Genomic DNA, 107348 nt, shown 5'->3' with positions numbered 1-107348 from the left:
AGCTACTGATTCCGAAAGATTGAGTCTGGCGGAACGGCTTCCACTTGAATTAATCAATTAATAGAACCTACCTTAAACTATTGCGCCTTGAAATCTTTTGTCTATTAAATCTTTCCTCCGTAGCACAGGTCGCCGGCATCGCCGAAGCCCGGTACGATGTACTTGTGCTCGTTGAGACCCTCGTCTACGGCAGCACACCATATGGTAGTGTCGTCGGGGAATGTCTTGCGTATGTGCTCAATGCCTTCGGGCGCTGCCATTACGCAAACCACATGCACCTTCTTGGGAGTGCCTTTGGTGAGCAGAGCTTTGTAGCCCAACTCCATAGAGCCGCCAGTGGCAAGCATCGGGTCGACTATGAGCAGAGTGGCGTCGTTGAGGTCGGGAGTGGCAAGATACTCCACATGGATGCCAACCTTGGTGTGAGCCTCGTCCTCATACTCGCGGAATGCCGAAACGAAGGCATTGCCGGCGTGGTCGAAGATGTTGAGGAAGCCCTGGTGGAAAGGCAGACCTGCACGGAAAATGGTGCCGAGCACCAGCTTGTCGGTAGGCACATTCACCTTGGCAACGCCAAGCGGAGTCTGTATGTCGCGCTCCTCATAGTCGAACGTCTTGCTCAGCTCGTAAGCGATAAGTTCGCCTACACGCATGATGTTGTTGCGGAACAGCAGACGGTTTTTCTGATAGTCCTTGTCGCGCATCTCCGCCATATACTTATTAATAATAGAGTTGCTCTTGCTGAAATCGATGATTTTCATATAGTTCGTTTGTTTTTAAATTCTTACAAAAGTACTAATAAAATCCTGTATCTCCGCAAATATAGTCTTTGCTGACCGCACACAGCATATTACATTTCTATTTCTTTAACAAATAGTGGCTCTAACTGTAGGAAGTTATGGCGTCCCCGTCATAACCTGAGCAAACAATGGTGTGAAAAAATAACAATAAGAACGTATATACCAACAGTACAGGCTACGGCGAGGATGCCATAGCCTCCTGATGATGCCCAATAAATTACCAAATTGTAAACTGCAAATGGCAATATATGAGTACATGTTCGGTTTTGCGAAATTTTAACAAAAAAAATATTGAACACGCGCAAATTTTGTCACCGATAAATATTGTTATCTTATAGTTTTTTCATAACTTTGCCGATGTAAATATAAGAGCGGCCAAATCCCCCGCAACGATTTACACCTATTTATATAAAGGACAATGAAAGTCGCCTGCACAGAAGCAACGGCCCCGATCAGGCAATAGTGGAGTCAGGCCATGGAAGTTGATTCTATATTCACATCTAAATAATATTTTTCAAAAATGGCAAAGTTAGATTTGACACAGTACGGAATTACTGGTTCTACAGTAATCGCTCACAATCCGTCTTATGAGAAGTTGTTCGAAGAGGAAACAAAGGCTGGTCTCGAAGGTTTCGAGGTAGGTCAGCAGACTGAACTCGGTGCTGTCAATGTAATGACAGGTATCTACACCGGTCGTTCACCTAAGGACAAGTACATCGTAATGGACGAGAACTCTAAGGACACTGTATGGTGGACAACAGAGGAATATAAGAATGACAATCACCCGATGTCTGAAGAGGTTTGGGCAACGGTTAAGGATATCGCCAAGAAGGAGCTTTGCAACAAGAACCTCTATGTAGTAGACGGTTTCTGCGGAGCTAACAAGGATACACGTATGGCTGTTCGTTTCATCGTTGAGGTTGCTTGGCAGGCTCACTTCGTAACAAACATGTTCATCCGTCCTACAGCTGAGGAGCTTGAGTCTTTCGAGCCTGACTTCGTTGTTTACAACGCATCTAAGGCTAAGGTAGAGAACTACAAGGAGCTCGGTCTGCACTCAGAGACTTGCGTTGCTTTCAACGTAACTTCTAAGGAGCAGGTTATCATCAACACATGGTACGGTGGTGAGATGAAGAAGGGTATGTTCTCAATGATGAACTACTTCCTCCCGCTCAAGGGCATGGCTTCTATGCACTGCTCTGCTAACTGCGACAAGAACGGTGAGAACACAGCTATCTTCTTCGGCCTCTCTGGTACAGGTAAGACCACTCTTTCTACCGACCCGAAGCGTCTCCTCATCGGCGACGACGAGCACGGATGGGACGACAACGGCGTGTTCAACTTCGAGGGTGGCTGCTATGCTAAGGTTATCAACCTCGACAAGGAGTCTGAGCCCGATATCTACAACGCTATCCGTCGCGACGCTCTTCTCGAGAACGTAACTGTTGACGCTAATGGCAAGATCGACTTCGCTGACAAGAGCGTTACAGAGAACACACGTGTTTCTTACCCGATCTACCACATCAACAACATCAAGCCGGGTTCTTCTGCACCAGCTGCTAAGCAGGTTATCTTCCTCTCAGCTGACGCATTCGGTGTACTGCCTCCAGTATCTATCCTGACTCCGGAGCAGACTCAGTACTACTTCCTCTCAGGCTTCACAGCTAAGTTGGCAGGTACAGAGCGCGGCATCACAGAGCCGACTCCTACTTTCTCAGCTTGCTTCGGCCAGGCTTTCCTCGAGTTGCACCCGACAAAGTACGCTCAGGAGCTCGTTAAGAAGATGGAGAAGAACAACGCTAAGGCTTACCTCGTTAACACTGGTTGGAACGGTACTGGCAAGCGTATCTCTATCCGCGACACACGTGGTATCATCGACGCTATCTTGAGCGGCGACATCGACAAGGCTCCTACAAAGCAGATCCCGATGTTCGACTTCAAGGTTCCGACAGAACTTCCTGGTGTAGCTACTGAGATTCTTGATCCGCGCGACACTTACGCTGAGGCTTCTCAGTGGGAGGAGAAGGCTAAGGACCTCGCTGCTCGCTTCATCAAGAACTTCGCTAAGTACACAAACAACGAGGCTGGTAAGGCTCTCGTAGCTGCTGGTCCCCAGCTCTAATCTTTCAGACGAAGATAAAGACTAAATAAAAAAGGTCTGTTTCCTGTTATCGGGAGACAGACCTTTTTTTGGTGCCTATAGTGCGGGGATTTTTGTTTATTCGTTTTTTATTTATAACTTTGCGAGTCGAAATAACAATTATCAGAAGCGTATGAATGATTTTGAGCGTCTTTTCAGCAGACTCTATCCGCGTGTGAAGCTGTTTGCCATGCAGCTATTGAAGCGTGAGGACGAGGCAGAAGATGTGGCACAGAATGTCTTCGCTAAGCTGTGGCTTATGCCAGAGAAGTGGAGCGAGGACAATGTGGACAGCTATGTCTTCGTGATGACTCGCAATCATGTACTCAACGTAATCCGCTATCGCAAAATACACGAAATTGGGGGGGTAGAGTGTGACGACAACGCAGACGCAACCCTGCCATCCGAACTGGGCGCAGACGATCCGCTGTATTACGAAGAGGCATTGCTGCTGATGCGCCTTACGCTCGACCGTATGCCCGAACGCCGCCGTCAGATATTTGAGATGAGTCGTATGCATGGATTGTCCAATGCCGAGATAGCCGAGCAATTGCAGCTGTCGGTGCGCACCGTAGAACATCAGATATATCTCGCATTGAAAGAGCTTAAGAAGACTATGCTGCTCTTCGTTTTGCTCGCCGGAATATAAGCAATCAGCGGCAAAAACATAAAAAATCAAGAAAAACACATTTTTTTTATTTTTTCCTTAAGTAGTCCTTGTCCTACATGTGTGTTATATATGTATGACAGAGACAAACGGTACACATAAATATATAAATAGCATAATGCGCCTCTTCGCCCACGGCGACTTTGGCAGCTCTGCCACCAACCATTTCCATAAGTGGTTGGCTGATGACAAACACCGTGAAGAAAAGGATGCTGCAATGGAGCAGCTTTGGGACGAGACGGCATTCACCTCTGCCAATATCAACCAAAAGCAGACTGACGATGCTTACGCCCGATTGTGTGTCAATGTTGGTATCAGTCGACCTAACAAAGAAACGGTCAGTCTGCTTGCCGACACCGACCGTCGCCGCATCAAGGCGGTGCGCTGGTTGCGGTTCTGGCAGTCGGCAGCAGTAGTGTTTGTCATTGTGATAGGAATGTTGGGCTATATGCTTTACAATGCCGACACGCAAGGCTCCGACCTTCTGCAAAGCCACACCCCCGTAGCCCAGACCCGACAGATGGTGTTGCCCGACGGCACCGTAGTGAAGCTCAACTCATGCAGTGCGTTGCTCTATCCCAACCGCTTCGACGGCCACACACGTAGCGTATACCTGATGGGTGAGGCAAGCTTCAAGGTGGCTCACGACAAGAAGCATCCGTTTATAGTCAAGACCAACGATATGCAGGTGACCGCACTCGGCACCGAGTTTAACGTGTCGGCTTATCCCGACGACCATAATGTGGAGTCGACACTGATAGAAGGTAGTGTCAAGGTAGACTGCAACGATATGCACAGCAGTGTGATCTTACAGCCGGGCGAGATGATAGCATACAATCGCGACACCCACAAGTATGAGGTTATGACACCCAATATAGCCGACATCACGGCATGGCAACGCGGCGAAGTGGTGCTTAAGGAGAAGACGCTGGCACAGATATTCTCCATACTTGAGCGCAAATATCCATACTCGTTCCACTATAGTATGCACCGCATCGGCAACGACCGATACACCCTGCACTTCCCCGACAACGCTCCGATAAAGGACGTTATGGACGTGATAGTACGCGTCACGGGCAAGCACGCCTATCGAATAGATGGCGACAACTGCTACTTCTACAACAAGTAATGTCGTGAGACATACTCTGATTTAATGAAAGACTAATTTACACCCCTATATTTACCCCTGCCTAAAAATTTACGATAGAATTAAACCTATATATAAACTAATATTACTAACAATGAGTAAAAGACAACGAACAGTGGCCATGGTCTTAAGGACTATGTGCTTCTCGGCGCTGCTGCTGGCTTCGCAGACAGCAGCAATGGCACAAAGCCGAGCACGTGTCACAATCAAGAAGAGCAACACGACCATTGTGGAAGCTCTCAAGCAAATCGAGAAACAGACAGGTATGTTTGCAGAGTACAACCATACCCAGTTGAACAAAAAGCCAGGTATCAACGTCAACCTGCATAACGCAACGGTTGACGAGGCACTGCAAAGAGTGCTTAGTGGTAGCGGATTCAGCTACCAGATAAAGGGCGACCAAATCATCATCGTTCCCGCTGGTGCTACAGAGAAGCAGCGCACCAATGGAGCAAAACAGCAAAACGGCAAGAAACAGCGCATTCAGGGACGCGTGCTCGACAAGGACGGCATGCCTCTTATCGGCGTGAGTGTACGCACCGAGGGTACGGGCAACGAAGGAACAGTGACCGATATGGACGGTAATTTCTCGTTTGAGGGTACCGCCGGACGCCATATCGTGGTGTCGTACATCGGCTACAAGAACCAGACACTGAAGGCTGGCGAGAACATGAACGTAGTATTGCAGGAGGACTCAAAGCTTCTGGGCGACGTTGTGGTGACCGCTCTCGGTATCAAGCGCGAACAGAAAGCCCTTTCGTACAATGTGCAACAGCTCAAGGGCGACGAACTCAACAACGTAAAGGATGCCAACTTTGCCAACTCGCTCGTTGGTAAGGTTGCAGGTGTGCAGATTAACAGCGGTGCGTCGGGTGCCGGTGGTAGTGTGCGCGTAGTTATGCGTGGTGCTAAGTCAATCGAAAAAGACAACAACGTGTTGTACGTAATTGATGGTATACCTATGTATAACCACTCGTTTGGCGGTACTGGTGGTTCTTATGCTCAACAGACGGGTTCTGAAAGTTCGGCCGATATCAACCCTGAAGACATTGAATCAATAAATATGCTTACGGGTCCGTCGGCTGCCGCCCTTTATGGTAGTGACGCTGCCAACGGTGCTGTTATTATCAACACCAAGCGTGGAGCCAAAGACCGCACTACTGTGACCGTATCAAACAGCACTATGTTCTCTAAAGCTACTATGCTGCCAGAGACACAGAGCAAATATGGCACAAGCACAGGACTGATGAACTGGGGCGCTGAGGTGAACAGCGACTTCGATCCTGCCAAATTCTTCAATACTGGTTCGAGCATTATCAACTCGGTAGCACTTTCTACCGGCAACAGCAAAAACCAGACATACATTTCGGCTTCTACTACAAATACACAGGGTATTATTGTAGGCAACAAGTACGACCGTTACAACTTCACAGCACGCAACACTACATCGTTGCTCGACGACAAACTTGTAATCGACTTCGGTGCAAGCTATATCCTGCAGAAAGACCAGAACATGGTTTCGCAGGGTAAGTACTACAACCCGTTGCCCGCACTGTATCTGTTCCCACGCAGCGACAATTTTGACGAAGTGCGCAACTTTGAGCGTTGGGATCCGGTGCTGGGATACAATACACAATACTGGCCATACGGTGAGGGTGCACATTCGCTGCAGAACCCGTACTGGATACAGAAGCGCATGAACCGCACTACAGACAAGACACGCTATATGTTCAACGCATCGGTGAAGTACAACATCTTCGACTGGATGAATGTGACCGGACGTGTACGTGTGGATAACTCAGAATATCGCATACGTAACAAGATGTATGCATCGACCCTCACTACATTCTGCGACTCGAACGGTGGATATGAGGATCAGACTCAGCACGACAAGTCGGTATACGGCGATATCATGCTCAACATTAACAAGACATTGTTCAACGACTACTCGGTAGCTGCCAATATCGGTGCTTCTATCAACGACCAGCGTTTTGAGGCGGCTGGCGGTGCCGGCAACCTCCTGCTCACCAACCACTTTGCAATGAACAATATCAACTATGAGAGCAAGTATAAGCCAATACAGAGTGGATGGCACGACCAGACACAGTCGATTTTCGCTTCGCTCGAATTAGGCTACAAGAGCATGCTCTACCTTACAATGACAGGACGTAACGACTGGGCATCGCAGTTGGCATTCTCTAATCAGTCATCGTTCTTCTACCCGTCGGTAGGTATGTCGGCTGTGGTTTCGAACATGGTGAAGATGCCGAAGGGCATCGACTTCCTCAAGGTGCGTGCTTCGTACTCGAAGGTGGCATCTGCATTCAGTCGCTTCCTCTCTAACCCGAGCTACACATACAACAACCAGACCCACCAGTGGCAGAAACCTAACACGGCTCCGCTCGACAATATGAAGCCTGAGGACACTAAGTCGTGGGAGCTCGGTTTGAACGCCAAGTTCCTCAACAACACTATAAACTTCGACCTCACTCTCTATCGTTCGAACACTTATCATCAGACTATCTATGCTGCATCAAGCTCAAGTTCGCTCTACAATCGCAAGATTGAGCAGACTGGTAATATCCAGAACCAGGGTATAGAGCTGGCTGTTGGATATAACAACCAGTGGGGCAAGCTGGGCGTACAGTCGAACCTGACATACACCATCAACCAGAACCGTATCAAGCAGTTGTCGCCCGACAGCCGCAACAACAAGGGTATCCCCGAAATACAGAAGGACTATCTCGGCGCAAGCTCGGTAGCTCCTCAGGTAATACTGTACGAGGGCGGCTCGATGAGCGATATATACATCAAGCACGAACTGGCACGCGACAACAACGGTGCGATACTCCTTGACAAGAACGGCAACCTCTCAATAATGGAAACAGAGCCACGCAAGGCAGGCAGTCTGGCACCTAAGTACAACTTGGGATGGAGCAACACTATCAAATATGACGGATTGTCGCTCGGATTCGTACTCACAGCACGTGTAGGCGGACTTTGCTATTCGGCAACACAGGGTATTCTCGACTACTATGGAGCATCGCAGGCTACTGCTGACGCTCGCGACGCTGGTGGTATAGCTATTAACAATGGTACTGTACCAGCGCAGAACTACTATCAGACCATTTCATCGGCTGAAGGCGGATATGGAGCCTACTATCTGTACAGCGCTACCAACGTACGTTTGCAGGAACTGAGTCTGTCGTACGACCTGCCTAAGCGCTGGTTCGGTGGCAAGATGCGCGCTTCTGTAGGATTTGTGGCACGCAACCTTTGGATGATTTACTGCAAGGCACCGTTCGACCCCGAACTCTCAGGAGCCACAAGCAGCACATATTATCAGGGTGTGGACTACTTCATGCAGCCCTCAACGAGAAACTTCGGATTCAACGTGAAATTACAATTCTAAAAAACGAACACTACAATGAAACATATAAATAAGGTGGTATTGTCTGTTGTTCTCGGCGCTTCGGCTCTGACGGCATGTACAGACAATTTCGAGAAATACAACTCCGACCCATACGCTATATATAAGGCCGACCCGTCAGTACTGCTGCCGGCAATGATTGAACCGGTGATGTATGTACAGCAGAACAACTCGCAGATGATTGACCAGATGGTGGGTGCACTCGGTGGATACATGACATGTTCAAACCGTTGGGGCGGACAGAATTTCGACACATACAATGCGTCGGATGGATGGAATGCTATTCCGTTCAATACCACATACGAAAACCTCGTGAACATCTTTGACGTAGAGAAGACTACAAACAAGGCAGGTCACTACTATGCTATGGCTTTGCTGCTCAAGGCTTCAGCCCTGATGCGTGTAGCCGACTGCTATGGTGGTATTCCGTACAGCTCGGTGGCCAATAACTCTTTCCGCACTGGCTACGATACACCAGAGGAAACATACAAGAACATTATTGCAGATCTACGTCAGTCTGCTACGATACTCTATCAGTACTCAGTGGCTTATCCTGCCAGCCGTCCGCTTGGTAACGCTGATCCTATTTATCAAGGAGATTATGCGATGTGGGCACGTCTTGCAAACTCGCTTGCTCTGCGCGCTGCTATTCGTACAGACGACCGCCAGGCTGCTGAGGAAGTATGCGAGAGCCCTGCCGGACTGATTGAAAACAACAGCCAGAATGCTCTTGTGGATCCAGGTGTTCAGGGCAACCCTTATCAGCTGGCTTCAGCAAGCTGGGGCGACTTGCGTATAAGCTCATCTATCGTCGACTATATGCAGGGTTACAACGATCCGCGTATGGAGTCTTACTTCACCAAGTCATCTTTTGACGCAACACGCTACATTGGTATGCGTAGCGGTGAGGCAGGATTTGACAAGGCTTTGGTGAGCGGCTACTCACAAATTAATGCTACTGCATCGACAAAGATGCCGGTGTGTCTGGCTGCGGAAGTTTGTTTCCTGCGTGCAGAGGGTGCGCTGAAGGGATGGAACATGGGCGGATCAGCTCAGGAATTTTACGAGCGTGGCATACGTTTGTCGATGGAGCAGTATGGAGTAGATGCTACGACAATAGAGGCGTATATAGTTGACGACACGCATACCCCCGAAGGTCATGCAAACGATCCGCGCGGTTCAAAATACAATTACAACCGACAGACTAAGGTGAAGGTTAAGTGGGATGCAGACAACAGCCAGCAGAATCTGGAGCGTATCATCACACAGAAGTGGATTGCCAACTTCCCACTTGGACTGGAGGCTTGGGCTGAATATCGTCGCACGGGATATCCGGAACTTGCACCAGCTATCAGCAACATGAACCAGTCAGTAATCACTGATATGCAGCGTGGAATGCGTCGTCTGCGTTACCCGTACACAGAGCGCGACCTTAACCGCGAGAACTACGACAAGGCTGTACAGCAGCTGGGTGGTCCGGACAATGAGGCTACCGATTTGTTTTGGGCAAAAAAGAAGTAAAAACCTAACAACGTAATCAAATTATGAGAAAGATATTCTACTGCCTCACAGCCGCTCTCGCTATGGCTTTCGCCTCTTGCAGCGACTGGACTGAACCCGAGGCCAAACAAATGACACGCTATAACAACACCGAAATAGCGAAGACAGAGACTTATTATAAGGCTCTGCGTGACTGGAAGAAGACCAAACACTCTATCACCTTCGGATGGTATGGAGGATGGAGCGACCCTGCAGCTTCAACTGCCAACATGCTCTCGGGTATTCCCGACTCGATGGACGTTGTATCATTGTGGGACGGAGCTACCAACCTGTCGGAAGGTAAGCGTAAGGACCTTGAATTTGTACAGAAGGTGAAGGGCACAAAGATTGTGATGTGTAGCTTCACAAAATGGGTGGGCGACGGTGTTACTCCTGCTGAGTATAATGAGTCGACCGAAAAGCGCCACGAGTTCTGGGGCTGGAAAGACGGCGATCAGGAGTCTAAGGAGGCTGCCGTACGCAAGTATGCACAGGCATTCCTCGACACAATTGCCAAGTACAACTACGACGGCTTTGACATCGACTACGAGCCTCACTATGGCTATGGTGGCGAGTTGGCAAGCAGCCAAGATTTGATGAAGGTATTTATCCTTGAATTGGCTAAGGAACTTGGCCCGATGTCGCCAAATCCGGAGAAACTTCTTATTGTGGATGGTGAACCTGAGTTCTTGCACACCGAGTTGGGCCCATACTTGAGCTACTTCGTAATTCAGGCATATCATGAGTCGGAATCGGGACTCGACGGTCGTTTGAATAAGGGTATCAACAAGTTTAAGTCTGTGCTCGACGAGGAGACTATTACTAACCGCTACGTCATGACTGAGAACCTTGAGAGTGCTATGGACTGCTTGGCTGGAGGCTATACATTCAGAAAGCGCGATGGCAGAGCTGCTTCATATAAGTCGCTTGAGGGTTTTGCACGTTGGCAGCCTCTCAATGGCTATCTTAAGGGTGGTTGCGGAGGCTATCATTTCGACGGTGAGGCTGCAAACACTCCAGCTTACAAGTGGATGCGCAACGCTATTCAGGTGATGAATCCCGCCGTTATCAAATAATATGACCTAATACAAAAAAGAGATGAAAAAGATATTATTGACATTAATAGCCACCGTGGCCACGCTCACTGCGTGTAACGATGCCGATTATAAGATAATCGAAAACGGTGCATATATAAATGAAAGCCTTTCGGCTAAGAGCGCAAAGGTGATTATCACAGACGAGGGTGGTTCTACAGAAATAACACCATGTCTGTCAAGTGCCGCGCCTAAGGACTGTAAGTTCCGACTTGAGGTAGACGAGAAGGTGCTGGAAGAGTATAACGAGAAGCAGAGTACGGGTTTTGTGACTTTGCCTGAAGGACAGTATGAGATACCTAACGAGATAATCATCAAGAAGGGCGAATATACAGCCGACCCAGTGAAGATAAACATCAAGCCTCTCACAGAGGATATGATTGGCGAGATATTCGCTTTGCCGTTGCGTCTTGTTAGCGAGGACGGTGCAGTGCCGGCTATGCCGCAGACCAGTGCTTTTGTTATCACTACTGAGGCTATCACAACTTCAACTTTGCCACAGTTCTATGGTGCTCCAATGTTGAGATCTGAAATGCCTAAGGGACCTGAAACTTATAGTGAGTATACTATTGAGGTGAAGTTCCAGGTTGAGAACATGTACAACCGCGACCGTGCGGTATTTGTAAACCGTGGCGACAACTTCAACTTTGTATTGCTGCGTTTTGAGGACCCACAGAGAGACAATAACGACCATAAGGCACACTCGCTTGTGCAGATTGTAGGACGCAACCGTCTGTATATGAATCCGTCGTTCTCGTTTGTACCTAACAAGTGGCAGCATCTGGCACTGACATGCGACGGATCGCAGTACAAGCTCTATATCAATGGCGCATTTGCTGGTGTGAAGGACATCCCTGCAGGACCTACTACATTCCAGATGTTCGAATGGTTTACAAGAGGCGATGAGTCAAGTAGCTTCTGGGGCAGCTGTAAGATTCTGATGGCTGAGGCACGTGTATGGTCGGTATGCCGTACTGAGGCTCAGATACAGAACAATATGGCTACAGTGAGTGCAAAGTCGAAGGGACTTGAGGCTTATTGGCGCATGAATGACGGTACGGGCAATACATTTGCTGATTGTACTGGTAAGGGACATACACTGACAAGTGAGTACAGCTATACTCCGAAATGGGTTGAGGGTGTGAAGTCTACCGACGAAAGCACTCCATGGCAGTAATGAACATTAGATTCAACATTAAAAGAAACAAGTTATGTTTAAACACATAAAGAATTATATACCCGTGGCAGCTGCATTGCTGTCACTGGGTATGTTCACCGCATGTAGCGACGACGACAACGTAGAGCAGGACGAGTGGACAGCCACATATGTATATCTGCAGCGTACCGACTTCCTTGAGTCGGACAGCAAGGAGTTCTCTTTGGTGCATACTCCGCTCGAACTGTCGGGCAATGTTGATATGGAATTCTCTGCAAAGATACAGAAGACTTCCAATCATGATATCAGTGTGGAGGTAGGCGTTGAGGGTAGCGACAATCTGCCGTCTACAAGCTATAAATTTATTGACCGCGAAGGCAATCAGCTCGCTTCGAACATGCTGACTATCAAAGCAGGACAGACTTCTTCGGACACTATCCGTATGGTGCTTGACGACCTGTCGCCTCTGGCTGGCATTGAAGGAAAATTAACGGAGAAAGGATGTATCAAGATAGACAAAGTCATAACGGATACACCAAACACTCTAGTGGCAACCAATCCGAAAATGAAGCAGCTCGACTTTAGTGTAGTCAAGGACAAGAAGCGTTATGTAATAATGGGCAATGTGCCGACTGGCAGCGTTCAGGTGCCACTGACTGCTGAGGCTCTGACTGTGAGCGGAGCAAAATGGTATACTGATCCGAAGAGCTTGGTAGACGGTAAATCAGACTCGTATGTAATGTTCTATGGCGACAACGAGAAGGGTATACAGATTGACCTTGGCGAGGAGAGAACCGTTACTGCAATACAAACTGATTATATGTATTCAGGCTATAACAGCAGCAACGTAACAGTGATGTGTGCTGATGGCGATGAGTGGAATGAAATTGGTACTCTTGATGTAACTGGAACAACGCAGATTATCAACCTGCTTGGTAAGCCCAAGTCGCGCTATCTGTATCTCAGACTGAACAAATGGTTCAGCGCTTGGGGTTACATCTATATGACTCAATTACGTGTATATGCCGAATAATAAAAAAGCAAGGTATATACAGAACTAGGACTATGACAAAGGTTTATAGTTAGATAAGATTGTAAATTTTTTTGGGCGTATCCGGGCAGTGATGTCGGGATACGCTTTTTGTTTATCTGGCATATTAGCATCCAGTAAAAGCGTCGTATCATGCCATGATACGATCGTTTCAAGGCATGATACGGTCGTTTCATGGCATGATACGACTGTTTCAAGACACGCAACACTGCTTTATATCACGTCCATGATATTAGTGTTACGATTGTAAAGGGACACGTAACTTTATTGGCATACGGCTTCTGCTTCCTGCACTTGTTCGGGATTGAAGTGGCGGTCGCCGGTTATTGTAATGCGACGCATGTATTGGGCGGTAAAACGACAATAAGCCTGTTCGTCCATTTCGCCGCTACATATATACTCCATACCATTAATATATATATGCTCGCCACGTTGGCAACCACGCAACGTGACACGCACAAAGCCGTAGAAACCGGGTGAGAAGTCGTAGGTGATGGAACGGTCGGTGCGGTCGAAGAAGCGCGGACTGAGTATCTGGCGCACACGTACGGCATCGTCGCTCAATACATTATATAATATGTAGTTATAGCCATATAAGCTTTCGGCAGTTGTCCCGTAGTCTTTATTTACGCTGTAACGGCTTGTTTCTGTTGCTGTGACCGGTTGCCACATTGGCGTGATTATATCTCTGTGGAATGGAAATGATGCAGACTGGAGGCTCTTGTCTGTTAGTTCGCCATCGGTTGTTAGGCGCGTTGAGGCTGCGCAGTATGTCCATCCGTCAACATCGCACGAAGCAAACGGAATATTGTTGCTGTATTTCCCGAAGAAACATACTGAGAGTTTTGGCGCACGCATAGTGGCTGTGGGAGCAAGAAGCAGGGCTATAGTATTGGAGTCGGTACGAAGAAATCGTGTCACATCGAATGTAAAGGACACGGTAGGATGGTCTGTATCGACGTGGCGGGGCATATAAAGTGCTGTAGACACGTTGCGACTGTTGACATAAAGAATGAAGCGTGAGTCGGATGCAACGCACACAGAGGCGTGTTTTGGAGGATTACGGGCAATGAATGTGCGACGAAACCATACACACGACGAGTCTGTAGATGATGGCGATGTCATCCACTCTGTGCCGAACTGCTGTGCATGGGCAGCTGTAAGAGATAACAGAAGAAGAATGAATGTATGGAGTAGGCGCATGGAGTGGGGGGAGTTGAGAGTTGAAAATTGAGAGTTGAGAGTTGAAGTTGAGAGTTGAAAGAAAAATGAGAGTTGAAAATTGAGAGTTGAGAGTTATGATTACTGACGATAAACGTCAAATATTAATGCATTACAGTCAATGCATATCATAACTTTCAACTTTCAATTTTCAACTCTCAACTTATACAAACACTACGCGTCGATATTGGCGTAGGTAGCGTGTTCTTCGATAAATTTACGACGTGGCTCTACATCGTCGCCCATAAGCATAGAGAATATCTCGTCGGCTTCGGCTGCATTTTCGATGGTAACCTGCTTGAGCAGTCGTGTCTGTGGGTCCATTGTTGTCTCCCAAAGCTGCTCGGGGTTCATCTCACCAAGACCTTTATAGCGCTGTGTGTGAACCGACTTGCCGTCCTCAACACCACCGGCATACTTGTCGAGGAATGCCTGGCGCTGCTGCTCGGTGTAGCAATACTCCTTCACCTTGTTCTTGTAGGTGCAGAGATAGAGCGGCGGGTTGGCGATGTAGAGGTGCCCCTCCTGTATAACCTTAGGCATGAAACGATAAAAGAGTGTCATAATGAGCGTGTCGATGTGCGAACCATCGACGTCGGCATCGGTCATGATGATAATCTTGTCGTATCGCAGCTTGTCGATGTTGGCTTCCTTGTCCTCCTCGCCGTCAACGCCGAAGCGTACGCCGATGCTCTGGATGATGTTCATAACCGACTCCGACTCGAACACCTTGTGCCACATTACCTTCTCGACATTGAGAATCTTACCGCGCAGAGGCAGGATGGCTTGAGTGTAGCGGTCGCGTCCCTGCTTGGCAGAACCGCCGGCCGAGTCACCCTCGACGAGGAATATCTCGCACTTCTTGGGGTCGCGGTTGGAGCAGTCGGCAAGTTTGCCAGGGAGTCCACCGCCAGTCATTGGGTTCTTGCGCTGCACACTCTCGCGTGCCTTGCGTGCTGCGATACGTGCTGTGGCTGCAAGAATCACCTTGTCGCATATCATCTTGGCCTCCTTGGGGTTCTCCTCAAGATAGTTGGCCAAAGCCTCGCCTACGGCCTGCTGTACGGCTCCTGCCACTTCGCTGTTGCCGAGCTTGGTCTTGGTCTGGCCCTCAAACTGTGGCTCGGCTACCTTGATGGCGATTACGGCTGTGAGTCCTTCGCGGAAGTCCTCGCCTGCGATCTCTATCTTTGCCTTCTCAATCTGCTTTGCAATGGCTGGGTCGGCATCGGCGTATGCCTTGAGTGTACGTGTCAGCGCAGTACGGAAACCGGTGAGGTGTGTACCGCCCTCGATGGTGTTGATGTTGTTGACGTATGAGTGGATGTTCTCCGAATAGTCGGTGTTGTACATCACTGCCACTTCGATAGGTATGCCCTGCTTCTCGGTCTTCAGATAGATGACGTCGTCGAAGAGGTGGGTGCGGTGACGGTCGACGTAGCGAACGAATTCCTTGAGTCCGTCCTTGGCGTGGAATACTTCCTCGCGTGTCTTGCCCTCTTCGTTGGGGCGCATGTCGCGCAACGTAATCTTGATGCCTGCATTGAGGAACGCAAGCTCACGCATACGGCGTGCTATGATGTCCCACTGGTAGTGGGTAGTGGTAAATATAGTCGGATCGGGCCAGAACTGCTGACGTGTACCGCGGAGTTCGGTCTCGCCTACTACCTTGACGGGGTAGAGTGGCTTGCCCTTCTCGTATTCCTGCTGGTAGATTTTACCGTTGCGGAACACCTGCGACTTCATATGTGTAGAGAGCGCATTAACGCAACTTACACCTACACCGTGCAAACCGCCGCTAACTTTGTATGAGCCTTTGTCGAACTTGCCTCCGGCGTGGAGCACAGTCATAACGACCTCAAGGGCTGATTTGTGCAGCTTCTCGTGCATGTCGACGGGGATACCGCGACCGTTGTCTTGAACTGTGATTGATTCGTCTTCGTTGATTGTAACCTCAATGTGGGTGCAGTAGCCAGCCATGGCTTCGTCGATAGAGTTGTCGACGGTTTCGTTGACAAGATGGTGAAGACCTTTCTCACTGATGTCTCCGATATACATTGCCGGACGCTTGCGTACGGCTTCAAGTCCTTCAAGAACCTGAATGTTACTGGCCGAGTAATTGCTCTCGGTGTTCTGTATTTCTGCCATTTTGATTTTTCTATGTTTAGATTACAAAAGTACTAAAATTATGCGAGTTAGGGAAATTTTGAGTATTAAAAAACGTCTAAAAAGGAACGTTGAATGGGCAGCGTAGGTAGGTGAATGAACAAAAAAAGAGGTCATAATCCGAAAGGATCATGACCTCAGTATGGGTTGCCAACAAACTACTTAGGCGAGCTTGCTGATATGCAGACACAAGCTTGACTTCAAGTTTGCAGCCTTGTTCTTGTGGATAATGTTAGTCTTTGCCAACTTGTCCAGCATTTTCTGAACGGTAGGATAGAGCTTGACAGCTTCTTCCTTGTCCGTCATAGCACGAAGCTTACGAACAGCGTTACGCATTGTCTTGGCGTAGTATCTGTTGTGCAAAGCCTTAGCCTTGTCCTGACGGATTCTCTTAAGTGATGATTTGTGGTTTGCCATCTTGTTATGTTTCTTCTTTTTTATTTTTATTGTAGTCCCTAGGAGAGTCGAACTCCTCTTTAGAGAATGAAAATCTCTCGTCCTAACCGATAGACGAAGGGACCAAAGTGCTTTATTTTTGCGGATGCAAAGGTACGACTTTATTTTAATACGGACAAATTTTCCTTGGTTTTTTTTATTAAAACGGCTCTTTTTTCAGTAATTTTGCCATTAAATTACTAAAAGTAGAGGAAAATGCATGTAAAAACCAAGGCTATCGTACTTAACTCGTTGAAATACGGCGAGTCACAGATTATCGTCGACCTGCTCACAGAAGACGTGGGGCGTGTGTCTTTTATGCAGCGTATTCCAAGGTCGTCCCGGTCGGGTATCAGCAAGCAATTGTTTCAGCCGCTTACTATTCTTGACGTGGAATTCGACTATAGACAAAGCCAGAAGTTGCAGCGATTGAAGAATGCTTCAATTATATGGCCCTTTAGTTCTATTCCGTTTGATGCTCATAAACTCGGCATAGCTCTGTTTATGGCAGAGTTTGTTACTTATGCTACTCGTTCGGAGCAGCAGAATCGTGAACTGTTTTTGTTTGTGGAGAATAGTGTGATGTGGCTTGACACCTGTGTGAGTGGTTTTGCTAACTTCCATATTGTCTTCATGTTGCACATGACGCGGTTTGTGGGTTTCTTCCCTAATACCGATGACCAACAGGATTGCCCTTACTTCGACTTGCGTGGCGGATGCTTCATGCCGTATGCTCCGGCACATGGTGACTTTCTTAAGCCCGATGAGGCGGGGATGATTCAGCTTCTTATGCGACTCAACTATACAACAATGCGGCTGCTATCGCTGACTCGCAGCGAACGCAACCGCATTGTGGATGTTATACTTTATTATTATAGGCTACACCTGCCCGACTTTCCTGATATGAAGTCGCTGCCAGTGCTGAAAGAGCTGTTCTGCTGATTAGATACTGACGGTGTAGAATGTGTCATTCTATTGCAGATGTGTCGCCTTGAAGTTGCCCTGTTAGGCGAATGATATTATACCATTCACGTTGTTGTCTTCTTCCTTGGGCTTGGTAGACTCGCTTTCGTCGACAATACGGCGGCGCAGTTCCCTGACCATTTGCTGTGTACGCTTATAAGTAGGTGTGTTCTCAACGGCGAGTATTACTTCCTCGTTGTCGAGGTCTTCGGGACGGAAGATAAACACTTGCGGACGGCGCTTGGTGAGTACTTGATTCTTGTCTTCAGGATAGTACTTGCCACGGCGTACTGCCAAATCGTCAGCGTGTTCCTGCTCGCGGGCCTGACGGTCGAGGTCGTCCTGTGTCTGCTTCTTGATATGGATGTTCATTCCGTCGACGTTCTCGATGCCGAAACCGGTAGCGAGAATTGTCACCTTGACCTTCTTGCCAAGGTCGGGGTCTAGTCCAATACCCCACTTTATCTCGAAATCGGAACCGAAACGCTCCATGAAGTCGTTCACCTCGTTCATTTCTTCCATCATCAAGCCGTTGTTGCCATTGTCGCTAGTACTACTGTCTTTGCAGAAGTTGATGCTGAGAAGAATCTTCTTGGCGTTGAACACGTCGTTGTCGTTGAGCAACGGTGAGTTGAGCGCATCTTCAATGGCTTGCTTCACACGGCTCTCGCCTTCGCCATAGCCTGTAGACATAATGGCTACGCCACCATCCTTCAATACGGTCTTGACATCGTTGAAGTCAAGGTTGATGAGTCCGTGGTTGGTGATGATTTCGGCGATTGATTTGGCCGCAACGCTAAGGGTGTCGTCGGCTTTGCCGAATGCGTCAAGTACGGTAAGTTCGGGGTATATCTCGCGCAGACGCTCGTTATTGATAACGAGCAATGCATCGACGTGCTTTGCCATTTCCTCGACACCGTCAAGAGCCTGGTCTATTTTACGCTTGCCTTCAAAACGGAAAGGAATAGTGACGATACCTACTGTGAGGATGCCCAATTCCTTGCTGACACGGGCAATGACTGGAGCAGCACCTGTACCTGTTCCTCCACCCATACCTGCTGTGATGAATGTCATCTTGGTGCCGTCGCTCAGCATCTGCTTGATTGAGTCGAGGCTCTCCTCGGCTGCCTGACGCGCCTTGGCTGGCTTGTTGCCGGCTCCAAGTCCTTCAGTACCGAGCTGTAAGAGTACAGGTACGGGCGAATCGTTGAGCGCCTGGTTGTCTGTGTTGCAGAGCACAAACGACACGTCGTGTATGCCCTCACGATACATATGGTTGACGGCATTGCCGCCACCGCCGCCTACACCTATCACCTTGATGATAGTGTTTTTTGTCTCTTTGTCTGGTGTACAGAAGTCCACCATCGGATTGATATTGTTGTCTGGCATATGTGTTATCAGTTTTTTAAGTTTTAATCATTAGAACCTGGTTCTGGCTCAACAAGCGAACGTCCGAACTGCTTGAGTGATCCGAAGATTCGATGCATGACAGACTTCTCCTTCTTCTCGGCAGCTAGTCTCTCTTCTTCAGCTTCCTTCTCTTTGCGTTTGCGTTCTTCCTCGGCTGCTTCCTTTTCCTTGCGTATGCGTTCTTCCTCAGCTGCCTTTTCTTGTTCGGCTGCAATCTGAGCGGCTGTAGTTGCTGCTTGAGGGGCTTGTGCAAGCTGTTCGTCATTGAACAGTGAATTGTTAAAGGCATTGCCTGCGCAATTCATGTCGCCTTTGGCCATCAGACTCAGTATTGTGTTCATAGTACCGTTGTTGGCAATGGTGGGTTTTGAGTCCTTGGTGTTTATGTTGAGGTTTACAGATTTGGCTATGCGTATCTTTTCGATATTGATGGCTTTACGGAAAGCCTTGTCTATATTGCGCATATTAGAGCCACCTCCAGTTAGCACAATGCCACCGAGTAGCTTGTCCATGTATTCTGACGGAATGAGATTGCGGACATTCTCGATAATCTCGAGCATACGCGCTTCTACTACTTCGATAAACTTACGGCTGCTAACCGAACGGCTTCCATCAATCGACCATACCATATTGGGGTCAATGTCTTGGATTTCGGTGTATGCCGAACCGTATTTGCGTTTCATTGTCTCTGCCTCTACTTCGTCCATCTGCAACGATTCCAGATCCTTTGTAATATTGTTGTTGCCAAGAGGAATTACGGCAATGTTGCGCAACTTGTCGCGATAGTATATAGATACGGTTGTCGTTTCTGCACCAAGATCGACAAGTACACAGCCTGCTCGCTTTTCGGCTTCAGTAAGAACGTATTCGCCCATTACCACCGGTGCAAGATAAGTTTCAGCTATGGCAATTCCTGCATTGTCGAAACTCTTGTTGAGGCTACGATAGAACGAGCGGCGCCACAGTATGTTGAGGAAGTTGCCCTCAAGACGTATGGCCTGGATACCTACAGGGTCGTTCTGATATTGTGAATCAACCTTGTATTCCTCGGTTATCGCATCCTGTATCTCGTAGTCGGGATAAGTCATATTGCGGTTGGCGTCCATAAGCTCGTTGACCATATCTTGCGATACTATTGCATCGAGCGGAAGGTCTTTGATTATGACATTCTTGACACTGCGTATGCTTTGTCCACCTATTCCTACGTATACCTGTGTTATGTCTGATTGTAGTGTATTCTTGAGTTTTGAGATAATGTTGCTCAATCCTTGTGCGGTCTTGTCGATGTTGTAGACAACACCTTTGCGTATGTACGAGGTGGAGTCTTCTGAAGCAACAGCAAGAACAGTAATGCTGCCATCGGGATTTTTTCTCCCTGCAATGCCGGTCATCTTAGATGAACCGAGCTCAATAGCTACTATAAAATCCTTTGCCATACGTTATTTATATTATTACAATTAATTACTTGACTTTTTCTTTTTGTTTTCGGTCGCTTTTCCCGTCTTTGAGACAGTAGGTTTGTTTTTGACCTTTGTTTTTGTAGTCTGTGGGGCAACCTTTACTTTTGAAGCCTGCTTGCCAGTCTTTTTCTTTTCTGTAGAATTATCGGTCTTTTTGCCAGCTTTCTCTGTTTTTGCTGTCTTGTTAACCGATAAGTCGTTCTTTTTCGCATCGTTTTTTGCCTTGTTGTCGGCACTTGTAGCATTGTTGCTTTCTGTCGTTGACGTTCCGTCAGTTGCGGTTGTTGCTTCTGAAGGACTGTTGGGCGTAGCTGTTGTAGCGTTCTGTCCGTCAGTTTTAACAGATGTTGGCTCAGCTATATGTCTGGCTTGCTCTGCTTTGCCTTTACGGCAGATTATCTGGTTGTCAAATTCGATGTTGATATACGAATACTTGTTCCAGCCCACCTCAGAGAGTCCGTAGCGGTAGAATTTCTCAAGGCGTGTCATTTTGTGGTTGAAGAATTCTGCTATTGCTTTCTCTCGCTTCTTGCGGTCGATATTTTCTGGCAGTTTACCGATGAGTACTATATGGTTGCCTATTCTCGGTACTATCTCCACATTTTGGTCGGGCAGGATGTTGATCTGTTCTACCAAATTTTTCCACAGGTCGTTCTGCATTATGGTCTTGCCCAATGGTGACAGGTATGTTGTTGCATATCGTCTGCTTATGCTTCCAGTGGCGATGATGAGATCGCTTGTATAGTTACTACGTGGCATGATACAATCGTTGTCGTCGACATAGTAGTCGTCGCCGTTGTCGGCTTTTATGCGTATGACGGGCATACGCTGTGTGACAGATATGTATACTGTTCCACCTTCGGTTTTGTAGCACTCGGCGGTTTTGACAAATGGACTCGTTCGCAACATATCCTCTATGGCTCGTGCATTTACAGTATTCAAGCGCTTGCCTATAGGATAGACTCCGGCTTTCTGTAATCGATTTTTTATCACCTTAGTGTCAATGAAGCCACTTGTTGCATCGTCAGCAATCTCGATGTTCACCTTGGAGCACATTGTCTTTGATTCGTTTTTTCGGTCGAACGACGTAAAAACGAAGACGAGATATATGGCAAGTAGTATATCACTTGCTATATACAGCCTTTTACTCCATGATGATTTCACTTGTATATAAAAGTTGCTTTGTCTGTATTGTGTTTTTGTTTACTCTTTGACGCTTTTACGCCTTAGCTTCATCGCGTGCCTCGATTATCTTGGCAATCTGAGGTACATAGTTGTCAAGGTCGCCTGCTCCGAGAATGACGAGTACGTCAAAGTCACGGCTTTTAACGAGGTCGAGCACTTCGTCCTTGCGTATGATGCTTTTCTCAACACCTGGCTTGAGGTTGTCGTATATCAGTTGTGATGTTACACCTTCGATGGGAAGCTCACGTGCAGGATAAATTTCGGTGAGTATGACCTCATCGAGTTGGCTCAGTGCATCGGCGAAGTCGCGATAGAAATCGCGAGTACGCGTATAAAGATGTGGCTGGAAGATTGCTGTAATCTTGCGGTTCTTGTACAACTGGCGTATACTCTTGGAGCTCTGGTATATCTCCTTCGGGTGGTGGGCATAATCAGAGAGCAGGACGTGGCGGCCGTTCTTGATTTTGAAATCAAAGCGACGGTCAACGCCATGGTATGTCTTCATGCCATACTTCAGTTCTTCAGCTGTGCATCCGTTGAGCTGTGCCATAGCCATAGCAGCCACTCCGTTCTCGATATTGATAGGAACAGGCTGGCCGAGTTCCACATTTTTCACGTTCTCGATAGGCGATACGAAGTCGAACTTTATCTCGCCATTGTCGATTACGATGTTTTCGGCATGGAAATCACCCTCATTGAGGCTGTATTCGTACACCTTTACACCTGGCTGCACGTCCTGCTTCATCTCCAGATTCTTGTGTATGATGAGTGCGCCACCTGGCTGTATGAGTGTGGTATAGTGGCGGAAACTCTCAAGATATGCTTCCTTTGTTCCGTATATGTCGAGATGGTCGGGGTCGGTTGCTGTGATTACGCTCATCCAAGGGCGCAGCCAATGGAATGAGCGGTCGAACTCGTCTGCCTCTATTACTACATAGTCACTTTGGTCTGAAAGTATGTAGTTGGTGCTATAGTTTTTGGATATGCCTCCAAGAAATGCGTTACAGTCAAGATGGCTTTGGTGCATAATGTGTGCACACATTGTAGAGGTTGATGTCTTGCCGTGTGTTCCTGCTACGCAGAGTCCCTTATGGGTACGTGTGAGTGTTCCGAGCACTTGGGCACGTTTCTCAATAGTGAAGCCTCCGTCACGGAAATAAGCCAATTCCTTGTGTTCGGCAGGAATGGCAGGTGTATACACTACGAGACACGACTTGTTGTCGCGGCAAGCATGTGGTATTTCGTCGACGTTTTCTTTGTAGTGTATGAGCATGCCTTCGCGCTCCAGCTGGTGTGTGAGCTTTGACGGAGTCTTGTCGTAGCCTGCCACAACAAGGCCTTTGCGTATGAAATAACGTGCTATGGCACTCATGCCAATGCCTCCTGCTCCTACGAAATATACGGCTTTTATATCTTTGATTTCCATTTGTCTTGTTTTATTTTCCTGCAAGTTTCAGAACTTCGTCGGCTATTACGTCGGCTGAGTTTGGCTTGCCTAGTTTCTTTATGTTCTCGGAGAGCTGTGCCAGTTGTTCGTCGTCGGTTACCGTGTCTACTGCCAACTGTAACAGTGATTCCGCTGCGTCTGCGTCTCTGACGAGCAGAGCTGCGTTGCGATTTACAAGTGCCATAGCGTTCTTTGTCTGGTGGTCTTCAGCCACATTGGGTGACGGCACGAGTATCACGGGCTTGCCGATGAGGCAGAATTCGCTTATTGAGCTTGCTCCTGCACGGCTTATTACAAGGTCAGCAGCCTTGTATGCTGCTCCCATATCGCTGATGAAGTCCATCACTTTGAGCATGGGCAGCGGTCGGTGGTCTTTCAGACGTTCGGCAACGGCAGCGCTATAGAACTTTCCGGTTTGCCAAATGAATTGTACGCCACTTTTCTCTACAAGGTCGAGATGTGACATCACACTCTCATTGACAGTACGTGCTCCAAGGCTTCCGCCCACAAGCAGTATCGTTTTCTTTTCGGGGTCAAGTCCGAAACTGCTTACCGCTTCATCATGTGTCATTGTTGTCTCGATGAGCGACTGTCTTACTGGATTGCCTGTGTTGATTATTCTGTCAGCTGGAAAGAAGCGTTCCATACCTTCGTAAGCCACGCATATCTTGGCTGCATTGCCAGCAAGGTGCTTGTTGGTGACTCCAGCGTAGGAGTTCTGTTCTTGAATGAGTGTTGGTATGCCCATATGGCTTGCTGCGTCGAGTGTAGCGGCGCTGGCGTATCCGCCTACTCCAACAACTACGTTGGGCGCGAAATCGCGGATTATTTTCTTGACGAGGCGTTTGGCCTTTAAGAAATCGAGAGCCACTCCTATGTTCGATAACGACCACAGCGGTCTCTTAAAACCACGTACGGGCAGTCCGATAATCTCGTATCCGGCTGCAGGCACACGCTGCATCTCCATTCTACCGAGCGCTCCGACAAAAAGTATCTTTGCATCGGGACGTTTCGTCTTTATTGCGTTGGCTATAGACACGGCTGGGAAGATATGTCCGCCGGTACCGCCTCCGCTAACGATGACTCTTAATTCTTTTTCCATCTGTAATGTGTTTCTTTCAAATCACAAAATTAATCATTTTTTCTGACAAAGCCGATTATTGTGCTTTTTTTATTGTATTGTATCAGTTTTATCTTCTTCTTGTCCGTCTGTGACGTTGACAATCTCCATCTTTCTGCGTGCCGAGCGACTGATGCTCAGTATTACACCTATGTAGATACAGTTGATGATGGTTGATGTTCCACCTTTACTTATTAGAGGTAGTGGCTGGCCGGTTACAGGAGCCAGACCTACTGCCACACACATATTGAATAGTGCCTGTGTAACGAGCAGCAAAGCCAGTCCCATGGCGAGTAGAGCGGGGAAGTTGTTCTCGCATTTGCTTGCTATTCTACCCGTGCGGAACAGCAGTATGATATACAACATTGCAACGAACAGTGCGCCTTCAACTCCCATCTCCTCTATGATGATGGCATAGATGAAGTCGGAGTAGGCCTGGGGTATGAAGTTGCACTCTTCTGAGTTGCCTGGACCCTTGCCGACGATGTTTGATGAGGCTATAGCTATGTTTGCGTGTGCTACCTGGGCATCCTTGTCAAGGTCGACTTCCTTAGGCGTAATCTGTTTGTGGCTCATGAATTTGTCTATGCGCGCCTTCCATGTGTCGAAACGGTGGAATATTTTTTCCACCGCCGACTTGTCCTTGGCTTCCTCGGTTGATGCTACCTGCTCTGTGAGTTGCTTACCAACTTGTTGCTGTGTATTGTCGTTGCCAAATGTCATTATCATGCCCACAAGTAGCGCTACCGACAAGAGTACAATTCCCATCAGTTTGCCCAACTGTCGTATCGGCACACGCCCGATGAGCATCATCATAAAGATGACGATACACAGGAGCATAGCCGTTGAAAGATTTTCGAGCATAATGAGTGGCACAATCAGACCGCACACGCTGAGTATAAATCCGAAAGCCTTCGGGTCGGCTCCGTTATCGGTTTGCATAACGCTTAGTATCTGTGCAGTTGCCAGAATCAGTGAGCCTTTCGCCAACTCTGAAGGCTGAAACTGAATGCCGAAAATCGGTATCCATCGTTGTGCTCCGTTGGTGGATGCTCCTATGAAGTAAACCACGATAAGCAACAGGAACGACAATGCCAGCAACGGTGTTATCAGTCCTTTGAAGTAGCGGCAGTTGATGTTGAGCGTAACAATCGTAAAGCCGATGCCAACGAAGAGTAGACCGATGTGCTTGATCATAGGCGTTACATAATCACCGGCTTTATATGTAAGCTGTGCTGATGCCGAATAAACCTCGATGACACTGACGATACATAGGAAGAAGAAAACCATCCATATCACCTTGTCACCTTTGAATATGTTGCCTAATGTCTTGTTCATAATATTGTTATTACAGACTTCTTACTAATGTCTTGAACTGTTCGCCGCGGTCCTCCATATTCTTGAAGAGGTCGAAGCTGGCGCAGCATGGGCTGAGCAGTACGGTGTCACCGGGCTGTGCCAGTTCGTAGCAAGCCTCGACACAGTCCTTCATTGAGTGAGTGTCGCGTATGGTTATGCCCATCTCGCCGAAGAAATCGTGCAGTTTGGTGTTGTCGGCACCGAGGAATACGAGTGCACGGCACTTCTTCTGTACGAGTTCCTTGATTTCGTTATAGTCGTTGCCCTTGTCCTTGCCTCCTATAATGAGCACAGTAGGAGTATTCATACTTTCCAGTGCATACCAGCAGGCATCGACATTAGTGGCCTTTGAGTCGTTGATATATTGTACTCCTCCGACCTTGCACACCTTCTCCAAACGGTGTTCAACACCAGGGAAGTCACCGAGACTTTGTCTGATAACGTCCTTCTTGATACCGCTGATATTGCTGGCAATACCTGCGGCAAGCGAGTTGTACACGTTATGTTTGCCGGTAAGCGACAGCTCCTCCTGCTCCATATTGAAAGGTGTAGGCTTCTCGATGGTATATGTTCCGTCTTCGATATAGCCTATAGAGCCTTTCTCCTTAAGTTCGGAGAAGGGGTATTGTATAGCCTTGATGTCGTACTTTTCGAGTTCTTTCTTGATTACAGGGTCGTCGTTCCAGTATATGAACGAGTCGTCTGGTGTCTGATTTTGTATGATACGCATCTTGGCATCTACATAGTTCTGCATGCAGAAGGCGTAGCGGTCGAGATGGTCGGGGGTGATGTTGAGCAGGATGGCGATATTTGCGTGGAAGTCGTACATATTGTCGAGCTGGAACGAACTGAGCTCGATGATGTAGTATTCGTGCGGATCCTCAGCCACCTGCAGAGCAAGTGAGCGTCCGATATTGCCTGCCAGTCCGGCATCATATCCTGCCATCTTGAAGATATGGTAGATAAGTGACGTGGTTGTAGTCTTGCCGTTCGAACCGGTTATGCATATCATCTTTGAGTCGGTGTAGCGTCCTGCAAACTCAATCTCGCTGATGATGTGTATGCCCTTTTCGATGGCCTTCTTCACCATAGGTGCCTCTTTTGGTATGCCGGGGCTTTTGATAATCTCGTCGGCCGAGAGAATCTTTTCCTCGGTATGTTGCTTTTCCTCCCAGTCGATGGCGTGGTCGTCAAGCAGTTTCTTGTATTTATCCTTTATAGCCGACATGTCGCTCACGAACACGTCGAAACCTTCCTTCTTGGCCAATACTGCGGCGCCGGCACCACTTTCGCCAGCACCAAGAATTACTATTCTTTTCATCTGAATCGACTTATCTTATTTTTAATGTTATGATTGTCAGAGCTGCGAGTATGATTGTTGTAATCCAGAATCGGATAGTTATCTTCGACTCGTGTATAGCTCCCTTTGGTCTTGTTATGAGATAGTGGCACTCAGGATCGAGCTGCGACTGCTGTGTGCGGAAGTTGTCGTGTATTGGTGTGCGCTTGAATATGCGCTGCTTCACGCCACGTCGTTTGCCGAGCTTGTAGTAGTACACCTGCAGTATCACGCTGAGGCTCTCCACGAAGAATATGCCGCACAGTATGGGCAGCATCAGTTCTTTGTGTATTATGATGGCAGTTACGGCTATGATGCCTCCAATTGTAAGCGAACCGGTGTCGCCCATAAATACCTGCGCCGGATAGGCGTTGTACCACAGGAATCCGATAAGTGCGCCTACAAATGCGCATAGGAACACCACAAGCTCTTGCGAGTCGGGTATGTACATGATATTGAGGTAGCTGGCGTATTCCATGTGCGAACTTACGTATGCCAATATGCCCAACGCCACGCCAATGACGGCAGAGTTGCCGGCGCACATGCCGTCCATACCGTCGTTAAGATTGGCGCCATTGCTCACAGCCGTCACTACGATAATGGTCATGATGACAAACAGTATCCATCCTGCAGCCACGCGATGTTCGCCGAAAACGCTTGTTATGCGCGAGTAGTCGAGGTTGTGGCCTTTGACAAATGGTATAGTGGTCTTCAGCGACTTGCGTGCCTCAGCCCTGTGTCTCACCACGAGTTCATGCCCTTGTTTCTCGTATGCCAGGTTCTCGTTCATCTTCACATCAGGCGAAGCCCACAGTACGAGTCCAACGATGAGTCCGATGCCAACCTGACCTACAATCTTGTAACGGCCCTTGAGTCCTTCCTTGTTGTGGCGGAATATCTTGATGAAGTCGTCCATACCGCCAAGGAATCCCAGCCATACGGTTGTTACAATCATCAGAAGCAGATATATGTTGCGCAGACGTCCGAGCAACAGTACCGGGACGAGTATCGAGACAATGATTATGATGCCACCCATTGACGGAACACCGATTTTCTTCACTCCGAACGGGTCGATTGAGGCATCGCGTTGCGTCTCTGTGATTTGCTTTTTCTTAAGAAACTTGATGAATTTCTCGCCGAACCATGCCGATATTACAAGCGACAGGATGAGTGCCAGCAACGAACGGAAAGATATATATCCCCACATATGGGCACCGCTGATGCCATATTCCTCGAGAAATCTGAAAAGATAGTATAACATTTTATGAATTTTGAGTTTTGAATTTTGAGTTTTGAATTATTGCGATGGTGCTTCAATAATTCAAAAACACTCTCTCACTACCTCATGGTCATCGAAGTGGTGTTTCACACCCTGTACGTCCTGATAGTCCTCATGACCCTTACCGGCAATGAGCACTACGTCGCCCTTTTCAGCCATCATACAGGCTGTGCGGATGGCTTCGCGACGGTCTACGATGCTTATAACCTTCTTCATCTGCTGCTTGTCAAGCCCTGCCAGCATATCGTTGATGATGGCCTGAGGGTCTTCAAAGCGAGGATTGTCGCTGGTTATGATTACTCGGTCGCTCTGCTTCACTGCTTCCTGTGCCATTAGTGGGCGCTTGCCCTTGTCGCGGTTGCCGCCGGCACCGCATACGGTGATGACATGCCCCTTGCCGTCGAGCACTTCATGGATGGCGTTGAGCACGTTCTCCAGTGCGTCGGGAGTGTGTGCATAGTCTACTACGGCTGTATATCCCTCGGGCGATTGTATCGGGTCCAGACGGCCGTTTACGCTATGCAGAGTGCTCATCACCACGAGCACGTCCTCAGGATTCTTTCCGAGCATGACTGCTGTGCCGTATACGGCGAGCAGGTTGCTCACATTAAACTTGCCTATGAACTGTACGCCCACCTCGTGGCCGTCCATTTCGAGATACATTCCTTCAAAGTGGCACTCGATGATGCGTGCTTTGAAGTCGGCTACTGAGCGTGTAGAGTATGTCTTGACTGTGGCTTTGGTGTTCTGAACCATCACCATACCGTTCTTGTCATCGGCGTTGGTTATGGCGAAGGCCGACTTTGGCAGACCGTCGAAGAATGCCTTCTTGGCGTTGCGATAGTTCTCGAAAGTCTTGTGATAGTCGAGATGGTCGCGTGTGAGGTTGGTGAATATGGCACCTGCGAAGGTCAGACCGCCGATGCGCTTCTGGGCTATGGCATGTGACGAACACTCCATAAAGGCATACTCGCAACCGGCTTTTACCATACGGTCGAGCAGTTCGTTGAGAGCGATAGGGTCGGGTGTGGTGTGGTCGGCAGGCACAGCCTCGTCTACGATATAATTGCACACGGTCGAGAGGAGTCCGCACTTGTGACCCATCTTTGTGAACATATTATATAATAAGGTGGCGATAGTAGTCTTTCCGTTAGTTCCGGTCACGCCGACGAGTTTCAGTTTGGTCGACGGGTTGCCGTGGAATGTGGTGGCAACCTTGCCTACAACATCCTCGGTCGATGCCACCTGAACGTATGTCACGCCTTCTGTTTTCTCTGCAGGCATATCCTCGCAGAGCACAGCCTTGGCGCCCAGCTCAATAGCTTTCGGTATGAACTTGTGTCCGTCTACCTGCGTGCCCTTCATAGCTACGAAGATATGGCCTTCCTTTATGCGGCGCGAATCTATGTTCACTCCGGTTATTTCCACCTCGTCGCTGCCGATAATGTCGACGACGGGGATTTCCTTGAGCAGTTCCTTGAGTTTCATATTTCTGTTTTTTTATTTAATATGCGAGTTAACGGGTTAAGCATGATTACGACAACTTGATGACGCAAGTCATGTTCTTCTTTATCTTTTCTCCGGCGCCGATGCTCTGTTCGGTCACTTTGCCACGTCCTACAACCTTCACCTTCACGCCTCGGCTCTCTATGAGATATACGGCGTCGCGTGCTCCCATGCCATGCACGTCGGGCATCAATGTGCTGTCGCCTAAAGGATCGCGTTGCAGCGACAGTGTATGTCCCGATTCGCTGGCGCGTCCCCATATCGGGTTGCCGTCGGCATAAGAGCCGTCCCAGTCGGTGCGGGTCTTGAATCCGAGGTGCGACAGTACATAGTCGGCAGCCAATATGTTGCCGTTCTTCACGTCGGGCATCATTATCGACAGCGAGTCGCGGGCATCGGCAGCTTCAAGTTTCAAGCTTTGTGCCATAATGCCTTCGGCTATATCGTGGAATACTACGCCACTCATGCCGCCGCCCGAAGCCGGCAGACCCGACTTCTGCAAGCATACTATGCAGCTGTATCGGGGCTCGTAGGCAGGGAAGAATCCTGCAAACGAGAGCAGATAGTTCATCTGTCCGCTCTTGTATCCGGCTGCACCCTTCGAGATCTGTGCCGTACCAGTCTTTCCTGCAACAAGGAATGATGGCGAGCCGGCTTTCTTGCCGAGGCCCACGCTCACCACTTGTTCGAGTATGCGTGTTATCTTCTTAATTGTTGTCTCCTTGGCAATATGCTCGCGCATCACTACCGGAGGGAATGTCATCACCGTCTCGCCGTCTTTGCGCACTTCCTTTACAAATCTCGGACGCATCATCTTGCCTCCGTTGGCAATGGCGTTGTAGAATGTCAGAGTGGATATAGGTGGCACCTGGGTCTCATATCCGATACTCATCCACGGCAATGTCGTCTTGCTCCAGTTGATATACTGCTTGCCACGTTTGTCTTTCTTGGGGAATCGTATTCTTGCAGGCGACGAGCCGGCCAATGGCAGGTGCAGGTCGTCGGCAAGTCCGAGCCGGTGTATGCCCTGAACAAACTTCTCCGGGCAGTTGTGGTAGTGGTCGTCGATGATACGGCTAACTCCGATGTTAGAGCTTACCCACAATGTCTTGGGCAGCGTCATCATGCCGTATCCGCCGCGTCGCCAGTTATGGTCCTTCATTTCGCGGCCGTACATGGGCCATACGCCGCATCCGGTGTCCACGGTGTATGTGGTGTCTACTACTCCGTCGTCTAGTGCAACCATTATTGATGCGGTCTTGAATACCGAACCAGGTTCCAGCAAGTCGCTCACGGCATGGTTCTGTATTTCCTGATACGTGCCGTCGGCACATTTTGTCAGGTTTACGATGGCTTTCACATCGCCCGTAGCCACTTCCATAACGATGGCTACACCCACGTTGCCGTCAATCTTGTACAGTTCCTTTAGCACAGCGCGTTCAGCCAAATCCTGCATCGAAACATCGATGGTGGTCACTATGTCGGCTCCGTTTTCGGGTGGAGTATCGGTCAGATACAGATATTTGTTGAGCACCTTGCGACGGTGGCGTATACCCTTGTCGCCTCGCAGCAGCGAGTCGTAGTGCTGCTCCAGTCCGCATTGTGCCGAGTCAATCTCGCCATACATCTTGCCTATAGTTCGCTGGGCGAGTGAGCCGTAAGCCAGTTTGCGCGCATTGAACTCTTCAACGTGGAATCCGCTGCGGTTCTTTCCGAGTCGGAATACCGGCAGTTTCTTCACTTCCGAGTAGGTGCTATAGTTGACGCGTCGCTTCCATATCGGCCAGTGTGCTTTGTTCTTTTCGTAGCCTTCCATGAGGTTCCGGTGAAACTCTTCGGTCGACTGGTCGGGGAATATCGAGTTAAGCCCCATGCAGATGGAGTCGAGTTTTGCCACGAACAGGGAGTCTTTGCCCGCCTCGCGCATAGCTCTGAAGTCGATATATAGCTTGTATTGCGGTAGCGACGATGCCATAAGCTGTCCGTCGCAGCTCAGTATGTTGCCTCTGACGGGTGGAGTTTCCAGGCTGTCTATCTTCACACGGTCGGCCACCTGCATCCAGAAGTCGCGCTTTGCAGTCATCGTATACACCATCTTCGCCATCACCATTGCAGCCAAAAAGCTCAGCAATATGGCGATGAAGCTGTATCGGGGCATCATTTTCTTGCTGTCAAACTTGCTCATCTCTCTTCTGTATTAGGCACGTTTATTATGTATGGCGGCTGTGTGGCTATGTGCAGCGTACTGTCGCTGCTGGCTCTCAGCTTTTCGAGCACCTTGCTCTCACGTGTCTGTTGAGTAAGGTCGCTGCTACTCGACAATGCTCTGTACTTGGCATCCTTAAGTTGCTCGGTCAGGTTGTCGATGAGTATCAGGTCCTGCTGACACTTGTATCGGTTGGATATATACACCACGATAAACAGCACTATAATCAGTATCAGCCATATCTGCTTGCGTATGATGTCGGCACTCAGAATGTCGCCACCGAGTATTTTGCGCAGTGTGATATTCTTGGTCAGCGGCATCTCGTCCTCAGTGGTCTGCTCGCGTATAATGGCTCTGAGCGATTGCGTGGTATCCTTCTCCTTGTCCTGTTCTATAGCTTCACCAGTATTGGTCTGCGTGTTGGTTTCATCCTTGTTCATAGTCGTTGTTTGCTATTCGCCCTTACGCTCGGCTATGCGCAGTTTGGCGCTGCGGCTGCGGGGGTTGGATTGTTGTTCCTCGTCGGAGGGGATAATAAGTTTTTCCACCATGAGGTATGGTGTGTTGGTGCGTCCGAAGAAGTCCTGCTCTACCTTTCCCTCTGGATTGCCCGTCTTCATGACGTTCTTCACGATGCGGTCTTCGAGCGAGTGGTAGGTAATCACCGACAGGCGTCCGCCCGGAGCGAGCAGCTCGGTGGCTGCGGCAAGCATTTCGCGCAGTGCGTCCATTTCGTGGTTCACCTCTATGCGCAGCGCCTGGAACAGTCGTGCCATGTCCTTCTTCTCGCGTTCGCGCTTGAACATCGGCTCCACTACAGCCAGAAAGTCGCTTGTGGTGTTGATGGGCGTTGTCTGTCGTGCCTTGACAACGGCAGCGGCTATGCGTCGCGAGTTCTTCATCTCGCCGTATATGTAGAATATATCCGCCAGTCGTGCCTCGTCGTAGTTGTTGAGTATGTCGGCAGCCGTCTGTCCGGCGCGCTTGTTCATGCGCATGTCGAGCGGAGCGTCAAATCTGAATGAGAATCCGCGTTCGGCATCGTCGAAGTGGTGCGACGACACTCCGAGGTCGGCAAGCAGTCCGTCGATGTGGTCGACGCCATAGTAGCGCATCCAGTTTTTCAGATAGCGGAAGTTGCTGCGTACGAACGTGAATTTCTCGTTCGGGTCGCCGATGTTGCGTTCGGCATCGGCATCCTGGTCGAAACTGTACAGATGCGCGCCTTCGGGCAGTCGGCGCAGTATCTCGCGCGAGTGTCCGCCGCCGCCGAATGTCACGTCGACGTATATGCCGCCGGGCTTGATGTTGAGCCCGCTCACGCTCTCGTCGAGCAGAACAGGTACATGATAGCCCTGCGCAGTTGTTATGGATTGTATATCTTTGGAAGTATCTGTGTACATTGTTATATGCGTATTTGGGGTGTAAAGTTACACAAAAATCCCCGAATGAGTCTACATTTGCGTGTCATTTTTATTAAATAGCCACATTTCTTATATTAAATGGAGTATATCTGAAAAAGATATGTTATTTTTGCAGCTGATTAGTATTTTATGACAAAATGAACGAGATTTCGGAACATACAATCGACATTGACAGAATTCTCAGCAGCAAGATGGGCGGCAAGGCACGCTTTGTCCCTTCGCTACTTACCAACTGGCTGAAACATATCATTCACCAGGATCAGGTCAACGCATTCATTTGGAAGACTCGCGACATGCAGGGTGTGGAGTGGCTTGAGGAATGCGTGCGCTATCTCAAGATGGACATCGAGATAGTAGGCAAGGAGAACCTACCGCCCAAGGACGACGGCAGGCTGTACACTTTCGTGTCAAACCATCCGCTCGGAGGACAGGATGGCGTGGCGCTCGGCTCCATTATCGGACGCCACTACGACGGACGTTTCCGCTATCTTGTCAATGACTTGCTCATGAATCTGCCCGGACTCGCCCCCGTATGCATCGGCATCAACAAGACGGGACGCAACGGACGCGACTTTCCGCGTATGGTTGAAGCAGGATTCAAGAGCGACAATCACATGCTAATGTTCCCCGCTGGACTCAACAGCCGACGTCAGAAGGACGGAACGATACACGATATCGATTGGAAGAAGACATTCATCGTGAAGAGCGTGGAGTGCCATCGTGACGTAGTACCAATTCATTTCAGCGGACAGAATTCCAATCGCTTCTATCGTATAGCCAACTTCAGCGACCGCTTCCTGCCGTTTAATCTCGCCATGATATTCCTTGTTGACGAGATGTATCGCAATGTTGGCAAGCATTTCACCATACACATAGGCAAGCCAATACCATGGCAGACCTTCGACCGTTCCCGAAAGCCTGCCGAATGGGCACGGTACGTTGAGGATATTGTGTATGAACTGCCGGGGAAAGGTAAAAAGTAAAAGAGTAAAAAAGTAAAAGATTAAAAAGGATAAATACGACCGCTACGGTCTGTAAGATATTATTGTAGAAGACAATGAAGGAAGAGCCAATAATAGCACCAGTAAGCAAGGAACTGCTCAAGAGCGAACTCACTCCTGAGCGACAGCTCCGTATGACCAACAAGAGCCACAACGAAATTTATGTCATTACAGCCCACAACGCCCCTAACGTAATGCGTGAGATAGGACGATTGCGCGAGATTGCGTTCCGCGAGGCGGGAGGCGGCACTGGCAAACCGTTGGATATCGACGAGTTTGACACGTGCGACAACTGCTACAAGCAGCTTATCGTGTGGAATCCCGAAGCTGAGGAGATAATAGGAGGCTACCGTTATCTGCTCGGATCGGACTGGGAGCTTGGTCCCGACGGCCAACCGCTGCTTGCCACGAGCCATATGTTCCACTTTTCCGACAAGTTCCTTAAGGACTACATGCCGTACACGGTAGAGCTTGGACGCTCGTTTGTCACTCTGGAGTATCAGAGCACACGCCGCGGAGCCAAGAGTCTGTTTGCACTCGACAACCTTTGGGACGGTCTGGGTGCCCTCACCGTCATCAAGCCCAACGTAAAGTACTTCTTCGGCAAGATGACAATGTATCCGTCGTACATCCGTCGTGGACGCGACATGATACTCTATTTCCTCAAGAAGCACTTCGACGACAAGGACAACCTCATCATTCCGCTTAAGCCGCTGAAGATTGAAACGCCCGAAGAAGAACTTGCCAAGCTGTTCTGCGAGGACGATTTCAAGAAAGACTATCTCATTCTCAACCGTGAGATACGTGCCCTTGGCTACAACATTCCGCCACTTGTCAACGCCTATATGTCGCTGTCGCCTACAATGAGACTCTTCGGCACAGCCATCAACTACGGCTTCGGCGACGTGGAGGAGACAGGCATTCTCATTGCTGTTGACGAAATTCTCGAGAACAAACGCGTCCGTCATATCGACTCGTATATCAAAGAGCACCCCGAGGCTCTTGAAATAACAAGCGGAGCCAACAATATAATCTACCGCGAAAAGTAGTTTTGTTCTAAGTTGAGAATTGAGAATTGAGAGTTGAGAGTTATGATTACCTTTGATAATCATGCAATGTTATGATGTCTGTTATTGACAAAAACATATCATAACTCTCAACTCTCAATTCTCAACTCTCAATTTTCTAACTCTCAACTCTCAATTTTTTTATTACACAATCGGCAGCGATATGCCTTGTATTTTTTGGTATATGTCGAGCGCAAACACGTCGGTCATACCCGATATGAAGTCTATGACAGCCATGACGCGGGTCTCGAAGTCGGGACTGTTGATGTCATACTGGTTGCTGAATCGCTTGCGCAGCTGTTCCGAGTGGAACTTCTCAGGGCTCACGGCAGCCTCAATCAGGGCGTCCATGAGCGTCTCCATAATCTTGTAACCCGACAGTTCCACGTCCAGAACGGGCTTGGAATTGTATATGCGCTGTACGCTCAGCTCGGAACAATGACGATAGGCATCGCGCACCGAGGGCGTAATATGGTCGATGAGGCATCCCTGGAGCGTGCCGTTGAGTATCTCGCTCTCGTGCTCGACGAATGCCCGTGCGCACTCGTTTTCAAGTTTTCCAATGGTGCATGCACGCAGATACACCACCTTCTCGTTATTGTCGGTGATGCCCTCTTCGTCTATGCGTTTCAGTATTTTCTCTCTTTGGCAATTGTCAAAGAATCCCAGCAGCAGCTGCATGGTCTCGTCAAACGACAGGATACGCAGCTTGTGCGCATCCTCAATGTCCATTATCTCATAGCAGATGTCGTCGGCAGCCTCTACCAGGTACACCAGCGGATGGCGTGCGTAGCGTAGCGGCTCGCCGTCGGCAGACAGTCGGCGTATGCCCAGTTCGTCGGCTATGCGACGATAATAATGCTCCTCAAAGCAGAAGAATCCGAACTTGCCCTTCTTGCCGGCTGCCATGCTGGAGTAGGGATACTTCACTATGGAGGCAAGTGTGGCGTATGTCATGACAAATCCGCCCTCACGTCGGCCGTGAAAGCGGTGTGCCAGCAGCCGGAAGGCGTTGGCGTTGCCCTCGAAGTGTATGAGGTTGTCCCATAATTCGGGGCTCATCTTCGGTTTCAGTTCCATGCCATTGCCCTCGCGGAAGAATGCCTGTATGGCTTTTTCGCCTGAGTGTCCGAAGGGAGGATTGCCCATGTCGTGAGCCAGACAAGCTGTGCTCACGATGGTGCCAATCTCCTCAAACAGCGTTCCCGTAAGTTCGGGATGCCGCAGCTTCAACTCACGTGCCACGTCATTGCCCAGCGACATGCCCACACTTGCCACCTCAAGCGAGTGAGTGAGGCGGTTGTGTACGAAGACGCTGCCCGGCAGCGGGAACACCTGCGTCTTGTTCTGCATGCGTCTGAAGGGGGCTGAGAAGATGAGACGGTCGTAGTCGCGTTTGAACTCCGACCGGTCGTCGTGGCGTTCGGGATGCCTTACTTCCTGCCCCAGACGTTTGTTGGATATGAGTTGTTGCCAGTTCATTGTTTGTTATAGTTGTATGTTCTTAGCAATTCTTATGAGTCATGATGTCGAGAACCATAGCGTCGGTCTGGTTCATAGCCTCGGCACCAATGCTTGTAAGGTTGCGTATAGAGCGGTCCACGTCGTCGTCGATGATGCCTTCAACCGAGCTTACGCACTTGCCCTCCATCGAGAGCAGCGCCGACAGCAGAGCCGTAGACACGCCCGACGAAATCTTCAGCGAGCAGCTTGGCTTGGCTCCGTCACATATCATGCCCGTGATGTTGGCTATCATGTTCTTCACCGAGTGGCAGATGTGTGTGTAGTCGCCGCCCATGAGATATGTTATGCCGCAGCTCGAACCGATACTTGCCACCACGCATCCGCACAGAGCCGAGAGTTTTCCGAGGTTCTGCTTGATGTATATGGCTGTAAGGTGGCTCAGTGTGAGCGCGCGTATCAGCTCCTCCTCGGTGTTTTCGTTCTCCACGGCATACACAGCCACGGGATTAGTGGCGCAGATGCCCTGGTTGCCCGAGCCCGAATTGCTCATCACCGGAATCATTGCGCCGCCCATACGTGCGTCGCAAGCCGATGCAGTCTTCGATATGATGTGCGAGAATATGGAGTTGCCGAATATGCCGTGGCTCAACGGGCGGTCGATGGTCTTGCCCAGACAGTGCCCGTAGTTGGCCTTCTTCGACTCTTCGGCAGCGCGTATGTTGTAGTCGCGGGTCTTCAGTATGAAGCTTATCTCCTCCTCGGGAGTAGTCATGGCGAAGTCGTACACCATGCGCATGTTGAGCTGTATGTCCTTCTGCTCGGCTGCTCCGGCCTGCGGAGTGCGGCGGTCGAGAATGGCGTTTCCGTCGCGTTCTACATATACTATATTAGTATGCGAATGTGCGATGATGGCAGTTGCCTCGTGTCCCTGTGCCTCGCAGCGTATCTCCACATACAGTTTCTCGGTGATGCCCTGCTTCAGCTTTATGTCGATATGGTCTTCGCTGACGTATTGCTTGCCCTCTTCGAGTATTTCGCGTGTCAGATCCTTGATTACCTCAAGCTGATATTCCGACTTGCCCACAAGTGCTCCCAATGCTATAGCGATAGGCAGTCCGATCATACCCGTACCCGGTATGCCCACGCCCATTGCGTTCTTGAGGATATTTGCAGACAGCAACGCTGTAATCTTTTCGGGTCGGCAGCCCAGTGTTTCGGTTGCCTTGGCCACACACAGCGATACACACATCGGTTCGGTGCAGCCTACTGCTGGCACCACTTCGCGGTTGATGAGCGATATAATCTGTTCGCGTATTTGTTTTTCGAGCATAGTAGTATAGACTTGAAGCCCAACTCCCTGCCCTATGGAGGGGTAGGGGGAAGGGCTTCTTATTTAATGTTTATTTCTTATTATTGTAATTATCCAATCCAGTCTGCAAGAACTTCATGTATTCGTTGATGTCCTCGTCGTACGAGCGGCTGCCCGTCAGCGGCATGCCGTCGTTGTCGATAAGTACGTACATAGGCTGTGTGTTCGAGCCGAACTTGTAGCGCTGCAGATAGCTCCACTTGTCGCCAATGGTGCGCAGGGTGCGCTGTGTGCCGTCAGTATCGGTCACTGTCATTGGCTCGGGCAGCGGAGTCTTGTCGTCAACGTACAATGAGATGAGCACATACTTCTGGTTGAGCATGTCAGCCACCTTAGAGTCGGTCCATACAGCAGCCTCCATCTTACGGCAGTTTACGCATCCGAATCCGGTGAAGTCTACCATTACGGGCTTGCCTTCGAGTCGGGCTGCAGCCATACCTGCCTCAAAGTCCTTGAAGCGTGGGTGCACCTCGTTCTTGTAGAGGTTGAAGTCCTGGGTGTTCATAGGCGGAGCGAAGGCGCTGACTGCCTTGAGCGGAGCGCCCCAGAGGCCCGGAACCATATACATGGCGAACGACAGTGACAGCAGGGCAAGGAAGAACTGCGGCACATTGGTGCGGCGGCCTTCGTCGTCGTGCGGGAAGTTGAACATGCCGAGCAGGTACAGACCGAGCAGACCGAAGATGATAATCCACAATGCGAGGAATGCCTCACGGTCGAGGATGTGCCATCCGTAAGCCAAGTCGGCTACCGAGAGGAACTTCAGGGCGAATGCCAGCTCGATGAATCCGAGCACCACCTTCAACACGTTCATCCAACCGCCCGACTTAGGAGCCGACTTGAGCAGTGTGGGGAACATGGCGAACAGTGCGAATGGAACAGCCAGAGCCACTGCGAAACCGAGCATGCCGATGGTCGGGGCCACGATGTCGCCCGATGAAGACACGGCTACAAGGAGGAATCCGATGATAGGTCCGGTGCACGAGAAGCTCACGAGCGACAGTGTGAACGCCATGAGGAAGATGCTGATGAAGCCGCTTGTCTCGTCCGACTTCTGGTCAATCTTGTTGCTCCACGATGACGGCAGCGTTATCTCGAACGCTCCGAAGAACGATGCGGCGAACACTACCAGCAGCAGGCAGAACAGGATGTTGAATATGGCGTTGGTAGACAGCGCGTTGAGTGCGCTTGCTCCGAACAGCAGCGATACGATCAATCCCAGTGCTACGTATATTACCACGATGCTCACGCCGTAGGTGATGGCCTCGCGTATGGCCTTGCGGCGCTCCTTGTTGCGCTTCAGGAAGAAGCTCACGGTCATCGGAATGATAGGCCAGACGCACGGAGTGAAGAGTGCGAGGAGTCCGCCGAGCAGTCCGGCGAAGAAGATATAGAGCAATGAGTTGTTCATTGGCTTGTCAAACTTTTCGAGCTGCTTCACCACCGGTGTCCAGAGCTTCTGCAGCTCCGACTTGTCCATGTTGGCTACGGCAGCCACAGCAGCCGAGTCAGCGGCAGCGTTGGCGCTGTCGGCTACGGCCTCTTGGGCAGCGGCAGGGTCCAGTGTAGCGTCTGCGAGGGCTGCATCAGCCTCCTTGGCTTCTGCATTGGCGTCGGCCTTAGCTTCTGCTTTGGCGGCAGCAGCGTCTACTGCGGGCGATTTTCCTTTCTTGGCGAAGTCTACAGTAGACGGTGGCATGCACGACTGGTCGTTGCATGCGCCATACTCCAGGTAGCACTTGATGTCGTGTTCGGGCTTGGTGAACTTGATCTTCTGTACAAACTGTGCTGAATTCTCAAAGTAGCGCAGCACCATTCCGAACATGTCGTCCATCTTCGAAATCTCGTGTCCGCGTGGTGTCAGCTTGCCTACGAGCTCTATACCGTCCTTCTTGTCGAAGTGGATGGTAGCCTCGGTGGGGCCGTCGTTGCCAAGATTGGTTGAATACACGTGCCATCCGCTTTCGATTTTTCCGGAGAACACGATCTCGGCTTCGGCTGTGCCGTTAGTCTTAAGATGAGCTGTGAACTTCACAGGGTTTGCCATCTGTGCATTGCACAGTATCGTCACAAAGAGCAACATGGCAACAGACATCAATTTTTTCATTGTGTACATTGGATTTGTTCAAAAATAATTCGTGGGTATAACTGTTGGAATTAGCGTTTCGCTTGATTGTTTTGATTTAGTAGAGCGGTACTCCCACCGGGAATCGAACCCGGATCAAAGGTTTAGGAAACCTCCGTTCTATCCATTGAACTATAGGAGCGGCCTTATTTTTATGCGTTTATCATACTGTGTGAACGTGCAAATTTAATTGTTTTTTTCTGAATGCGAAAAGAAATCGCCGTTTTTTCACATCATTACGCGTTTAACGTCGTCGATGGTATGGTCGAACGGTCCGTTGTGCTCCAGCTTCAGTGTGCACATAGCAGCGGCAAAGCGTCCTGCCTCGGCGTAGCCCATGCCCTGGGCACGACACCACAGATAGCCAGCCGAGTAGGTGTCGCCGCAGCCCGTGGCGTCGACGATTTCCTTGGGCTTGTAGGCTGGAATGTCGTAGAACTTGCCTTCGGCGAGTATGATGCTGCCCTCGCTGCCCAGTGTGACGCACACCTCCTTGACGCCCCATTCTGCCAGTTGCAGAGCTGCCTGGCGTGGGTCGGTGAGTCCGGTTATCACCTCCATCTCGTGCTCGTTCACCTTTATTATATCTGTATGGGCGAGTATACGGAGCTTGTCTGCCCAGTCGATGGCATATACTTTGTCTCCGCGCACCTCACGCAGATAGCCCTGCGCGTCGATGGAGATGCGTCCCTTGGTAGACAGATATTCCACTACTTCGGGCGAGAAGTCGTCGCTCAGCAGCGAACCGAGGTGATACACGCGTGCTTCAACGTTGCTCATCTCGTCGATGGTGAACGGGTCGGCACGTTCGAGCACGCGCTGTGTGCGGTCGTTCATGTCGTCGCCGTATTTGTTCTCGAAGTAGACGGTGTGGCGGCTGGGGAATGTCAGCACGTCGATGCCTGCTGTGCGCATGTCGTCTGCCGACTGCATTTCGCTCTCGCCCAGCTTCGTCACGAGCTGAAACGACACGTGCTGTGGCAGGTGGTTGAGTGCGTACGAGAAGTAGAACGATGTTCCGCCGGCCATGTATACGGTCTGTCGCGGTGTGATGATTTTGTCTTTTGTTATGTGTCCTACGCAACAAATATCTTTCATCTGTATTGTTGTTTCTTTATTGTTGTATATGTCTGTTGTGTGTCGCAGCCGGTTTGTGTGACGCTTTGTAATGTTGCACACGTGTTACGACGGTGCAAAAGTACTGAAAAATGACGATTTGACAAAGATTTTCATGCGGCGAAACATTATTAATAATTTATAAAAGGATTTCATAATAGTTTTCGCGCGTTATCGTATTGTATTCGGCATCGGGATAACTGCGTGCGAACGAGGGCGGCACCGAAGCCTTCTTGCGTGGATTCCACTTGAATTCGTAGGCTGTCAGCTGTCCGTTGTCCTCTTCTACGTAGTCAATCTCTTGCTTGGCAGAGGTACGCCAGAAGTAGCTTTTTACAAAACTGCGTGCGTAGGATTGTTGCTTTAGCCGTTCGGCTATTACGTAGTTCTCGAACAGTGCGCCTATATCCAGTCTTGTTTCGGCTTGCAGGAAGTTGCCTATTACTGCATTGCGTATGCCACAGTCCCAGAAGTATATCTTCTTGGCGAACTTCAGTTCGTTGCGCAGATTGCGGCTGAACGATGGCAGACGGAATATTATGAACGCCTTTTCGAGCAATTGTATGTATGAGTCGACGGTTTTGGGGTCGAGTCCGCACAGCTGTGCCAGTTCGTTGTACGATACCTCCGAGCCTATCTGAAAGGCTATGGCCTGTAATAGTTTTACGATTTTCTCGCTTTTCTTCACTCTGTCAAACATCAGTATGTCCTTATACAGATAGCTGTTGGCAAGTTCTTGCAGTACTTCTCGCTCCTCTCCGCAGTGGTTTACTACGTCGGGATAGCTTCCGTACACCAGTCGTTGTGGCAGCATGCGCTTTTCGTCGAGCAGTCCGTTGTGTGCTGCCAGTTCGCCGAATGACAGTGGATACATCTGTAACTCGTATTTGCGTCCGGTGAGCGGTTCGTTTATTACGTTGGCAAGGTCGAACGACGAGCTGCCAGTGGCAAATACCTGCACGTCGGGGTTGTTGTCGATTATTAGTTTGAGTGATATGCCTATATTGGGTATGCGTTGCGCCTCGTCGATAACGATGTTTTGTTGGGGTCCGATAATGGCTTTCAGGCGTGTTGACGATGCGTTGTCGAACAGTGCTCTCACGTCGGGCTCGTCGCCATTGAGCCATAGCGTCTCGTTGCTGTCGGCTATCTGTCGCAGTAGGGTTGTCTTGCCCACCTGTCGTGCACCGAAAACGATTATGGCTTTCCCCTTGCCCGTGCGTTCGCGTATCAGTGTTTCTAATGTTCTTGTTATCATATACTTACATGCTTTTGAGGTTTGTGCAAATATACGAATAATTATTGCGAAATCCAAGAATCTTTAAATATTTATGGAATTGATTCCTTAAATATTTGAATATTTGTGGAATTGAATCCAAGAATATTTGAATATTTATGGAATTGGGGTGCCGTAGAGGGGCGTTTTGTGCAGGCTGGTATGGTGCTTTGTGCAGGCTGATGTAGTGTTATTTGCCCTTCCCTCAAAAAAAAGGACTCGTTTTGCAAGCTAAAAGGACTACATTTGAAATTGCATACTACAACGGCCTGGATTTTATGCCATTACAGCCGTTTGACGCCCATTACATGTATTCGCCGAAATCGGTGAGTCGCATGTCGCCCTTCTTTGTAAGAGTGTCGTGGAAGGCGAAGGCTGCACGCAGGGCGCAAGGCTCGTGTCCTTGCGACGCAATGCGCTGATAGTCGCGCAGCAGCGGACGATAGTCGGGGTGGGCGCAGTTGTTTATTATCTCTTCGGCGCGACGTGCCGGGCCCTTTCCGCGCAGGTCGGCAATGCCCTGCTCGGTTATGATGATGTCCACATCGTGCTCGGTCGAGTCGATATGGCAGCACTGTGGCACGATAGCGCTTATACATCCGTTCTTGGCTGTAGACGGAGTGTAGAATATACTGATTGATCCGTTGCGCTCGTAGTCGCACGAGCCGCCGATGCCGTTCATCAGTTTCGAGCCGCACACGTGCGATGAGTTCTCGTTGCCGTATATGTCGCACTCCAGAGCCGTGTTCATTGCTATCACTCCGAAGCGGTGTATCAGTTCGGCAGAGTTGCTCAGCTCGCTCGGACGCAGCGTTATGCGCGAGCGGAAGTAGTCGATGTTGTCGTAGACACGGCGCAGACACTCGTTGCTTACGGTCATGGCAGCCACCGAGGCGTGTGCTATCTTGTCCTCAAGCATCATGTCGATGATGGCGTCCTGCACCACTTCGCTGAACACTTCGAGCCGGGGCAGCTGTGCGTTCTTGCCGATGGCCTGCATCACGGCGTTGCCCGTGACGCCCACACCGCTCTGTATGGGGAACATAGTGGGCGGGATGTGGCCCTTGCGGATGTCGCTCAGGAAGAAGTCGACAACGTGGTTGCCGATGGCTTCGGTCTCGGGCGTGAGCGCCTTGAACGAGCGTGCCTCCTCCGGGATGCAGCATTCCACCACGCCCACGAGCTTCTGCGGGTCGAGTTCGAGATACTCCTTGCCTATGCGTCCGCCCACCGTGACGAGCGGGATGGGCTGGCGGTTGGGATATTCGGCACATTCGTATTCGTCATGCAGGTGGCGCACGCGCGGGTCGTGGAATGTGTTGAGCTCAAGAATTACGCGTTTGGCTATCCGGACGATAGTAGGCACGATGCCGTCGGCCGATGTCAGGAATATGCGCATGCGTCCGCCCACCTCCTCAATGGCAGACACCTCGATGATGGCCCAGTCGATAGTGCCGTAGAATCCGCGGCGCAGACGCTCTGCCATGTGTCCCAGGTGCATGTCCTCGTAGTCTATCTCGCCCATGTTGGCGTGACGGCGGAAGTCGGCATTGGTAGAGAATGGGGCGCGGAACTTGATGGCCTGGGCGTTGGCGAAGTCGCCCTCCAGACTCTGGCACGACGATGCACCGGTGATGATGCCCACCTTGAACGGGCGACCGGCCTCATGTTCGCGCACGGCACGCTGCGACAGCTCGCGTATCACTGCCTTGGGCACGCCGTTGGGCGTAAATCCGCTGAACCCTATGTTGTCGCCGTCGTTTATCATTGCCGCCCCTTCGGCAGCCGTAATCTTTCTGTATGCCATATCCTGATTGTTAGATGTATGTTTATTTATATATAAAATAATGTGTGTATTCTTTGTCCTTTGGAGTTGCTTTTGTAATTTTGCAGCATTAAACCGACGGCAAAGGTACACATAATGTTGTATAATTATGCGTATATACAAACAAAATGTATAAATATTTATACAAGGGCTGTCGTTTTGGTAATAAATACGTATGAATATGCAAATAAATACTCCCACACCGTCGTTACGCTCTAATTATGTAGCTGTAGAAGGGCTGGACATAGGCTACGTATCGCGCCACAGACGACACGTAGTGGCTGAGCGGCTGACGGCGCATGCCGAGGGTGGCACGCTCACCTGCTTGATAGGCCGCAACGGTTCGGGCAAGTCGACATTGCTGCGCACCGTGGCAAGGCTGCAGCCCAATTTGGGCGGGAGGGTAGAGCTGGGTGGCGTGGATACAGCCGCATTCAGCGCCTTGCAGTTGGCACGCACGCTCGGCGTAGTGCTCACGTCGCGCCCCGATGCGTCCAATATCACCGTCGGCGAGGTGGTGGCGATGGGCAGAGCGCCCTACACGGGGTTCTGGGGCAGGCTCAGTGATGCCGACCATAGGATTGTCGACGAGGCTATGCAGAGCGTCGGCATCAGCCACATGAGCCACAGACGCGTGTGCAGCCTTAGCGACGGCGAGTGTCAGAAGACTATGATAGCCAAGACACTGGCGCAGCAGACACCTTATATATTATTGGACGAGCCGACGGCTTTTCTCGACTTCACGGGCAAGGTGGAACTGATGCAGCTCCTGCGCCGACTCGCCCACGAGCAGGGCAAGACCATACTCATGGCGACACACGACCTTGAGGCGGCTCTGCGCACCGCCGACCGTATGTGGATTCTTGCCGATGGAGTCATCGCCCAGGGCACTCCGCATGAGCTGGCAGATAGCGGCGACATCCAACGGTATATCGGCAGACACGACGTAAGGCTCGACCGCCAGTCGCTGCAACTCACTATCAATACAGAATATTAAAACAGATAAAAATACAGAATTATGGAAAACAACTTCATGCAAATCATCAAGACACGCCGCTCGTGCCGCCACTATCGCGACGAGCAGGTAGACGACCAGCTGCTACATACCGTTATGGAGGCAGGAACATACGCACCGACGGGCCACGGAACGCAGGATCCGCAGATTGTGGCTGTGCAGAACCCTGCACTCAAGCAACGTCTGGCGGCCCTCAACGCCAAGATTATGGGCGTGGACAGCAATCCCTACTACGACGCTCCTACCTATCTGCTCGTGTTTGCATCCAAAGACAATCCCAACGCCTTTCAAGACGGATCGTGCGTGCTCCAGAATATGATGCTCGCAGCACACGCTGTGGGACTGGGCACTTGCTGGATCAACCGCGAATATCAGATGTTCCAGACCGAAGAGGGCAAGAAGCTGATGAAGGAGATGGGCATCGCATCCGACCGTATCGGCATAGGAGCACTCTCGCTGGGCTATCCCTCGCGCGAGCCGAGAGAAGCCAAACCACGCAAGGAAGACTGGATGAAGGTGATAAAATAGCTCCGTGGGGGTTAATTAAACCTAAATTAATGGTAGGTTTGCGGTCGCTTCAAGAATAGATGACTAACTTTGTAGTTCCTTAAGTCAGTGGCTTGAAACAACAATCAATAACAATAACAACTTTTATTAAAAACATGAAAAAGAGAAACTATTTACTCCTGTCGGCAGCCTCAGTGCTGTTCATGGCATCATGCTCGAAGATGGGACCGCTCTCGGCTGACAACTTCACCGTTACACCCAACCCGCTCGAGTCGCAGGGTGGCAAGGTGGCTGCTACTGTTAACGGCACATTCCCCGAAAAATACATGAAGAAGAAGGCAGTAGTGACCGTAACTCCCGAGTTGCGCTACGCCAACGGCCAGGTAGCCAAGGGCCAGAGCGCCACATTCCAGGGCGAAAAGGTTATGGGCAACGACCAGACTATATCATACAAGGTGGGCGGTCGCTACACAATGAAGACATCTTTCGACTATGTTCCCGAGATGCAGAAGAGCGACATGTACCTCACTTTCGACGCTCGCAAGGGCAAGAAGACATACAACGTTCCGGCTGTCAAGGTGGCTGACGGCGTTATCGCTACATCTGAACTCTATCGCCGCACACTGGCTTCGGAGAACGGTATCATCGCTCCCGACACATTCCAGCGCGTGAACGAGAAGAAGCAGGAGGCCAACATCAAGTTCCTCATCAATCAGGCCAACATCCGCAAGAGCGAACTCAAGAACAACTCTATCAAGGAGTTTATCGAAATGCTCAAGAAGATCAACGCCGACCGCGAGGGCTTGAACATCCAGAACGTAGAAATCCAGGCTTACGCTTCACCTGAGGGTGGTGTTAAGTTCAACGACAAGTTGGCTGGCCAGCGTAAGAACCAGTCGGAGAAGTACGTTAAGAACACTCTGAAGAAGACCAAGGTAGACGCTGCACTCGACGCACACTACACCGCTCAGGACTGGGAAGGCTTCCAGAAGCTCGTTGCAGCAAGCAACCTCCAGGACAAGGACGTAATCCTCCGCGTGCTCTCAATGTATCAGGATCCGCAGGAACGCGAGCAGCAGATCCGCAATATGTCGGCCGGTTTCCAGGAGCTTGCCAACGGTATTCTGCCCGAACTCCGCCGCTCACGCCTCATCATCAACTATGAGACAATCGGCCGTTCGGACGAACAGATCAAGGAGCAGTACAAGAACGACGCATCTAAGCTGAGCGCCGACGAGCTGCTTTATTCGGCTACTCTCGACGAGACTCCAGCCAAGCAGGAGGAAATCTACAAGAAGACTGTCGAGACTTATCCTAACGATTACCGCGCATACAACAACCTCGCAGCTCTGGCTCTTGCCAAGGGCGACAAGGAGTCGGCACAGAAGTATGCTGCCAAGGCAGCTCAGCTGGGCAGCGATACTCCTGAGGCTCAGGCCAACCTCGGCCTTATCTCGCTCATCAACGGCAACGTTCAGGACGCTGAGCGCGCTATCTCTAAGGGTGCAAACTCTGAGAACGTGAAGGCAGCTCTTGGCGCTCTCAACATCGCTAAGGGCAACTACGCCCAGGCTGAAAGCGACTTCGGCAAGACAGCAAGCAACACTGCTGCTCTGGCACAGATCCTTAACAAGAACTATGCAGCCGCTGCCAAGACTCTTGACAAGGTAGAGAACCCCAACGCCATGACCGACTATCTGCACGCTATCGCTGCAGCCCGCCGTGGCAACAAGTTCGCTGCTGCTTCTTATCTAAAGGAGGCTCTCCAGAAGGACGCTTCTCTCAAGGAGTATGCCGACAACGACCTGGAGCTGAAGCTTCTGAAGTAATCATACAATAAAACAAAGCCCTACACCCGGCCCCTCCCCAATAGGGAGGGGAGTAGTATGCAATTACTGCCACAAGCATCCAATTTAAGGAAGCAAGTTTGGCAAAATACAAGTAATAAGGCATATCACTCCCCTCCCTACGGGGGAGAGGTCGGGGGTGGGGCTTCCTTCTTTTATATACAGAATGAAACACTTATATATCCTTATTCTCGCTATTCTGACGCTCGCATCGTGCGGAACCGACAGCCGGCACTTCAAACTTGAGGGTCGATTGCTCAATCTCAACCAGGGCGAATTCTACGTATACAGCCCCGATGGAGCCATGCGCGGACTCGATACGATAAAGGTGCAGGCAGGACGATTCTCGTATATCACCGAGTGCGACGCACCGAAGACACTCGTAATAGTATTTCCTAACTATACCGAGCAGCCCGTCTTTGCACAGCCTGGAAAGAGTGTGGACATCAAGGGTGACGCTTCGCACCTGAAGGAGATGACCGTCAAGGGCACCAAGGACAACGAATTGATGAATAAGTTTCGCGAGCAGATACACTCAGCTTCGCCTCCCGAGGCGCTGAAGGCTGCACAACAGTTTGTCACGGATCATCCCGAGAGCATCGTGGCAACCTATCTCGTGCGCCGATACTTCATCGAAACGCCAACGCCCAATTTCGCCGTAGCTTCAAAACTGCTTAAGGATATATCAGCCAAACAACCCGACAACGGATACGTCGGACAGTTGAAAACCATGATTAAGGGACGCGTTCAGGACGCAGGAGGAGCACTGCCAAAACTCAATGCACGCGATATCAACGGCAAAGCCGTAACAACTGCTACGCTCAAGAAGACTCCCATCACCGTAGTCATGGCATGGTCGACGTGGAACTACACTTCGCTCAGTATGCTCCGACAGATGTCTCAGCGTGCCAAATCATCCGAAGGACGCATGTTGGTGATAGGCATCTGCCTCGATCCGTCGCTCTATAAGTGCCGCTCAACGCTAAAGAGCAACGACATAACCGATGCCACCATCATCTGCGATGACAAAATGGTGGACGGAACTGCCTACAATCAGCTGGCTATGGTGGCGCTGCCCGACAACATTCTGATTGTGAACGGACGCATAAAGGAACGCTCGCTCACTATGTCAAACCTCATTGACGAGCTCAACAAATTGGATAAGTAAGGCATACGTAGTCCACGAAAACAACTTTTTTTGGTGCTCTGCGATAAAGTTTTTCTGCTCTGTGGCAACTTTTTTGATGCTCTGCGATAACTTTTTTGCTCACAACACGGTATATTCTAAATATTTTTTATACCTTTGCACTCGCTGAAAAGAGCGCTATGCGGCAATAGCTCAGTTGGTAGAGCACAACCTTGCCAAGGTTGGGGTCGCGAGTTCAAGTCTCGTTTGCCGCTCAATAAAGGGACACACAGGTCGCCGCAATGGTGGAATTGGTAGACACGAGGGACTTAAAATCCCTTGGCCAGTAATGGCTGTGCGGGTTCGAGTCCCGCTCGCGGCACAAAGAGAATATACTAACAACGATATAAGGTGGGCATTCCAGACGGATGTTCACCTTTTGCTTTTATATAAAACGCTACATACTTTTATATACATTACTATATAATAATACACTTCTGAAGATGCAATACTTATGACATACGACGACATTTGGCGCCGGCTTGCCGGTGTGTACGACCAGCGCGAGGCGAGGGCTGTTGCCCGTATGCTCGTTGAGGAGAAGTTCAGCCTCTCGTTTGCCGACATCATCTGCGGTGGTGTCGAGGCTCTGCCTGATGCCGACAAGCAATGGATTGAGGCTGCCGTGAAGCGCCTGGAGCAGGGCGAACCGATACAGTATGTGCTGGGATGGGCTTGGTTTGGAGGTCTGAAGTTCAATGTCCGTAGTGGCGTTCTTATTCCCCGGCCCGAAACTGAATGGCTTGTCGACAACATCTGTGCCCACCCTGCCCCCTCAAACGACCGCCCCTTGCGCATTCTTGACATCGGTACGGGCAGCGGATGCATTGCCCTCAGCATCAAGCAACGCTTGCCTGAGACTTACGTTGAGGCTTGGGACATTTCTACAGAGGCCCTGTCAATAGCCGCCGACAATGCCCGCAGCCTCGGGCTCGACGTTGTTTGGCGCCAGCAGGATGCCCTCAACATCACGCCTAATGTCCTAAGCACCACGCCAAACGACAATAGTGTCGTGCCAGACAGCCCCCTTTGGGACGTGATAGTAAGCAATCCACCGTATATTTGTGAACGGGAGCGCACCGATATGGCTCGCAATGTGCTCGAACATGAGCCTTCCACAGCACTATTCGTGCCCGACACCGACCCATTGCTGTTCTATCGTGCCATCACACGCTATGCCGTAGGCTCGCTCAACGAGGGAGGTCGTCTGCTGTTTGAGTGTAATACGCTTTATGCAGGCGACACGGCTCGCATGATGGCAGATGAAGGTATGACTGCAACGCAGGTTTATGACGACTGCTTCGGCAAACCACGCTTTGCTGTAGGCAAGAGGAAATAGCAAGTGGGGCGAATAATAACAACTGACAATAACGATATGTTTGCAAAGCCAAAGAAACAAATCACCGAGCAGGAAGCACTGCTCAAGCTGTCGGCTCTATGCTCGCAAGCCGAGCATTCGTCGGGCGAAATGAAGGACAAGATGCGCCGCTGGATGTTGCCAAGCGATGTAGCCGAGCGCATACTCGACCGCCTTATCGACGAGCGTTTTGTCGATGACGAGCGCTTTGCGCGCTTCTTCGTGCGCGACAAGATACGCTTCGACCGTTGGGGACGACGCAAGATAGAGCAGGCTTTATATAAGAAAGGTGTGGCGTCGGACATCAGCCAGCGTGTGCTCGATGCCGTTCCTGCCGACGACTACATCGAAATACTGCGCCAATTGATTGCTGCCAAGCGCCGGACAGTGAAGGCTGACAGCGATTACGAACTCAACTGCAAACTCATAAGGTTTGCCATGGGACGCGGATTTGACATGGATATCATCAGGAAGTGTGTTGACATGCCTGATGAATAAAAAGCCCTACCCCCAACCCCTCCCCCGTAGGGAGGGGAGTGATATGATTTGTCGGCTTAAGACGAAGCTGGCAAGGATGGGGTTAAAGGTACATTAAACAATGCGCCCTGTAATGACAGAAGCTGAACAATTAATGCTTTTGCCATTACAGGGCGCTTTTTTGTATGCTTAAGTAATCACAACATCACAACCGGGCAACATCTCAACCGAGCAAAGCTCGCAGCGCGAGCCTTGCTTACGCTTCGCGCTGGCGAGTGCCCATGCGTGCTTCAACGACATTGATAACATAGTCGCCGAGCTTCTCGCATTCGCTCACGATGTCCATGTACATAGTACCGATGGCATAAGTGTACTTATGGTCATTGACATCATTGATATTCTGCGAGCGCAACTGGTTGCGATAGTTGTTGATTTCGTTCTCAACGTTGAATGAGCGGTTGATGTCGAGCGAGTCGCGGCGGCCGGTCAGCATCACGTTCATCTGAGTCAGCGAGTCGTCGGTCAGCTCAAACATCTGGTGCAGGTGCTCATACTGCTGCTCAGTAAAGTCTTCCTTGCCCTTCAGCTTGCGGCTCATGGTGCGTGCGATGTTGTAGCACGAGTCGCCGATAGACTCAATCTCCGAGATCTCGCGCAGCATGGCGCGTATCTTAGCCTTTGTATCGTCCGAGAGATGAGCGTCGCTGACGTTGTCGAGATAGTTGGCTATCTCAATCTCCATGTTGTCCGAGATGCTCTCATACTTCTCAATACGAGAGAAAATCTTGTTGAACTTGGTGTCGTCCTTCACGCCGAGCAGCTCGCGTACCATTCCGAACATGCGCTGGATACGCTCTGCAAACGACTGAATCTCCTTCTGTGCCTCGAGCACCGAGAGTTCAGGAGTCTTCATGATAGCTGTGCCACCTATGTAGCGCAGGCGGAAGTCGTCCTCGTCCTTCTTCATCGAAGGCTTGATAACGTAGCATACGAAGCGCTCCATCTGCGGAATGAGCCATATCAGCACCGTTGTGTTGCACACGTTGAAGGTAGTATGGAATGCAGCAAGCACTACCGAGAGGCGTGTGGCGTCGATGTGGTCGGCATGTGGGTTGACTCCCACAAATTCGCAAACCATGTCGATGAACGGATAGAATATGCAGAGCACCCAAATCACACCAAACACGTTGAACGTCAGGTGAGCCAAGGCTGCACGACGAGCCTGCGTGTTGGCACCCATGGCGGCGATGTTCGAAGTGATGGTAGTGCCTATATTCTCACCCAGCACAAGCGCGATACCCATATAAATAGGCAGCACGCCACTCGAACACAGCACCATAGTGATGGCCATAAGGGCTGCCGACGACTGCATACAGAACGTCAGCACCGTGCCAATGAGCAGGAACGAGAATATTGTAAAATAGCTGTCTTTGTCGAAAGATGAGAAAAAGTCGATAACCATCTGGTTATGACTGAGGTCCATTTCCTTGCCGGTAGCGCCCAGAGTGGATATGGCGAAGAACATAAATGCGACACCGAAGAGGAAATCGCCGATGTAGCGGTGCTTCTTGCGATAGATGAGCAGCAACGCGATGAAGAACACCGGGAACACGACGTTGGCCATGTTGAACGAGAAACCAAGCGTCATGATCCATGCCGTGAACGTGGTGCCGATGTTGGCTCCCATGATAACGGAGATGGCCTGTGCCAGTGTGAGCAGTCCGGCGTTTACGAACGATACTGTCATCACCGTCGTGGCAGTAGACGACTGCACCGAGGTTGTTACGAACATACCGGTCAGCAGACCGGTGAAGCGGTTGGTAGTCATTGCTCCAAGGATATGGCGCAGCTGCGAGCCAGCCATCTTCTGGAGTGCCTCGCTCATCACTTTCATGCCGTAAATGAGCAGAGCTAATGATCCGATAATCTTAAAAAAAATCCAAATCGACATATATTTTAATATAATTTATGTGGCGGTGTTGCGCATTGTGTCGAAAACGGAGTATCTTTGTTGCACATCAAGTATTAACCATTAAACATGTAACCGAAATGAAACAGTTGATACAAATCCGTTGCAAAAATAATAAAAAAAGTCTGAAAGTTGAAGCCGGAACCACACTTTCTGACATTTTCAAGCAATTAAATTTGACTTTGCCCTATCCGCCCGTATGCGCCAAGGTGAATAATAAGGTTGAAGGCTTGCATTATCGCGTATATAACGCCAAGGACATAGAGTATCTCGACATCTCGTCGCCATCCGGATTGCGAGCCTATACACGCACTCTATTCTTCGTGCTGTGCAAGGCGGTGCAGGATTTGTATCCCGGCACAACTGTGCGTATCGACATTCCGGTATCCAATGGTTTCTATTGCGACCTCAACATAGGCCGTCCCGTCACCGAAGCCGACGCTACGGCTGTGCGCAACGGGATGCAGACCATCATCGACCGTGCCATACCCATACGCCGACACGAAGTGCCTACCGACGAGGCTATAGCACGTTTCGAGGATATGGGCTATCACGACAAGGCGCTGCTGCTGCGCACTACGGGCCGACTCTATACATTATATTATGACATCAACGGCTTTGTCGACTACTATTACGGTTCGATGCTCACCAATACGGCGCAGCTCACGCTCTTCGGACTGGAGAAATACTACGACGGACTGCTTCTGCGCATCCCCTCGATGAGCAACCCTTCGGAGCTTGGCGCACTCATACGCCAGGACAAGATGTTTGAAATATTCCAGGAGCACCACCGCTGGCAGAACCTTCTGGGAATGTCTACCGTCGGCACATTCAACGAGGCTGTGCGCGAGGGATACGCCACCGAGATAATCAACGTGTCGGAGGCGCTGCAGGAAAAGAAAATAGCGCACATTGCCGAGAATATCGCCAACAAGAAGACCGTTAAGATGGTGCTCATAGCCGGACCCTCAAGTTCGGGCAAGACTACATCGTGCAAGCGACTGAGCATACAGCTCCTTTGCAACGGCATACGCCCCGTGCCCGTATCGCTCGACGACTACTTCGTCGACCGCGAGCTGACTCCGAAGGACGAGAACGGCGATTACGACTTCGAATCGCTGCACGCCCTCAACCTGCCTCTGCTCAACAAGCAGCTCATGCAGCTATTCAACGGCGAGGAAGTGGAGCTGCCCAAGTACGACTTCATCAAGGGTCGCAGCGTGCCGAGCGGTAAGAAGATGCGCATGCGTGCTGGCGATGTGCTCGTGATAGAAGGCATCCACGCCCTCAATCCCGAACTGACGTCGCAGATACCCGAAGAATTCAAATATCGGGTGTACGCATCGGCACTCACCACCATTCTCCTCGACGACCACAACTACATCCCCACCACCGACAACCGCTTGCTGCGCCGCATCATACGCGACTACAAGCAGCGTGGATGTTCAGCCCGCGACACCATACGCCGTTGGCCCAGCGTGCGCCGAGGCGAGAACAAATGGATATTCCCGTTCCAGGAAAATGCCGACGAAATGTTCAATACTGCCATGATATACGAGTTGGCTGCCATCAAGACCCAAGCCGAACCGCTGCTCGAACAGGTGCCCGAGAACTGCGAAGAGTATGCCGAGGCTTACCGTCTGCGCAAGTTCCTCAGCTACTTCCTGCCCATCGACCACGGCGTTCTGCCACCGACATCACTCCTGCGTGAGTTCATAGGAGGCAGCTCGTTCTCGTATTAAAAGCCCCACCCCCAGCCCCTCCCCCGTAGGGAGGGGAGTGAAATGTACCGACTACGTACAGTAGTGCAAGTAATACATTATTGTGTGTAGAACCGTTAAAACAAAACGAGTCCTTTTGGAAATGATAAGTGTGAAGGTTCCAATTAGTCAAACGCCCACTAATAGATGCATACGATGCAAAAATACACTTTTCTGAGGGAACTTGCAATGGAAAACAATATAATAAGGTATAAAAAAAGAACAACATCACCATCTCACCATTACATCTGCGAGCCTCGTTCTCTTCTCACTTGCTCCATGATTCCGGTGAGTGAGGGCGTTAAACCCAAATCGGTCATTAGGATTTCTCTTTGCCGTACGACACAGAGAAATCCTAATGACCGATTTGGGATAAATGCCTCCAGCATAGGTGAAGTCGAGCACGTCCTGCGCCTTTCCTGGAGGATAAGAAGGGTCGTCGCTGTTGTCTGCCATGCCAACTGGAAGCATAAATATCAAGAATAATATGATTGTTAGTAATTTCCCCTTCATTTTATCTGTAATGCTAATAAGAATTCATTAACTGATACAAAGTTAATAAAATCGTGGGTTAAAATACATGTTTCTTGACCATTTTCACAACAATATTTGCATTTTTTATAGCTCAAAACTGTGAGTTGAGCGCGCTAAGAAATCTTTGGCTCGAAATTCTTGAGTTTTGAGAGATTCGTGTTATGTTGCTCATTGTCAGCGGTTTAAGTGGTGTGGTGAGAAGATGCACAATGTGCTGATACGCAAAAAGGGCTACATTTTCATGAAAATGTAGCCCTTTTACCTTCCAGCTGTAGTCGTTTTGCACTGCAACTGTAGTACATTTACCCTTAAAATGTAGTCCTTTTGCACTGCAAAACGACTACAAATGGCGAGCAGGAGTGTTTCTGACCCTTCAAAAACCGATAAAATCTGCGTTTGAAATCTCCAGAATCAATTTTTCGTTTGTAACACTTTTTTACTGCCTGTACGATATTTGCATCGGCACACAACTTTCTTTATAGTCACGAATAGTCATGAATTATCCATGAATGTTTGTGATTAATTAGTGAGCATTCAGCTTCTCTCTTACTTCTTCCATTATTCCAGTCAGTTCCTCAACCGTTGTAGCTCGCAGCATAGCTATGCGTGTCTGGCGGAAGTCGGGGATGCCCTTGAATATGGGCGAGGCAGCAATGTGGCGGCGTGTGTGCAGAATGCCGCGGTATTCGTCAATGCGTTCTACGTTGATGCGTAGCTGTTCGAGCAGGATGTCGAGCTTGCGGTCGAAGGTGAGCGACGTGTCTTCGGGACGGCCGTCGAGCAGGTCGCGCATCTCCTTGAATATCCATGGGCGGCCGAAGGTGGCGCGTCCCACCATCACGGCATCAACGCCGTAGCGGTCGAAGGCGTCGCGTGCCTGCTCGGGAGTGCAGATGTCGCCGTTGCCGATGATGGGTATGTGGATGCGCGGATTGCGCTTCACCTCGCCTATCAGCGTCCAGTCGGCTTCGCCCGTGTACATCTGGGCGCGTGTTCTGCCGTGAATGGTGAGCGCCTGTATGCCGCAGTCTTGCAGAGCCTCTGCCAGATCGGTGATGACCAGATTGTCTGAGTTCCATCCCAGACGCGTTTTCACGGTGACGGGCGTGTTGACAGCCTTCACCACATTGCGTGTTATGTCGAGCAGAAGCGGTATGTTCTGCAGCATTCCGGCACCGGCACCCTTGCCAGCCACCTTCTTTACGGGGCAGCCGAAGTTGATGTCGATGACGTCAGGATGCACTTCCTCAACGATGCGTGCCGCTTCGACCATCGATTCTACGTCGCGTCCGTATATCTGAATGCCCACGGGGCGTTCCTCATCGCTAATGTGCAGCTTGCGCAGGGTGGCGTTGACCGAGCGCACCAGTGCCTCGGCACTGACAAACTCGGTGTATACCATTGATGCTCCGAAGCGCTTGCACAGATGGCGGAAGCCTATGTCGGTGACATCCTCCATCGGTGCGAGAAACAGCGGACGTGGTCCGAACTCTATGTTGCCTATCTTCATTTAGCAGACTTTCGATTGGTTGTCGGTGGCACTTACTCGAAGTAGTAGAGGAATGTTGCGATGCCGGTGAGTGCCTTCTTGGGCGACTCCTTTATCTCGATGGCAAACTTGATCTGTACCTTGGCAATGCCGCGTAGGTTCTCGATAGAGTAGAGGTCGGCAACGAGGCGTACGTGCTCGCCCGACTTTACAGCCTGGCCGAACTTCATCTTGTCCATACCGTAGTTGACCATCATCTTGAGATTCTTCACCTCGATAATCTGGTTCCACAGGCATGGCAGCATTGAGAGTGTGAGATAGCCGTGAGCGATGGTCGACTTGAACGGGCTTTCTACTGCGGCACGCTCTGTGTCAACGTGAATCCACTGATGGTCGAGTGTGGCATCGGCAAACATGTTGATGCGCTCCTGCGAGAGTTCTACATAGTCGGATACTCCGATGTTCTTGCCGAGCAACGCGGCAAACTCATGATAGCTGTTGATGATAACTTTGCTCATAGTTGTATTTATTATTGTTTTTATGCGTATATTTTATGCAAAGGTAAGACTTTTATGCTATAATAGCAAAAAAAAGACCGGTTCCAATCAAGGAAACCGGTCTATTGCTTTTTACGTTTTATAATTGTCGTAGCAAGAATGTCATATATAGAGGTAGCGTAAGGAATTGTCCGCTGCTGCCTACGTTAAGGTCGCCAAGTTTAATGGCATGGTTTACGTGGTATTTCTCGGGGTGTGAGAGTATAGTCTTTGAGCTTTTGATGTTTCCGTCTTTAGCCTTCACTTCCACAAGTACGCATTCGCCTTTGTATCTTGTGACAAAGTCTACCTCCAATCCCGAATTCTTACGGAAATAGTACAATCGGCGTTTCATTTTGGTGAAGATATCAGCCACAAGATTCTCGAATATGGCTCCCTTGTAGGCATGCAGGTTGCCTTGCATAATATCAAACTGCGTACCATCGTCAAGCATAGATACAAACAATCCTGTGTCTGCCATATATATCTTAAAACAGTCGTCGATGGCATTTCCGTTGAGTGGTAGTTCGGTAATAGTGAGATTTCGACATCGGGTTATAATTCCTGCATCCTCAATCCATTGTATGCTGCCGGTATATTGTGAAGCTTTAGCACCTTTGCGGATAGTAGAATACTGAAATTTCTTGTATTCCTTGCTCAGTTGACGTGGTATTGATTCAAAACATTCGCGTATGCGTGGTTTGTCAGCATCAGAGGCATACTTCACCATATCTTCTTCATATTCAGCAACTATTCCTCGTTGTTCGGCAAGAACTCTGCCCATGTTGTGGGTATTGACAAATGTGTTTACTACAGATGGCATACCACCTACAACGGTGTATTGCAGTATGAGTTGACGCATTTTCTGATGAATAACTTCGGGTACGGGCTGAATGCTGTCAAGGCATTCTGTGAGTTTGCCAATTATAGCTTCGCTTATCCCATTTGCCCAAAGAAACTCTTCAAAGTCAAGAGGATACATATCAATAATGGTTTCGTATCCAACGGGGATTGACGTTTTTGAACTTTTGTTGCCACTACTGTTTCGTCTTTCGCCATATCCTTTTACTCCAAGCAATGATCTGGTGGCAATAATGTCGTAGCGACCGTCCATCTTGAAGAATTTCAAGGCGGTACGTGCAGCAGGACATTCTTGTATCTCGTCTATTATTATACATGTTTCGTTGGCTACAAACTGGCTTTGTGGTATCATGGCTGATAGATTCATGACGATGTCGTCAACCCTTTTTGACCCTTCAAAGGCAAGAGCATAATCAGAGTCTTGCATAAAGTTGAGATATACAACATTTGCATAATTCTCTTCTGCAAATTTCTGTACTATGAAAGTTTTGCCACATTGTCGGCAGCCTTTTATTACGAGAGGCTTGTGATTAGAATCGTTCTTCCACGCAATGAGTTCTTCCTCAATCTTACGTTTAAGCATGACTATCAATTGTTTAGGAGTGATTTACTTTTGTTTGTGTCACTTTTCCAAGGGACTTTTTGCCTATTCGTGCCACTTTTTCAAGGGACTTTTTGTGTGTTTGCGTCACTTTTCCAAGGGACTTTTGTGCAAAGATACACTATTTTTACCCAAATAACAAGTTTTCAATGTGTGATAAACTGCCTTATAATAAACTTTTAGTTTTTTTACTTGATATAGCATTATAAGCATTTGGCTTAACTTCTTAACTCCTTTAACTACTGAATACTCTGAACTTGCGAAAGTTCAGCAATTGTATTATACCGCCAGCTGTCATACAACAACCGTCAGTATGATGGGTCTACAGGAGGTTCGGGTCCTTGGTCGGGTTCTTATCAGAACCTTTACAAGATACATAAAGGTATAGAGAAGATAAGCAGTGCCAGTGCACTTTCAGAATCAGTAAAGAGCTAGTTGCTCGCTGAGTGCTACTTCTTCCGTGCATGGGTGTACTTCGACATGGAGAAGTTCTGGGGCACTGTGCCTTATGTTGACCACGCTCTATCTGTAAACGAAGAGACCTTCCTGCCGCAGACCAAGCGTGAGACTCTGTTCGACAACATGCTTGTATTACGGCAACAGCGACAAGGTGACACGTTCATGGAGTTTCCGTACCGGACTCTTCCCGACACAGGATCTCGTTGACTGCTACTTGCAGAAGGATGAGGCTGACGGCAAGTGGAAGCACTGGTGGGAAACCAAGCAGGCGCGTGACCTCAATATTGCTGTTACAACAGACAAGGATGGCAACAAGCAGTACTCTGGTTCGGGCGACAACTACCGCAAGATGTTCGAGAACCGTGACAAGCGCTTCTATGCCACTGTGACTTACGATGGCGCCTATATGGGTCCGAAAAGCAATCCTGTTTATGAGATACAGACATGGATTGACAAGACAACAATGGACGACCAGAAGACTTTGCAATACAGCGCCCTTCATTCTGGCTACCGTAATATGGAGAATATTGAGTCGGCTCCAACTGGCCGTGCTTCATAACAGACCATTAGTGGCTACTATTTTCACAAGTACTCTCACTTCGACCAGTTTAACGATGACGGAACACTGAAGACCACACAGCGCACCTCATGCTACTTCAACATCCGTTATGCAGAGGTATTGCTCAATCTTGCTGAGGCTGCTGTAAATCTGGACAAGGCTCCTGAGACTATCACTTATATCAACAAAATACGTGAGCGTGCAGGCTTGAGCGCATACGATGGCGCTACCGACAAGCAGAGCGTATACGACGAGGTTAAGGAAGAGCGTCGTCTGGAGTTCGCATTCGAGAATCCTGGCTTCCGTTACTTCGACCTTCTGCGTTGGGGCGAGGATGAAGGCAAGACTGTAATTCCTGAGCTTAACAAGGCCTCACGCGGTATCATGATATTCCGTGTTGGCAAGCACAGCAATATCGTAGGCGAGAACGGCGTGGCTCTGGAGCCGGGTGAGACAAACACCGACGGCAAGAACTATGAGACACCGACATTCCGCACATATCCGATGGACTTCAGCTACTACAAGCGCAAATTCGACAATGTGCGCTACTATTTCACACCGTATGCTGCCACAGTGCTTATCTCTAACAAGCAGATACAACAGAATCCGGGTTGGCATGGCTTCAAGTATCAGAGCAACAATTAATTTTCTAACAATTCGACACTATGAGACTTTTCAGTAAAATAAAGAACATCTATACAGGCGTGTTCGTGATGCTGGCAGCCATGGCAACTACAAGCTGCCAGACCGGACTGGAATATGACGATGTGCCTGAGAGCTATTACACTGATGTGAACTTGCGTTCATGCTGGGCAAGTTCGCGAGCTCTTTTCGAAGACTGCCTCTTTGCAAAGAACTACAATGGTGGAAAAGGCGAAATCACATCGGCAATAGGGAACTGTTCGGGAAGTAATATAATAATACTTGGCAAAGTAATATATATTAGTTTGCCAATGAATATATATTACTTTGCCAATCAATTTTATAATATATTCTTTATCTCTCCTTCTGACAAGCCCGATGCTTGTATGATAGTTTCAATAGGCACTCCAAGAGAAAGAAGATTAGATGCTATCTTTACCTTAGCTTCTTTTTCTCAACACCTCAACTGGGGAGCCGTGCCCTTTATCCTTAATCTCCGTCGGGAGCGTAGAAGTAGTCGTGCAATGGGTCGGGATATTCGAATATCTCGCCTTCGCGGAAGAATCGTTTCATCTCGATTTCGGCTGTCTCGATAGAGTCTGAAGCGTGGATGATGTTCTCCTGACCGCTCATTGAGAGGTCACCACGGATAGTGCCGGGAGCAGCCTTGCGTCCGTTGGTAGCGCCAACTATGTTGCGCACAACAGTAACGGCGCTGTTGCCCTCAACACACATGGCAATGACGGGAGCCGACTTCATCGAGGCTGTGAGCCACGGGAAGAAGGGACGGTCGACGAGGTGGGCATAGTGCTCGTTGAGGATAGCGTCGTCGAGCTGCATCATCTTCAATCCAACGATGCGCAGACCTTTGCGCTCAATGCGGTTGATGACTTCGCCTATGAGACGGCGCTGAACTGTACACGGCTTTAACAAAATCAATGTTTTTTCCATAAAGATAGTATTTAGTTGAATAAATATTTTTACTTCATATACAATTTCAAGGTAGTGGTCTGGTCGCCCACTTCTACGTTCTTGGTTTCCAATTCGCCCTTGCCGTTTGTGAACTTTACTGTGTACGACTGGTTCTTCTCTACCTTGAATGTGAGTACATCGTTCATGTCTTGCGTAGCGCCTGTGCTGCGACCGCCGAACAGCTTTTCCTCGCCTTTGAATACGTCCAGATTGGTGGCTACACGGTCGCCCGAATTCTCGGCATGCTCCTTGTCCTTGAACACCATTACTCTCAGGTCGACGTGCTGTTCGTCGGCAGGAGTGGCAGACAGCTGCGCTCTGTAAAGGCTTGTATAGCGGTCGGTAACGTTCTCGGCATGAACATAACGGATGTCCTTGTCCCATACCAAGGGGAAGTAAGAACCCGTAGGCTTGAACGACGCTGCGTATATAGCCTTGCGCAGGTCTTCCTTGATGGCCTTGCCGGCATCGGTCAGAAACCACGACTTGTCCAAGTCTTCCGAAGGATAATATTCAGTAAATCGCCATTTGCCGTCAATCCACACTTCGTTCCAGTTGTGGTTGCCGCGGTCGTCGTACCACGCCGGAGTGCCAGCCACACGTGAGGGGATGCCCACAGCACGGAACGCATCGGTGAGCAATATCGACAGACCCGAACATGAAGCCATGTGCTGGCGCATCGACTCGTAAGGAGCCTGGTCGGGTTTCTCACGCTTAGTGTTATAGTCGACCAGCAGTTCGTCGCGTACATTCTTGTTGACAGAGTCGATAGCTTCGCGCATAGTCTTGCAGTTAGCCACATACTTCTTGAAGCGTTCGTAGAAGTCCTTGCGCCAGTTTTCGCGCTTCTCGTTAAGGTTGACATAAGCCACGACGTCGTTGAGGAATATGTCGTTGGGCACCTCTTTTGCCCACGGGAACTCAGCTCGTGCCTTATATGCATAATCCACATTCTCCAGCAGGAAATCGGCAGTCAGGGCCTTGGCATCCCTTTCGGGCATATACGAAATGAGGAAAGCCATGCCTTCTCTTTGTGTGGTAGGAGTCTGCTTCAATGCCTTCTTCAGTTCTTTGGCATTGCTGCCAGCCGTCTGCATAGACTGGCTTATCAATTCCTGATACTGCTTGGGTACACCGGCATACTTGCTGCCTGTGCAGGCAGACAGTCCTAAGGTCAAAAGTACAAGTAGACTTTTGATTTTCATAATTCTTATTCTTGAAATCATTTTTCTATAGTAGATTTAAATAACGTAGCAAATTTACATAAAAACTCACAAATGCAATCCATTGTAAATGTAAAAGATAGCTATTTTCTATATATTTTTGTGGTTTTACAATTATAAATCAGTAATTTTGCACCAATATGGATAATACAACAATAAAAGACTATGAGATAATGGCGCCCGTAGGCTCACGTGAGAGTCTTATGGCAGCCATACAGGCTGGTGCCGACAGCATCTACTTCGGTGTGGAGCAGTTGAACATGCGTTCACACTCTGCCAACCATTTCACCATAGACGACCTGCACGACATCGCTGCTATCTGTGCCGAGCACGGCATGAAGAGCTATCTGACCGTCAACACCATCATCTACGACGAGGATGTGGAGCTGATGCACCAGATAATCGATGCTGCCAAGAAGGCTCAGATTTCGGCTGTTATTGCGTCGGACGTGGCTGTCATGTCATACTGTCGTGAGATTGGTCAGGAGGTTCATCTGTCTACACAGCTCAACATCAGCAACGCTGAGGCTCTGAAGTTCTATGCTCAGTTTGCCGACGTGGTGGTGCTGGCACGCGAGTTGAACATGGACCAGGTGGCTTATATCTTCGAGCAGATAGAGAAGCAGCACATCTGCGGACCCAACGGAGAGTTGGTGCGCATTGAGATGTTCTGTCATGGAGCTTTGTGCATGGCGGTGAGCGGAAAGTGCTACATGAGCCTTATGAACACCGGACGCTCTGCCAACCGTGGCGAGTGCATGCAGATATGCCGCCGCTCTTATACCGTCACCGACAACGAGACGGGTACGCAGCTTGAGGTGGACAACAAGTACATCATGTCGCCTAAGGACCTCAAGACCATTCGTTTCATCGACCGGATGATGCGTTCGGGTGTGCGAGTATTCAAGATTGAGGGTCGTGCACGTGGCGCTGAATATGTATATAATGTGGTGCGCTGCTACAAGGAGGCCATCCAGGCTGTGCTCGACGGCGACTTCACCGAAGAGAAGAAGGACGAATGGGACAAGCGTCTTGCCACTGTGTTCAACCGCGGATTCTGGGACGGCTACTATCAGGGTCAGACTCTGGGCGAATGGAACAGCAACTATGGTTCGAACGCTACGGAGAAGAAGGTGTACGTTGGCAGAGGTGTCAAGTACTTCTCAAAGCTTGGTGTTGCCGAGTTTACGTGCGAAGCTGCCGAGTTCAGCGTGGGCGACAAGCTGCTCATCACGGGTCCTACTACAGGCGTGATGTATGTAGACGTGGACGAAATACGCTACGACCTCAATCCCGTACAGACCGCACAAAAGGGACAACACGTGTCGTTCCGCGTTCCGGGCAAAATCCGCCCAAGTGATAAATTGTTTAAGATGGTTCTCAACAAATAACACCATCTAACATAACAACACAACAACCTTTTTTTCAACGAAGAAAAATGACTATAAACGAAATACAAGACGAAGTCATTGAGCAGTTTCAAGACTTCACCGACTGGATGGACAAGTACCAGTTGCTGATTGACCTGGGTGGCGAACTGGAGCCGCTCGACGCTAAGTATAAAACCGAACAGAACCTCATAGACGGTTGTCAGAGCCGTGTATGGGTGCAATGCGACATGACAGATGACGGACGTCTGGTGTTCACTGCCGACAGCGACGCCCTCATCGTGAAGGGTATCATCGCTCTGCTTATTCAGGTGATAAGCGGACACACGCCGCGCGAGATTCTTGATGCCGACCTCTACTTCATCGACCGTATCGGACTCAAAGACCATCTGTCGCCCACTCGCTCTAATGGTCTGCTGGCTATGGTGAAGCAGATACGTATGTACGCCCTGGCGTATGAAGCGAAGAAGAATTAGGAATTTGGAATTTTGAATTTTGAATTGTCGGCTTTGCCGATTTTGAATTGTTCAATTTGGAATTTTGAGTTTTGAATTGGTCGGCTTCGCCGATTTGGAATTATTCAATTTGGAATTTTAATTATGAAATCGATATTCTCTATATTATTCGCATTTCTTGTGGTGGCAATGGCTTGTTCGTGCATGTCGTGCAAGAGTTCGCGCAAGTCGGCTACTGAGCCTGATACCGTTGCTCTTGTAGGTCCGACATTCTGTGCCGACTCGGCTTATGCCTTCTGTGCCAAGCAATGCAGCTTCGGACCGCGCCTTATGAACACCGAAGCACACGATAAGTGCGGCGAATGGATAATGAAGCAGTTTGCCAGCTACGGAATGAAGGTTGAGGCTCAGGACGCAGAGCTTAAGGCTTGGGACGGAACTATGCTCCGTTCGCGCAACATCTGGGCACGCTTCCGCCCCGAACTTACCACACGCATATTGCTGTGTGCCCATTGGGACACACGTCCGTGGGCAGACAACGACCCCGACTCTACCAATTGGCGCAAACCCGTTATGGGTGCTAACGACGGAGCAAGCGGTGTGGCTGTGATGATGGAGCTGGCTCGCATCATAAGCAACGACTCTACACTCAACGTAGGTGTCGACTTCGTGTGCTTCGATGCCGAAGACTACGGCACTCCGCAATGGTCATCGGCCCCCGACTCGCAAGACTCGTGGGCACTTGGCGCTCAGTATTGGGCAGAACATCAGCCCCATGGCTATGAGGCACGATACGGTGTGCTGCTCGATATGGTAGGAGGCGAGGGCGCACGGTTCTATCAGGAGTCGGTGTCGAAGCAGTATGCTTCAGAGATTGTAAATAAGGTGTGGCGCACAGCGTCGCAGATTGGCTATGGGTCGTACTTCCCCATGCAGGAGGGCGGCATGATAACCGACGACCACGTGCCCGTAAACGAGAAGGCAGGTATAGCCTGCATCGACATCATTCCGTTCTATCCTGACTGCCAGCAGAGCTCGTTCGGACCCACATGGCACACCATAAACGACACAATGGAGCACATCGACCGCGCCACACTCAAGGCTGTCGGACAGACTATGGTGCAGATATTGTACTCGGAAAAGTAATATATAAATATGTATAGAAGCAATCGCAACATAATACTGTTGGTCGTGTTGCTTGCGTTCAGCGCCATGTCAGCACGGGCGCAGGACAACGGCAGTCGCCGTGTCAACCCCGAAGACCGCGAGGTGGATATGGATACGCCCACGTTTGTGCCTATGGTCAAGGTGGGCAAGGTGCTGCACGACGGCGACAGCATACAGTATGTCGAGCTGAACACGCTGTATGTCTATCCGCAACCTGTGTTTGCCGACGCTCGCCAGCGGCAGGCCTACAACCGTCTTGTGGCCAATATCAAGAAGGTGCTGCCCATAGCCAAGGAGGTGAATGCTATAATCATCGAGACCTACGAGTTTCTGCAGACGCTGCCCAACAAGAAGGCTAAGGACGAGCACATGCAACGTGTGGAGCGCAGCATACGCAAGGAGTACACGCCACGCATGAAGAAACTGACGTATTCGCAGGGCAAACTGCTGATAAAACTGGTGTATCGCGAGTGCAACTCGTCGTCGTATCAATTGATACAGGCGTTTCTCGGACCTATAAGGGCTGGCTTTTATCAGGCGTTCGCAGCCTTGTTCGGCGCGTCGCTTACAAAAAAATATGACGCTGAAGGCGTCGATAAATATACCGAGCGCATTGTGCGTCAAGTAGAAGCGGGACAGCTGTAGAGCTGCCCCGCTTTTTTATTGGTTTACCCGAGATATGGAGTGAACAACGTTTTTGATAATAACTGATGTAGGAGGCGGGTGTGTCAAAAGCCAGATTATACCTTAAGCTTGCGCGTAGGAATCCATGCTGCAGCCCATCCTATCAAGAGCACCGTGACGAAGACTATAGCCACGTCGTCGTAATGGACGCTTACGGGGTAGGCATTGACCACGAACGAGCCAGCCGAGTCGCCCATGTGCACCAGTCCGAACTCCTGCTGAAGCCAGCAGAGCAGCAGTCCGAGCAATATGCCCACGACGGCCCCGATGGCTGATATGATGCGGCCTTCGAATAGGAAAATGCTGCGTATCTGTCGGTCGGTAGCGCCGAGGTTGCGCAGGGTGGCAGCGTCGGCCTTCTTGTCGATGATGAGCATCGAGAGCGACGATATGATGTTGAAGCAAGCCACCATAAGTATGAACGTCAGGAAGACGTATGCCAGCACCTTCTCTATCTGCATGATGTTGAACGTGTCTGACTGCTGTTCGAACCTGTCGAGCACCCTATACTTCGAGCCGACAATCTCGCGCATCTGCTTCTTCACAGCCGCGAGGTCGCTGCCCGGCTTCAGCCGTATCTGTAGAGACGACAGCATGCCGTCCTGATCGAACAGTCGGCGTGCGAAACCTATGGAGCATATAATGTGGTCGCGGTCGTATTTTGCCTGATTGACGGCAAACACTACGCCCGGCGATATGAGCGAGTCTACCACAAATCCGTCTGACGGGTCTTCAAGGTCGGTAATCTGTCCGCGTCGTACGGGAGCATACAGCTTCAGATAGCCGTCGAAGCGTGCGCCCAGTCCCATGTCCTGCGCCAGGCGTATGCCCGGAATGGCATAGAACAGATTGGCAGCCTGAAGCGTGAATTCGCCGTCGCCGTACAGGATGTCGCTGATGTTGGTGAGCTGGGTGAAGTTGTCGTCGACACCCATAACGGTCACCATCTGCTGACGGTCGCCATATACAGCCAGTCCCTGGTCCTCAAGCACATCGGTGTGAACGCTCACCTGAGGCATCTTGCGTATCTTGTCGAGCAACGGATCGTCGGCAGGAGCCGTCTTGCCTTGCGTCGGCACAAGTTCGATTTGAGGGTCGAAGTTGGTGAAGAACGACGCCACGAGGTCGTGAAATCCGTTGAACACGCTCAGCACAATCACCAGTGCCATTGTGCCCACAGCCACGCCTACCACCGAAATGGCAGAAATGACGTTGATGGCGTTAGTCGACTTCTTCGAGAAGACATAGCGTCGAGCTATAAAGAACGGGAAATTCATTTCTTCAGCAGTTCGTCAATGCGTTCGATGTAGTCGAGCGAGTCGTCGATGAAGAATCTGAGTTCGGGGATGATGCGCAGCTGGTTGCGTACGCGGGTGCCCAGTTCGTAGCGTATTGTCTTCTCGTTGGCTGTTACGTTCTTGATGAGTTCCTCGGCTTTTTCCGACGGGAAAATGCTGAGATAGGCTGTGCAGATGCTCAGGTCGGGCGACACACGGCAGCGTGTCACGCTCACCATGATGCCGTGCATGGCACGTGTCTGCGACTGGAATATAAGGCTCAGCTCCTTCTGCAGGAGTCGTGCTATACGGTTTTGTCTTGTTTCTTGCATGTTGTTTATCTGTTTAAATTTTGTTTTTAATATGCAAAGATAGTGCAAATCGGTCGCAATACAAAATGAAATGCAGCAGTTCTTGTCGGAAAATGCCTTTTGTTGTATTGCGACATTGCAAATCATGGGCAACGTCAGGCCTCAGTCAGGCTTGATGCATGCTATGTAGTAAACTGGCAGATAAGTCACTCCATTAGTTGTCACTACGTCTTTAGCGTTTGACAATACAAAAGCCTGATGGATGTTGTATTCCTTAATCTGTAGAAACTTATCAAGTGCACTATGTATTGTATAGTCCTTGCCCGACTTTATCTCTAATGGCAGTACAGAGAGATTGGTTCTGTCGTCGATGAGATAGTCCACCTCGCCTGTTTTCTTGTTGTCGTAATAGTACAGATTGAAGCCATGCGCTCTCAGTTCCTGGGCAACTACCGTCTCGTAGACTGATCCAAGATTGATGCTTGCGACATCGTCCATGATAGCCTTTATATTGGTTCCGAAGAATATGCCGGTCAGAATTCCCACATCATTCATATACAGTTTCAGGAGATTTTTCCCACTGTTTTCTATCAACGGAAAACTCGGTTTGCTTATGGCTTTCACTTCCAGTGCGATTCCCGATGAGATAAGGTAGTCGAACTCCTCGGTGTAATCGCTCATGCGTTTGCCTTTTTTGTCCTCTATGTTCTTTGCCACTATCCGTTTTTTCTTGTTCTCAAGATTCGACGGAATCATATTGTATATGCGTTGTATCTTCAGCCGGTTGTGTGTGTCCTCGTATCTTGCAGCGTCTACGCCATACAGATGATGTATGTTGCTTTGGATGGTTCGGACGGATGTGATGTTTTTTGTCTCTACAAATTCCTTTACGGCATCGGGCAAACCTCCTACGAGAAGATATTTCCTGAACATGTCGAGCAGTTTGCCATGAATCGCATCTGGCATGGATTTTCTTTCTGTGAAATTCCGGTGCATTGTGTCAATCACCAGCTGCCCTATGCCGTTTGCTATGAGAAACTCTTCGAAGTCCATAGGATACATATGCTTGATGACGATGCTGCCTAATGGTACTGAAGAAGTGACTTTCAGTGTCACGCCAAGTAGTGAACCACTGGCTATATAGGTGAATTTGCCGTCTTCGCGCAGGAATTTCAACAGGGTGAGAAGATGGTCGTAAGCTTGTATTTCATCTATGAATACAAGTGTTTCGTGCTTGCTGCCCATCTTGTCACCGGCAATCGTACTTAATGCGAGATAAAAGTCGTCCTTTGTTCGGGCGTCGGCAAAGGTGCGGTCGCCCAACTTGTCGGTTTCCATATTTATCTCGATGTAATTAGGGAAGAGCCTTTTGCCTACCTCTCTTATTATATACGACTTGCCTATCTGGCGCGCACCGTCTATAATCAGAATCTTGTCAGAGCCTGATTGTAAGTGGCTAACAATATCTTTTTCGATCTTACGATATAGCATAATTACACTTTTCCTATGTTTTTACGATTGCAAAAATACACTTTTCCTACGAAATAAGCAACCAAAAACTACACTTTTCCTGTATGCGCCATTATGCCTTTTGTGGCTTATTGCTTTTTTTGTTGTTGCGTTACTCGGGTTTTCCGTTAAGCAAGTTTATTGTATCAGTAAATTCTGACACCAATTCGACAAAACAAGGATTGTCCTTTCTTATAATTAAAGCTGCATAATTCTCGTTTTCTTCTTCGTCGTAGACAATTTGCGGAGGAAACAGGTATTCTTCCCTTTCGTTATAAATGCTAAACCAATATTGGAACAAACGACTGCGCATTTTTTGCATACCGTCGCCAGTCTCACATATGTATAGCAGAGCTGCCTTGTTTTTATTAAAAAATTCTTCAATAATTGCCAGTATCGTATTGCGTACTTTTTGGTCGCGAGGGGATTTTGTTCCTTGCGGATTGGATATACCAAACTGATAGACAATGCCTGATTGTAATATGTCATCTTTTTCAAATGAAATGAAAATTTCTGCCATATTATCAGTCATGAAACTAAAGGTCAATTCATCCTCTTCTTTTTTACAAGATACTCAGATTTGGCATTTATTGCATCTAATGACAGTTTTTCCATTACCATATTTCTACACTAATAGAATTGTTGTCAGTTTGCTCCTTGCAACTGTCGCGTACTAATTGTTCTAATTTCTCAGACATTTTACGTTTTAGTTCTTTGGATGCCTTCCAACGTCGCAAGGCTTCCTCACGTGTTAGTTTAATTCTATCCATATTTATAATATTATTAATGTGTTCTAAATTGTTGTGATAATTCTATGTGGTTTGTCTTCTTGCGCAAAAATAACTAATTTTTTGATAGGAAACAAGTTTATTCTTATTTTTATAATCATTGCTTTTAACAGCGACAATATCATTGTTGATAGGTAAAGAGTCGTTTCAATACATTCAATCTTCACCACTTAACACTTAACATTTAACATCTAACACTTAAAATAACCCTTCTCCATTTTCAAAACGAGTCCTTTTGCACTTCAAAACGAGTCCTTTTACCCTTTAAAAGGAGTCCTTTTACAATGCAAAAGGAGCCCTTTTGACAGGCAAAAGGACTCCTTTTTGAATGGGGGTGTTGAAAAAATTGCTGTCCGGTAAAACTAATAATGTGGTCAAAGACGGGCTGAAAGCCCAATAAGCACATAGCCCAGGGCACCCGCCCTGGGTGTACGGATTGATAAAAGCAAGACGCCCTGCAAGGGCAAAAGCATTGATTATTAACGCTTTTGCCCTTACAGGGCGTTTGGTTGTTTGGACATTTTCACCCAGGGCGGGTGCCCTGGGCTATGTGCTTCTGCCCCTTCGGGGCGCGATGCTTATATTTAGACAATCCCTCCTATGTGATATTTAGGCTTTACCTTTCCGCTACGCGCTGGTGAATGTTGGTTCAGTCCGCATAGTATATAGCAAGCCCCCTTAGTAAATATTGCAATAAAACACTGAACAACAAAACAATATAAGGATGAATAATTGTTTGCCGGACAGCAATAGTTGAAAATCTGTATTTCAGTTTATTTCTCTTTCTTTGGTTGCAGCAGTTTCTGGTACTCGGTGGGGTTGCCGAGCAGGCGTGCTGCCTCGGCAAACTGCTTGTCGTTGCGCAGCGAGTTTTCGAGCGAACCCTTCTCGAAGTAATAGGCAGCCATGAGGTCGGCGGCAATGAGTTCCTTTATCTTCTGCTTGTTGTACGGATAGTCGAGGTCCTTGGCGATGTTGTGCTTCAGCTTCTGGCGCAGCGCCTCAAACTCGGGTTTGGCATCGTCGTAGTAGCCCTCGAAGCGTGCCAGGCTCTCCAGTTCCTTGAGTATCTTCTCGCTCACCTGGTCGTATGTGAATCCGCTCTTTACCACGCGCTGCTTGAATTGCTCGTAGTCGGCATCCGAGAGTTCGAAGTCCTTGGGGCTTGCCACGGTGGGGTGGGCGGCTATGTAGTCAATCTCGTAGTTGAGCATGATGTCGGTCGTGTCCACGCGCGAGAGATAGAAGGCGATGTTGGGCAGCGAGTCGGGCTTCACTTCGATGTCGGGCTTGATGCCACCGCCGTCGCGCACGATGCGTCCGGCAGCTGTGCGGAACTCGTGAGTGAGCGAGTCGGGCACGTTCTCGGCTACATATCCGTTGTCGGTGTGCTTGTAGCGCAGAGCCTGTATGCATCGTCCCGAGGGTATGTAGTATTTGGCTGTGGTGAGTTTCAGCTTGCCGTTGTATGGCAGCGACACGTTTGGTATCTGCACCAGACCCTTGCCGTAGGTGCGTGTGCCCATGATTACGGCGCGGTCGTAGTCCTGCAGCGTTCCGCTCGTTATCTCGCTGGCGCTGGCTGTAGCCTCGTTGACGAGCACCACGATAGGCATCACGGTGTCGAGAGGCTCGACTGTAGTGTTGTAATTGCTGTTGGCGTTCTTCACCTTGCCCTTCATCGAGAGCAGGTGGCGGCCCTTGGGTATGAACATATTGAGTATCTGAAGGGCTTCCTGCACCGAACCTCCGCCGTTGTTGCGCAGGTCGAGCACCAGTCCCTTCATGCCTTGCTTCTTCAGGTCGATGAATGCTCGGCGCACGTCTTTGGCGCTGTTCTCCAGATACTGGTTGTAGTTGATGTATCCGATACCGTCCTTCTGCATGCCGTAGTAGGGCAGGTAGGGCATCTGTATGGCTTTGCGCTGCACCTTGACGGTCATCTTCTTGCCCGTCGATGGTCGCTGAATCTTCAGCACCATCGTTGTGCCAGGCTCGCCACGCAGGTGGTCGCTGACGTATGCAGTGGTCTTTCCAACCATCGATTCGCCGTCTATACTCAGTATCATGTCTCCCTTCTTCAGTCCGGCTTCAGCAGCCGGCATTCCCTCGTAAGGCTCGTTGATGATGACGTGCTTGCGTGTGAAGCTGTAGCTTATTATCGAGCCGATGCCCGCATATTTGCCCGTCATCATCTGCTTGTATTCAGCCGCCTTGTCCTCGGGGAAGTAGTCGGTGTATGGGTCGAGCGAGTGCATCATCGAGCGTATTGCCGTTCCGATGGTTTTATCGGCATCGAGCGAGTCGACGTACATCAAGTCGAGATTGCGGTAGATGGCATTGAAAATGTCAAGGTTCTTTGCCACGCGGAAGTTGTGGTCGCTGGTGTTCTGTGCCATGATAGGCATAGCGACAGCCATGAGTGCCATCAGCATCAGGCTGCGCATTGTTTTTGTGTATTTGCGTAGGTACATGTCTTGTTGGTATAATGTTGCTATATTAATAATATGTGTATGTCGTAGACTGATGCAAAAGTAATACATTAACCTCACAAAACACTTGTTTTGTACCTTATTTTACGTATTGACAAAGAAAAATTACATAATTTGAGAAATTTTCTTGCGAAAAGTTTGGAGGAATGAAAAATAACCGCTAACTTTGCACCCGCAATCAAGAAACAAGATTGCTCAAACAGAATGCTTCAATAGCTCAGTTGGTTAGAGCACCTGACTGTTAATCAGGGGGTCGTTGGTTCAAGTCCATCTTGAAGCGCATAAGAAAAGCCTCGCAAGTCGAAAGATTTGCGAGGCTTTTTCTTTTTTCAAGAGGGTGTCTCAAAAGTTTAAGCAGTACGCCCCGAAGGGGCAGAAGCACATAGCCCAGGGTAACACCCTGGGTGAAAATGCCCAAACAATCAAACGCCCTGTAAGGGCAAAAGCGTTAATAATCAATGCTTTTGCCCTTACAGGGCGTTTTGTTTTCATCAATCCCTACACCCAGGGTGTTGCCCTGGGCTATGTGCTTATTGGGCTTTCAGCCCGCGTTGTTTGAGTTTTGACACATCAATTCTCAACTTTTAAATTCTCTTTATCACAACCTTCTGTTCCTTTCCCTTCTTGTTTATGAACTTAATCACTGCCTTGTTGCCCGACAATGCTGTGAACGATTTGGTTGTTGCTTCGCGCATATCGAGCTTGTCGTCAAACCGATGGCCGTTCACCTCCACTATGCGGTCGCCGCTGTGTATGGCAAGACGTTTGTCCCATACTATTCCGGCGCGCAACCATCCGTCGGGCGTTACGGTGAGCACAACGTCCCAGTCGGGCTGGTATAGATTGGGAGTGGAGTCGGTGTGGGGGCTGAATGCGAAGGTGTTGTGCCGGTAGTCGATTGATATGTCGCCATAGGCAAGCAGTCCGGTGCCGATGCGCGATGTAGGATTGTCGGTGGCTATGCAGCAAACGTTAGCCAGTTTGTAGCCTGCCAGGGCAAGCGTGTCTGTGCATACGCGTACCTTGCGTGTCGCAGCTTCGACGCCTCCTACGCCCATCGACGAGAATCCCATGCCTTCGCCAAGCGTACGGATGCCTTGGGTGTGCTGTGCTGCAAGCTCATCGTGCTTATGGCGCGACATTACGTAGACGCGGTCTTCACCGCTGTCAAACATGACGGTGTCCTTTGCATTGCCTATTTGCAGCGGGATGAGGGCGAGCATGGGGTGGTGTAGCATTGCCACATAGCGTGTGTTGCTGTCGCCATCGGTAGGAGCTGCCGATGCAAACACGGCCTTGTGCTCGCGTCCATATATGCTCAATGTGCCCATTTTCAGCAACGTGTAGCCTATGAGTCCGTCGATATGGAACAGGCTGAACACGGGATTGTCCTTCATGTCAAGCTCCAGCGCCTGCACCTTCTGGAAGTTTGTGCTGCCCAGCTTGAGCGATCCGAGCATCAGCACGCGCGTCTTTACGGGGTTGCCATTGGAGTCGCTTGCCGTAATTTCTTGTCCCGAACTGATGCCGGCCTTGCGGGCGAAGTCGGACGAGAGGGCGCACGGTGCTCCCGTATCGAGCACGACGCGGCCCTTCACGCCGTTCACCTCGGCGCTGACTATCATCTTGCCACGCTCCATAGCGTAGGGTATGGTCACGGCAAATTGTGCGTGTGCCGTCATACAGAAGGAGGGAGTTTTGACACGCCCTCATGTGCTTCTGCCCCTTCGGGGCGTGCTGCTTTGACTTTTGACACGCCCTCCTCCTATTGTCAGTGCTGCATTAATTGTTGTATCACTTTATTCTGTCGTATGTCCCCTAAAATGTACGCCAAATTCTATTTATTATAGAAAAATGAAAAAAAACAGCCGAAAATTTTTCGTGTTTGCAAAAAACTTCTTACCTTTGCACCCGCAATCAAGCAGACAAGATTGCTCAAACATAATGCTTCAATAGCTCAGTTGGTTAGAGCACCTGACTGTTAATCAGGGGGTCGTTGGTTCAAGTCCATCTTGAAGCGCTGAAAAAAAGTAAAGCCTCGCAAGTCGAAAGATTTGCGAGGCTTTACTTTTTTTAGTTGAGAGTTTAAAATTGAGAGTTGAGAGTTATGGGGTGAGTTGATAATTGAGAGTGGAGAGTTGAGAGTTATGATATGCTGTGTCGTCAATAATAATTTGTGAACATACTTGTAAATGTTTATAGGCAATCATAACTCTCCACTCTAAACTCTCCACTCTAAACTTTCCACTCTCTAAATTCTCAACTCTCAACTGGAAAAGTTCTCAGCTTGCTTTATATCACTCCTGCCTGATGCAGGAACACTGCGATGATGCATATCGGGCACACGAAGCGTACGGCGAAAAGGTAGATGCGCCATATGTGGCGCGAGACTGTGCCGTTGTTGGTGAACTCGCGGTGTACCAGACGGCGCGGAACAATCCATCCTAATAGTATGCTTGTGAGGAAAGCGCCCAGAGGCATGAGTATCTGTGCCGTGAAGAAGTCGCAGCAGTCGAGCAGCGACTTGCCGTTGAACACGAACGCATCGGACGCTCCGCACGACAGCGCACACATTATACCTATCACACTACATATTGCGGTCTCGATAGTGGCACCCGTACGGCGCGACACGTGCAGCTCTTCGTACAGGAAGGCGGTGCCTATCTCGTGCATGGAGATGGTCGACGTGAGTGCAGCCAGTGCCAGAAGCATATAGAACAGCACGCTTATCACGTAGCCTATGATGGGCATTGAGCCGAACGCTTCGTGGAAAACGTTGGGCAGGGTGATGAATATCAGTGACGGACCCGAGTCGGGATTGATGCCTACGGAGAAGGCTGCGGGGAATATCATGAGTCCGGCGAGTATCGCCACAAGCATGTCTATCAACGCTATCTGGCAAGCCGTCTTCGACAGGTTGGCGCTGCGCTTGAAGTACGAAGCGTATGTACACAGGCACGCCGTGCCCAGTGACAGCGAGAAGAATGCCTGACCCAGTGCGTCAAGGAATACGTCGCGGTTCATCTTCGAGAAGTCGGGGTTGAGCAGAAAGTCAACTCCGCGCCACGCTCCGGGCAACATGCACGAGGCAATGACGATGATGATGAGCAGGATGAACAGCGTCGGCATGAGCAGATTGGACACTTTCTCGATGCCGCTGCGCACACCCTTCACCACAACGAGGTGTGTCAGCACGATGAATGCAACCGTCCATACGACTGGCATAAGCGGGTCGGTGGTGAATTCCTTGAAGTATTCAGCCACGTAGGCAGCGTCGCCGTTGATGCCACCCATAAGCGACGCATACAGATATTGCAGACACCATCCGGCTATGACGGCATAAAATCCGAGTATTATCATTGAGGTGATGGCACCCATCACGCCCACCAGCATCCACCACTTGCCCGAAGCCAGGCGGCGATAGGCTCGTGCAGCGTTCGATCCGGCGTGTCTGCCGATGATGAACTCGCTTATCATGCCCGGTATTCCGAGCATGAGTACACATATTATATATACGAGTATGAACGCAGCGCCGCCGTCGTGGCCCGTCATATACGGGAAGCGCCACACGTTGCCGAGACCCACTGCCGAGCCTGCCGTTGCAAGCACCGCCCCGAACTTGGTGGCGAAGCCTGCTCTTGAATTATTGCTCATGGTGTTAGATTATGCCGAGTTGGTTGAGGAATATTGCTACGATGCACACGGGGCAGACGTAGCGAATCAGTAGTATGTACACGCCGAAGAGCGTAGAGCGCAGAGTTCCCCAATTGGTGAACTCGTCCTTGACGGTCTGGCGCGGCACCACCCATCCCAGGAATATACATGTCAGGAATCCTGCTATGGGCAGCATTATCTGTCCGGTGACAAAGTCGAAGAGGTCGAACAGCGACTTTCCGCCTATCACGAGCCATTCTCTGCCACCTATCGAGAGCGAACACAGGGCACCTAACACGCACAGCGACACCGTGACGAGCGTTGCCGCCTTCTTGCGTGTGGTGTGCAGCTCCTCGTAGAAGAACGCTGTCGACACCTCGTGCAGCGAGATGAGCGACGTCAGCGCAGCCAGCGACAGCAGCACGTAGAACATGATGGCTATCACGGTGCCTATTATCGGCATCGTGGCAAAGGCTTCCTTGAATACGTTGGGGAGTGTGATGAATATCAGCGACGGACCTGAGTCGGGATTGACGCCTACCGAAAAGGCGGCTGGGAATATCATCAATCCTGCCAGAATGGCTATGAGTGAGTCGATGACAACTATGTTGACAGCCGACTTCATGAGGTTGGCCTTGCGCGAAAAATAGCTTGCGAAGGTGCAGATGCAGCCCATGCCGATGCTGAGCGAATAGAACGACTGGCCCATAGCGGCAAGAAATACGCTTGAGTCCATCTTTGAAAAGTCGGGACGTAGCAGAAATTCCACGCCCTTACCGGCTCCGGGCAGCATGCACGAGCCTATTACAACCACTACGAGCAGCACAAACAGCGTCGGCATCATCATCTTTGACGCACGCTCTATGCCGCTGCGCACACCGTGTATTATCACGAAGTGGGTCAGCGCGAGTATTGCCACCGTCCAGAATACGGGACGTATGGGCGAAGCGGAGAATTCCTGGAAGTACTGGGTGATGTACTGCGGATTGCCGTTAAGCTCGCCGAATGCCGAGGCGAAGATGTATTGCAGGCACCATCCAGACACTACTGCATAGTAGCTTGTGATGATAAATCCGGTGAGCACGCTCATGCAGCCCACCAACCGCCATGCCTTTGCAGTGCCTATCTCGCCGTAGGCGCGTCCCGTATTGGCTGCTCCGTGGCGGCCTATGATGAATTCGTTCATCATGCAGGGTATGCCGAGCACCAGCACGCACGCTATATATATAAGTATAAAGGCGGCTCCGCCGTTCTGGCCGGTCATGTATGGAAATCGCCATACGTTGCCCAGTCCTACCGCCGAACCCGCCGTTGCGAGAATCATTCCCAGTTTGCTTCCGAAGTTTACTCTTTCTTGTGACATGTGTTTTTATAATTTATATCCTATCGAGGGTGCAAAATTATAAAAAATATTCGACATTTAGAAGCAAACCGTAACATTATACGTCTTTTATTGTGCTGTTTTATACTTCATCGGGCCATGGACATGGCTTTCCGTCAGACTTGAACGTGGGTCGCTGGGCACCTACACGGCGCAGGTATTCGCCCAGTTCGCGCGACAGACGCTTCACGATGTCCTTGTGTTCGGCAGCCACATTGTGCTGCTCGCTGATGTCGGCAGGAATGTTGAAGAGTTCCTTGCGGCCCGTGTCGTAGTAGTATATCAGCTTCCACTCGTCCTTGCGTATGGCGCAGTTGAGGTTGATGCCGGGTCCGTTGTTTCCCCATACGTTGGGGAAGTTCCACACCAGTGCACGCCCTTTTGATGTGTCGCCCGTCTCGCGCAGCATCGGAACGAACGAGATTCCGTCTACCGGTGCCACGGTCTTGTACTTGTTTACGCCAGCCATTTCGAGAATGGTGGGGTAGAAGTCTTCAATCATCGTGTACTTGTCGCACTTCGATCCGGCGCGTGTCACGCCCGGCCACGACACTATCATAGGCTCGCGTATGCCACCCTCGTAGAGCGAACACTTGCCGCTTAATAGTGGATAGTTCTGGTGGAAGAGTTCGCCGTCGCGCCAGGTGGGGTTGGTGGCGAGTCCGCCGTTGTCGCTCATGAAGAGTATTATGGTGTTGTCCTTCTCGCCGTTGCGCTCCACCCAGTCCATGAGGTCGCCCAGACTCTTGTCCATTCCCTCAATCAGCGAAGCGTAAGCAGCCTCCTTGTCGCTCAAGCCTTTGCGTACATACTTCGAGAAGAAGCGTTCGTCGCGGTCGATAGGTATGTGTATGGCGTAGTGCGACATATACAGAAAGAAGGGCTGATTGTATTTCTTTGCCTTGTCAAGTGCTCCTATTGCCTCCTTGGTGAGTGCTTCGGTGACGAAAGTTCCGGTTCCCCAGTACTTCTCCAGACCCGGTATGGACATAAGCGAAGTTGGTTTGCCGTCCTTGGTGTGTCCGTAGTTCAGCTCGCTCAGGTAAGTTGCGAGTCCGCCGGCAGCGTGTCCGGCAATGTTCACTTCAAATCCCCAGTGTGTAGGATTCTCGCCCGGAGTGTCCATAGCGCCGAAATGCGCCTTGCCGCAATGTATGGTGTGATAGCCGCTGTGGCGCAGCAGTTCTACGAACGATGTGCCCACGTAGGTGTGTGGAGTGCCTGCCACCTGCGATACGCCGTTGATGTTCCAGTCGGGACAGTCCACCACGTCGCTCGGTAAGTCCACCGACTTGTCGCGTTCGAGCGTCCAGTTCGTCACACGGTGGCGTGCGTTGTTGGCGCCCGTGATGAGGCTGCAACGCGAAGGTGAGCTGACGCTGGCGGCATAAGCCTGCGTGAACATCATGCCTTGGCGTGCCAGGCGCTCCATGTTGGGCGTCTCGTACACCTTATTATATTGTGTGCGCTCGGTCCAGAAGGGTAGTGAGGTGTCCTGCCAACCCATGTCGTCGACAAGAAAGAGGATGATGTTGGGGCGACGTGCGCTGCCTGCGTTGTCGTTGGGGGCTGCCGTTGCTGTGGCGGTGACGGCAAGCGATGCTGCTGCGAAAGCTAAAGATTTGTTCATAAGCTGAAGTTTTTAGTATCTCGGGTTATAACTGCAAAGTTACTAAAAGTAGTGTAAAGGGCAAAAAAAGACAGCTGAAACAATTTGTTTCAGCTGTCTTTAGGGTCGGGATGACAAGATTCGAACTTGCGACCCCTACGTCCCGAACGTAGTGCGCTACCAACTGCGCTACATCCCGATTGCTTCGGTTGCGACATTTATGTCTCAAAAGCGAGTGCAAAGGTACAGGTTTTTTCTGATATACACGCAATTTTTTCATAAAATCTTTCCAATGATATGCATTTTATATTGTATTTGGTGCTTGTAGGGGGTGCCTGTAGTGTGTTTTACAATGAATTTTAGTGCAAATGGATAAAAATACGGATAAAAAGTTGTGGGAATGAACAAAAAGCATTACCTTTGCACTCGCAATTAAGAAATACAGTTGGTGCCATAGCTCAGATGGTAGAGCAAAGGACTGAAAATCCTTGTGTCCCCGGTTCGATTCCTGGTGGCACCACAGACAAAAAAGCAGTTAAGAGAAATCTTAACTGCTTTTTTGTGTTTTATGTTGTTTTGTTGTTGTGTTGTGATTACAACACAACAACATCAATTACTTTTTTATTAAACGACAATATTGACAATGCTTGACAATATTTTTAATCGTGTGGGCAACAGATAATATCGCTTGTCCTATTGTCGACCATTGTCAGTATTGTCGTTCAAAAAAACTACGCATTAATTTGTTGTTCAAAAAAAGTAGTGTACGGATAGATGTAAGCTTTTTCTCAACTTTCAATTCTCAACTCACCTTTTACTCTGCCAGCGTGAAGTCGAGCTGCTTCTTTTCGAGATTGGCTTGCGCTACCTTAATCTTTATTGGGTCACCCAGCTGGTACTTGTGGTGATGTCGGCGACCCACGAGGCAGTAGTTGCGCTCGTCGAAGTCGTAGTAGTCGTCGTCAAGATCGCGCATGGGCACCAGTCCTTCGCAGTGGTTTTCGTCTATCTCGCAGTATATTCCGTACGACTGGATGCCCGAGATGTGCGCATCGTAGACATTGCCGATGCGTTCTGACATAAACTCCACAGCCTTGTACTTTATCGAGTCGCGCTCGGCATTGGCTGCAACCTGCTCCATCTCCGACGAGTGTTCGCACAGCTCTTCGTAGTGCTCCTTGTTGGCAGAACGTCCACCCTGCTGATAACGGGTGATGAGTCGGTGCACCATAGTGTCGGGATAGCGGCGTATGGGCGATGTGAAGTGAGTGTAATAGTCGAATGCCAGTCCGAAGTGTCCGATGTTGTGGATGGAGTACTTAGCCTTCATCATGGCACGCAGAGCCACGGTCTGTATGAGGTTTTGCTCGCGCTTGCCCTCACAAGCCGACATAAGCGTGTTGAGCGACTTAGCCAATGCGCCCTTCGTTCCGTCGGTCTTCATCTTGTATCCGAACTTCACTACAAACTCGCGCAGCGTCTCCAGCTTCGTCGGGTCGGGATTGTCGTGTATACGATAGGGCAGAGTCTTGGGCTTTTTACCCTTTGCCACCTTGCCGACAGATTCAGCCACCGTGCGGTTGGCGAGCAACATAAACTCCTCGATGAGCTTGTTGGCATCCTTCGAGCGCTTGAAGTAGCAGCGTATAGGCTTGCCCTTTTCGTCTACATCGAAGTGAAGTTCCTCGCGGTCGAACTTCACGGCTCCGTTCTTGAAGCGTGCCGCGCGCAGCTTCTTTGCCAGACGGTCGAGCTGAATGAGTGCGTCGGCATTCTCGCCACGGTATCCTTCCTTAGGAGCAGGAGGAGCCGGATTGCCCGTTCCGTCCACAACGCCGTTGTCCTCAAGCAGCTGCTGCACCTCTTCGTAGGCGTAGCGGCGGTTTGACTTTATCACGGTGTGAACTATGCGGTATTTCTTCACGTTGGCGTCGTCGTCGAGATTGAAGATGACGGAGAATGCCAGCTTCTCCTCGTCGGGACGCAACGAGCAGATGAAGTTGCACAGACGTTCGGGCAGCATCGGTATGGTGCGGTCGACGAGATATATACTTGTGGCACGCTTCACAGCCTCCTTGTCTATCACCGAACCCTCCTTGACGTAGTGGCTCACGTCGGCTATGTGTACGCCTACCTCCCAAAGTCCGTCCTTAAGCTTCTTGATTGACAGCGCGTCGTCGAAGTCCTTGGCGTCCTTAGGGTCGATGGTGCAGGTGAAAGTGTCGCGGAAGTCCTCGCGTTCGGCATAGTCTTCGGGTGTTATCTCAGCCGAAATCTTCTCGGCAGCCTCCTCCACGTTCTTCGGATACTTGTACGGCAGACCGTATTGTGCAAGTATAGTGTTCATCTCAACATCGTTGTTGCCAGCCTTGCCCAGCACGTCCACCACCTCGCCTATCATATTGCGATGGTCCTGGTCGGGCCATTCCACGATGTGAACGACAGCGTTGTCGCCGTCCTTGCCGCCCTTCAGCTTGCGTCGCGGAATGATGATGCTGTTGGCAAGTACGTTGGATGGCGAGATGAGAGTACACAGGTCGTGGTCGAACGACAATCGTCCGACGAACGTATCCTTCGCACGTTTGAGTATTTCGATAACCTGCGCCTCCTTGATATGGTTCTTGCGTCGTGCCATACATGCGAAACGCACGCGGTCGCCGGTCAGTGCCCACATCGAGTTGCGCTCAGCCACGAAGATAGGTTTGTCCGAACCGTCGGGCATTATGCTGTTCTTGCCGTTTGTCTTGCGCTGGAACACGCCCTCCTGCACCTGCCCTTTCATGTTGAGCTGGTAGGAGTTGTCGCTCACCTTGGTGATGAAGTCGTCCCAAGCCATCTCTTCCATGATGTCGATGGCGAGCATTTTGAGTGGATGGGTGTCAAGATGCAGAGCACGGAAAATCTCCTTGAACGACATTGTCTTGCCGGGATTGGAGGTGAAGAGTTCCTCAAGTTTCGGGGCAAGCTGTTTCTTTGTCATTCGCTTGCCGCCTTTTTTACCTTTTCCCATAGTATTTTTGTTTTTAGTTGACAATATTATTATGCAAATAAACAAAAAATAATTGAGAAAACGGCAGAATGCCCCGTTAAAAATATATGAAAAGAAAAAGCCCCACCCTCCAGCTGTATTGGCTGGGGGTGGGGATTTATGCGTATCTAATTACAGAATTCTTCCTCTGATAGAAAGCTTTATCACGGGATAAACCTTCACGTAGTCGAGTATCTTGGAGATGTCGTCGTCGGGGTCCTGACCTACTACTTTCTGCAGATCGCCAACGCCGTCGGCATATATAACGGGTTTGCCCTGGAACTGGGCGCCCATTTCGAAGCGTACAGCAACGCGCTTCTTAGGAATCATACGGCCGAAGCCCAGACCCAGATACGGGCGGAAGTTCTTCACCTTTACGCCACCGTTAACGTCACCGTTCTCGTCAACGGGAATGTTGTATTCGCCGATTTCGATGCCGGCATCCTTGCCTTGAGCTACAAGTGCGGCAAGTTCGTCGCTGTGACCGGTAATCTTTATAATCTTGTCGCCGCCGAACGACAATCCGGCTGTTACGAAGAACGAGCTTGAATTGGGGAAGGGATAGCAGTCGAACTTAAGGTTGAACGTAGTGCGGCCGATGCCTCCGGTGATGTCGATTTCCTCGTCCTGGTCCAACTCTTCGATAGTTGCGGTGGCAGTGGTGTTGATCTTGATGTCGGGCATGATGTTCACACCGAAGCTGGCGTGTACATAACGGCTCAGCGGAGTGGCTACGTCGATGCCGATACCCTCTGTACCTGCGCCTACACCAAGACCTACGCGGTTGGCAATTCCGAAAATACTCTTCTTCTGGTTCTCTTGTGCGTCGGCTTGCAGCGAGCCTGCCAATATGATGATTGCGATGATAAGCGACTTCAGGATCGTTTTGGTTTTCATTGCTTTTGTTCTTTGTGTTTAATTGATTAAAATGTTAATATATACCAACGATTGTTGAATTGTGCTGCAAAATTAGTACAAATTTCTTGTGTATACAAGAATTTAGGCATAAAATTGTTGTCAGACCGCCAACTTCTACGGTTTTCATAATTATTAGGATTGAATTAAAAATAGCGTTTGTTCCGCTCCGAACAGTTCACAATGAGTGTTCGTAGCGGAATAAACGCTATCTTATTAATCAATCTGCTGATGCTTTATATCACCTGCTCAGGTATTCCAGCACAGTCTTGAGGCTGTCCTCGTTCTTCCATTTCACCTTCTTTTCTTTAATGAAACGGGTGAGTTCTGCCTTGCGCTCTTCGCCGGCATACTTCATCACCTCGCCCTTGTTGGCCTCGATGCATTGTCCGCCTATGGCGAAGTAGTAGACGGTGCTGACGGGTATTTCGCGTCCGTCGTGCTTCTCCTGCAGCATCATGCCATGTTCGGGACGGTTGAGTCCGCCCAGGTCGAGCGACGACAGCTGGTTGGAGGCAGACGAATTGAGCGACGAACCGTATGCTCCGCCCGAGCCTTGGGTGAGCTGGCTGAAGTCGGCAAGCTCCAGCTTGAGCAGCACATCGGCACCCTTCTGACTGACAATCTGCATCAGACGGTTGTCAACTACGATATAGGCATCCTGCCCTATCTCAACGCGCGCTATGCGATGGTTGTCGTTGGCATACACCTTGCCGTCCTTGCCCACATAGTGAAGCACGTTGCCGGCGAGGTGGATGTTGAGCAGTCCCTCGCTCTTCTGGTTGTCGGCAGAGTAGACGGTGCCTTTGGTGAAGTCCTCATATACGTATGGCCACTTGGTGTTGGGCACATACTTGGCATGCGCTGCCACTACTGCGAGCAGCAGACAGAAAGCAATCGTAAGAAGTCGTTTCATAGTATTGCGTAGTTTTATTGTTTCACAATCTTAGCCGTGCGTTTCTTGCCGCTCTTCAGCGTGTACACCACGATGTATGTGCCGTGCTGCGCCTTGTCGACACGCTGGCCCTCTATATTATAATAGGTGGTGCTGACTATTGCGTCGTTGTCGCTGCCTATCGTGCTGATGGCAGTAGGGGCGGTAATGGTTATGGTGAATGTCTTGTCGAGCTTGTAGTTGTACTCGTCGGTGGCTGTTATCTTGATGTCTATCGAAGTCTTGTCGGTCGGTATTGCATCGGTGGTGACCAGCTGCCCGTCCGTAATGCCGAACGGCACCTTATTATATCTGTGTGTTATGGCATTGTATTTCGTGCCAGTCACCGTCAGCCCGTACTCGGGAGCCAGACCCGTATCGAACACCACGCTCACATCGCCAACCACTGTGCCTACGGCAGCGTCGCTTGCCACGGATGTTTCAGATATTGTTATGTCCTGCGGTCCCTGTGCCACCACGGTGCTTGTAGGTTTCTGTATGCCTATGATGAGGCTCTGGTAGGCAGGGGCGCTGTAGTCCATGTTCATTGTAGGGTCCTTGAGAGCCGTGAGTTCAAAGTAGCCGTTGTTGGCACCGCCCCATCCCCAGTTGACGTGATAGGCTCCGTTGTCGTAGCCGTCAATATTGAAGCAGTGGCCGTAGCCGTTCTTGAGGTCCTGACCGCTAAGGCACACGGCACGTCCGGCTGCCAGTTCGCCATAAACGAGGTCGTCCCACTGGGCATCGGTATAACTCTTACGCTGCACATACTTTACGGTAGAAGCTGAATAGCCGAAGTTGCGGGGCAGGGCAGTGGCTATGTACGAGTCTTGCGTGCCCGAACCGTCTACTCCGTAATCCATCCTTACCGCCACACCGCAGTGCCACAGCAGTCGTGCCACGTCGTCGTTGCCGTTGGCACCGCTCAGTATTGCGTCCCAGTTGTAGGCAGGCTCCTTGTCGTAGTTGATGTATTGATAGCCGTAAGTCTTGCTGTCGTAGCCGAATTCGCCCGTCGGACGCTTGGGCCACTGAGCCACACTCATAGCCTGAGCCATTCCTACAGCCACGCAACCTACTATGGCCTGGCCGTTGCCGTCCTTCGGACAGTACTTCTTGTACGATCCGCTTTGGTTCCAGTTGACCTTGATGAGCGGTGCCACGGCAGCCTTCGTGGCACGTGTGGCGGCACGAAGCGGACGCGTAGCCGACTCCTTGGCCCATCCCTCGGCAACGGATGTGAGCCGATGGGCGCGCTGCACTATGCGCTCGGCGAAGCATCCCATCATGGCACTTACGCTCTCGGGCTGGCCCTCTGTTTGATAGATGCCCGTGTCGGAATAGCCTATGAGCGGCTGCGAGGTGTCGTCGGCGGCTATGAGAGTCCATCCTTTGGCAAACTGCACTACGTAGTAGGCGGCAGTGCCGTTGTGGCTCACGGCAGTGACGCGGGCGTCGGCTGTGTCGAATCCCTCAAAGCGGCTGCCCATAATCTGCTGTGCCTTGGCCTTGGCAGCGTCGGGTGTGACGGGCTTGGCAAGCACGGCGGCAATGGCGGTGATGGCGAAGATTGATGTCAGTAAAATCCTTTTCATATTGTTGTTTTCTTGATTGTAACAGGTTTTTTTGCTCGTTGTAGACCCGTCTGGATGCGGTGGCTTTCCAAATGTAGTCCTTTTGCTGTTCAAAAGGACTCGTTTTGCCCTGCAAAAGGACTCCTTTTAGATGCCAAAAGGACTCCTTTTACACATCAAAAGGACTCCTTTTGCAGGGCATGCAGATTTCGGTGAAAGCAAAATCCCCACCCCACATTACTTATGCAATGTAGAGTGGGGACTTCAGTATGGTTTACTTAAGGTTCATTTTCCTTAATTCTTACTTTCTGGCTGCACGACGGCTCTTGGCTTTGGCAGCTGATGTAGTCTTGACAAACTTGGCATTTTTCAGTAAGTCTAAGAAATCAACTACTCCTTCACCTTTAACATATAATGCAAGTGCAAGGTCGGATGTAGTGATGCTGCCGTCCTTGTTGATCTTGCATTCAATAGATTTGGCTTGGCTTGCCGAGAATGTAATGATGACTCCCGAAATACCATTCTTGTCATACGTGCCTACTCCATAGCCTGGCAAGATGTAGAGTCGGTTGTTAGCATAGTCGGCTACAGCGGCAACCTGGCTGCCGGCTGCGTACAGTCCGCTGATGACAAACTTGGTGCCGTCCTCGTTGTTAGTCGTGGCTTTGGTTATAGTCACATGGTTGGTCACTTTCTTTTTCTCACGGGCAGAGTAGTATGTCAGCGTGTAGTTGCCCTCGAGCATAGCAGCTGTGGCTGTGAAGCCGTCGTACTTCCATGCTACGTCGGTAGAAGCGAAAGCCTCGTTGCCGTTGCCGTTGATGTCCATGATGACGCCTTCCTTTATCTTCAGTGTCACCTTGTCGCCTTCGACAGCAGCCTCGGGCATCTTGAATGTGACGGTCTTGCCGTTTACGCTCCAGTCGCTCGGGTCGAGATTGATGGTTGTAGAGCGCTTGGCGTTAGAGTAAGTGAGCGAGAGGTCGCCTGGCTTTACGCAGTCGTCCGACTCCTCAATGTCGTTGCGGAATACGTCGAAAGCGAATGTTATAACGCCTTTGAACTTGTCGTACTCGCCGATTGTGCTGCCTGAGGCAGGTGTGAACTGCTTGGCTTCGATGGCAAACGGCTTGAGCGGCTGGCGGTTGTATACGCCTACGAATCCCTCGTCGCCGATAACGGTGTTCTCAGCCGGACACTTGTTGCCGAAACTGTCCTTGAATGCACCCTCAGTCCAAGAATAGAGCACGTATGCTCCGGCAGGAACGTCGTCGACAGTGAATGTCACGTTGGCGCCATTGATTGTTGCGTGAACCTTGTCAGCAGGCACGTTGATGAATTCGCCGTCGCCCCACTCCTGATAGTACTTAGCCGAAACGGTGCCTTCGCCCTTGAATACAGGCTCAGAGAATGTAACGGTTGTCTCAGCCGACGGGTCGCCTGCTTCGTACGGTTCGAGTGTAGGAGCATTGCCGTCGGTGGTCTTCACCACGAGCGACTGTACCTTACCGGTAATGCCATTGGCATTGGCAGCTACGGCGTAGATAACATACGATTTGTTGGGCGAGCAGATGCCCTCGCCCTTTGAGTTGAGCATGTTGACGGTAGTAGATGCTGCCTTCGAGTAGTTAACGATGGCTTCGCTTATGCCACCCATCGTTTTCTTGAGCACATCGTCCTCGCTTACGTCCTCGGCTTCGTCGCCCTCAACAACGGTGTAGGCATAATAGTTGGTGCCTTCAGCCGGATTGACGGTGAATGTGAACGAGTTGTCCTTGGTCTCCGTCAGATTTATGGCTACGGCAGGGCCTTCGCCATAGTGCTCTGAGTGCTCGTCGTCGAAGGTAGTACAGCCCGTGAGGGCTGCAATACCTGCAAAGGCGACTGCAAGACTATATAATAACTTTTTCATAATTATATGTGTCGTTGTTAGTGTGAATATCTATTTACTTAGTTCTTCTTGAACACTACACCAGGCTGATATAGATTGAAGAATCCCTTAAATGCGGACTCCGAAGGTGTAGCAGAGTCGAAGGCACCTGTACCGAAGAAGTTGTCGGCGAATGTGATGATAGCCTTGCCGTTGGCATCGGTTGTTATCTTGCCGAGCATATAGTCTTCAACAAGGTTTTCTCCTTCTGAATCCAGGATGGTGAACAATACGGCTGGATAAGAACTGCTCTTCCCCATTACCTGATATGCAGGAATGCGTATCTCGGTCTTCTCTTCGTTTACGGTTCCGTATATAGGATAATTAGGCGACGAGGCACCAAGTACCATATTGGTAATCCATACTTTGTTGACGTCTTTGTCGTCCTTGGCAATATTGACTGTCCAAGTTTCAGCACCGTTATACTGTGAAGTTCCGCTTGCTCTGAACGTTCCGAGCATGAAAGCCAACGGGTGGTCGAGATCGACGATTGTCACATCGAACGAACTTTCGGCTCCAAGGTTTACGCCCTGCGCATTCTTGAGCTTGATGTTCAGACGGAGGTCGCCGGTGAATGTGCCTGCAAGGTCAACGATGTTGAGCTTGATGTTCTGCACGTTGGATTCCTTGGTGAAGGTGAGCGTGCGCGTAGCGTTGGCAACGGTGTAGTTGGTGCCCTCTACGGCAGGTGCTGTCTTGTCGGGAGTAATCTCGAAGTCGACAGAGCCTTCCTTTCCCTTGAGCGACGAAAGCTGTACGGGTATTTCGAGTGTTGCCTTGTTTTCGTCGATCGAAGCCTTTGTGTCGGTGAACGATACGAAAGCATCCTTGTCATTGAACTCGGGCTGGTCGTTGTTGCACGAGGCGAGTGCCACGGCAGCAAGAGCTGCGAGTACTATGGTTGTATTCTTGAATATTTTCATAGCTTTTCTCTCTCTTTAGATTAATAACCAGGGTTCTGAGCCACGTTAGGATTGGCGGTGCACTCGCGGTTAGGTATAGGCAGTGCCCACATGTAGCTTGGGAATGCCACATCCTTGTTCTTCGAGTCGTCGAAATCCTTACGTGTCATCGACTTGTTGCAGCGTGCGTAGTCGGCAGCTATGTGTCCCTCGAAAGCCAGCTCGCGACGGCGCTCGTCAAATACGCCCTGCTTTGTAGCAGCTGCTGTCTGCGATGCGCCACGTACTGTAGCTATCTTGCGGAGATCGCTCTCGGCTGTCACGCCCTGAATAGAGGCTCCGTTGATGATGGCCTCGGCACGGTTGAGGTACATCTCCGAAAGGCGCAGGATGGGAACGTTGGTGTATTTCGGGTCAGAGTCCTTCGGCTTGCCCGAATACTTTGTCGGGAAGTAGTCGTTGCCGTGCTGCTTGTACATCGATTTGCGTATGTCGCCCTCAGAGTAGAGGTCGTAAAGGTCCTTAGTGGCGCAAACGTCGCCGTGCGAACCTTTGTCGTCGGTAGTGGTGATGTATGGAAGGTGAGCCCAACCAGAGTTGTCCCAATACTCGTTCTTGTCCGAACCGTACACCTCGAAGATTATCTCGCCGCCCTCAGGAGCCGTAGCTGCCGAGAACATAGCTGCATAAGCGTCAGCCGGAGCAAGTTCATACTTCTTGTTGTTGATAACCTTTGTGGCGTAGTCGGCAGCTTCCTGCCACTTGTTCATATAAAGGTATACGCGCGAGAGCAGTGCCTGGATGGCAGGCTTTGTAGGAGTTGCAGCCTTGTCGGTAACGCCTGCACGTACGTAGTCGTCAGCCATTATGCTCTCAGCCTGCAGCAAGTCGGCAACAATCTGATTGTATACGTTCTCCTTAGAGTCGCGTGCGGGCTTGCCGTTCTCGGTTACGAGCACCAGTGGCACACCCATCTTGTCGTCCTCGGTGGCATTGTAGTTGTAGGGCTGGCAGTAGGTTATCACAAGGTCGAAGTAGCACAGGGCGCGAATGAAGAGCGCCTCGGCCTTGACATTGTTTACCTGCTGCTGTGTAGCGTCCACGCCTACCTTGTCGTCGAGATTGTTTATCACGTTGTTGGCACGTGCTATTGTGTAGTAGGCGTAGCTCCATAGGGGCGAAGTGCTGCGGTCGCTGTATATCCATTGTGTGTCTGAGCGGTAGCGTCCCGAGCCCGGCACCGATGTCGGGTTCTTGGCATTGCCGCAGCGCAGTTCAGACATAAGCGTGAATTCGCCGTCGTACCATGCATCGCTCTGGAACATTCCATACATAGCGGCGGCAGCCTTGTTCACGCCGTCGAATGTTGCGAACGTCAGCTCGTTGCTCTGTTCCTGCTTTGGCTCCTCGGTCAGGAAGTCGCTGCACGACGTGAATAATCCAGCCGAGAGGATAGCCATTCCGATAAATATCTTTTTCATAAATTCAGTTCCTTTTGTTTCGTTACTTGATTATTTTCTGTCTGTAACATTACAGGGTGATGTCAAGACCTACCATGAAGGTCTTTGTGACAGGATAGATACCTTTGCCGAGTCCGTCAACGCCACGCTCCGGATCCCAGAAGTTCACATTGTGGAATGTGTAGAGGTTGAGGGCACTGGTGTAGACGCGTGCTCCCTGCAGACCAATCTTGCTGAGCAGCGAGCGGTCGAAGCTGTACGAGAGTGTCACGTCCTTGATGCGGAAGTAGTCGCCCTTCTCAAGGTAACGTGTCGAGCTTGTCGAACTTGAGCTGGTAGAGTTGTTGTATATAGGCTTCGGGTTGCATCCTGTGTCGCCCGGCTTCTTCCAGTAGTTGAGTGCTGTGACTGACTGGTTCATGTTGACACGTGAGCCGTCGCTGTTGACGAAGTTGTTGTCGGCGATAAGAACCTTGTTGCCACCCTTGAATTCTGTGACTACGCTCAGCGTGAGGTTGCGCCATGATACAGTGGTGTTGATACCGCCGGCGTATGTAGGCTCCGGACTGCCGCACTTCACGTAGCGTGCGTTGCTTACGTTGTTTGAGAGTGAGCCGTCCTCGGTGCGCCACAAAGCCTCGCCGTTAACCGGGTTGACTCCGTAATAGTCGCGCAGATAGAATGTATAGAGCTTCTCGCCTACGAAGTGGCGGATAAATCCGTCGCCGTATGTGAGGTAGTCCTCACCTGCAAGCTCAAGCACTTTCGACTGGTTGTGCGAGATGTTGAATCCCATGTCCCACTTCCAGTCCTTCGAGTCGATGATGCTGGCGTTGAGCTGGAATTCTACACCGGTATTGCGCAGCGAACCGATGTTGGTAGTCATCGAGTTGAAGCCTGATGTTGACGACTGCGACTTGGCAAGAAGCATGTCGGAAGTCTTACGTGTATAGAAGTCGATGCTACCCGAGAGACGCTTCAGTACGTGGAAGTCGATACCTACGTTGAACGCCTTGTTCTTCTCCCATGAAAGGTCGGGGTTGGCTGGTTTGTCAGGACGAAGTCCAGTGATGCCGTTGTACACCGACTGTGTGTAGGTGCCGTATGAGAGGTAATTTGAGATATTGTCGTTACCGTTGATACCGTAGCTGGCGCGCAACTTGAGCACCTGCAACCAATCCTTGGCAGACTCCATGAACTTCTCGTTGTGGATGTTCCATGATGTTCCTACCGACCAGAATGTACCCCAGCGGCTGTTCTTGCCGAATATTGAGCTGCCGTCCGAACGAAGTGATGCCTGGATGAAGTAGCGGTTGTCGAAGTTGTAGTCGGCAATGCCAAACCATGACATCATAGTCACAGTGCCGATACCATAGGCAATGTCGTTGGTAGAGTTGCCGCTAACGTGGTAAGGTATCTGCGGGTCGAGTCCCTGCGATCTTTCGTAGTTCTCCTCAGAGTCGCTGTAGTTGGCCTCCTGACCCAGCAATACGCGCAGATAGTGCTTGCCCAGCTGGTCCTGATAGGTGGCTGTGTTAGATGTAGTGAACGAACGATAAATCATCTGGTCGGTCTGCAGCGTACCCGTACCTTTCTGGTCGGTGTGAGCAAGGGGGCTCCAGTAGCGGCGGCCGTTGATGAACGACAGTTCGGCACCGTCAGTAGTCTTGAATGTAAGTTGCTTGATAGGCTTCCACTCAAGATATACGCTACCGTTGAAAGCATAGCGCTTGCTCCACTGGTCGTCGTACATGGCAGTGGCAAGCGGGTTGGTGTTGCTGTTGGTCGGAAGATTTACGTTGGGTGTTCCGTCCTCGTTGAAGGGCTTTTGCCACGGTTCTAAAGTCATACCCGTAAAGATTGGGTTTGAATAATAGAAATTCTGTGTAGGTACGTCCTCGCTGTACGAATAGCCGGCATTGATGCGCGCACCGGTCTTGAGGAATCGGTTGATCTCGTGGTCGGCATTGACACGGAAGTTGATACGGCTGAATTCGAAGCCCGGGAATACACCTTCGGTCTTCTGATAGTTCAATGAGTTGTAGTACTTGGTGCGAGCCGAGCCACCCGAGAGTGTCAGTTCGTAGTCCTGCATCTTGCCGTTGCGTGTCACGGCGTCCATCCAGTTGTAGAGCGGGCCCTGCAGAATAGACATCGGGCGATAAGCGTTTGCCGGGTTGGCGGGATTGTCCGGATCCATACCTGCATTGCGAATGGCTGTGCGCTCATATTCAAGAAGCTGCTGGGCGTTCATCACTCCGTAGTTGTTGTCGTTGGCAAGTTGTGAGATACCGAACTTGGCACGTGCCGTAAGGTGGCTCTTGCCCTCCTTGCCGCTCTTGGTTGTAATAAGAATAACACCGTTGGCAGCACGCGAACCGTAAACCGAAGCGGCAGCGGCATCCTTCAATACTGTGATGCTTTCGATGTCGTCAGGGTTGATAGCCGACAGGGCGTTGCTACTGTTGGTGAATGCACCGTCGTCGCCTGATGTTATAGGCAGTCCGTCGACAACGTACAATGGTTCGTTGCCGGCTGAGATAGAGCTGATACCACGAATGCGAATCTGTGAGTTAGAGCCCGGCTGACCGGTTGTCTGTGTGATGCTCACACCAGCCATCTTGCCGGCAAGCATCTTGTCGAATGATGTAGCGGGAACGTCGGCCAGCTCCTTTGAGCTTACCGATGTAATAGAACCGGTCTTGGCTTCACGGCGTGTAGTACCATAACCTACTACGATTACGTCGTCAAGTGCATGGCTGTCGGCATTAAGCTCAATGCTCATATTGCTTGAAGCCTTGACAGTCTTAGGAACCATACCGATGTAGGTCACTTCAAGACGCGAACCTGCAGGAACGCTGATCGAGAAGTTGCCGTCGACGTCGGTTATGGCGCTCGCTGTCTTCGAGCCCACTACCTTAATTGTGGCACCAACAACGGGGTGCCCGTCTTCGGCTGAGGTGACCTTACCGGAAATGCGAGATTGAGCCAGTGCCATTCCTATGCTCAGGAAAAGGCAGGCTACAAAAGTCATGAATCTTTTTTCCATAAAAATCTCTCTCTTTTGGTGAATAATATAATATAATTGTTTCCTTCTTTTTACTGTGTTTGTGTCGCCTTCACCTTCTTACTGTGTCTGTAAATGGTGTCAGCTTCTCCGCCTACGGGCGGGAGGTTCTTTAGAGATGTATGTTGCAACGCTTGATGTGTTGTTGTTGCATATATATAATAGGTATAGACAATATGTAATTGTCGGCCTATCGTTGTCGAAGTAATTGCTTAATTACTTTTGTTTTTGTGTAGGCATAAACCCACAATGAATGTTTTAATATTTCTAAATATTTCAATTCATTTGCAAAAATAGTTATTATTTGTCATAGCTCCAAATATTTTGATACAAAATGTTCGCAAATATTGCATTTTTATTACATAAGTCAATAAAACGCCTATTGTACCTTAGTTTTTGCAATGTTCGTGTATGGACATATTTACATATGAAAGGTATAATTATGCAGAAAAGTCGCATAAAAATGCAAACAAATGAATTGTTTATATATTTTGTTTACATTCCAACAATTAATATTTGTAAATTTAAAAGATGACAAAAATAAAAGAAACACAGCGTTATTTTGCAATATGAAAGCAAAAACACGCTGCGTTTATTGTAAAATAAAGAATATTATTGTCTTTTTTGTAATTTCCGGTTTTTGCGTTGTCTATTTAGTGTCGTCGGTCACGGTGAACAAATTGTCGAGAGTAACCTCATCATCAACAATTGCCGAATGTTTTCCAGGTAAAACCCCGTATGTAGTAACTATTGTCATGCGTGTACTGCAACGTGTAGCCGTCTCGGCACGGAAAATAGCCATACGCTCACGTAAGCGACGTTCGTAGTCGGCGCTTATTATATAAGGTGTACCGGAAAATTTCATTTCACAGATGTTTATATTCCGGTCGGCACGCTCTATCACAAGGTCAATCTGTGTGCCATGTCCGCCTTGTCGGCTACGCCATGCGCTTGAATCGTTGAGTATTCGGTCGATGCCAAGAGCCTGCTTTATCTCGTCAAGATGCATCAGACACAACAATTCGAAACTGAATCCTTGCCAACTCACCACTTGCTGACTTGAAGACAGATGGGTCCAGCGGTGCGGGTCTTTCGTGTCTACACCTTGTATATATTTATAGAAGAACAGAGTGTAGAAGTCTTTAATGCGGTAGATTGTATTGTTGCGCTTATTGCCGTAGCGTGCGTATGGCAGCACAAAATCGCATTGCTCCAAATCAGAAAGTACCTTCGTGAGCGTAGCTCCACCCAACCCCGTATTTTCTGAAATTTCCTTGCGTGTATATCCTTCCTTTCGTTGTGTGAGCAGACGAATTACCGTAAGATAATTGTCGGGACGCTTGAAGAGTGTAGCGTAGAGTTCGTTGTGTTCCGTACGGAGCATGGCGTGGCTGTCAGCAAAGAACAGCTCGTCGATGTTAGACAATAACGACATGTGCGGATTGAGAAGTGTCAGATAGAAAGGCACACCTCCCAATATCATGTAGCATTGTGCAATCTGATATCGACTCCAATTGAAGTGGTGTTCGTCCATATACTGCTCCACTTCATATAGGCGGAACGGACGTAGATATATCTTGCGCGTGATACGATTGAAGAGTCCACCCTGATTATGGAGCAGACTGTCAATCATCCACGATGTGGCTGAGCCGCAAGCTACAAACACGATGTCATCGCGCATTGCTGCCCATCCGTTCCAAAAGTTCTCCAATGACGACACGAAATCCGACTTTGGAGTGTCCATCCACGGCATTTCGTCGAAGAAAATCACTTTCTTTCTGCTCGTGTCTTTTGCTTCAAGCAGTTTGGCAAGACCGTCAAAAGCCTGTGTCCAATTCTTCAGTTCTGGAGTAAATTCTGATGAAGAGTAACGTTGCAATGTCTTTGCGAAATCGGCAAGTTGCTGTTCGCGTGGCATATCATGCTTGCCTACAAACGAAAAGTCGTAAGTGTCGTTGAAGAAACGACGCACAAGAAAAGTCTTGCCTATACGGCGACGACCGTATATTACAACAAACTCCGAACGTCCCGATTCAAGACAGTTCTTCAGTATCGACTGTTCTTTATGCCTTCCGATTAACTTGTCCATATGCCATTTATTATTGATAACTTGCCAAAATTACAAAAAAAATACGGTTTTGGCAAGTTATCGGTTTGGATAACTTGCCAAAACTTATAAAAAATCATGATTTTGGCAAGTTATCGGATTCGTTGTCGTCACATTACACCTAATGCCTGCATCATCTTTTTGTTGGCTTCGGCAAGCGAAGGGTCGAACAATGCGCGTATATATATTAAGGTGGTGGACAGTTTGGTGTGACCCATAGCCTTGGCTATTTGCGAAATGTCGAGTCCGGAGCGGTAGGCAAGGCTTGCCCATGAATGGCGTGCCACATACGACGAGAGCGTACGGCTGGTGTTGATGAGTGACGAGAGGCGGCGTAGGGCATAATTGTACGAGCGCAGCCGTTTGAGATAAGTCGGGTGAACATTGTCGGCTGTGGTGCCTGCAAGCAACGGAAACACGTATTCACTGCCCGTTATGGCGTGGCGATTGATGATTTCAGCCATACATGGTTCGACGTTCACGCACACTTTATGCCCAGTCTTGTGGCGTGCGTAGTGCATCACGCCGTCGTTTATCTGGTGCCATTTCAGGTAGGCTATGTCTACAAACGGCATTCCCATAGCCATAAAGCTGAACACGAAAAGGTCGCGAGCCAAGGCAAGATGCGGTTGGCTGTCGAGCCGTAATGCAAGCAATTGGCGTATCTCTGATTCGGTGACGCTTCGTTTGGCTGTCTGTTCGTGCCCCGTGAACACAGCTGAGAACGGACTGTCGGCATTATTTTCCACCGCCCGGTTGTACAAGGCCCGCAGCGTACGCATATATACCGACACGGTATTGAGCCGTATTCCTCGGTTGCAAAGCCATCGTTGATAGCGCTCAAGCATAGAGGTCGTGATGTCGGCAAAACTCCATTTGTCGTTGCCGATGAATTGCGTGAGCGAGCGTACGGCTGTAAGATAGTTGTAGGCGGTCTTGTGGCGTTGCTCTTGGTCAATACGTTCTGCCTCAGCCTTGGCAAAACTCATTCCGTTCAACCGCTTTGCAGTTGTAACGCTACGTTTGTTTTCTTTCGGATCTTTTCCCAATCCCATTTCAATTCTGAAGTATACCATAACATTAAAGCATTAAGAGGTTAGACAATACGATCCCCAATTTACTATAATAATCAATACAAGCAATACTTGCAACGGCAGTTTCTCAGTACCGTTTTCAGTATAGCATAACTGGTACTGGATTTTCATACAGCTGGTACTGGAGTTTCATATAACTGGTACTGGAGTTTATACTGGCTGGTACTGCCACCTATATTGATAAGTAACAGTTCAAAATTATCTTTACATATATAATAGGAGAGTGTGTCAAAACTCAAACAATGCGGGCTGAAAGCCCAATGACATTCATAGGAGGGTGTCAAAAGTCAAAGCAGCACGCCCCGAAAGGGGCAGAAGCACATAGCCCAGGGCACCGCCCTGGGTAAAAGTATCACAAATACCGATGCGCCCTGCAAGGGCAAAAGCGTTAATTATCAATGCTTTTGCCCTTGCAGGGCGTTTTGATATTTTCAATTCGTACACCCAAGACGCTGCCTTGGGCTATGTGCTTTTGGGGCTTTCAGCCCGCTTTGTTTGACTTTTGACACATCCTCCTATGGAAATGAACTCATATATAAAATAAAAAAGGACAAATACTTAATAGTTACTTATATAAATAAGGTGTAGTAGCTTATGCCCTCATTCACCACCTCCCGCCCGTAGGCGGAGAAGCTTCGCCGGTAGTGGCGGACGTTAAGACTCGATAATAACAATTACAATTATATTATTCACCAAAAGAGAGAGATTTTATGGTAAAGAAAATTGCACTCACGCTTTGTACAGCGCTCGTTGCCAGCTCTATGGCTATGGCACAGAATCGTACTGTGAAGGGCAAAATCACCGATGCCAACGGCAATCCTATCATAGGAGCTACCGTTAAGGTTGAAGGTTCGAATGTAGGTGCCGTTACCGCTGGCGATGGACAATTCTCCATCTCGGTGCCGGCCAACAGTAAGCTCAACATCACTTATATCGGCTACAAGCCCCAGACTGTACAGGTGAAGAACCGTACCAATCTTGTTATTGTCATCGAGGAAGACAACGAGCAGTTGGGCGAGGTGACAGTAGTGGCTTATGGTACTAAGCGCAAGCAGGATGTTGTAGGTTCGGTGGCAAACGTCAACAAGAACATTATTGCCAATGCGCAGTCGTCTTCTGTATCAAGTGCTCTTGAGGGTGCTGTCGCAGGTGTACAGGTGCTCAGTGGTTCAGGTCAGCCGGGTAGCGATGCCGCCATCTATGTACGTGGTATCGGTTCTATGTCTGCCAGCAACGCAGCCCTTATCGTAGTCGACGGTGTGCCTTTCAACGGCAAATTGTCAGACATCAACCCTCAGGATATCCAGTCGATTTCAGTGTCTAAGGACGCTGTGTCTAACTCACTTTACGGTTCGCGTGCAGCAGGCGGCGTGGTTATGGTGACCACAAAGTCGGGCAGCAAGGAGAAGGTTGCCATCAACTTCCGTGGCACATGGGGCGTTTCTAACCGTGCCTACAAGGACTATGACATGGCTACCGACCAGAGTGAGTTCTATCGCCTTACATGGTACGGTATCCGCAACACAGAGTGGGCTGCAGGCAAGTCGCTTGCGGAGGCTGCAGAAACTGCAAGTAGCAGCTTGCTCGGCGAACTGGGCAACTACAATGCCTACATTGTTCCAGAGGGTGAGTATCTCGTCAACACCGATGGTACATTTAATAAGAATGCCAAGTTGCGCTACAACGACTCATTTGCTGATGCACTGTTCAAGTCGGCATTCCGTCAGGAATACACCATCTCTGCATCGGGTGGCAACGACCGCACCAACTTCTATTTGTCAGCAGGCTATCTTGACAACCAGTCGTACGTTATCGGTTCTTCATACGAGCGCTATACAATGCGTGCCAATGTCAGCTCACAGCTGAAGTCATGGCTTAAGGTAGGTACCAACATCGCTTACTCGCACACCAAGAGCAATGGTGTACAGGAGCGTTCGGGTACGGCTTCTAACCCGTTTGAGACAGCTCGCGGTTGGGCTCCTATCTTTCCGGTACATGCCTATGACGCTCAGGGCAACATGAAACGCGATGAGAATGGCAAACCGATTTATGATGCCGGTACAGGCCAGACTGACGGCACAGAATCGCGTCCTACAGCTCAGAACCAGAACATCATATGCTCAATGAACGAGGATATCAACGAGAATATCTACAACAACATCTCTACACGTTCGTTCATCGAGGTGAAGTTGCCGCTCAACTTCAAGTTCGTGACCAACTATGCTTACGACTTCACCAATGTAACAAGCAACAGCTTCATGACTCCTACCATCGGCGACGGTGCTTCGTTCAATGGTCGTGGCACACGTGCAAGTGGTACAGATATGACAAGCAACTTCAACCAGATTCTCTCTTATGAGAATGTGTTCGACGAGGATCACAACTTCTCTGCCAAGCTTGGCCATGAGTACTATACATACAAGACAACTTATCTGGAAGGACAGAAGACAAACTTCTTCGATCCGTATAACTCTGAACTCTACAATGGTGGTCAGATTCAGTCACTGACGAGCAACTCTGTAACTCACAACATCGAGGGCTACTTCGCAATGGCTGACTACAACTATGCTCACAAGTACTACCTCTCGGCTGCGTTCCGTCGCGACGGTACATCACGCTTCCTCGACCGTTGGGGCAACTTCTGGTCGGTAGGTGCCGGATGGCGTATCTCGTCAGAGAAGTTTATGGAGAGCACCAAGTCATGGCTCAACGACCTGAAGCTCCGTGCATCTTACGGTACACAGGGTAACGAGGCTATCCTTCCGGGTTATTTTTATGGCTACACTCCGTATGTAGACATGTATGATGTGACATGGGACGGTTCAAAGCTTGGCTACGCAGTAGCTTTCTATGGCAACAAGGACCTCTCTTGGGAGACTCAGAAGACATTCGACCTCGGTCTTGACTTCCGTTTCCTCGACCGTATCTACGGTAACATCGACTTCTTCACACGTCGTACTGACGACATGCTGTTCAAGCGTCCTTTGGCAACATCAAGTGGCCGTCCTTACAACTGGGAGAATATCGGTGCAATGCGCAACAACGGTATCGAGTTTGAACTGAACGCCGACATCATCAAGAACAAGGATATGAAGTGGACCGTTACATTGCTTGGTTCACACTATTCTAACAAGGTGCTTACACTGCCTGAGGAGAACCGTGAGGACGGTATCGTAAGCGGTGCATTCAAGCTCATGGAGGGTAAGAGCCGCTACGAGTACTTCACATACAAGTATGCTGGCATGGACGAGAAGGGCAACCCGACATGGTATACCGACGAGAAGGATGAGCAAGGCAACGTTACCGGCCAGACTACTACAGGCCAATATACCGAGGCTACAAAGTACTGGCTTGGCAAGCAGGCTCTGCCCGACTTCAACGGTGGTTTGAACACTTCATTCTCATACAAGGGCTTCGACGTGAACATCGCTACTGCATTCCAGCTTGGCGGATGGGCATACGACTCACAGTACCTCAGCGGTATGAGCGTTTCGTACTACGTAGGCCACAACAGAGATATGTGGGATACATGGAATCCGGAGACAAGCAAGGGTAAGTATCCTATCTGGAACGCCAACAACTCGTCTAACTCATACACCCAGACATCAGATGCCCACCTTATCAGTGCATCTTACTTCAGCATCCGCAACATTACGCTCGGCTACACATTGCCGTCAAGCTTGATGAAGCGTTGGGGTATCGGTTCTATCCGCGTGTTCGCAACAGGTGACAACTTGGCTCTCTTCTCTAAGCGTCAGGGCTTCGACCCGCGCGTTTCAATGAGTGGCGGCAACAGCAGCTATGGTGGCTATTCACCAATGCGCACAATCACCGGCGGTATCAACATCACATTCTAAGTTCATCAAATTTTAAAACAGGAAAACAATGAAAAAAGGAAAAATATTTTTGCTGGCACTTGCGTCACTTCCACTCTTCACCTCCTGTATCGACGATGCCGAGCAGAACACATATCTGACGGAAGACCGTCGCACAGAACTTGCCAAAGAGAATCCTGACAAGGTGTTCTCGTCAGCAGTAGCTGGTATGTACAGCGATATGCAGAGTTACGTGTATAGTAACATGAATCACAACTACTTCGGCCAGAAGAGTTTCGACTATCTTACATCGCTTATGGGCAACGATATGGTTATGACCGGCCGATTCGCTATGAGTCTTTATCACTATCTTTGCGACTATTGGGCACAGAACTATACTGCTACTGCCAACCGTTGGCGTGAGTATTATCGTTGCATTGACAATGCCAACCAGATTCTCAAGACCATCGATCCGGAAACTACCGATGAGGCAGTCTTGAAGTATCGTGCCATAGCTCTCGGCATGCGTGGCTATGCCTACCTGCAGCTCTCTTATCTCTATCAGCAGAGCTACTATGTAGGATGCGACGACACCAAGTGGGGCAAGGGTCAGCACTACGACTTCTCAGAGTCGAAGTGTGTACCTATCGTAACAGAGAATACTGAGGGCGACCAGCCTCTGAGCACTGTCAAGCAGGTTATGGATCAGATTAAGGGCGACCTCGGCACTGCATACGACATCTTCAATAAAATCGGCATGCAGAAGACAACAGATCCTACCGATTTCGACGGATGCGTTGCTGCAACTTACCTCGCACGTGCATACATGATTACTCACGATTGGGATCAGGCTCTGACCTATGCACAGGTGATAGTCGACAACTTCCCCGTTCTGAAGGGCGAGGATCAGATTCTTCAGGGATTCAGCGATATCAATCTTCCTGACGTAGTGTATGGATGCGACATCACTGCCGACAATACTACTCTATACATGTCGTGGTTCTCGCAGATGGACAGCTACAGTAAAGGATATGCAGGTATCGGCGTATGGCGTGCTGCCTATGGTCCGTTTGTAGACAAGATTGCTGACGACGACTTGCGTCTGAAGTGGTTCTGCTGCGACCGTTCTACAGGTATTGATTACAAGGGTGGTCGTCTCACCTTGAAGCGCGACGTTATGGCTCCTGCAGCTTGTGAGTATCAGGCTGTTAAGTTCATCGGTTCTGGCCGTGACGCTGTCATTGCTAACGCCAAGAGCATCGCTCAGGGCAATGGCGCTCCAGGTTGGGAACTTGGCGACTACATCTATCTCCGTTCGGAGGAGGCTTACCTCATGAAGGCTGAGATTCTGGCTCATAAGGGCGACCTTGCAGGTGCAAAGACTGCTCTTGAGGAGTTCATGAAGACACGTCAGCCCAGCTACACCTACGCTAAGGGCAACACCAAGGCCGACCTCATTGAGGAGATTAACTTCCAGAAGCGTGTAGAGTTCTGGGGTGAGGGTATCGAGTTCCTTGACAACCGTCGTCTTAACATCACGCTTGACCGCACTTCTACCGACCCGCACAACAACCACTTGGCAACTGCTCGTCTGAAGCTCGATCAGGAGTCTCGCAACTTCCGTTATCAGATTCCTATCTCAGAGATTGAGAACAACAAGGCTCTGACACCTGACGATCAGAACTAAAATAATAGACTGAACATAACATAAAGAAAGCGTATATCCCGTCCACAGCGTGGACGGGATATACGCTTTCTTTTGTTTGTTATTGTTTTGTCATAATTTCGCATGACGACAACTTCGCCCCAAGTGCTCGGCTATTATCCGGTAAAAACCTTCGTATCATGGCATGATACGATCATTTCAAGGCATGATACGATCATTTCAAGACACGCAACGTTTCTTTATGTCACGACCTGGGCATTAGTGTAACGATTGTAAAGGTACATTCTATCGTATTGCATAGTACTTGTCATCAGAACGCACATAAAATATACGTGTGATGTAGTGTATTTATTAGTACTACATACACACCGTCCTTGCGTTGGTAGGCAAAGTCGCCTACGGCAGTAAGAATCATGAGAAACGAAAGGGCTTGGCATCGCCTTATTTCCTCAGTTGGCACGATTTTATTTCCGCAGTTGGCGCGATTTCATTTCCGTAGTTGGCGCGATTTCACTTCCGCAGTTGGCGTTGAAAATAAAAACAATCATCTTTTTTTCGTTAATTGTTTTGCCTTTCGCCTTTTTTAGCGTATTTTTGCATATTCATATATGTGGTAAAGTCAATCCGCCGCATTAAAAACCTAAGATTATGCAAACAAGATGTCATCTTTCTGTTCTCGCCCTGAAGCTGGCTGAGAAGTATGGCGACCGTGCAGCCTTCACCTACAAGGACTTTGGAGGCACTGTATGGAAGCAGATGAGCTACAATCGTTTCGCCCAGCTGGTGAAGCAAGCATCCAACGCTCTGCTCAACCTCGGCATCAAGCCGCAGGACACTATCGGCGTGTTCTCGCAGAACACCATACAGTATCTCATCACCGACTTTGGAGCCTATGGCGTGCGTACAATCTCCATACCGTTCTATGCCACGGCTTCCGAACAGCAGATACAATACATGATAAACGATGCCGGCATACGCTTCCTCTTCGTAGGCGAGCAGGAGCAGTATGACAAGGCGCACCGTATATTCGCCCTTTGCAACACGCTCGAGCGCATCATCATATTCGACCGCTCGGTACGCATTTCCACTCACGACCCTGCCGCACTCTACTTTGACGACTTCCTGAAGCTCGGCGATGGACTGCCACGGCAGAGTGAGGTGGAGCAGCTATACGCACAGGCCAACAACGACGACCTCTGCAACATACTGTACACGTCGGGCACAACGGGCGAGTCGAAGGGCGTAATGCTCACATACGGACAGTATGAGGCAGCATTGAAGGCCAACGACGAGGTGGTGCCTCTCAAGGAGAGCGACCGCGTCATCCAGTTCCTGCCCATTACCCACATCTTCGAGCGCGGATGGTCTTACCTCGCATTCTCCGAAGGATGCCACATCATCATCAATACCAATCCGCACGACATCCAGCAGTCAATGCGCGAGACGCATCCTACATGCATGTCGAGTGTGCCACGATTCTGGGAGAAGGTTTACCAGGCTGTGCTTGACAAGATCGACCGTTCGAGCGTTGCCAAGCAGCGCCTCTTCCGTCACGCCCTTGAGGTAGGCCGCCGATACAACATCGACTGCAAGAGCCGCTGCAAGCGTCCGTCGCCGTTGCTGGCCATGGAATACAAGCTCTTCGACAAGATGATTCTGCGTCTGGTGCGCAAGCAGATAGGATTGGAGAACGCCCATCTGTTCCCCACGGCAGGCGCTACGGTCTCGCCCGCAGTAGAGCGCTTCGTCCATTCGGTAGGCATTAATATGATAGTGGGCTACGGACTTACAGAGAGTCTTGCCACCGTAAGTTGCGACCGCGAGGACATGCAGTTCACCATCGGTTCGGTAGGTCGTCCTATCAACGGATTGCAGGTGAAGATAGGCGACAACGACGAGATATTGCTCAAGGGTCCCACTATCACGCCGGGCTACTACAAGCGTGAGGCTGCCAATCAGGAAGCCTTCACCGAAGACGGGTTCTTCCGCACAGGCGATGCCGGATACATGAAGAACGGTGAGCTGTTCCTTACCGACCGCATCAAGGACCTCTTCAAGACATCCAACGGCAAGTATATCGCTCCGCAGATGATAGAGTCGCTGCTGCTTGTTGACAAGTTCATCGATCAGGTGATAGTGATAGCCAACGAGCGCAAGTTCGTGTCGGCACTCATCGTGCCCGAGTTCCGCCTCGTAGAGGAATGGGCCAAGGATCACGGCATAGCATTCGAGAGCCGCGAGGACCTTTGTGCCAACGCCAAGGTGCACAAGATGATGATGGACCGCATACAGACACTGCAGCAGCAGTTGGCGCATTACGAGCAGATAAAGCGATTTACGCTCATCGCCCACCACTTCTCTATGGAGTCGGGCGAGCTTACAAACACGCTCAAGATACGCCGACCGGTGATTTACAAGAACTTCAAGGAAGTGGTAGATAAAATGTACGAAGAATGAGTATAGCGAATTTTGAGTCTTGAATTTTGAGTTTTGAATTGGTCGGCTACGCCGATTAGGAATTGTTCAATTTTGAATTGTTCAACTCAAAAGTCAAAATTCATAAATTCACAATCGCAGGCGTAAGCCGAGAATAATTCAAAACTCAAAATTCAAAATTCAAAATTGCCGCAAGGCAACAATTCAAAATTCAAAACTCAAAATTCAAAACTCATAAATGATAACATCCGACCAACTGAAGGATTTGCTTGAGCGTGCTGATGCGCTCAACCATTATCTCAACATAGACCAGAAGAAAGTAGAATATGAAGAAGAGCAGCTGCGCACTCAGGCTCCCGACTTTTGGGACGATCCTAAGCGTGCAGAGGAGCAGATGAAGAAGGTGAAGGGACTCGAAAAGTGGATTAAGGGATATGAGCAGGTGCGACGTCTTGCCGACGAAACGCAGCTCGCCTTCGACTACCACAAGGAGGATCTCGTGACCGAAGAGGAAGTTGACGCCGACTACGCCAACGCTATCAAGGCGATAGAAGACCTCGAACTGATGAATATGCTGCGCCAGAAGGAAGACCCTATGGACTGTGTGATGAAGATAAACTCAGGTGCTGGCGGCACCGAGAGCCAGGACTGGGCACAGATGCTCATGCGTATGTACATGCGTTGGGCTGAGGCTCACGGCTACAAGGTGACCATAAGCAACCTCCAGGAGGGCGATGAGGCTGGAATCAAGAGCGTGACAATGGAGATAGAAGGCGGCGAGTACGCCTACGGCTACCTCAAAAGCGAGAACGGCGTGCACCGTCTGGTACGCGTCTCGCCATTCAATGCCCAGGGCAAGCGCATGACATCCTTCGCTTCGGTATTCGTTTCGCCGCTCGTCGACGACACCATCGAGGTGTATGTCGACCCCTCTAAAGTGAGCTGGGACCTCTTCCGTTCGGGCGGAGCAGGAGGCCAGAACGTAAATAAGGTGGAGACGGGCGTGCGATTGCGCTATCAGTATACCGACCCCGACACCGGTGAGGAGGAAGAAATCCTCATCGAGAATACCGAAAGCCGCAAACAGCTCGAAAACCGAAACAACGCAATGCGATTGCTCAAGTCGCAACTCTACGACCGTGCCATGAAGAAACGTCTGGAAGCGCAAGCCAAGATCGAGGCAGGCAAGAAGAAGATAGAGTGGGGCAGTCAGATACGCTCATACGTCTTCGACGACCGCCGCGTCAAGGACCATCGCACCAACTATCAGACCACCGACGTCGATGGGGTGATGGACGGAAAGATAGACGGATTCATAAAAGCATACCTCATGGAATTCCCAGTGGTCGAAGCGTAGCCTGAGGAGTTTTGAATTTTGAGTTTTGAGTTTTGAATTGGTCGGCTATGCCGATTGTGAGTTGTTCAATTTTGATTTGGTTGGACAATAATTCAAAAGTCAAAACGAAAAACTCAAAATTCCAAACTCACAATCGCAGGCGAAGCCGAGAATAACTCAAAATTCAAAAATCAAAATTCAAAATTTATATTACTATGAGCCAGAACAGTAAAATCAGAAAACAGCGTTACGCCAAAGAACAGGAGCGTAAAGGCAAGAAAGTAGTGGAATACATCCTTTGGGCATTCATCATATTGGCCGTGGCATTCATGATCTGGACCACGATGAACGCTTAACGTCAACACACTATTCGTACAACAATGAGTGGACTGGAAATAGAACGCAAGTTCCTTATACGCAAAGGCGGCTCCTGGAAGGAAGCCGCCTTTTCTTCAAGTCATATCAAGCAAGGCTATATGCCATGCGAGTCGGCTACAGTGCGCGTGCGTACCCGCGACGACCGCTCGTGGCTCACTATCAAGAGCCATAGCGACCGTGCCGGATTGTCACGCTATGAGTTTGAAAAAGAAATCAGTAACGACGAAGCGCAGCATCTCTTCGAATTGTGTCGGGGTGGCGTGATAGACAAACGTCGCTGGCTGGTGAAGAGTCCCGACGGACAGCATACGTTCGAGGTGGATGAGTTCTATGGCGATAACGCCGGACTGGTGGTAGCCGAAGTAGAACTGAAATCAGAAGACGAACCCTTCAGCAAACCCGACTTCATAGGTCAGGAAGTGACAGGCGACCGCCGTTACTACAACTCCCAACTCCTCCAGAATCCCTATTCTCGCTGGAAAGAACAAGAGTAGAATCCCCAAAACATAACACTCAACATCCATCACTTGTCACTTAATATTTATCACTTAACACTTAACATTTTCCAAAAGGACCCCTTTTGCACTTCAAATGTACCCCTTTTACCATGCAAAAGGAGTCCTTTTGCCTTCCAAATGTAATCCTTTTGCACTCCAAAAGGACTCCTTTTCCACAACAGGCACAATCCGTCCCCTCCGCCATTCCCTCCGCCTTATATATAATATAATGTGTAGACACTCTCAAAACACCATGAATTGTAAGCAACTGTTAAAATATTGATAAAATTAAGCATTTTATTGGCAAAAGTTTTGGAGATACGGGAAAAAGCCATACCTTTGCATCCGCTTTCGAGAACGAACGAAACCTCAAGCAAAACGAGATGAGTTCGTGTTAAGATTGCATTAAGAAAGAGTTCTTTGAAAAGATTTACATAAGACAGATAAAGTAGTACAAGAAGCGAGAATGAAGAAATTCGTTCTTGGGTAGAAGAAAAACGAACCGTCAAGTTTGTTTGACTTTAAACTCTAATTTGGAAGCTCGTTCTGAAACAGATACAAACAATAAGCAATATTCCGCCAAGGCTTAGAAAGGCCCAGACGGCCCAGTAAGGCTTGGCACCAAGGAATTTGCCTAGTAAAAGATATTTTACAATGTAGAGTTTGATCCTGGCTCAGGATGAACGCTAGCTACAGGCTTAACACATGCAAGT

The 107348-nt window shown here is 49.7% G+C and carries 78 protein-coding genes, 8 tRNA genes and 1 pseudogene; 36 read left to right on the top strand and 51 right to left on the bottom strand.

Annotated features, from left to right (window positions below; all coding sequences use genetic code 11):
- Window positions 1-104: 104 nt before the first annotated feature.
- The gene (gene upp, locus I6E49_RS02220) at window positions 105-761 is read right to left on the bottom strand and encodes a uracil phosphoribosyltransferase (RefSeq protein ID WP_235400191.1); all 657 of its coding nucleotides are present in this window, start codon (window positions 759-761) and stop codon (window positions 105-107) included.
- 559 nt (window positions 762-1320) lie between these two features.
- Between upp and pckA the strand changes: the two genes are divergently transcribed.
- From pckA to I6E49_RS02180, 8 genes are all read left to right on the top strand, one after another.
- Entirely contained in the window at window positions 1321-2922 is a 1602-nt protein-coding gene (gene pckA, locus I6E49_RS02215) for a phosphoenolpyruvate carboxykinase (ATP) (protein WP_235400190.1), read from the top strand.
- 151 nt (window positions 2923-3073) lie between these two features.
- A complete protein-coding gene (locus I6E49_RS02210) occupies window positions 3074-3589 on the top strand; it encodes an RNA polymerase sigma-70 factor (RefSeq protein ID WP_235400189.1) in 516 nt (171 codons plus the stop codon).
- 94 nt (window positions 3590-3683) lie between these two features.
- Window positions 3684-4736 (top strand): FecR family protein, encoded by a 1053-nt coding sequence (locus I6E49_RS02205; protein ID WP_235400188.1) that lies wholly within the window; start codon window positions 3684-3686, stop codon window positions 4734-4736.
- Window positions 4737-4875: 139 nt separating this feature from the next.
- Window positions 4876-8166 (top strand): SusC/RagA family TonB-linked outer membrane protein, encoded by a 3291-nt coding sequence (locus I6E49_RS02200; RefSeq protein ID WP_235400187.1) that lies wholly within the window; start codon window positions 4876-4878, stop codon window positions 8164-8166.
- 15 nt (window positions 8167-8181) lie between these two features.
- A complete protein-coding gene (locus I6E49_RS02195; RefSeq protein WP_235400186.1) occupies window positions 8182-9705 on the top strand; it encodes a SusD/RagB family nutrient-binding outer membrane lipoprotein in 1524 nt (507 codons plus the stop codon).
- A 23-nt stretch (window positions 9706-9728) separates the two neighbouring features.
- A complete protein-coding gene (locus I6E49_RS02190; protein WP_235400185.1) occupies window positions 9729-10799 on the top strand; it encodes a glycoside hydrolase family 18 in 1071 nt (356 codons plus the stop codon).
- Window positions 10800-10821: 22 nt separating this feature from the next.
- On the top strand, window positions 10822-11994 hold the full coding sequence (locus I6E49_RS02185) for a DUF1735 and LamG domain-containing protein (RefSeq protein ID WP_235400184.1): 1173 nt from the start codon (window positions 10822-10824) through the stop codon (window positions 11992-11994).
- Window positions 11995-12028: 34 nt separating this feature from the next.
- Entirely contained in the window at window positions 12029-13006 is a 978-nt protein-coding gene (locus I6E49_RS02180; RefSeq protein ID WP_235400183.1) for a DUF4999 domain-containing protein, read from the top strand.
- Between the two features lie 282 nt (window positions 13007-13288).
- Here I6E49_RS02180 and I6E49_RS02175 read toward each other — a convergent pair whose 3' ends face one another.
- The 4 genes from I6E49_RS02175 to I6E49_RS02160 all read right to left on the bottom strand — a co-directional run bounded on the left by I6E49_RS02175 (window position 13289) and on the right by I6E49_RS02160 (window position 16932).
- Window positions 13289-14227 carry a hypothetical protein gene (locus I6E49_RS02175; RefSeq protein WP_235400182.1) on the bottom strand — a complete coding sequence of 313 codons (939 nt, stop codon included), beginning with the start codon at window positions 14225-14227 and terminating at the stop codon, window positions 13289-13291.
- A 192-nt stretch (window positions 14228-14419) separates the two neighbouring features.
- Window positions 14420-16393, bottom strand: coding sequence for a DNA topoisomerase (ATP-hydrolyzing) subunit B (gene gyrB, locus I6E49_RS02170; protein ID WP_235400181.1), 1974 nt, complete (start codon window positions 16391-16393; stop codon window positions 14420-14422).
- A gap of 180 nt (window positions 16394-16573) precedes the next feature.
- Window positions 16574-16828 carry a 30S ribosomal protein S20 gene (gene rpsT / locus I6E49_RS02165; RefSeq protein ID WP_235392584.1) on the bottom strand — a complete coding sequence of 85 codons (255 nt, stop codon included), beginning with the start codon at window positions 16826-16828 and terminating at the stop codon, window positions 16574-16576.
- A gap of 32 nt (window positions 16829-16860) precedes the next feature.
- Window positions 16861-16932: transfer RNA gene (locus I6E49_RS02160), tRNA-Glu, on the bottom strand.
- A gap of 130 nt (window positions 16933-17062) precedes the next feature.
- On the opposite strand from I6E49_RS02160, the gene recO reads away from it, so the two are divergent.
- Window positions 17063-17788, top strand: a complete 726-nt coding sequence (gene recO / locus I6E49_RS02155) for a DNA repair protein RecO (protein ID WP_235400180.1) — start codon at window positions 17063-17065, stop codon at window positions 17786-17788.
- A 63-nt stretch (window positions 17789-17851) separates the two neighbouring features.
- On the opposite strand, the gene ftsZ is transcribed toward recO, so the two are convergent.
- The 12 genes from ftsZ to rsmH all read right to left on the bottom strand — a co-directional run bounded on the left by ftsZ (window position 17852) and on the right by rsmH (window position 33523).
- A complete protein-coding gene (gene ftsZ, locus I6E49_RS02150) occupies window positions 17852-19198 on the bottom strand; it encodes a cell division protein FtsZ (protein ID WP_235400179.1) in 1347 nt (448 codons plus the stop codon).
- 23 nt (window positions 19199-19221) lie between these two features.
- On the bottom strand, window positions 19222-20655 hold the full coding sequence (ftsA, locus tag I6E49_RS02145) for a cell division protein FtsA (protein ID WP_235400178.1): 1434 nt from the start codon (window positions 20653-20655) through the stop codon (window positions 19222-19224).
- Window positions 20656-20676: 21 nt separating this feature from the next.
- A complete protein-coding gene (locus I6E49_RS02140; protein ID WP_235400177.1) occupies window positions 20677-21735 on the bottom strand; it encodes a cell division protein FtsQ in 1059 nt (352 codons plus the stop codon).
- Between the two features lie 163 nt (window positions 21736-21898).
- Complete coding sequence (gene murC / locus I6E49_RS02135) at window positions 21899-23290, bottom strand: UDP-N-acetylmuramate--L-alanine ligase (protein WP_235400176.1); 1392 nt, start codon at window positions 23288-23290, stop codon at window positions 21899-21901.
- Between the two features lie 10 nt (window positions 23291-23300).
- Window positions 23301-24413 (bottom strand): undecaprenyldiphospho-muramoylpentapeptide beta-N-acetylglucosaminyltransferase, encoded by a 1113-nt coding sequence (gene murG, locus I6E49_RS02130; RefSeq protein ID WP_235400175.1) that lies wholly within the window; start codon window positions 24411-24413, stop codon window positions 23301-23303.
- Window positions 24414-24482: 69 nt separating this feature from the next.
- The gene (locus tag I6E49_RS02125) at window positions 24483-25772 is read right to left on the bottom strand and encodes an FtsW/RodA/SpoVE family cell cycle protein (protein ID WP_235400194.1); all 1290 of its coding nucleotides are present in this window, start codon (window positions 25770-25772) and stop codon (window positions 24483-24485) included.
- Window positions 25773-25779: 7 nt separating this feature from the next.
- Window positions 25780-27111, bottom strand: coding sequence for a UDP-N-acetylmuramoyl-L-alanine--D-glutamate ligase (gene murD, locus I6E49_RS02120; RefSeq protein ID WP_235400174.1), 1332 nt, complete (start codon window positions 27109-27111; stop codon window positions 25780-25782).
- A gap of 10 nt (window positions 27112-27121) precedes the next feature.
- Window positions 27122-28390: a phospho-N-acetylmuramoyl-pentapeptide-transferase gene (gene mraY, locus I6E49_RS02115; protein ID WP_235400173.1), complete on the bottom strand. Its 1269-nt coding sequence runs from the start codon at window positions 28388-28390 to the stop codon at window positions 27122-27124.
- Window positions 28391-28450: 60 nt separating this feature from the next.
- The gene (locus tag I6E49_RS02110) at window positions 28451-29896 is read right to left on the bottom strand and encodes a UDP-N-acetylmuramoyl-L-alanyl-D-glutamate--2,6-diaminopimelate ligase (RefSeq protein ID WP_235400172.1); all 1446 of its coding nucleotides are present in this window, start codon (window positions 29894-29896) and stop codon (window positions 28451-28453) included.
- Window positions 29897-29942: 46 nt separating this feature from the next.
- Window positions 29943-32099 (bottom strand): penicillin-binding protein, encoded by a 2157-nt coding sequence (locus tag I6E49_RS02105; protein WP_235400171.1) that lies wholly within the window; start codon window positions 32097-32099, stop codon window positions 29943-29945.
- Window positions 32096-32560, bottom strand: coding sequence for an FtsL-like putative cell division protein (locus I6E49_RS02100; RefSeq protein WP_235400170.1), 465 nt, complete (start codon window positions 32558-32560; stop codon window positions 32096-32098). The genes I6E49_RS02105 and I6E49_RS02100 overlap by 4 nt, the downstream gene beginning before the upstream one ends.
- 12 nt (window positions 32561-32572) lie before the next feature.
- Window positions 32573-33523, bottom strand: a complete 951-nt coding sequence (rsmH, locus tag I6E49_RS02095; protein ID WP_235400169.1) for a 16S rRNA (cytosine(1402)-N(4))-methyltransferase RsmH — start codon at window positions 33521-33523, stop codon at window positions 32573-32575.
- 158 nt (window positions 33524-33681) lie between these two features.
- On the opposite strand from rsmH, the gene I6E49_RS02090 reads away from it, so the two are divergent.
- Together I6E49_RS02090 and I6E49_RS02085 are read left to right on the top strand one after the other, a co-directional pair.
- Complete coding sequence (locus tag I6E49_RS02090; RefSeq protein ID WP_235400168.1) at window positions 33682-34527, top strand: glycerol acyltransferase; 846 nt, start codon at window positions 33682-33684, stop codon at window positions 34525-34527.
- A gap of 74 nt (window positions 34528-34601) precedes the next feature.
- Complete coding sequence (locus tag I6E49_RS02085) at window positions 34602-35594, top strand: GNAT family N-acetyltransferase (protein WP_235400167.1); 993 nt, start codon at window positions 34602-34604, stop codon at window positions 35592-35594.
- A gap of 162 nt (window positions 35595-35756) precedes the next feature.
- Here the strand turns inward: I6E49_RS02085 and dgt are convergent, their stop codons facing one another.
- The 7 genes from dgt to I6E49_RS02050 form a co-directional block, all read right to left on the bottom strand.
- Entirely contained in the window at window positions 35757-37094 is a 1338-nt protein-coding gene (gene dgt, locus I6E49_RS02080; RefSeq protein ID WP_235400166.1) for a dGTP triphosphohydrolase, read from the bottom strand.
- 22 nt (window positions 37095-37116) lie between these two features.
- Entirely contained in the window at window positions 37117-38406 is a 1290-nt protein-coding gene (locus I6E49_RS02075) for an L-cysteine desulfidase family protein (protein ID WP_235400165.1), read from the bottom strand.
- A 70-nt stretch (window positions 38407-38476) separates the two neighbouring features.
- Window positions 38477-40552 (bottom strand): protein-disulfide reductase DsbD family protein, encoded by a 2076-nt coding sequence (locus I6E49_RS02070; RefSeq protein ID WP_235400164.1) that lies wholly within the window; start codon window positions 40550-40552, stop codon window positions 38477-38479.
- 88 nt (window positions 40553-40640) lie between these two features.
- Window positions 40641-40712, bottom strand: a tRNA-Arg gene (locus I6E49_RS02065).
- A gap of 86 nt (window positions 40713-40798) precedes the next feature.
- Window positions 40799-41668 carry a PfkB family carbohydrate kinase gene (locus tag I6E49_RS02060; protein ID WP_235400163.1) on the bottom strand — a complete coding sequence of 290 codons (870 nt, stop codon included), beginning with the start codon at window positions 41666-41668 and terminating at the stop codon, window positions 40799-40801.
- Between the two features lie 157 nt (window positions 41669-41825).
- Complete coding sequence (locus I6E49_RS02055; RefSeq protein ID WP_235400162.1) at window positions 41826-42944, bottom strand: ATP-binding protein; 1119 nt, start codon at window positions 42942-42944, stop codon at window positions 41826-41828.
- 322 nt (window positions 42945-43266) lie between these two features.
- Window positions 43267-44769, bottom strand: coding sequence for an acetyl-CoA hydrolase/transferase C-terminal domain-containing protein (locus I6E49_RS02050; protein WP_235400161.1), 1503 nt, complete (start codon window positions 44767-44769; stop codon window positions 43267-43269).
- Window positions 44770-44968: 199 nt separating this feature from the next.
- On the opposite strand from I6E49_RS02050, the gene I6E49_RS02045 reads away from it, so the two are divergent.
- The 8 genes from I6E49_RS02045 to I6E49_RS02010 all read left to right on the top strand — a co-directional run bounded on the left by I6E49_RS02045 (window position 44969) and on the right by I6E49_RS02010 (window position 51197).
- Window positions 44969-45784 carry an ABC transporter ATP-binding protein gene (locus I6E49_RS02045; protein ID WP_235400160.1) on the top strand — a complete coding sequence of 272 codons (816 nt, stop codon included), beginning with the start codon at window positions 44969-44971 and terminating at the stop codon, window positions 45782-45784.
- A gap of 21 nt (window positions 45785-45805) precedes the next feature.
- Entirely contained in the window at window positions 45806-46330 is a 525-nt protein-coding gene (locus I6E49_RS02040; RefSeq protein WP_235400159.1) for a nitroreductase family protein, read from the top strand.
- A 134-nt stretch (window positions 46331-46464) separates the two neighbouring features.
- Window positions 46465-48138 carry a tetratricopeptide repeat protein gene (locus I6E49_RS02035; RefSeq protein ID WP_235400158.1) on the top strand — a complete coding sequence of 558 codons (1674 nt, stop codon included), beginning with the start codon at window positions 46465-46467 and terminating at the stop codon, window positions 48136-48138.
- A 184-nt stretch (window positions 48139-48322) separates the two neighbouring features.
- Window positions 48323-49324: a DUF4369 domain-containing protein gene (locus I6E49_RS02030; protein WP_235400157.1), complete on the top strand. Its 1002-nt coding sequence runs from the start codon at window positions 48323-48325 to the stop codon at window positions 49322-49324.
- A gap of 160 nt (window positions 49325-49484) precedes the next feature.
- Window positions 49485-49557, top strand: a tRNA-Gly gene (locus I6E49_RS02025).
- A 21-nt stretch (window positions 49558-49578) separates the two neighbouring features.
- Window positions 49579-49664 (top strand) — tRNA-Leu (locus I6E49_RS02020).
- A 132-nt stretch (window positions 49665-49796) separates the two neighbouring features.
- Window positions 49797-50681, top strand: a complete 885-nt coding sequence (gene prmC / locus I6E49_RS02015) for a peptide chain release factor N(5)-glutamine methyltransferase (RefSeq protein ID WP_235400156.1) — start codon at window positions 49797-49799, stop codon at window positions 50679-50681.
- Window positions 50682-50717: 36 nt separating this feature from the next.
- Complete coding sequence (locus tag I6E49_RS02010) at window positions 50718-51197, top strand: regulatory protein RecX (protein WP_235400155.1); 480 nt, start codon at window positions 50718-50720, stop codon at window positions 51195-51197.
- A 235-nt stretch (window positions 51198-51432) separates the two neighbouring features.
- Here the strand turns inward: I6E49_RS02010 and I6E49_RS02005 are convergent, their stop codons facing one another.
- Window positions 51433-53127, bottom strand: coding sequence for a Na/Pi cotransporter family protein (locus I6E49_RS02005; protein ID WP_235400154.1), 1695 nt, complete (start codon window positions 53125-53127; stop codon window positions 51433-51435).
- Window positions 53128-53225: 98 nt separating this feature from the next.
- Between I6E49_RS02005 and I6E49_RS02000 the strand changes: the two genes are divergently transcribed.
- On the top strand, window positions 53226-54887 hold the full coding sequence (locus tag I6E49_RS02000; protein WP_235400153.1) for a nucleoside kinase: 1662 nt from the start codon (window positions 53226-53228) through the stop codon (window positions 54885-54887).
- A 246-nt stretch (window positions 54888-55133) separates the two neighbouring features.
- Here the strand turns inward: I6E49_RS02000 and I6E49_RS01995 are convergent, their stop codons facing one another.
- The 4 genes from I6E49_RS01995 to I6E49_RS01980 form a co-directional block, all read right to left on the bottom strand.
- Window positions 55134-55376 carry a hypothetical protein gene (locus I6E49_RS01995; RefSeq protein ID WP_235400152.1) on the bottom strand — a complete coding sequence of 81 codons (243 nt, stop codon included), beginning with the start codon at window positions 55374-55376 and terminating at the stop codon, window positions 55134-55136.
- Window positions 55377-55962: 586 nt separating this feature from the next.
- Entirely contained in the window at window positions 55963-56949 is a 987-nt protein-coding gene (gene dusB / locus I6E49_RS01990; RefSeq protein ID WP_235400151.1) for a tRNA dihydrouridine synthase DusB, read from the bottom strand.
- Between the two features lie 32 nt (window positions 56950-56981).
- Window positions 56982-57446 (bottom strand): MaoC family dehydratase, encoded by a 465-nt coding sequence (locus I6E49_RS01985; RefSeq protein WP_235400150.1) that lies wholly within the window; start codon window positions 57444-57446, stop codon window positions 56982-56984.
- 118 nt (window positions 57447-57564) lie between these two features.
- Entirely contained in the window at window positions 57565-58908 is a 1344-nt protein-coding gene (locus I6E49_RS01980) for an ATP-binding protein (RefSeq protein WP_235400149.1), read from the bottom strand.
- 453 nt (window positions 58909-59361) lie between these two features.
- On the opposite strand from I6E49_RS01980, the gene I6E49_RS01975 reads away from it, so the two are divergent.
- Together I6E49_RS01975 and I6E49_RS01970 are read left to right on the top strand one after the other, a co-directional pair.
- On the top strand, window positions 59362-59592 hold the full coding sequence (locus I6E49_RS01975; RefSeq protein WP_235400148.1) for a RagB/SusD family nutrient uptake outer membrane protein: 231 nt from the start codon (window positions 59362-59364) through the stop codon (window positions 59590-59592).
- Window positions 59489-60589: pseudogene (locus I6E49_RS01970) on the top strand (RagB/SusD family nutrient uptake outer membrane protein). The gene I6E49_RS01975 and the pseudogene I6E49_RS01970 overlap by 104 nt, the downstream one beginning before the upstream one ends.
- Before the next feature lie 486 nt (window positions 60590-61075).
- On the opposite strand, the gene ndk reads toward I6E49_RS01970, so the two are convergent.
- Window positions 61076-61537, bottom strand: coding sequence for a nucleoside-diphosphate kinase (ndk, locus tag I6E49_RS01965; protein ID WP_235393954.1), 462 nt, complete (start codon window positions 61535-61537; stop codon window positions 61076-61078).
- Window positions 61538-61566: 29 nt separating this feature from the next.
- On the bottom strand, window positions 61567-62763 hold the full coding sequence (locus I6E49_RS01960) for a transglutaminase-like domain-containing protein (RefSeq protein WP_235400147.1): 1197 nt from the start codon (window positions 62761-62763) through the stop codon (window positions 61567-61569).
- 158 nt (window positions 62764-62921) lie between these two features.
- Between I6E49_RS01960 and I6E49_RS01955 the strand changes: the two genes are divergently transcribed.
- The 4 genes from I6E49_RS01955 (at window position 62922) to I6E49_RS01940 (ending at window position 66436) form a co-directional block, all read left to right on the top strand.
- Entirely contained in the window at window positions 62922-64172 is a 1251-nt protein-coding gene (locus I6E49_RS01955; RefSeq protein ID WP_235400146.1) for a peptidase U32 family protein, read from the top strand.
- Between the two features lie 47 nt (window positions 64173-64219).
- Window positions 64220-64645, top strand: a complete 426-nt coding sequence (locus I6E49_RS01950; protein WP_235400145.1) for a SufE family protein — start codon at window positions 64220-64222, stop codon at window positions 64643-64645.
- A 123-nt stretch (window positions 64646-64768) separates the two neighbouring features.
- Window positions 64769-65770, top strand: coding sequence for a M28 family peptidase (locus I6E49_RS01945; RefSeq protein WP_441006955.1), 1002 nt, complete (start codon window positions 64769-64771; stop codon window positions 65768-65770).
- Between the two features lie 66 nt (window positions 65771-65836).
- Window positions 65837-66436 carry a DUF4294 domain-containing protein gene (locus tag I6E49_RS01940; RefSeq protein WP_235400192.1) on the top strand — a complete coding sequence of 200 codons (600 nt, stop codon included), beginning with the start codon at window positions 65837-65839 and terminating at the stop codon, window positions 66434-66436.
- A gap of 95 nt (window positions 66437-66531) precedes the next feature.
- On the opposite strand, the gene I6E49_RS01935 is transcribed toward I6E49_RS01940, so the two are convergent.
- From I6E49_RS01935 to I6E49_RS01915, 5 genes are all read right to left on the bottom strand, one after another.
- Entirely contained in the window at window positions 66532-67752 is a 1221-nt protein-coding gene (locus I6E49_RS01935) for an FtsX-like permease family protein (RefSeq protein ID WP_235400144.1), read from the bottom strand.
- Window positions 67749-68084 carry a 30S ribosome-binding factor RbfA gene (gene rbfA, locus I6E49_RS01930; protein WP_235393949.1) on the bottom strand — a complete coding sequence of 112 codons (336 nt, stop codon included), beginning with the start codon at window positions 68082-68084 and terminating at the stop codon, window positions 67749-67751. Before rbfA ends, I6E49_RS01935 begins: the two co-directional genes overlap by 4 nt.
- Window positions 68085-68225: 141 nt before the next feature.
- Window positions 68226-69554: an ATP-binding protein gene (locus I6E49_RS01925; protein WP_235400143.1), complete on the bottom strand. Its 1329-nt coding sequence runs from the start codon at window positions 69552-69554 to the stop codon at window positions 68226-68228.
- Window positions 69555-69684: 130 nt separating this feature from the next.
- Window positions 69685-70092: a DUF6169 family protein gene (locus I6E49_RS01920; protein WP_235400142.1), complete on the bottom strand. Its 408-nt coding sequence runs from the start codon at window positions 70090-70092 to the stop codon at window positions 69685-69687.
- Window positions 70093-71133: 1041 nt separating this feature from the next.
- The gene (locus tag I6E49_RS01915) at window positions 71134-72807 is read right to left on the bottom strand and encodes a S41 family peptidase (RefSeq protein WP_235400141.1); all 1674 of its coding nucleotides are present in this window, start codon (window positions 72805-72807) and stop codon (window positions 71134-71136) included.
- 251 nt (window positions 72808-73058) lie between these two features.
- Between I6E49_RS01915 and I6E49_RS01910 the strand changes: the two genes are divergently transcribed.
- Window positions 73059-73132: transfer RNA gene (locus tag I6E49_RS01910), tRNA-Asn, on the top strand.
- Between the two features lie 304 nt (window positions 73133-73436).
- Here the strand turns inward: I6E49_RS01910 and I6E49_RS01905 are convergent.
- Entirely contained in the window at window positions 73437-74534 is a 1098-nt protein-coding gene (locus I6E49_RS01905; protein WP_235400140.1) for a retropepsin-like aspartic protease, read from the bottom strand.
- A gap of 264 nt (window positions 74535-74798) precedes the next feature.
- Here I6E49_RS01905 and I6E49_RS01900 point away from each other — a divergent pair.
- Window positions 74799-74872, top strand: a tRNA-Asn gene (locus I6E49_RS01900).
- Window positions 74873-75144: 272 nt separating this feature from the next.
- On the opposite strand, the gene I6E49_RS01895 is transcribed toward I6E49_RS01900, so the two are convergent.
- From I6E49_RS01895 to I6E49_RS01880, 4 genes are all read right to left on the bottom strand, one after another.
- Window positions 75145-76506: a sodium-dependent transporter gene (locus I6E49_RS01895; protein ID WP_235400139.1), complete on the bottom strand. Its 1362-nt coding sequence runs from the start codon at window positions 76504-76506 to the stop codon at window positions 75145-75147.
- 4 nt (window positions 76507-76510) lie between these two features.
- Window positions 76511-77869, bottom strand: a complete 1359-nt coding sequence (locus I6E49_RS01890; RefSeq protein WP_235400138.1) for a sodium-dependent transporter — start codon at window positions 77867-77869, stop codon at window positions 76511-76513.
- Window positions 77870-77969: 100 nt separating this feature from the next.
- Window positions 77970-79517, bottom strand: a complete 1548-nt coding sequence (locus I6E49_RS01885) for a sulfatase (protein WP_235400137.1) — start codon at window positions 79515-79517, stop codon at window positions 77970-77972.
- A 105-nt stretch (window positions 79518-79622) separates the two neighbouring features.
- Window positions 79623-79695: transfer RNA gene (locus I6E49_RS01880), tRNA-Pro, on the bottom strand.
- 248 nt (window positions 79696-79943) lie between these two features.
- On the opposite strand from I6E49_RS01880, the gene I6E49_RS01875 reads away from it, so the two are divergent.
- Window positions 79944-80016: transfer RNA gene (locus tag I6E49_RS01875), tRNA-Phe, on the top strand.
- Between the two features lie 294 nt (window positions 80017-80310).
- On the opposite strand, the gene rnr is transcribed toward I6E49_RS01875, so the two are convergent.
- The 10 genes from rnr to I6E49_RS01825 all read right to left on the bottom strand — a co-directional run bounded on the left by rnr (window position 80311) and on the right by I6E49_RS01825 (window position 96489).
- Window positions 80311-82506 (bottom strand): ribonuclease R, encoded by a 2196-nt coding sequence (gene rnr, locus I6E49_RS01870; RefSeq protein WP_235400136.1) that lies wholly within the window; start codon window positions 82504-82506, stop codon window positions 80311-80313.
- Window positions 82507-82656: 150 nt separating this feature from the next.
- Window positions 82657-83421: a hypothetical protein gene (locus I6E49_RS01865; RefSeq protein WP_235400135.1), complete on the bottom strand. Its 765-nt coding sequence runs from the start codon at window positions 83419-83421 to the stop codon at window positions 82657-82659.
- 259 nt (window positions 83422-83680) lie between these two features.
- Window positions 83681-84355, bottom strand: coding sequence for a hypothetical protein (locus I6E49_RS01860; RefSeq protein ID WP_235400134.1), 675 nt, complete (start codon window positions 84353-84355; stop codon window positions 83681-83683).
- A 14-nt stretch (window positions 84356-84369) separates the two neighbouring features.
- Window positions 84370-85968 (bottom strand): C10 family peptidase, encoded by a 1599-nt coding sequence (locus tag I6E49_RS01855; protein ID WP_235400133.1) that lies wholly within the window; start codon window positions 85966-85968, stop codon window positions 84370-84372.
- Window positions 85969-86248: 280 nt separating this feature from the next.
- Complete coding sequence (locus I6E49_RS01850) at window positions 86249-87859, bottom strand: hypothetical protein (protein WP_235400132.1); 1611 nt, start codon at window positions 87857-87859, stop codon at window positions 86249-86251.
- A gap of 38 nt (window positions 87860-87897) precedes the next feature.
- On the bottom strand, window positions 87898-88800 hold the full coding sequence (locus I6E49_RS01845; RefSeq protein ID WP_235400131.1) for a Calx-beta domain-containing protein: 903 nt from the start codon (window positions 88798-88800) through the stop codon (window positions 87898-87900).
- Between the two features lie 20 nt (window positions 88801-88820).
- Window positions 88821-90260 carry a RagB/SusD family nutrient uptake outer membrane protein gene (locus tag I6E49_RS01840; RefSeq protein WP_235400130.1) on the bottom strand — a complete coding sequence of 480 codons (1440 nt, stop codon included), beginning with the start codon at window positions 90258-90260 and terminating at the stop codon, window positions 88821-88823.
- Between the two features lie 49 nt (window positions 90261-90309).
- On the bottom strand, window positions 90310-93288 hold the full coding sequence (locus tag I6E49_RS01835; protein WP_235400129.1) for a SusC/RagA family TonB-linked outer membrane protein: 2979 nt from the start codon (window positions 93286-93288) through the stop codon (window positions 90310-90312).
- 667 nt (window positions 93289-93955) lie between these two features.
- Complete coding sequence (locus I6E49_RS01830; protein WP_235400128.1) at window positions 93956-95395, bottom strand: AAA family ATPase; 1440 nt, start codon at window positions 95393-95395, stop codon at window positions 93956-93958.
- A 128-nt stretch (window positions 95396-95523) separates the two neighbouring features.
- Window positions 95524-96489: a tyrosine-type recombinase/integrase gene (locus I6E49_RS01825; protein ID WP_235400127.1), complete on the bottom strand. Its 966-nt coding sequence runs from the start codon at window positions 96487-96489 to the stop codon at window positions 95524-95526.
- A 382-nt stretch (window positions 96490-96871) separates the two neighbouring features.
- On the opposite strand from I6E49_RS01825, the gene I6E49_RS14395 reads away from it, so the two are divergent.
- The 7 genes from I6E49_RS14395 (at window position 96872) to I6E49_RS01795 (ending at window position 106632) form a co-directional block, all read left to right on the top strand.
- Window positions 96872-97006, top strand: a complete 135-nt coding sequence (locus I6E49_RS14395; protein WP_262911497.1) for a hypothetical protein — start codon at window positions 96872-96874, stop codon at window positions 97004-97006.
- Between the two features lie 211 nt (window positions 97007-97217).
- Window positions 97218-100364: a SusC/RagA family TonB-linked outer membrane protein gene (locus I6E49_RS01820; protein WP_235400126.1), complete on the top strand. Its 3147-nt coding sequence runs from the start codon at window positions 97218-97220 to the stop codon at window positions 100362-100364.
- Window positions 100365-100392: 28 nt separating this feature from the next.
- Entirely contained in the window at window positions 100393-102009 is a 1617-nt protein-coding gene (locus I6E49_RS01815) for a RagB/SusD family nutrient uptake outer membrane protein (protein WP_235400125.1), read from the top strand.
- A 627-nt stretch (window positions 102010-102636) separates the two neighbouring features.
- Window positions 102637-104445, top strand: coding sequence for an AMP-dependent synthetase/ligase (locus tag I6E49_RS01810; RefSeq protein WP_235400124.1), 1809 nt, complete (start codon window positions 102637-102639; stop codon window positions 104443-104445).
- Window positions 104446-104662: 217 nt separating this feature from the next.
- Entirely contained in the window at window positions 104663-105781 is a 1119-nt protein-coding gene (gene prfB / locus I6E49_RS01805) for a peptide chain release factor 2 (RefSeq protein WP_235400123.1), read from the top strand.
- Window positions 105782-105975: 194 nt separating this feature from the next.
- Complete coding sequence (locus I6E49_RS01800) at window positions 105976-106116, top strand: hypothetical protein (RefSeq protein ID WP_235400122.1); 141 nt, start codon at window positions 105976-105978, stop codon at window positions 106114-106116.
- Between the two features lie 24 nt (window positions 106117-106140).
- Window positions 106141-106632, top strand: coding sequence for a CYTH domain-containing protein (locus tag I6E49_RS01795; RefSeq protein ID WP_235400121.1), 492 nt, complete (start codon window positions 106141-106143; stop codon window positions 106630-106632).
- Window positions 106633-107348: the final 716 nt, after the last annotated feature.

This window comes from Leyella stercorea (assembly GCF_021531655.1).
This window is presented reverse-complemented; position numbering and strand designations above follow the sequence as displayed.

Coding starts and splice junctions, on each gene's coding strand:
- upp (WP_235400191.1), bottom strand. CDS start 761: ATGAAAATCATCGATTTCAGCAAGAGCAACTCTATTATTAATAAGTAT.
- pckA (WP_235400190.1), top strand. CDS start 1,321: ATGGCAAAGTTAGATTTGACACAGTACGGAATTACTGGTTCTACAGTA.
- I6E49_RS02210 (WP_235400189.1), top strand. CDS start 3,074: ATGAATGATTTTGAGCGTCTTTTCAGCAGACTCTATCCGCGTGTGAAG.
- I6E49_RS02205 (WP_235400188.1), top strand. CDS start 3,684: ATGACAGAGACAAACGGTACACATAAATATATAAATAGCATAATGCGC.
- I6E49_RS02200 (WP_235400187.1), top strand. CDS start 4,876: ATGGTCTTAAGGACTATGTGCTTCTCGGCGCTGCTGCTGGCTTCGCAG.
- I6E49_RS02195 (WP_235400186.1), top strand. CDS start 8,182: ATGAAACATATAAATAAGGTGGTATTGTCTGTTGTTCTCGGCGCTTCG.
- I6E49_RS02190 (WP_235400185.1), top strand. CDS start 9,729: ATGAGAAAGATATTCTACTGCCTCACAGCCGCTCTCGCTATGGCTTTC.
- I6E49_RS02185 (WP_235400184.1), top strand. CDS start 10,822: ATGAAAAAGATATTATTGACATTAATAGCCACCGTGGCCACGCTCACT.
- I6E49_RS02180 (WP_235400183.1), top strand. CDS start 12,029: ATGTTTAAACACATAAAGAATTATATACCCGTGGCAGCTGCATTGCTG.
- I6E49_RS02175 (WP_235400182.1), bottom strand. CDS start 14,227: ATGCGCCTACTCCATACATTCATTCTTCTTCTGTTATCTCTTACAGCT.
- gyrB (WP_235400181.1), bottom strand. CDS start 16,393: ATGGCAGAAATACAGAACACCGAGAGCAATTACTCGGCCAGTAACATT.
- rpsT (WP_235392584.1), bottom strand. CDS start 16,828: ATGGCAAACCACAAATCATCACTTAAGAGAATCCGTCAGGACAAGGCT.
- recO (WP_235400180.1), top strand. CDS start 17,063: ATGCATGTAAAAACCAAGGCTATCGTACTTAACTCGTTGAAATACGGC.
- ftsZ (WP_235400179.1), bottom strand. CDS start 19,198: ATGCCAGACAACAATATCAATCCGATGGTGGACTTCTGTACACCAGAC.
- ftsA (WP_235400178.1), bottom strand. CDS start 20,655: ATGGCAAAGGATTTTATAGTAGCTATTGAGCTCGGTTCATCTAAGATG.
- I6E49_RS02140 (WP_235400177.1), bottom strand. CDS start 21,735: ATGTGCTCCAAGGTGAACATCGAGATTGCTGACGATGCAACAAGTGGC.
- murC (WP_235400176.1), bottom strand. CDS start 23,290: ATGGAAATCAAAGATATAAAAGCCGTATATTTCGTAGGAGCAGGAGGC.
- murG (WP_235400175.1), bottom strand. CDS start 24,413: ATGGAAAAAGAATTAAGAGTCATCGTTAGCGGAGGCGGTACCGGCGGA.
- murD (WP_235400174.1), bottom strand. CDS start 27,111: ATGAAAAGAATAGTAATTCTTGGTGCTGGCGAAAGTGGTGCCGGCGCC.
- mraY (WP_235400173.1), bottom strand. CDS start 28,390: ATGTTATACTATCTTTTCAGATTTCTCGAGGAATATGGCATCAGCGGT.
- I6E49_RS02110 (WP_235400172.1), bottom strand. CDS start 29,896: ATGAAACTCAAGGAACTGCTCAAGGAAATCCCCGTCGTCGACATTATC.
- I6E49_RS02105 (WP_235400171.1), bottom strand. CDS start 32,099: ATGAGCAAGTTTGACAGCAAGAAAATGATGCCCCGATACAGCTTCATC.
- I6E49_RS02100 (WP_235400170.1), bottom strand. CDS start 32,560: ATGAACAAGGATGAAACCAACACGCAGACCAATACTGGTGAAGCTATA.
- rsmH (WP_235400169.1), bottom strand. CDS start 33,523: ATGTACACAGATACTTCCAAAGATATACAATCCATAACAACTGCGCAG.
- I6E49_RS02090 (WP_235400168.1), top strand. CDS start 33,682: ATGAACGAGATTTCGGAACATACAATCGACATTGACAGAATTCTCAGC.
- I6E49_RS02085 (WP_235400167.1), top strand. CDS start 34,602: ATGAAGGAAGAGCCAATAATAGCACCAGTAAGCAAGGAACTGCTCAAG.
- dgt (WP_235400166.1), bottom strand. CDS start 37,094: ATGAACTGGCAACAACTCATATCCAACAAACGTCTGGGGCAGGAAGTA.
- I6E49_RS02075 (WP_235400165.1), bottom strand. CDS start 38,406: ATGCTCGAAAAACAAATACGCGAACAGATTATATCGCTCATCAACCGC.
- I6E49_RS02070 (WP_235400164.1), bottom strand. CDS start 40,552: ATGAAAAAATTGATGTCTGTTGCCATGTTGCTCTTTGTGACGATACTG.
- I6E49_RS02060 (WP_235400163.1), bottom strand. CDS start 41,668: ATGAAAGATATTTGTTGCGTAGGACACATAACAAAAGACAAAATCATC.
- I6E49_RS02055 (WP_235400162.1), bottom strand. CDS start 42,944: ATGATAACAAGAACATTAGAAACACTGATACGCGAACGCACGGGCAAG.
- I6E49_RS02050 (WP_235400161.1), bottom strand. CDS start 44,769: ATGGCATACAGAAAGATTACGGCTGCCGAAGGGGCGGCAATGATAAAC.
- I6E49_RS02045 (WP_235400160.1), top strand. CDS start 44,969: ATGCAAATAAATACTCCCACACCGTCGTTACGCTCTAATTATGTAGCT.
- I6E49_RS02040 (WP_235400159.1), top strand. CDS start 45,806: ATGGAAAACAACTTCATGCAAATCATCAAGACACGCCGCTCGTGCCGC.
- I6E49_RS02035 (WP_235400158.1), top strand. CDS start 46,465: ATGAAAAAGAGAAACTATTTACTCCTGTCGGCAGCCTCAGTGCTGTTC.
- I6E49_RS02030 (WP_235400157.1), top strand. CDS start 48,323: ATGAAACACTTATATATCCTTATTCTCGCTATTCTGACGCTCGCATCG.
- prmC (WP_235400156.1), top strand. CDS start 49,797: ATGACATACGACGACATTTGGCGCCGGCTTGCCGGTGTGTACGACCAG.
- I6E49_RS02010 (WP_235400155.1), top strand. CDS start 50,718: ATGTTTGCAAAGCCAAAGAAACAAATCACCGAGCAGGAAGCACTGCTC.
- I6E49_RS02005 (WP_235400154.1), bottom strand. CDS start 53,127: ATGTCGATTTGGATTTTTTTTAAGATTATCGGATCATTAGCTCTGCTC.
- I6E49_RS02000 (WP_235400153.1), top strand. CDS start 53,226: ATGAAACAGTTGATACAAATCCGTTGCAAAAATAATAAAAAAAGTCTG.
- I6E49_RS01995 (WP_235400152.1), bottom strand. CDS start 55,376: ATGCTTCCAGTTGGCATGGCAGACAACAGCGACGACCCTTCTTATCCT.
- dusB (WP_235400151.1), bottom strand. CDS start 56,949: ATGAAGATAGGCAACATAGAGTTCGGACCACGTCCGCTGTTTCTCGCA.
- I6E49_RS01985 (WP_235400150.1), bottom strand. CDS start 57,446: ATGAGCAAAGTTATCATCAACAGCTATCATGAGTTTGCCGCGTTGCTC.
- I6E49_RS01980 (WP_235400149.1), bottom strand. CDS start 58,908: ATGCTTAAACGTAAGATTGAGGAAGAACTCATTGCGTGGAAGAACGAT.
- ndk (WP_235393954.1), bottom strand. CDS start 61,537: ATGGAAAAAACATTGATTTTGTTAAAGCCGTGTACAGTTCAGCGCCGT.
- I6E49_RS01960 (WP_235400147.1), bottom strand. CDS start 62,763: ATGAAAATCAAAAGTCTACTTGTACTTTTGACCTTAGGACTGTCTGCC.
- I6E49_RS01955 (WP_235400146.1), top strand. CDS start 62,922: ATGGATAATACAACAATAAAAGACTATGAGATAATGGCGCCCGTAGGC.
- I6E49_RS01950 (WP_235400145.1), top strand. CDS start 64,220: ATGACTATAAACGAAATACAAGACGAAGTCATTGAGCAGTTTCAAGAC.
- I6E49_RS01945 (WP_441006955.1), top strand. CDS start 64,769: ATGAAATCGATATTCTCTATATTATTCGCATTTCTTGTGGTGGCAATG.
- I6E49_RS01940 (WP_235400192.1), top strand. CDS start 65,837: ATGTCAGCACGGGCGCAGGACAACGGCAGTCGCCGTGTCAACCCCGAA.
- I6E49_RS01935 (WP_235400144.1), bottom strand. CDS start 67,752: ATGAATTTCCCGTTCTTTATAGCTCGACGCTATGTCTTCTCGAAGAAG.
- rbfA (WP_235393949.1), bottom strand. CDS start 68,084: ATGCAAGAAACAAGACAAAACCGTATAGCACGACTCCTGCAGAAGGAG.
- I6E49_RS01925 (WP_235400143.1), bottom strand. CDS start 69,554: ATGCTATATCGTAAGATCGAAAAAGATATTGTTAGCCACTTACAATCA.
- I6E49_RS01920 (WP_235400142.1), bottom strand. CDS start 70,092: ATGGCAGAAATTTTCATTTCATTTGAAAAAGATGACATATTACAATCA.
- I6E49_RS01915 (WP_235400141.1), bottom strand. CDS start 72,807: ATGCGCAGCCTGATGCTGATGGCACTCATGGCTGTCGCTATGCCTATC.
- I6E49_RS01905 (WP_235400140.1), bottom strand. CDS start 74,534: ATGACGGCACACGCACAATTTGCCGTGACCATACCCTACGCTATGGAG.
- I6E49_RS01895 (WP_235400139.1), bottom strand. CDS start 76,506: ATGAGCAATAATTCAAGAGCAGGCTTCGCCACCAAGTTCGGGGCGGTG.
- I6E49_RS01890 (WP_235400138.1), bottom strand. CDS start 77,869: ATGTCACAAGAAAGAGTAAACTTCGGAAGCAAACTGGGAATGATTCTC.
- I6E49_RS01885 (WP_235400137.1), bottom strand. CDS start 79,517: ATGAACAAATCTTTAGCTTTCGCAGCAGCATCGCTTGCCGTCACCGCC.
- rnr (WP_235400136.1), bottom strand. CDS start 82,506: ATGGGAAAAGGTAAAAAAGGCGGCAAGCGAATGACAAAGAAACAGCTT.
- I6E49_RS01865 (WP_235400135.1), bottom strand. CDS start 83,421: ATGAAAACCAAAACGATCCTGAAGTCGCTTATCATCGCAATCATCATA.
- I6E49_RS01860 (WP_235400134.1), bottom strand. CDS start 84,355: ATGAAACGACTTCTTACGATTGCTTTCTGTCTGCTGCTCGCAGTAGTG.
- I6E49_RS01855 (WP_235400133.1), bottom strand. CDS start 85,968: ATGAAAAGGATTTTACTGACATCAATCTTCGCCATCACCGCCATTGCC.
- I6E49_RS01850 (WP_235400132.1), bottom strand. CDS start 87,859: ATGAAAAAGTTATTATATAGTCTTGCAGTCGCCTTTGCAGGTATTGCA.
- I6E49_RS01845 (WP_235400131.1), bottom strand. CDS start 88,800: ATGAAAATATTCAAGAATACAACCATAGTACTCGCAGCTCTTGCTGCC.
- I6E49_RS01840 (WP_235400130.1), bottom strand. CDS start 90,260: ATGAAAAAGATATTTATCGGAATGGCTATCCTCTCGGCTGGATTATTC.
- I6E49_RS01835 (WP_235400129.1), bottom strand. CDS start 93,288: ATGGAAAAAAGATTCATGACTTTTGTAGCCTGCCTTTTCCTGAGCATA.
- I6E49_RS01830 (WP_235400128.1), bottom strand. CDS start 95,395: ATGGACAAGTTAATCGGAAGGCATAAAGAACAGTCGATACTGAAGAAC.
- I6E49_RS01825 (WP_235400127.1), bottom strand. CDS start 96,489: ATGGTATACTTCAGAATTGAAATGGGATTGGGAAAAGATCCGAAAGAA.
- I6E49_RS14395 (WP_262911497.1), top strand. CDS start 96,872: ATGCGCCCTGCAAGGGCAAAAGCGTTAATTATCAATGCTTTTGCCCTT.
- I6E49_RS01820 (WP_235400126.1), top strand. CDS start 97,218: ATGGTAAAGAAAATTGCACTCACGCTTTGTACAGCGCTCGTTGCCAGC.
- I6E49_RS01815 (WP_235400125.1), top strand. CDS start 100,393: ATGAAAAAAGGAAAAATATTTTTGCTGGCACTTGCGTCACTTCCACTC.
- I6E49_RS01810 (WP_235400124.1), top strand. CDS start 102,637: ATGCAAACAAGATGTCATCTTTCTGTTCTCGCCCTGAAGCTGGCTGAG.
- prfB (WP_235400123.1), top strand. CDS start 104,663: ATGATAACATCCGACCAACTGAAGGATTTGCTTGAGCGTGCTGATGCG.
- I6E49_RS01800 (WP_235400122.1), top strand. CDS start 105,976: ATGAGCCAGAACAGTAAAATCAGAAAACAGCGTTACGCCAAAGAACAG.
- I6E49_RS01795 (WP_235400121.1), top strand. CDS start 106,141: ATGAGTGGACTGGAAATAGAACGCAAGTTCCTTATACGCAAAGGCGGC.